The sequence below is a fragment of the Nocardiopsis oceani genome (genome assembly GCF_054777395.1).
Genome location: NZ_BAAHAR010000020.1, coordinates 1 through 115,343, shown reverse-complemented (window position 1 = coordinate 115,343; position 115,343 = coordinate 1). Strand labels below are relative to the sequence as shown.

The window sequence follows — 115,343 nt, the reverse complement described above, 5'->3', positions numbered from 1 at the left end:
ACCAGCCGGGGCCGTGGCCGCGGTGCAAGGCGGTTCGTGACCGAGGTGCGAAGCGGTTCGGCCGGGGTGTGTCGGCTGAGCCTCTTGTGAGCGATGGTGCTGAGGGTGTGGGTGGTGCGCCGGTGGCTGCTCCACTGGGTGTGCGTCCCGCGAGGAGTCTCGTGCCCGAGCAGCAGACCCCCTCGACGGCCTCGGTGATTTCTGCGGGGAACCGAGTTCCGCACCCCTTGTCCGGACCTCCCGCGACAACGCCGTCGTGCGGTGCCGAACGGCACCGGTTTCCTTTCCTTCCCATAACGGAGTCCGCATCGGAGCAGGCCGCGCGATCGGCGCGCCCCGGGCCTGTGCCGGAGCGGCGCGGGTCGGCCCCGACGGCCCTGAACCCCTGTGAGATGCGGATACCCGGCCGCAGCGAGCCGTCCGCAGCGGTCCTGCAATGGGGTTGCGCGGCGTCGGTGCGCGGCCGGGAAGGAGGCACGAATAGTGGGCACGCGGCATCGAGTGCCTCACGAATTAGGTAGATTCGCAGAACCACGGGATTGAATGTGCTATCCCCGCACAGCCCACCACAACCGTCCCTGATGTGTGGAAAGCTGCCAATGGACTTCTCCCTCCCCGCCCTGCCGCCGAACGTCACCCCCCTGACCGACGGCGACCCGACCCAGGTGGGCCGCTACCGGCTGATCGGGCGCCTCGGTGCAGACGGCATGAGTACCCTGTTCGCCGCCGTCTCCCCGGACCACGAGGCGATAGCCCTCAAGATCGCCGCGGCCGAGTGGGCCTCGGGCGCTGACCAGGGCGGAGAAGGCACCCTCATACGCCAGGCCGGCGGCGTGTGCGCGGTGGGGGCGCGGGACAGCGGTATCCACGAGGGGCGCCCGTGGTCGGCCATCGAGTACGTCCCGGGGTTCGGGCTGCGGCAGCACGTGCGGATGCGCGGGCGTTCGGGCGGTAACGAGCTGTTGGTCCTGGCGGCGGGTGTGGCCGAGGCGCTGGCCACGGTCCACGGGACGGGGGCCGTACACGGGGACGTGCGGCCCGGCAACGTGGTGGCGGCGGCCGACGGGCCCAAGGTGCTGGACTTCGGCATCACCCGCCGGATCGAGGGCGCGGCGGCGGTGCAGAGCGCCAAGAGCCTCGGGTGGCTCGCGCCGGAGCGCTACGACGGCGCGGCCGCCTCGGAAGCCACCGACGTGCACGGTTGGGCCTGTCTGGTGGTGTTCGCCGCCACCGGGGAACCGCCGTTCGGGACGTCCCCGGCCGGGCACACTCCGGGACGGATCCCCGGGCAGATCCTCTGGGAGATGGCCCGTCGGGCGCGTGAGGCCCGGGTCGACCTGAGCGGACTCCCGGAGGAGCTCAGGCCGCTGCTGGTGCGGGCGTTCTCGCCGGACCCGGCGGCGCGCCCCTCCGCCGAGGAGGCGTACCTGGAGTGCCTGCTCATGCTCGGCATCGACGAGCAGGCTACCGCCGACACCTGGCCGGACCAGCTCCGCGCCCTCATCGCCGAACACTGGCCGGAACCGGACCTGAGCTGGCACGACCCGGCCCGGTGGACGGACGCGGCGCTCGCCCTGAGCGAGGGACAGCAGGTGGCGGGCCCCGGCGCGGGATCGGACTCCGAGGCGGGCGGTTCGGGTGCGGCGGGGGCCGCCGGAGTCGCTGGAGCCGCCGGGGCGGCGGCGCTCAGCGGGGCCGCTGGAGCCGCCGGGGTATCTGGAGCACCGGGTGAGTCCGAAACGGCGGAGGCGGCCGTAGCAGGCGGGGAGCCTGGAACGCCGGGGGAGCCCGGTGTGACCGGTGGCTCCGGTCAGGAGCCCGCGGGAACGGCCTCCGCGGCGGCTTCCGGTCCGGGCCCGGGTTCGGGAGAGAGCTCGGGATACGCGGACGCCGAGGAGGAATGGGGCCCGGAAGAGGCCGCCGAAGCGTACGGACACGTGCCGCGCGGCGAGCCCTCCGTGGTCCCCGGGATGCGCAGTGCGGGCACGGCCGGGCAGGGCGGCGGGGCCGCCGCGTACCTGTTCGGTCCCTCCAACACCGGCGGCCACGACCTGACGGCCACCGAGGCCGAAGAGATCGAAGAGGACGACGACGGGGGCAGCCGGGTCAAGCGGCTCGGGGTGTGGCTCGGGGTGGGGGCGCTCGGCATGGCCGCGGCCCTGGGCGGCGGTTACCTGCTGTTCGACGCGCTGAGCGAGTCGCCCGCCGACACCGTCTCCGACGAGTCCACCCAGGAACCGGCCGCCGGCGCCGCCGGCGCCGACGAGGACGACGAGGACGAGGAACCCGAGGAGGAGGTCCCCGCCCCCGAAGCGCTCGCCTGTGACGACGCCGACCGGGTCAGCGCCCAGGAGGAGCAGGCGCACTGGCGCCCCTTCGACCCCGAAGCCGCCTCCGTCGACGTGTACCTCTCCCTGCTCACACCGGTCGCCGAGGGCGAATCGGTGGTCGACTCGGAGATCTGGCCGTTCGCCATCCCCGTCGACCACGACACCGTCGACTTCGGCCTGGCCACGCCGAGCCTGCACGCCTTCCCGGTGGTGAGCGTGTGCATGACCGGCGCGGAGGCCACCGCGGACGGCACCGAGTTCACGGTCGAAGTCGACTACCACCCGAACGTGGGCAGCCACCACGTGTACGCGGAGGACTTCCTGACGCTGCTGCCGCTCGAGCCGGACACCAACGGCGGGGCGGACAAGGAGGTCCTCCGGGGCGGGAACGGCGACGAGCTCGGTGCGCCGCTCTCCACGCTGGCGGTGCTCAGCCCGGAGAACCCGTCGGAGGAGCTGACCGTCCTGGTCCCGGGCTCCCCCGACCGGGCGGGCGTGGCCTACCGCCCGGCGGCCCACTCGGAGGCGCTGGTCCACGATCTGAGCGGTCACTGCTACGACGTGGACGGCACGCTGGAGTGGCGGGGCGAGGACGAGATGGGCTCGGGCTTCTTCGCCCTCCCCGGCGCGGCCGGTGAGCACGACATGTCTGACTGCCCGAGCGACGAGCTGGAGGGCGCAGCCGGGGCCGAAGGCGAGGCCGGTGCCGAGGGCGATGCCGAGGCCGAAGGCGAGACCGGCGCCGAGGGCGACGCTGGGGCTGAGGAGGGCGCCGGTGCCGAGGGCGACGGCGGGCCCTAGGGAGCTGCGGGGCCTGAGAGTGAGGGCCCTGAAGGACTGTGGGCCCTGAAGGGCTGCGGGGCTCCGGCTCCCCTTCGGCGCGGTTTCCGGGCGTGTGGCGGATGGTGGGCAGCATGGGGTGTGCGGGCGCTGGGGACCCCCCGATTTCCACGTTAGGAGCGCCGCGATCGCGGCGCCAGAGGGACTTTCCGAGCTGTGGACAACTCCGGCAGACCTGGCCCCACCTCCGCGGTCCGGCTAGGATGACGGCGCGCCGCGTGCTTCCGACCAAAGAGCAGTGGGCCGGTCGGACGGTATGGAGGCGCCTTGATCTGCCGGGGAGCCAATCGTGAGCACACACTTCGCGTACCGAATCTGAGCCGGGGCCTGTGCGAGCGCGGCCGTCGAGCCGCGCCCCGAGCCGCATAGCTGCTCAGCCGCCCATGGTGTACGCGTCCATTGACGCGAGAAGACCGAAGGCGGCTTCCCCGAACCACCACCCTCCCGGAGCCCCGGCTGTCTGCCCTGACCCGTGACACCCCGGCCGCGCCCCGGGACCCCCGCGCTGGAACCCGCGCCACAGGTGTGTCCGGGCGGCCGCCTCCACAGAACCCAGTGAGAGGACCGACCAGTGACAGACAAGGACCAGACCGCCCAGAAAAACCAGGGCCACCAGGTCGACCAGACCAACCTGACCAAGCAGACCAACCTGGCCAACCAGAGATCAACCACCGGTACTAGCGGTACCACCGGTCCGGACGAGCCGGTCGAGGCCACCAACCTGGCGGACAAGCTGTTCGAGGTACACGGGTGGCTGCGCGACCAGCTCCGGCAGGTGCGGGCCGAAGCGGAGGCCTACCTGGCTGAGCGGGAGGCCACCGGCGGCGGCAAGGTCCCGCCGGGGTTGAGCTTGCAGATCCGCCAGCACTGCCTGGCCTTCTGCGAGTCCCTGCACTTCCACCACACCAGTGAGGACACGATGTTCCCCCGCCTGGCCGAGGGTTACCCGCACCTCAAGGAACCGGTCGAGCGGCTCATCGAGGAGCACGAGGTGGTCAACCGGATCCGCGCCGAACTGGAGGGGCTGCTCGCCGACCTGGAGACCGCCGACCCGGTCCGCTTCCTGGCGGAGCTGGACCGGATGGCGGAGGAGTTGGCGGCCCACCTGGAGTTCGAGGAGGGGTCGCTGATCCCGACCCTCTCCGAGATCCCCTTCCCGCCGCCTTCCGGCACCTGATGCAGTGACCGCCCGGGCGTGGGTGGCCGGAGCGAGCCACCCGCGCCCCCGCCCTGGTCAAAACCGTCCGCATCGCTCATCATGAAGCCAACCGGGCGCGACCAGCGGCCCTGAACCCCGATCGAACCGCCTTGGCTCCGCCCCGGCCTGAGGATTCTGCCCCGGCTGCCGAAAGCGATCCCCCATGGCTTCGACCCCGGTCCTTCCTCCCTTCGTCAGCCCGCTCGGCCAGGAAGACCCGGCCGTGGTGGGCGGGTTCCGGCTGATCGGCCGCCTGGGGAGCGGCGGCATGGGCACCGTGTACGCGGGGGTGTCCGACCACGGGGAGCGGGTGGCGGTGAAGATCGCCCACCCGGCGTTGCGTGACGCGGCTCGGTTCGAGCGCGAGGTCGACCTGATGCGCAGCGTCGAGGGGGTGTGCGGGGTCGGGGTGCACGCCACCGGGGCCTACCAGGGGCGTCCGTGGGCGGCGATCGAATACCTCCCCGGTCTGGACCTCAACCGCCACGTACGGGGGAGCGGCCCGCTGACCGGGGAACCGCTGGTGCTGCTCGCGGCGGGGTGCGCCGAGGCGCTGACCGCGATCCACGGGGCGGGGATCGCGCACGGCGACATCAAACCGGGCAATGTGCTGATGGCGCCGGGCGGGCCGAAAGTAGTCGACTACGGGATCGCGCGACGGGTCGACACCGCGCCACCGGCGGGTACCGCGGGAAGCCTGGGCTGGCTGGCACCGGAGCGGTATACGGGGGCGGCGCCGGACCGGAGCTCGGACGTCTTCGCCTGGGCCTGCCTGGTGGTGTTCGCCGCGACCGGGCGACCGCCGTTCGGTCGTCCGCCCGCCGGAACCGACCGGCGCACCGCGGTGCTGGAGATGGCGCACAGGGCCAGGACGGGGGATATCGAGCTGGACGCCCTGCCGGAAGGGTTGAGGCCGTTGCTCCGGCGGGCGCTGTCGTCGGACCCGGCGGGGCGTCCTTGGGCCGAGGAAGCGTATCTGGAGTGCCTGCTGTTGCTCGGACCGGAGGGCGACCGGCCGTGGGCGGAACGGTTGCGCGGGCTGCTGGGGCGGTACTGGCCGCGGATCGACACCGGTTGGGATCGGCCCGAGCGGTGGCTGGGCGCCGCCGTGACCCTGGCGGCCACCGCCAGCTCCGCCCCGTGGAGTGATGCCGGGGGTTCGGGGACGGCCGGTTCGGCGCCGGAGAGCCCTCGAGGCCCGGAACAGGACGGCGCACGAGAGCCGGCCGCCTCCGCAGACGCGTCCGGGTCCGTCGCGGAATCCGCTCCGTCGGCGTCGGACTCGGCAGGTACCGCCGCCTCACAGCAGACTGGCCCGCCAGTTCCGGCAAAGGACCCGTCGGTTCCCGTGGCTCCGTCCGGTACCGGCGTAGCCGTGCGGTCCGGGGGATCGACGGCGGGTACGTCAGGAGCTCTGGGTTCGGTGCAGTTCACGGCCCTTGTCTGCGTGTTCCTCCTCATCACGGTGATCGTCGCCGGTGGCGGATCGCACTACCTGAACTCCCTCATCCGGCCGACGGCCGAGGTAGCCGCCCCTTCTGAGCCCGCGGCGCCGGACCAGGCCGAGCCGACAAGTACGCCCCCCGGACCCGCGGCGGACCCGAACAACCCGCCTACCCCACCCGCCCCCGAACCGGAACCCGCTCCCGAACCGGAACCCGCCCCCGAGCCCGCTGTCGAGCCGCGTCCCACAGGAATGGACCTCGCGGAGGAGGCCCGGGAGACCTTCCTCGCAGCGGACAGTTTCGAGGTCCTGATAGTTCAGCACGGAACCCGCACACTGGAGCCGTACCAGGAACTGCCGGAGGCGACGGGCAGCGGTTTCCCGACCTTCGTCTCCAGGGTCAGGTATGAGGAGGGTGTGATGGCCTGGCTCGACCAACAGCTCGCCCCCACCGGGGGGACCTGGAGCAGCGAGGTCGTCAAGGACGACGGGCAGACCGCTATGCGGGCAGGGGAGGCGTACGAGCTGGAACCGTGGGTGGAGACGGGGCCGGCCACGGAGGGTTTCGTCGACGTCCTCTTCCCGGAGACCCCCATCGATGCTTGGCAGGTGGCCGTCGAACACGGGAGCGTCGACGACGAGCGTGAGGAGACCTTCACGCAGTCGGCACCTCCATCGGCAAGTGACGGAAGTGTGGCGGGTGGAGCGTTCGTCAGCGAACCCGCGGTGCTGTTGACCGGAGGTCTGGACGACAACGAGGAGGAGTTCGTTCTGGTCACCGGCGAGGACGGGACGCCGATCAGCCTTTCGTGGTCGGGTCTGTTCGAGGTCGCGGATGCTTCGGCCCGAATGCCGGTTCCTACCACTTCGTCGATGGGGTCCGCGCACTACATGAACCCGGACACCATGGAAATCCCCTCCCACTGGCACGCTGAGTACACCTTCGTCAGCCTCGACGAGAGTGTGGGAATCGAAGCCCCGGATCCCTCCGAGGTCGTCCCCGAATAGCCGACCCCGGGAATTGTGAAAATCTCGGATCGGATCTCGTTTTCAGAAAAGGCCGGCCTTTATCAGGGGCGGTGGTGTCATTCGGCGCGGCACAGGATAATGTGCGAGGACATTCCTGGAGAAGGGTCTGCGCGCGAGGCCGCGCGGTGTGACGGAGGCACGGTTTGGTCGAGGTCGGCGCCAGCGTAGGAGGCCACCGCCTGGTCCGCCTGCTGGGGCACGGCGGTTTCGGCTCGGTCTACCTGGGCGAGAGCCCCGCGGGGGAACTCGGCGCCGTCAAGGTCATGCACCCCCAGCACGCCGACGACCAGGGGATCCGGGAACGGTTCGCCCGCGAAGTGGAGCTCGCCCGGAAAGTGGCGTCGTTCTGTACCGCGAGGGTGGTCACGGCCGACCCGCACGCCGATGCCCCCTGGGTGGTCACCGAGTACGTCGAGGGGGAGACCCTCCACCACACCGTGCGCACCGGCGGCCCGCGCGTCGGCGCCGAACTGGAACGGCTCGCCGTCTCCACCGCCACCGCCCTCGCCGCGATCCACGCGGCGGAGATCGTGCACCGCGACTTCACACCCGCCAACATCATGCTCGCCCCGGACGGGCCCAGGGTGATCGACTTCGGGGTGGCCCGGGCCCTGGAGGGTTCGACGACGCTCTCCAGCTCACTGATCGGTACACCGCAGTACATGGCGCCCGAACAGATCTCCGGCGAGCCGGCCACCTCCGCGATCGACCTGTTCGCGTGGGGCTCGGTGATCACGTTCGCGGCCACCGGCAAGGCGCCCTTCGACGGGCCGCACCCGGCGGCGATCCTGCACCGGCTGGTCTCCGAGGAACCCGACCTCAACGGTGTCCCGGAGGCCCTTCGCCCCGTCGTGGTCCGGTGCCTGGACAAGGACCCGGCCAAGCGTCCCACCGCCGCCGAACTCCTCTCCCTCCTCATCGCCGTTTCCACGCTCCCGGCCCCTGAGGAGTCCGGCCAGGAGGAGCCGGCCCCTGAGGAGCCCGTCCCGGAGGCGGTGCAAGCGCCCGCCCCCGACCGGCAGGCACCGGCCCCGTCCGCCCGAACGGATTCCCCGCACCCCCGGCCGGATCCCCCGGAGTGGCCCCTGCCGTACCGCGGCGACCTCAGCGAGCCGTTCGCGTTCGCTGGCAGGGAGTACCAGTACCCCGGCGACCTCGCCGAAGCCATGAGCCACCGCTGGGACGACGCCGTCGGCATGCTGGAGTCCCGCTCCGGCAGGGAGGCCCTCGCCACTTGGCTACCCCCGGGTTCCCCGGCCCGGCGCGGCGTCGAGAACGAGCAGCGGCTCAGCCCCGACGTGGAAGTTGCCTCACTGGTCGCGGTCGTGCGCCCGGACCTGCCGCCCACCTACCGGGGCACCGACCTGACCCTCGCGGGGATCGCCCGCCTGGCGTCCGCCTCCCACCAAGAGCCGCGGCTGAACGCGGCACTCCAACAGGGACTGCTCTGGTCGCTGGCCCCGCACCACTGTGCCGAACCCGACCACGCCTGCGCACCGGACCGCCCCTGCGACGTCTACCGGGAGCTGGCCCGACAGTTCCCGGCCGCCGCCGACCTGGCCGACCGGTACCGGCGCTGGTCCGCCCACCTGAACGGCAGGTTCACCGACCCGCGCATGCGCGTCGACACCGACCCCGCCACCCTGGTGTCCCGCCTGGCAGAGGAGCTGACCAGCGACCGGGCCGACGGCGAGGCAGTGGACGCCGCCGCCGAACAGGTGCCCCCGGGCCCTTGGCGCGACGCCCTGCGCAACAGCGGGCTCGCAGCCCCGGCCGAACGCCGCCGAGCGGCCGCGGCCGCCATCCGCACGGTCACCGGGACGGTCCGGGGCGCCGACCACGCCCAGAAGCGGCTGGGCGGCCTGAGCAGGATGGAGGAGAGCCGTGCCGCGCTGGAACGGGAGGCCAACTTCAGCTCGGTGGTCGCCTTCCTCGGAGCGGGTGTGGTCACGCTGGTGTGCGGGGGCATCGTCATCCCCCTGTTCGGGGATTTCGCCATCTTCCTGGTCGAAGGCGCCGTGCTCCTGACCGCCATCGGTTTCGCCTGGGCGGGCTTCTACACCTTCCAGAAGAGGCGGGAGCTGCCCCGGATCCCGCCCAGCGGCGAGATCGAGGCCGTCCGGCGGCTGATCACCGACGGCGACCGCTACCAGGCCGAGGGCACCCTGAAGCGGGCACTCACCGCCCTCCCCCAAGCCACCGGCCCGGGGTCCCGGCCTTCCCGTACCCCCTGAACGGGGCGGCTCCGCACCCCGAGGGTCCCGACCCGGTAGCACCGCACCCGCCGTCAACGGTGGCTAGCCGCTGCCGAGGATGGCGCCGAAGTCGACCTCGGTGCCCAGGAACATCGAGCCGACGATAAGGATCAGCAGGCCCGGGAGGAGGGTCGTGGCGGTCACGATGGTCACCCGCGGGTTGAGGCGCTGAGCCTTGCGGCGCATGTACTGGGCGTCGGCGCGGCGCATGTCCTGGCTGATGTTCACCAGGGTGTCGCTCAGCGGGGCGCCGAGCTCCTCGGCCTGCTGGATGGCGGTGACGAACTTGCTCAGGGACTCGTTGCGGTTGCGGCGGCGCAGGGACTCGAAGGCCTCCCGGCGGGAGGTGCCCAGTTCCATCTGGCGGAGGGCGACCGTGAACTCGTCGGCGAGGATTCCGGGCATCGAAGCGGCGACCCGGCCGACCGCGGCGCGGAAGGACATGCCCGCGCTCACGGTGACGGAGAGGACGTCCAGGAAGTCCGGCAGCTGCGACTGCACCTGGTCGGCGCGCTCCTGCGCCTGGACGTACAGGTTCAGGTCGGTGAGGGTCGCGAACGCCAGGACCACGAGCGCGAGGAACGTGTTGCCCGAGGAGAACAACAGCAGGGCGAGGCCGCCGTACAGGGCCACCTCGCCGATCTTGCGCTGGACGTACCGCCGCAGGGTCAGGCCGTCCACGCCGCCGGAGGCGTCGATCCTGCGGGCGATGGACGCCTTCTGCTTGTCACTCAGGGATTCCAGCACGGCGTTCCTGAAGGGGCGCCCGATCATTTCGGTGATCCTGTGCAGAACGAAGGTCTGGTCGCTCTTGGTGGGCGGTACTTCCGGCCGGTCGTCCACCGGCACGCGTGTCTGCGACATGGTCAGGTACAGGCCGTAGGCGCCGACCATGACGACCAGCGCGGAGGCCAGCGCGACCGTGAGGGGCAGGAGGTACATCGGGGGCCGTCCTTCGGGGGTGGGTCTGGCAGGGGGCCTTGGTCACAGCCTGAACCTGGTGATCCGGTTGACCAGCAGGAAACCGATGAAGAACAGTGCGGCCACGACCAACAGGACCGCGATCCCGGCCCCTGTGGTGGTCATCGTCCGCATGATCCCCGGCTCGATCGCGTTGATCATGAACAGGGCACCGACCGACATGAACCCGAGGGCCCACACGGTGCTGGTCGTCTCGCTGAGGATGGTCTGCACCTCGCGCCGGGTCTCCTTACGGCTCTCCAGCGTGGAGGAGATGTTGCGCAGCGCCGTGACCAGCGAACCACCGGACCTGGAGGCCACCACCAGGGTCGACAGCAGCACCCCGAGCTCCCGGGAGGGCATGCGTTCGCGCAGCTCGGCGACGGCCTCCTCGAAACTCGCACCCAGCTTCATCGCCTCGGTCATCCGCCCCAGCTCCTCGCCGGCCGGACCGTCCAACTCGTCCGCCGCGATCGCCACCGCCGTGGGGAGCGCGAGCCCGGCCGCGGTCGCGTTGCCCAGCACCCGGGCCAGGTCGGGCAGTTGTCCGGTGAACTCCTCGCGCCGCTTGGTCTCGGCCCGGCGCAGGTAGGAGAAGAACAGGAACGCCACACCCGCAGCGGCCAGCAGACCGAAGAACGGCGCCAGGATCTGCCACACCACCACGACCGCCAGCAGCGCACCGCCCACCAGCGCCACCAGGAACGTGGACAGCCGGGCGTCCGTGCCGGAACGCGCCAGGCGGCGGCTGAGCCGCCCGCCCCACTGCGTGCGGTGCAGGCGGGCGTCGAGCCGGGCCATCGGGGTGGACGCGTCGTACTCCGCCTGCTCCAGGGCACTGCGTGCGGCGATCATCCGCCGGTGCTGGGAGCTGGCCACGAACTCCCAGATCGCCCACAACAGCAGTAACAGGACCAGGGCGGTGCCGCCGAGGATCGCCATGATCTGCCAGTTCACCCGTTCTCCCTTCGGGTCGGGCGCGCCCGGAAGGACGCGGGGACGGCGCTCACCAGCTGCCCTGGGCGCGTTCGTCGGAGACCACTCCGAACACGGAGGGGATGGTCTCGCCCACGTGGTAGATCCGTCCGGCGATGTGCCGCGGCAGCGGGTAGTGCCGGTACTCGCCCTCCACGGTGCGTTCGGTGCTCATCGGCAGCGCCGCGAACTCCATCAGCCGGTCCAGCCGGAACTCCTCACGGCGGCGCGAGGACACCACGGAGATCTCGTTGATGCGCCGGGAACCGTCCGGCCAGCGGCCCAGGTGCACGATGGCGTCAACCGCGTTGTTGATCTGGTCGCGGATGGCCTCGTAGGGGACGAGCGCCTCGCTCATGGTCGCCAGGGTCTGCAACCGGTGGATGGCGTCGTCCGAGGAGTTGGCGTGCACCGTCACCAAGGAGCCGTCGTGGCCGGTGTTCATCGCCTGGAGCATGTCGATGGTCTCGGCGCCTCGGACCTCGCCGACGATGATGCGGTCCGGGCGCATCCGCAGCGCGTTGCGCACCAGGTCGCGGATGGCGATCGCCCCCCGGCCCTCGATGTTGGCCGGGCGCGACTCCAGCCGCACCACGTGTTCCTGCATCAGCTGGAGTTCGGCGGAGTCCTCGATGGTGACGATCCGCTCGCTCGCGGGCACGAAGGCCGACAGCGCGTTGAGGAAGGTGGTCTTACCGGTACCGGTACCGCCGGAGACCACGATGTTGAACCGGGCCCGGACCATCGCCGACAACAGCACGCCGGTGGCCTGGTCCAGGCTGCCCATCCGCACCAGGTCCTCGATGGGGTAGGGCTTGGGGAAGCGCCGGATGGTCAGTACCGGCCCGGACAGCGACAGCGGCGGAATGACGACGTTGACGCGCTCGCCGCTGGGCAACCGGGCGTCCACCATCGGCGAGGACTCGTCCACGCGCCGGTTGACCATCGAGACGATGCGGTCGATGGTCTGGTACAGCTGCTCCTCGCCGTTGAAGGCGGCGTCCACGCGCTCCATGCGCCCGCCGCGCTCGACGAACACGTTGTCCGGACCGTTCACCATGATCTCGGTGACGCTCTCGTCGGCCAGCAGCGGCTCCAGCACACCCAGGCCCAGCGCCTCGTCCACGACCCGCCGGATCAGCACCGAACGCTCGCGGTCGGACAGCACCGGTCCCTCACGGGAAAGGAGGTGCCCGACCACCTTCTCCAACCGGACCCGGCGCTGGGCCAGCGTCAGCCGCGACAGGTCCTCCAGGTTGATCTCGTCCAGGAGGCGCCGGCGCCAGTGCGTCACACTGCTCCGGTCCGCGCGGTCCTCGACGGCGCGGTCCTCTTCCAGGCGGTCCTTCAGCCCCATGTTCCTCGTCTCCTCCTTCGGTGGTCTGCCGTGGCGGCGTGCGGCGGCCGGCTCACACGTTCGGCATGTCCACCCGTCGGGTCAGCGTCAGGTCGAAACCCACGGCCGAGAACACGACCGGCAGAGGGTGGGAGACCTGGACGTAGTACCCGTCGCTGTCGTTGGCGCCGCTGGTGACGTCGGCGTCGCCCAGCCAGCTGGGCAGGGCCTCGTGGGCCGCGGCCTCGGCCCCCTCCAGCTGCTGGGTTCCGGCCACCCGGGCCCCGGCCCGGGCCGCCGACTCGATCCGTTCGATCGCCACGAAGGCCAGGAAGGCCTCGATCGCCACCACGGCGGTGATGAGCAGGATCGGCAGGATCGCGGCGAGCTCCAGGATGGGTCCGCCCCGGTCGGAGTCCCGTCGGGGCTGTCGGCCGAACAGCAGGCGGTGTAAGCGTCGCGGGCCCGGTCGGTTCTCGCGGGTCACGGGTCCACCCCCTCAGGGTTCTGGGGGTCCCCTTGCGGGGTGACCTCGGGGACGACCTTCGCCTCACCGGTGATGTCCCACGGGCCGGACGTTCCGGGCAGGAACACCGGCATCGCCAGTGTCACCTGCGCGTAGCGGGCCCCCTCGCGCTCGACGACCTCGGTGGTGAGCACGTCCGCGCCGTCCCACGGAGACATGACCCTCTTGCGCGCCTCCTCGTCCACGCGCTCCATGTCGTCCGGGGTGACCGCCGCCTGCCGGGCCGCCTCCGCGGCCCCGTGCGAGGCGTACATGGAGGTGATGCCGATCAGGAGTACCTGCCAGACCAGTGCCAGTGCCAGCATGAGGAAGGGCACCACCGCGGCGAACTCCACGATGACCCCGCCCCGGTCGCGCTGGTACTGCTTCTGGCTAGGCACCGGTGCCTCCTCCCGGTCCCGGAGCGCCGTGCCCCCAAGGGCCGGGCGCGCCCGCGCGCGGGGCAGCGTGTCCGTTGACCTGACCCGGGGCCGATCCGTTGAGGAAACCCGACACGTCCCGGGTGGAGGGATGGCCCGCCGGGCTGTCGGAGCGGTTGCCCGGCCCGGACAACCCGTAGGGCACCCCGCCCGGGGGAGTGGAGTGGCCGCCCTTGCCGGGGCCGCTGCTGCCCGAGGCCGTGGGCGAGCTGAACAGGTCCAGCTCCGAGGCGAGCCGGGCGAACGCCTTGCGCAGGCCCTCGTCGGTCACCTTGGTGGGGTCGCCGCTGTTCTCCCCCGGCTCCAGGGCCCGGTAGGCGGCCGGGACGGGGGTGCGCAGCACCTTGGTGCCCAGCAGCTGCTGGAGGAAGTCCGGCTGGATCTCGTTCTTGCGGCTGTGCCGGGTGACGAGTGAGTACACGTCCTCGTGCGAGCGGATCTGCAGGCGCTCCCACATCGCCATGAGCCGCTGCGCGCCGCGCAGCGCGGGCACGTCCGGGGTCACCGTGACCACGGAGCTGTCGGCCAGCTCCACGGCCATCGCGGTCGCCTCGTTCATGGTGGAACCGCAGTCCACGATCACCAGCTCGTAGCGGGAGCGCAGGGCGCTCAGCACCCGCCGGGCGGCACGTGCGTTGACGTCCTCGCCGCGCTCGCCGTGCTCCGGCGCGAGCAGCACGTGCGGGCCGCGCGGGTCCACGTAGAGGGTTTCGGCGAGCATGGCGGGGCTGATGTCGTCGGAGGAGTCCACGAGGTCGGTGATGGAGCGGCGGTGCTGCAGGTTGAGGAAGGCGGGCAGGTCGCCGGCCTGCAGGTCCAGGTCGACCAGGCACACCACCCGGTCACGGCGGGCCGCGGCCATGGCCAGGTGCACCGCGCAGGTGGTGGTGCCCACGCCGCCCTTGGCACCGCTGACTGTCACGATCCGCCCGCGCACCCCCGAGGCCGGAAGGTCCAGCGACGCCGACTCCAGGTGGCGGCGGAGTGTGCGCGACCACTCGGCCGCCTTGGCGATCCGGGTGTCCAACTCGGCCAGCCCGGAGTCGGTGGAGAGCACGCCCCGCGCACCGGCCTCCATGGCTTCGGTGAAGGTGTCCGGGTCCATGGAGGGCGACACGAGCAGGATGGCCAGATGAGGGTGCCGGTGCGACAGGTCGCGGATGGTGTCGAAGGCCGGGGCCGGTCCCAGGTCCTGGTGGATGAGGACCACGTCGAGCTCGGAGTGCTCACCGGCCGCGTCGATCAGGTCCGTGCTGGTGCTCCGGATGGCCACGAGGTCGGCGTCCACCAGTTCCTCGAAGCGTGCTGCGAGCACCATCTCCGCTTCGGAGTTGGGCATCCCAGCCAGGACTCGGAAACTCAACGGTTGCCACCCCCATGCGGCGCGCGCCGCTCGTCGGTCTCTTCGTTGGCTTCGGCCGCCTCTTCCTGCTCTTCGATGAGGTCGTCGAAGTCACCGCCGCAGAACTGGGTTTCGCCCGCCTGGCCGCCGCCGTCGGCGCTGACCAGGGCCAGCCGTAGCTTGGCGGAGAACTCCTCGGCGTAGGCCAGCTGGAGGGCGTCCTGGGATTCGAGCCGGAAGGTGACCGGGACGACGCCGGACACCCCGCCGCCCTCCTGCTCCTGGCTGCGCAGCTCCCCGATGTCGAGGACCTCCACCTCGGTGATGACCCGGGTCGCGCAGGCCTCGCCGTGGTCGCTTGCCTGGAACGTGCCGTAGATGTCCACGACCGAGCCGCGCTGCACCTTGCCCGCCACGCCGGTCTCGGCGTCGACCATGATGGCGATCTCCCGCTCGCCGGTGGTCAGGGTCGGCTGCGGCTCGACCATGCCGCGTTGGAGGTAGACCCCCGCCTCGAGGTGGGAGGAGGCCACGAGCTCCTGGTCGGCCGGGGTGTCGACCTCGGACAGGTCGGTGAGGAAGATGTCCGGGTCGAAGTACCGGTTGGGGACGTCGGTCTCGACGACCGCGTCCTGCCCGATCGGCTGGTAGGCGTCCACGTCCTCGGCCAGTTCCAGGACGGTGGTGTATTCGCCCAGCTGTTCCTGCTGGTTGCTGAGGTAGGTGAAGACGGAGGCGAACACGGCGACGGCGCCGATACCGGCCACGACCATGAGCAGGACGCCGCGTCGCTGACGGGGGTTCATAGGGGGTGGTTTCCGTTTCCAGAGTCGTCGTCGGCCGGTTGGCCCAGCCGGGGTCGCGGGTGGTGGTCCCTACCGGGAGTAGGTCCGCGGTGGTCCCGGCCGCTCCGCGTGGTCCGGTACCGGCGGATCTTCCGGCCGTTCGGATGGGCTGGGTGGTCGGTGCCCGGGGGGTGGCGGCCCGCCGGGCGGCGGACCCGGTACCCGGCCGTCGGTGGGGAGCGGGCCGGAGCGCGGACCGGCGTACGGGTACTCCGGCGCGGGCGTGGGCGACGGCTCGGGGTGTTGCCCGTTTGGTGGGCTGGCGGGCGGCCCGTGCGATGGCCCCGATGGTCGGTGTGGTGGCGCGTGCCCGTTGCGTGGTCCGCTCCGTGCGGGTGCGGGTGCGGGTGCGGGTGCGGGTGCGGGTGCGGGTGCGGGTGCGGGTGCGGGTGCCGCTGCCGGTGCCGGTGCACCGGGCCCGGCGGCGGAGGGTGCGGGCATCGCTGACGGCGCCGGTGCGGGGGGCCGTTCGGCGGCCTGCGCCGGGGCCGGGCGGCCGCCCGGCCCCGCTGGAGGGAGGGGCTGTTCGGGGCGCTGATGGTTTCCACCGGTGCGGGGGCTGCCGTTCCGCTGCCGGGACCGCTGCGGGGAGGAGGGCCGTCCGCTGACCGGTGCCGCGGAGGCCGAGTACGGGGACCGTGCGGGGCTGCCGGTGGAGTCGGCCGAGCAGAACGGGCAGGGTTTGGCGGCCATGGGCTCGCCGCACCAGGAGCACGCCGCCGCCCTGATCGACCCGGCCGCGTAGGCCAGGGCCTGCGGGTGGGCGCTCAGCGCCACGAACTCCACGTACTTGCCGGTGCCCCAGTAGGTGCTGCCCAAGGGCTGGGCGGGCAGCGTCCGGGTGGCCACCGGCTGGATCGCCCGGGGCAGGTGCTCGTCGAACACCCCGGTGATGCTCGGGTCCGGCGTGGAGCACAGCAGCTGAACGGGTTGGACCGGGCGGAAGGGGAGCCCGCTGGCCACCTCGGAGGGGCGGAGGCGGCCCACGTGCGCGGTGGGCGCGCAGTAGGCGAGGAAGGACACCGTCGGCGCGTACGAACCCATGTGCTGGCGCAGGTTCGTGGGGAGGGTGGCGAGCCCGGACACGGTCCTCAGCCAGGCACCGGCGAGCAGGTGCCTGGGCAGCTCTTCGCAGAGCGCGGCGACCATCCCCGGTGGCAGGTAGGGGGCGAGGTAGGCGAGCTGGTCGGCGATCAGGGACAGGGCCAGGGGCGACAGGTCGACGCTGATCCCGGCGATGCTGTCGCTGCGCAGGGAACCGCGGGCGAAGTTGACCGCTCGCCGGGCGTCGGAGGCCTGCCAGGCGGGGTAGAGTGCGACGACCTTGCGGCCGGCGCGGGCCTCCTCCCTGGCGAAGGCGACGAAGGCGGCACTGCGTGCGCCGACGCCGTCGCCGCGCATGGCGAACCGCTGCGCTCCGGCCTCGCCCACATGGCCCGTGCTGGGGATATCCGCCAGCAGGGCTACGGTCGTCGCCGACCGAGGTGGGGCATTGGACACTGGGAAAGCTCCATCGGTTCTACGCACTTGAGCGATTTCTGATGCGGAGCGGCGTTAGGTGTATCGGGTACCACTCGGACGCATCGTAACGAATGGGTGCCACACAGTGGGAGGCCCGGTATGTGGCACCTTGAGGGGCGGGTGCCGCTCTGTGGTGCGATTTTGGCGTTGGGGGAGCGGTGTCTGACCTGTTGGTGACGGGACTCCGATGCTGGCTGAAGGGGGCGGGATCCTGTGCTCGCATCCGGTGCACCTCACGGGAGGGATGAACGTTGGTGGCCGCATGTGGCCACCCAACGAGTGGGGTCTTTTGGGGGACTAAGTCCCTTTTGTTCTTTTTGGTTTTCTGGTCGTGGGGCGAAAGGGACATCGCCCATCTAAGGATGCCTTTCCTTGCCCGCTACCACCAGAGTCCACCGGCACAGCTGTGGACAACTCGCTGCGATAGCGTCCCCAGCAGCGAAAACGCAGCCCCCTGAGTCCCGTGGCCCCCACCCGTCACAGGTTGGGTCGGCCCCGCCAGGTGGCGGGATGGTGCCCGCGGTGTCGCGTGCGTCTCCTTCGCGATTACGGGCGGGGCCAGCGGGAACGATTGAGGGCAGATTCGCGTCATATCTTGAGAAGGCACGTACCCCTGAGACCATGCCCCCCGAGGAGACGAACCAGATGCGCAAAGCAAACCGGGCCGCGGCCGGGGCGGCCGCCTGGCAGGTCATTCGGAACACCGACGGCAAGGTCTCCGTGTGGGAGCGGGCGCGCTCGGTCCCACGCATGATCGGCGCCAAGCTGCGCGGCCGCTACCCCGAGCTCAGCGGCGGCAAGCTCTTCTTGATGCTGGTCCTGGTCGGCTACATCATCTCGCCGATCGATTTCATCCCCGAGCTGATCTTCTCGGTATTCGGTCTGATCGACGACATCGCCGTCGCCGTGTGGCTGACCACCATGGCCCTGGGCGAGAGCGAGCGCTTCGTCCTGTGGGAGCGCCAGGGACAGGCCCAAGAGGCCTTCGACCACGCCAACCCGCAGGAGCAGCCCGAGGAACCCCGCACCCGGATGTCCTAGCCCGGCGTTCGACCTCAGGGGCGCGCACCCGGATGTTTCGGGGCGCGCCCCTGGAATCTCAGGCCCGGATCAGCCCAGCACCCCTCGCCGGTAGGCCTCGGCGACCGCCGCAGCGCGGTCGCGGACCCCGAGCTTGTCGTAGATGTGCTGGAGGTGAGTTTTTATGCTCGCTTCGCTGATGAACAGCCGGGAGGCCGCCCTCCGGTTGGAAGCGCCCTCGGCGACCAGTGTCAGGACCTCCAGTTCACGGTCGCTCAACGACCGTCCGGTGGGCTTGCGCACCTGCCCCATGAGGAGCCTGACCGCGCTCGGGGCCAGGACGGACTCACCCCTGTGCACCGCCCGGACGGCCTCGGCCAGCTCCTCGGGCAGGGCGTCCTTGAGCAGGTAGCCGGTGGCCCCGGCCTCGACCGCGGGCAGCACGTCGTGTTCGCCGTCGAAGGTGGTCAGTACCAGCACGCGCACGTGCGGCGCCTCGCCCGCCAGCGCAGAGATCGCCTCCAGCCCGGACATCCGCGGCATGCGCAGGTCCATCAGCACCACGTCGACGGCCAGGCTCCGGACCAGTTCGAGCGCCTCCGCCCCGTCGCCGGCCTGCCCGACCACCTCGATACCGTCCTCGGCGGACAGCGCCCCGCGCAGGCCGTCGCGCACGACGGGGTGGTCGTCGGCGATCAGTACCCGGATCACGACTCCTCCCCGGGAACGGCCGGGACGGAGACGCTCACCGCGGTGCCCGCGTCCGCCTCGCTCTCGATCTCCATGGAGCCCCCGACCCCTCGGATGCGCTGGCGCATGCTGTTCAGACCGAACCCGCCCGGGCGCCCAGCGGGCATCCCGCGGCCGTCATCGCGCACATCGAGCAGGACCACGTCGTCAAGGTACGACAGCGTCACACCCACCCGCGAGGCGTCAGCGTGTTTGGCGACGTTGGTGAGCGCCTCCTGCGCGACCCGGAACAGCGCCACCTCGATTGCCGGGCTCAGGGACACCGGTGCGCCGGTCACCTCGAGGGACGGGCGCACGCCCGTCTCCTCGCCGCGGCTCCGAGCGAGTTCGGCCAAGGCCTCCGGAAGCTGGCTCTCCGCCAGTTGGCTCGGGCGCAGGGCCTGCACCGACCTGCGGGCCTCGGTGAGGCTCACCTTGGCGAGGGAGAGAGCGCGGTCCACGTGTGGGCGCGCCGTCTCGGGCTCCTCCCAAGTACGGCGGACGGCGTGGAGCTGGGTGACGATCCCGGTGAGCCCTTGGGCGAGGGTGTCGTGGATCTCCCGTGCCATGCGCTCCCGTTCGTCCTTCACCCCCGCCTCGCGAACCTGGGTGAGCAGCTGTGCGTGCAGCCCGGCGTTCTCCTCCAGCGCGGTCTCCAACCTGGCGACCATCACCTGCCGCTCCTCCCACTGCTGGGTGAGCTTCTGCCCGAGCATCATGCCGCCGCCGATCCCGAGGGTCTGCACGGCGACCACCCCGGAGTAGAGGAGCAGGTGTTGCAGGAAGGGCATGTCGCCGCCGGTGCCCGGAAACCCCATCGTGTTCGTGTTCAAGGCGATCGAGGTGGCCGCGAGCCCCACGAAGGTGAGGGGAGGTGGGAGAAGGATGGCGTGGAGGAACGGCGTGATCGCGAAGACGAGGAACACGAGGTCGTGTGCCATCAACACCGCGCCGATGGCTACGAGCCCGGTGAAGTAGACGATGGCGGGCGCGGGGCGGTAGCGCTGTTCCGGTGTGCGGAGGGTGTGCCCGAACAGCACCCAGGCGGCGGCGAGCAGGGTCAGGCCGATGCTCACCGGCAGGTCGGCCCCGGCCCGCTCGGGGAATGCGAGCGCCCCTGTGGCGCCAGCCGTGAGGAGGCACCACGGGAGGACCACCAGGAACCTCTCCCAGTACAGCTCGAAACGGTTCACCTCTGTGGGCGCCGTCCGTGCCCGCTCGTCGCCCTGGCCCATCGGTCGTCTACTCCCATCGGAAGAACCTGGCGGCGATCGCGGCGGCGACCAGGCCGATGCCCAACATGACCGCCAGCTGTGCCAGGTGGGACGGACCCGCGGCCTCCGTGGTGCCCAGCCAGCTGTCCATCAGCAGTTGTACCCCGGGAGGGGTGACGTCGCCCATCCGGACCAGGAAGTCCGGCAGGAAGACCCGGGGCAGGAAAAGGCCGCTGATCAGCATGACGACGAAGTACAGGACCATCGCCAGGGTGTTGGCCGCGCGTGCGGTGGGCGCCACCGCCGCGACCAGCATGCCCAGGGACACCATGCACACGGAACCGACCAAGAAGGCAGCGGTGAACAGCGCGGGTTCCTGGGGGAGCGGGATACCGACCGCCAGCCACGCCACCAGGACCAGCAGCACGGAGGCGGCCACCATGACGGCGAACACCACGGACAGCTGCGCGAAGAGGACGAGGCTGGGCCGTACGGGCGTGGTGGACATGCGGCGCAGGATCCCGGCCTCGCGGTAGGTCGCGATGACCGAGGGCAAGTGCATGAGCCCGAGGATGCCCAGCCCCAGGATGAGCGACGTCGGCGCCCAGGTGTCGATGAAGCGCAGGCCGCCGAACTCCTCGGCGGGCTCGCGCAGCACCGGGACGGCGGCCAGCCCCACCAGGAGCAGGGTGGGCAGCAGCACGCCGAAGATGATCGTGGTGGGCTCGCGTACCAGGAGGCGGGCTTCGGTGGCCACGAGGTTGCGCAGCGCGCCCAGGGTGACCGCGGTCGGGGTCCGCTCGGGCCCGGCCGGGCCGGTGATGCCGGCGTGGTTGGCCGGGCGGCCACGGTGGTCGGGGTCGGCGCGGTTGGTCGGACCGCGTTGTTTATTGGGGTCCGCGGGTGTCATGGCCCGGTGCTCCTTCCGGTGAGGGCCACGAAGGCCTCGTCCAGGTTGGTGTGCTCCACGCGCAGGTCCTCGGCGACGACCTGCTCGCGTGCCAGGGTCGAGGTGACCGCGTGCAGCAGGTTTCCGCCGCCGCTGACCCGGACCCAGGGGCCGTCGCGGTGCACGGAACCGATTTCGGGAAGCGCTTCGAGGTGTGCCGAGTCCCAAGGTCCGGACACGCGGAACTCCACGCGCTGGCTGGGTCCGGCCCTTTCCACGATTCCGGCGGGGGTGTCCAGGGCGACGACCCGGCCGGTGTCGATGAGCGCGATCCGGTCGCACAGCCGCTCCGCCTCGTCCATGAAGTGCGTGACGAGGACGACCGTCACCCCGCTGTCGCGCACCCGTTCGACGAGTTCCCAGGTGTCGCGGCGGGCCTGCGGGTCCAGCCCGGTGGTCAGCTCGTCGAGTACGGCGACCAGCGGGCGGCCCACGAGGGCCAGGCCGATGGAGACCCGCTGCCGCTGGCCTCCGGACAGCTTCCCGTAGGGTGTTCGGCGCTTGTCGGCGATGCCCAGCGTTTCGATGAGCTCGTCCACGTCGGCGGGTGACCGGTGGAACGACGCGAACAGGCGCAGGGCCTCCTCGACCCGTATCCGGTCCGGGAGCCGGGACTCCTGGAGCTGCACGCCGACGGTGCGCCGCACCTGCGCGCGGTCCCGGACCGGGTCGCGGCCGAGCACGGTGATCGATCCGCCGTCCGGGGTGCGCAGCCCTTCGACGCATTCGACGGTGGTGGTCTTCCCCGCCCCGTTGGGGCCCAGGATCCCGAAGATCTCCCCCTTGTCCACGGAGAAGCTCACGTCGTCGACCGCGACCTTCTCCCCGTACCGCTTGTGCAGTTCCTTGACCTCGATGACCGGCATGGGCCGAGCATGTCCCGGGGGAGCGCCCCGGCGGATCGCCCGCCCGGCCACGGGTGCGGTTGATCCGGGGGTCAACCGATCGGTGGATACGGAAGGGCGAAGTGAGGGCGTCCGGCACGGTGCGGGCCGCCGAGCTGTTGTGTCCTAGACCGTGCCGTGGGTGGTGTGCGGGCCGGACCGCCACTCGCTGGCCAACATGGCGTAGTGCAGCTCGCTGCCCCAGCGGCCCTTGAAGAACTCCGCCTCCACGAAGTGCGCCTCCTTCCGCAGGCCCAGGCGTTCCATGAGCTGCGCAGAGGAGGTGTTGAGGGCGTCGCAGCGGCCGTAGATCCGGTGCAGGCCGAGCTGCTCGAAGCCCAGCCGGAGCATCTCCACGGCGGCCTCGGAGGCGTAGCCCCTGCCCTGGTATCCCGGGTGGAAGACGAACCCGAACTCTCCCTGCCGGTGCTCCTTGTGCATCCATCCGAGCAGCACGTACCCGATCACCGTGCCCTCCAAGTCGACCGCGAGGAGCAGGACGTCGCCCTGATCGCGCAGAGCCGTCTGCTTCTGGCGCTTGGCCAGCTCGGCGGCGTTCTCCTCCCGGGTGCGCGGCTCGTTGAAGAGGTAGCGCGCCACCTCGGGGAGTGACTCGAACTCCCACATGTCCGCCTCGTCGGCTTCGGTGAACGGGCGGAGTGAGAGGCGGGAGGTGGCGATGGGCTCGTGGATCTCGATCAACAGCTGTCCCTGTCCGGTGCGGAGAGTCGTGTGAAGAATACTGAGCGGGCCGGTGGCCCAGCCTCGTCAGCCTTGCGCAGACGGAAGTGCCGTTCAACCGGTTTCCGTGCGGCGGAGCACCTCGTGGGCGGCGCGGACGCGGTCGGCCTCGTCGCGGCCGGAGGTGCCGCCGGAGGCCTCATCGGCCCAGGTGAGCAGCTGGTGCAGGTGCCTGCTGGCTGCGGAAATGGTGACGCGGGGCTCGCCGAGGACGACCTCGCCCCCGGTGCCGTCGATGGCGATCAGCGCGCCCTCGGGGAGCTCGCGGTCGCCCACGCGGGCGCCTGCGGGGCCGACGGTGAGCTCGGCGACGCCCACCACGGCCGGTCTGTTCATGGAGCGCGCGACGACGGCCGCGTGGCTGGCGGGTCCGCCCCGGGCGGTGACGACCCCGGCCGCGGCGGCAAGGCCGCGCATGTCGAGCGGTGAGGTCTCCGGGCGGACGAGGACGACCGGCCCGTCGGCGGCCATCCGAACCGCCTGGTCGGCGCTGGTCGCCAGTCTGCCCACGGCGACGCCCGGGCAGGCGCCCAGGCCCCGGGCGAGCACGTCCGGGGCGGGCACATCCGGGGCGGGCACGTCCGGGGCGGGCACGTCCGGGGTGGGCACGTCCGGGGTGGCGATGCGGGGTGTGCGCACGTACTGGAGGTGGTGCGGGGACACGCGGAGCAGGGCCTCGTCGCGGCCGATGACTCCCTCCTCGGCGAGCTCGACCGCGACGCGCACCGCGGCTGCCCCGACCAGCCGTGCGGGGCGCAGCTGCAGTATCCACAGCTCGCCCGACTCGAACGTGAACTCGGTATAGCAGGCGTCGCGGTGGTGTGCCCCGACCCTGCGCAGGGCGTCGGCGAGCGCGGTCCACACGCGGGGCTCCCGGGCGGCCAGGTCCCGGAGCGGGCGGGTGCGGGAACCGCCCGAGACCAGGTCCGTGCCTTGGCGGCCGAACAGGACCTCGCCGAAGGGGGTGTGCTCGCCGGTGTCGGGGTCGTGGGTGAAGGCGACCCCGCTGCCGCTGTGGTCGTCGCGGGTCCCGAACACCATGGCCTGGACGGTCACGGCCGTGCCGAGGCTGTCCGGGATGGTGTGCAGTGCGCGGTAGGTCCTGGCGCGCGGGGTGTCCCAGGACGCGAACACGTCCGCGACCGCCTGTTCCAGGTCTGCGGGGCCGAGGTCGAGGAGCGTGGTCATCATGCCGGGCATGGAGATTCCGGCCCCGGAGCGGACGGAGACGGTCAGGGGGTTGTCGTGGTCGCCGAACCCCCGGCCGGTTTCGGCTTCGAGGGCGGTGACCGCGGAGGAGAGTTCGTCGCGGAGCCCGTCGGGCAGTCGTCCCTCGCGGAGGAAGGACCGGTAGGCCTCCGTGGTCACCACGAATCCCGCGGGCACCGGCAGGCCCAGCCGCTTGAGGATGATGAGCCCGTGCGCCTTGCCGCCCAGGACCTCCGGCGTCCCGTCGGTCTCCGCCGAGAGCGGGCGGATCCACCTCATCGCGGAACCTCTCTGGCTCGGGTGCGGCCACTGTACGCCGTTCCCAGCCCAGGACGTCTCGCGGCCTCTCACCGCCGGCTTGACCTGCACCGGGTTGCTCTCGTGCTCTTGTATTCCAGGACACGGAAAGCTACATAGAGTGACGAACTGAAAACAGAGCGCCGGTAATCGGTTCCCTTTGAGTCCAAGTGCCCATTTGAGCGCGCGAAATTCTATCTGACCCCCGGCTCCCGTCAATGCCAACAAGGTATTGAATCATGCCAACATGAAACTAGACGGGTATCGACCCCGGAGTTAAGGTACTAGCAAAGTCGTGGTTCTGGTCACACCGATACACGCAAGATGGCCCGCAGAGTTTGAGAGGAACCCGCCATGAAGAGAGACAAATTCGTTCGTGGCATAGGTCTGACAGCGATGGTGGCCCTGATGGGTGCCCAGGTCGGCTGCGCGGACGCTAGTAGCGGTGGAGCTGAGGGATTTTCACCGAACAGAGTTGACTTCATCATCCCCTCAGGTCCCGGAGGGAGTACCGACCTCATTGGCCGGGCCTTTATCGACGCGCTCGAGGATCCGCTCGATACGCAGATCACGCCGGAGAACCGGCAAGGAGCCAACGGCGCGGTGGGGGGCAAGGCAGCGCTCGCCCAGGCGCCCGACGGCGAGACTCTCGTGACGCTGTTCCAGAGCTTGATGGCGATTACCCCTCTCGCGGTTGAGGACGACGACCCCATCGGGTTCGAGGACATGGACGTGCTCGCAGCGCTGACCATCGAGGACTACGTCCTCGTGGTGAACAGCGACGAGACGGACATCGACTCCTTGGACGAGCTGTTGGAGGAAGACGGCCTGAGCTTCGGCTCGTCAGGTGTGGGAACCGGTGGCCAGCTATCCCAGGCCCTGCTCTTCGGTCAGGCGGGCGTCAGCAGCACCGACGTTCCCCTGGACGGCGGGGCTGAGGCCGTCACGTCACTGCTCGGCGGCCACGTCGATGTCGCATCGGTCCATATCGCCGAAGCCGCTCCCTACCTCGACGACGGCTCGTTCACGCCCATCGTGACTTTCGCCGAGGAGCGTGAAGAGTTCCTCCCGGATGTTCCCACCGCGACCGAAGAGGGCTACGACGTCGTTGTCGACCAGAAGCGCTTCGTCGCGGCACCCGCGGGCCTCGATGAGGCAGCCAGCGAGGCCTACACGGAGGCCATCGACGAGGCGCTGCAGGACGAGGCGTATCTGGACTACCTGGAGGACAACTACATTTCGGTGTGGGAGGAGGAGCCCGATGCGGTCGCCGACGAGATCGACGGAGCCGCGTCCACATACGAGAGCCAGTTGGACGAGCTGGGAGTCACCCTTGACGAGTAGACGGCCCGTATCGGTGCTGCGCCCGCTCCCACATCGCTGACGCGCAACTGACCGCGGGCGCGTCTCGGAGAGCCTCAACCCCGACAGGGCGCGAGCACCAAGGTCCCGGGCAAGGTGTTAAGGGACGCCCGTGCCCGGCCGTCTCGTCCCACCTCACCAGTGGACGGCCGATGAAGAGTCTCTTATGGAAAGGCCCCATCATGGAGTCGCCCGAGAAATCGGTTGAGAGGGTGGAGAACAGCTCGACCGAGGAGGAGCGACCGCCATCCAGCTCCGTGGCAGGCCGCATATCCGCGGTCGTCCTGGTTCTGCTGTTTGCCGGCGCTAGTTACGAAGCGTATTCCTTGGGCATCGGTTCCCCCGACAACCCGGGACCCGGACTCTGGCCGTTCTTCGTGAGCAGTATCGCCGTGGTCCTCAGCCTGGTGCTCGTCGTACGCGGAACGAGCTGGAACCCCAGCGAGGCCGGCACCTACAAGTGGTCAGGGATCCTGGCGCTCGCGATCTGCGGATACATGCTGATGCTCCCCGTCCTGGGCTTCCTGGGGTCGACGGCACTGCTGTGCCTGGTCGTCACCCGGGTCCTCGGGGGTGCCAGTTGGGTCACGACGATCGCGACGTCGGTGACGGCCCCGCTACTGTCCTACCTCATCTTCAACCAGATGCTCGGTGTTCCGGCAATCGGGCCAGTTGTCTTCTGAAATGAACAGAACACTATGAACGGCATCCTTTACGGCTTCGAAGTAGCCCTCGCGCCGGAAAATCTTCTCTTCGTCCTGCTAGGTGTGCTGGTGGGCACGGCCACCGGTGTCCTGCCGGGACTCGGCTCGACGGCAACGGTGGCGCTCCTGCTGCCGCTGACCTACGCAATGGAGCCGGCGTCGGCGATCATCTTCCTGGCCGGCATTTTCTACGGGGCCATGTTCGGCGGCCGAATCCCCGCGATTCTGCTGAACCTGCCCGGCGACGGCGCCTCCGTCGTGACGACCTTCGACGGCTATCCCCTCCGAAAGCAGGGCAAGGCGGGCTCTGCGCTGGGTGTCACCGCCATCGCAGGTTTCGTCGGAGGCACGATCTCCGTCATCGGCATTACGCTCTTCGCCCCGATTGCCAGTCAATGGGCCCTCGGCATCGGTCCGCCTGAGCTTTTCATGCTCGCGCTGGTCGGGATGCTCATGATCGCGCTTCTCAGCGACGGTTCCATGGTCAAGGGGCTCATCTCCGCCGGTCTTGGCATTCTCCTCGCCGTTGTCGGCCTGGACACGTTCACCGGAGCCCAGCGTTTCACCTTCGGAACCGACGAACTGATGGACGGCGTGGGGATCGTTCCGCTGGCAGTCGGCCTGTTCGGTATCGGTGAGCTCATTATCGACGCCGAACGCCGGTTCAACAGGAGCAACCTGTCCAAAGTGGACAGCTACTGGCCGAAGCTGGCCGATATCCTGTCAACCAAGTGGGCCGTCGCGCGGGCATCGGTCCTGGGGTTCTTCCTCGGGCTGATTCCCGGTGGCGGCGGCGCGATGGCCTCCGTGGTGGCCTACGGGGCGGAGAAAAAGGTCTCCAAACAGCCGGAGAAGTTCGGCAAGGGCTCGATGGACGGGTTGGCCGCCACCGAGACAGCCGACAACGCCGCGTCGACCTCTTCATTCGTCCCCCTGCTGACCTTGGGCATCCCGCCGAATCCGACCATCGCGCTCATCGCGGGCGCCCTGCTCATCCACGGTGTGACCCCGGGTCCGCAGCTCATCGAGTCCAACCCGGACATCTTCTGGGGCGTCATCGCCTCGATGTACGTCGGGATCATCTTCCTTCTCATCCTGAACCTCCCGCTGATCGGCATCTTCGTCCAGATTCTCAGGGTGCCGGCGCCGATCCTGATGAGCTCGATCCTTGCTGTGGCGGTGCTCGGGGTCTACAGCGTGCGCAACAGCGTCTTCGACGTCCTTCTGATGTTCGTGTTCGGGTTCGTCGGCTACGTGCTCAAGAAGCTCAGCGTGCCTCTGGGACCCCTGGTCCTCGGTTTCATCCTCGCTCCCATCCTCGAGGCCGAGTTGAGACGGAGCCTGCGGCTCTCCGAGGGATCGTTCATGATCTTCGTCGAGCGTCCGATCTCCCTCGCCGTGGCGGGATTGTTGGTCCTCCTGATCGTGAGCTCGGTGGTGCCGTGGCGCAAGGTCATCAGGAGGGCCCGTGGAAAGGTCCCTGCCTGACCGAGGCGGCGCACGAGACCGGATCCCCGTCCTTTACAGCCCCAGCCGGGCAGCGATTCCCCCCTGTCAGAAATTCAGAAATGTGCAATCTAGGGAGCAAGAAGATGCCTCTTGCAGCCGAGGGCGGAACCCGTCGGAGGATCAGCAGAATCGAAATCACCCCGGTGGCGTTCTCGGATCCTCCCCTGTTGAACACTGTCGGCGTTCATGAGCCGATGGCGATCCGCGGGATCGTCCAGGTGCACACCGACGACGGTTTGGTCGGCATCGGGGAGAGCTACGGCGACGAGCAGCATCTCCAGCGGATGCGCCACGCCGCGGAGTGCGTGATCGGCACCGACCCCGCGAACACGCTGGAGATGTTCTCGCGTGTTGCCGATGCGATGCGGGCCGATCGCTCAGGGGAGGGACACGGCATGAGCGGCATGATCACGGGCTCTTCCACCGTGGACCGAGTCTTCTCCCCGTTCGAGGTAGCAGCACTGGACATCCAGGGCAAGGTATTCGACGTCCCTGTCAGCGCCCTCCTCGGCGGAGCAGTGCGGGATCGTGTGGAGTACAGCGGTTACCTCTTCTACAGGTGGCACGCCCATCCGGAGGCGGAGGCCGACCCGTGGGGCCAGGCCCTCAACCCCGCGGAGCTGGTCGAGCAGGCCCGCCGAATGATCCGCGAGTACGGCTTCAGCAGCCTCAAGCTCAAAGGCGGCGTGTTCCCTCCGGACGAAGAGGCAGAGGCGATCGAAGCCATCCACGCGGAGTTTCCGGATGTCCTGCTGCGGATCGACCCCAACGGAGCATGGACCGTGGACACCTCCGTACGCATCGGCCGTCGCCTCGAGGGGAGCATCGAGTATCTGGAGGACCCCACACCGGGGCGCCAGGCCATGGCCGAAGTGCGAAGCCAGCTGTCTGTGCCGTTGGCCACCAACATGTGCGTGGTCAGCTTCAATGATATCCCGGAGGCCGTGAAGCTGGGCTCCGTGGACATCATTCTCTCCGACCCCCATTTCTGGGGAGGAATTCGTCGATCCCAGCTTCTCGCTGGTCTTTGCGAGACCTTCGGTATTGATGTGTCGATGCACTCCAACTCGCATCTGGGAATCAGTTTGAGTGCGATGACCCACCTGGCGGCCACCACTCCCAACATTCGATACGCATGCGATACGCACTGGCCATGGAAGAACCCGGAGCAGGACGTCATCTCAGAGTCCCTTGGCATGACGGGCGGCCGTGTGGAAGTGCCTCGCGGAAGCGGGCTCGGGGTGACGCTCGACGAAGACAAGCTGCAAGAGAGGCACGAGGAGTATTTGAAATCCGGAATCGTCAAGCGGAATGATACCGGATACATGCGCAAGTTCTACCCGGAATTCGATCCTTCGGTTCCTCGATGGTAAAAACGGGACGCGACGCACACCGGTCAGCGTAGAAGACAGTAGAGAGACGAGCGCAGCAAGGACCAGCGAAGCCTCACGTAACAGACCGGCAGCGGGGCGGGACTGGTAGGAAAGAGGAACTGCATGAGCGCCTCCGGGCCTAAAGTTGTTGACGTTGAAGTTGTTCCGGTGGCCGGTCACGACTCGATGTTGTTGAACCTTTCAGGGGCGCACGGGCCTTACTTCACCCGGAACATCGTCATCATCACCGATGACGAAGGGCGTACCGGGCTGGGAGAAGTGCCTGGCGGACAGAAGATCACCGAAACGATCGAGGAGGCCGGCCGACGGGTCACCGGACGCCCGGTCGCCGAGTTCCGTTCATCACTCCGCGCGATCTCGGAGGAGTTCTCGGAGCTCGACGCCGCCGGACGGGGAAACCAGACCTTCGACCTGCGCACCACCGTGCACGCGGTCACCGGCATCGAATCCGCCCTGTTGGACCTGCACGGGCAGTATCTGGGAGTCCCGGTCGCCGAACTGCTCGGCGAAGGGCAGCAGAGAAAGCACGTCCCGGTACTCGGCTACCTGTTCTTCATCGGAGACCCCGGTGCCACGGACCTCCCGTATCTCCGTGAGCCCGAGGGCGGTGCGTGGGAACGCCTCCGGCGCGAGGAGGCCATGGACGCCGGAAAGGTCGTCGAACTCGCGAGGGCGGCGCAGGACCGGTACGGATTCAGCGACTTCAAGCTCAAGGGCGGGGTCCTCGACGGGGAAACCGAGGTCGAAGTCGTCACAGCGCTGCACGAGGAGTTCCCCCAGGCCCGGATCACCCTGGACCCCAACGGCGGATGGCTGTTGAAGGATGCGATCCGGCTGGGCGGACTGATGCGTGACGTCGTTGCCTACGCGGAGGATCCGTGCGGGGCCGAGGGGCAGTTCTCCGCCCGAGAGGTGATGGCTGAGTTCAAGCGGGCCACCGGACTGCGAACGGCGACGAACATGTGCGCTACGGACTGGCGCGAGATGGCGGCGGCCATTCGCAGCAACGGCGTTGATATCCCGCTGGCGGACCCACACTTCTGGACCATGGCCGGATCCGTGCGTGTCGCGCAACTGTGTGACGCCTTCGGGGCCACGTGGGGATCGCATTCGAACAACCACTTCGACATTTCGCTCGCGATGTTTTCCCAGGTGGGTGCGGCGGCTCCCGGTGACATCACGGCTTTGGACACCCACTGGATCTGGCAGGACGGCCAGGCTCTGACCGTTGATCCGCCCCAGATCCGTGACGGAGCTGTTGAAGTGCCGGACAGGCCCGGACTCGGTGTCACGCTGGATAGGGAACGGCTCGCCGAGGCGCATGAGCTGTACAAGCGCAACACCCTGGGCGCCAGAGATGACGGTGCGGCCATGCAGTACCTCATCCCGGGGTGGACCTTCGACCCCAAGCGGCCTTGTATGGTCCGCTGACCCGCCGGAGCCGACAGGTTCGGCGATGGGTCCGGAGAACCGTCGTCCGGAAGGAAGAACAGGCTGGTGTGGCCGTGCCGATGCGGATCGGCACGGCCACAGCACTGGGTCCGAGAAGTACGGTTCACTACCGGTCACACGACCGGTCACACGTCTGGGCCGGGGATCCGCCTGAGATCCCCGGCCCAGATCAGTAGTGGCCCTCGACCACTAGACCACTCTTTGTCAGCCTTCCAGCCGGATCTCGCCGTCGATCCGCCGGTTCAGGTTCCACGGGTTCTCGGCCTGGACTGCTGCGGGCAGCAGCGCCTCGGGCAGGTTCTGGTAGGCCACCGGGCGGAGGAACCGGTCGATCGCCAAGGTACCCACGCTGGTGGTGCGGGAGTTCGAGGTGGCCGGGAACGGACCGCCGTGGACCATGGCGTGGTTGACCTCCACCCCGGTGGGCCAGCCGTTGGCGAGGATGCGGCCGGCCTTCTGCTCCAGCACAGGCAGGAGCGGGGCGGCAGCCTGCTGGTCGGCGTCGGTGACGTGCAGGGTCGCGGTCAGCTGTCCTCCCAGCTGCTCAGCCGCGCTGACCAGCTCTTCGGAGGATGCGTAGCGCACGATCAGCGAAGCCGCGCCGAAGATCTCCTCGTGCAGCACCGGGTTGTCGAGGAACTGCTTGGCTGAGGCCTGGTAGACCACCGGGGCCGGGGCGTTCTCAGTCGCACCCTCGGTTCCCTTGCCGACCAGTTCGACGCCGGGCTGGTCGGCGAGCTGTCCGACCCCTTCGTTCCAGGAGTCGCAGATCGACTTGGTGAGCATCGTCTGGCCGGCGACGGAACCCGCGGCTTCGCCGACGGCGCTCACGAAGGCGTCACCCTGCGCACCAGCGGGCACGAACACCAGACCGGGCTGGGTGCACAGCTGCCCGGAAGAGCCGGTCACGCTGGTGAGGTAGGCCCCGGCCAGTTCGGACAGGCCCTCGGTGTCCTTGTCCAGAGCCCCGTCGAAGAAGAACACCGGGTTGATGCTGCTCATCTCCGCATAGACCGGGATCGGCACCTTGCGGGCGGCAGCAGCCTCCATCAGCGCGGCGCCCGCGGCGCTTGAACCGGTGAAGCCGACGGCCTGGATCGCCGGGTCCGAGGCCAGCGACTGGCCGAGCGAGGCGCCCTGGCAGTAGATCAGGCTGAACACGCCGGGATGCAGTCCGGAGTCCCTGACAGCCCGGGTGACGGCGTCGCCCACGAGCTCAGAGGTCCCGGGGTGCGCGCTGTGGGCCTTGTAGACCACCGGGCAGCCGGCGGCCAGTGCGGAGGCGGTGTCACCGCCGGCCACCGAGAACGCCAGCGGGAAGTTCGACGGTCCGAAGACGGCCACCGGACCGAGCGGAATCTTGCGTTGGCGCACGTCGGCCCGGGGCATCGGCTGACGCTCCGGCATGGCCGGGTCCCAGCGCACCCCGCGGAAGTCGCCCTGGCGGACGACCTTGGCGAAGAGCCGAAGCTGGTTGACGGTACGGCCCCGTTCACCGGCCGCCCGGGCCTCCGGCAGGCCGGTCTCGGCCATGTAGCGCTCGGTGAGCTGCTCGCCGATGGCGTCGATGTTGTCCGCGATCCTCTCCAGGAAGCTCGCGTGGGCCTCCGGGGCCAGGGCCGAGAAGGACTTGTGGGCGTCCGCGGCCGCTGCTGTCGCGGTCTTCAGCTGAGATTCGTCGATCATCGTGTAGACCGGCTCCAGGGCCTCATCCGTGGCCGGGTCGTACCCGCTGAAGGTGCCTCCTGCGCCGACGGTGTGCTCGCCAGCGATGATCGACTGACCCTTCAGGTTTTCAGGCATGCTCAGCTCCTCTTCCTCAGATCCACTTCGAGGCCGCAGCGGACCCGGGTCGTGAACATTCGGTTCGGTTCTTCTGTCTCTGGTGGTTTTCGCGATGTCCTGGGGAAACCGCGGGGGCCGCCGTTGCCGGAGGGGCGACGGCGGCAGGTGACACGGGGCTCAGGATGAGGACAGCGCGGGGGCCCCGGACTGCGGCCGGATCCCGGCGGCGTCGATCAGATCCGAGAGGTCCTGGAGGTCCTGCTCGGTGAGGTCCTGCAGCGGCGGCCGAACCGGACCGGCCTGGCGGCCCACGGCCTTGAGCCCGCCCTTGACGATCGAGACGCCGTAGCCCTTCACGCGGTCACGGATCTCCAGGTAGGGCAGGACGAAGCGGTTGAGCTTCTCTGTCACCGCCACCTGGTCCAGCTTGCGCACATCGGCGTAGAACTCGACGGCGAACTCCGGGACGAAGTTGTACATCGCCGAGGAATAGGTGCTCATGCCCAGCTGCAGCATCGGTAGCGCGAAGGTCTCCGCGGTCGGCAGTCCACCGAGGTAGAACAGCCGGTCTCCGGCGGTGGCGACCACCTTGGTGACGGCCTCGATGTTCCCGGTGGCGTCCTTGAACCCGATGAAGTTCTCGTGCTTCTCCGCCAGCCGTGCGACGGTCTCGGCCTTGTAGATGGCGTTGCCGCGGTTGTAGATGATCACGCCGATGTCCGTGGCCCCGCACACCGCGTCCACGTGGGCCTCCAAGCCCTGCTGGTCGCACTCGGTGAGGTACGGCGGCAGCAGCAGCAGGCCCTCGCACCCGGCGGCCTCGGCGGCCTGAGCGTTCTGGACCGCCGCGTTCGTCGGGCCGCCGGCCGATCCCAGGACCGGGACGTGGTCGCCGGCCTCTTCGACAGCCATCTGACAGACCCGGGCGTTCTCCTCGGGGGAGAGGCTGAAACCTTCGCCGGTGCCGCCGGCGGCGAAGAGGCCGACTGCGCCCTGGCGTGCCTGCCAGCTCAGGTGGTTCCGGTATGCGTCCTCGTCAACCTGGAGGTCTTCGGTGAAGGCGGTGACGGGAAAGGAGAGGAGGCCGTCCTTCAGGTGGTCAGCCAGTTCTTGAGGGGTGTACTTGGACACGGAGACCGTCCTTAGTGTCTGGGGTCCTCCGCGTGGAGTGCGGTGGACTCATGCTGCCGACGGAATGACTTGAGAGTGACCGCTGATCGACCAGGGCTGTTCTGCACTGCCCTATGAGATGCGCTGGCGGGTGCCTCGGGCCGGGTGTCCCGGGGCTTCGGCATCACTCTAGATTCGCCGGGTGATGTCCGTCTAAGCCCAGTTCTGAATTGTTTCATGCCGTATCGGCATCACTCCCCGATGTGGTGGCCGAGGAGGGGAGGTGGAGGATTTCCAGCATCCGGTGCAGTGCCGGGTTGCGGTGGTTGCGCCGCCAGATGGCATGGAGCTCGACCACCTCTTCGGTCTGATCCGCCAGGTCCAGTAGGACGACGTCTTCGATGTTCAGCTGGCCTGCGGAGGCGGGCACGATCGCGACTCCGCGGCCGGCTGCGACCAGGGAGACCATGGTCAGGATCTGGCTGACCGTGTGGACTACCTTGCCGTGCTGGATGGGGACGTGGCGGGAGGCCAGGTCGTAGAAGTACCGGGCCTTGACGGGCGAGTACATGATCAGCGGGGAGTGTGTGAGGTCCGCGTTCTCGACCGGCCGGCCCAACCGGGCCAGCTCGTGGTCGGCCTGAACGGCGAGCTTGAGGCTCTCGGTGTGGATGAGCAGGGATCCGAAGAGGTCGTGGTCGAACGGTGGCCGGGCGAGCCCCAGGTCGATCTCCTCATCGGTGAGCGAGGAGATCTGCTCGCGGGTGACCATTTCGCGCAGGTCGACGTCGACGTCGGGAAGCTCCTCGGAGAGCAGGGTGAGCAGCTGACCCAGCACGTTCAGTGTGGATGCGGCGGTGAAGCCGACCCGGAGGAGGCCTGCCCGGCCGCTGGCGATGCGCCGGGCGTTGAGCGGGGCCTGCTCAGTGGCGACCATGAGGTGGCGGGCGTCGTTCAGGAACGCTTCGCCGGCGGTGGTGAGCGAGACTTTCCGATTGTCCCGTTCGATCAGCCGCACGCCTACCGTCTTCTCCAGTTTCTGGATCTGGCGGCTCAGCGGTGGCTGGGTCATGTTCAGGCGTTCCGCAGCCCGGCCGAAGTGCAGTTCCTCTGCGACAGCGACGAAGGACCGGACCTGGTCGAGGGTGAACACTATGCTCTCCAGGTATGAGATAGGGCATGGAAGAAACAGGTGGAGCATCATCATGTAATGCGGGGAGGGCCTTACTCAACTAGGAACGCCCGCATACGACTTCGCCGTGTCGACCCGGCCGACTTCGGTCAGTACCGCGGGATACCCAGGGTGACCAGCAGGTCTTCGTGGAGCTGGGCCCACACCGAGTGGTAGGAGGACGTGTCGTCCGCGATCTGCTCCGGTGCGCCCGCACGGGCGTTGGCGAGGGCTCCGGAGAGCCGGGTGCGGTACCGGCGGAAGCGGAGCAGGGAGGCGGACAGGTCCGCGCAGACGGCGGCGGTACGCCGGTCGAGGTCGGCGAAGAGGTCGAGGACCCGGGCGTCATGGGCGGGGTCGGCGTGGTCGTTCGCGGTCAGCACCCCGTCGACGGAGCGCATCTGCCAGGCCGTGCAGAGGTCGAGCAGCTCCGGGTTGAGCTCGAGGAAGCCCTCGTAGGCCTCGACGGCTGTCGGCCGGGCGCCCGCGGCCTCCAGTTCGGCTGCGATTCGCTCGGCGTCGGCGGTGCGCCCGGCGTCGGTGAGGCCCCAGCCGCCGAACTCGCCCGGCACGCGGGTGACGAGCCCGGCCACGGCGAGGTCGATCAGTTCGGATTCGACATCGGTACTGGTCAGCCCGGTCACCTCGGACAGCCGCGCGAGGCCGGAGAACCCGGAGCAGCGCAGTGCGTGGAGTACCAGTAGGTCGGTGCTGGTCGTGTGCGGTGCGGCCTCCGCGGTCATGGTCGCCTCCCGGGTCCTGTCCACGCGTTCAAGATACCCGCAGGATCTGGATGCTCTGAGCATCTGAAACTGGGGGCGGACGGACTGGGCGGATCGGGCTCGGCTGCCGAGCGCCGGTCCGGGTGCGTTCGTCAGCGGGGCTCGACACCCGTTCTGCGCTCGCGGAGCCCCCGGTTGTCAGCCGCCCCAGTTGACCGTCATCAACACCATCGTGGTCAGAATGCTGGACGGGAGGGTGGCCGCCACGGTGACCACACCTCCGGCCAGGCCGCCGGCGACCGCACCGGCAGCGCCGTGCCGGTGGCCGTGGGCGATCCTCCGGGCGCACCACACACCCAGGACCGCCGCGAGCGTGGCTCCCTGCAGGGCGAAGACCACACCGGCCATCAATCCGAACAGGGCGGCGGGCGCCGCGGCGAGCCCAGCGGCGACCATGGCGAGCACGGTCGCGTACGTGGGGTGCGGAGTCAGCAGCGCCCGCAGGACCAGCAGGACGGCACAGGCTGCGGCCAGGCCCAAGGACCATGACACGAACTGCTCCGCAGTGCTCCGGTCCTGGTCCGGTGCGGCCGTGAAGTATGCGCCCCAGGCGATGTTGAGCGGCAGCGCACACGCGGTGGCGAGTACCGCGACATCACGGCCGACCTTCCGAAAGTCCCGGCGGAGCAGCCCGGCCAGGACCAAGGCAAAGACCGGCAGCGATGCGGACCACACGCCGACGATGACGGCCCCCTCCGCCACTTCCACGTAGAACAATCCGGCACTCCGTTCGGGGGGATGGTAGGGCGGCGTGTGTGCCGTCCGTACTGTTCACCGCATCAGGGCTGCTATGTAGACGGGTTGTCCCTGCTGGCGGGGCCGCGGACGTTCCGCGGGAGACCGGCGGCTGCCGAGCGCCGGTCCGGGTGCGTTCGTCAGCGGGGCTCGACACCCATTCTCTGTTCGCGGGCGTCGAACAGCTCGATGCTCTCCCGCAGTGCCTTGAGTACGTACGGCGGGACCGTCATCCCCCGCTTGTGCGCCCACAGCAGCTGAGCCTCCACCCGGCCCACCTCCGCGGCGTAGGCCTCGTGGTCCCGGTCCATGCCGAGGGCCCGCACCACCCCGCCGTAGTCGGCCCACTGCTCCTTGGTGTTGGCGCCGACCGGGGCGAAGGAGACCCCGCGCAGCACCCGGGCGAGGAACAGCTGCCAGGGGCGCAGGACGCCCTGCTGGATCATGGCCGTGGCCGACATCCGGTAGAAGGCGAAGTGGCCGGGCTCCTGGCGCTTGATCGGGGTGATGAGGGTTTCCGCGATCGCCCGCTCGTCCATGTCCAGCAGCCCGCGGTTGATGGTGTTGTAGGCCAGCACGGCCTGGCGTTCGGTGCTCGCCCCGGTGAGGAAGTACAGCAGCCGGATGATCTCCTGGACCGGCTTCAGGTGCGCGAGCTTGCCGAGCAGGCGCATGCGGGCGGACAGCTCCAGGTCCGGTTCGGCGGGAGGCAGGCCCAGGTCCTGCTGGAGGCGGTCCAGGGCGAGCCCGTGGTGGAGTTCCTGCGGCTGCCAGACGTCGGCGTAGAACGTGCGGTTGGTGTCGTCGACGTCCGGGAGGAGGACGAGGAGTTCGAGGACGTTGCGGTCGACCTCCAGCTCCACCCGGGAGAGGTATTCGAGGACGTGTCCGTAGCGTTCCCGCACGGCGCGGGGGTCGCGCACGGTGTAGTCGACGCTGTCCAGGTCGATCGGGGGGTGGAGCTCGCCGAGGCGCTGTACGTGTTCGGCGATCTTGGCCTGGGTGACGGTCTCGCGTGGCACGTTTCCACGATAGGCGAAGGCCCCCGGCCCTCCCGGAGGGGCGGGGGCCTTCGGAGACGCGGGGCCGAATCAAGGCCGGGCTCCTCAGATCTCCTTGGCGAGCTTGCCGATCACGGGGACCCACTCCCGGACCGAGACGTCACTGACCAGGCCCTCGGTGCGGAACGGGTCGTCGTCGGTGTACGCCACGGCCTCCTCGGCGGAGTCCGCGCGCACGATCAGCAGCCCGCCGGGCGCCTCGTCGGGGCCGAAGGGGCCCGAGCAGAGGTTGATGTCCCGCTCGGCCAGCTCGTTCAGGTACTCGCGGTGCGCGGGCCGGTGCCGGTCGCGCGCTTCGGAGCTGTTCTCGGCGTAGGTGTAGATGATGGCGTAGACGGCCATGGGGAGTACCTCGTGTCTCGGTTCAAGGACGGGTGTCGGTCCGGTTCGCAGCACAGGATGAGAATCGGCCCGCGACCGATGTTCGCATGACGTGCACGTGTCGTCGGTCCGGACCTTGGATCGCTGACCACCGCCCTAACCCACGATGCCCTCCCACACTGCGGTGACCATCGCGTGTGTCCCCCGCGCGAAGCCCAACAGAACCAGCGCCGTCACCGCGAACGTCAGCACATAGAGCAGCACGGCGGTGGACCTGCGCGCCAGGCGGAAGCGGAACTCCGGTTCGGTCACTGGACACCCTCCGCCGCCGCCCCTTCCGGGGTGAGCATGCTCGTGAACACGTCCGCCTCCGGTTCCAGCAGCCACCGCAGCAGCTCGGCCAGACTGGGGTCGGGCCGCCGTCCGGGATCACTGACCGCGCTGGTCACGAAGACCTCGACCGTCCCGAAATCGTCCCTGGCCGCCCGCAGCAGGTTGTCCAGCCCCATCATCTCCCGCGCCCACAGTTCGGGCTCCGCACCGTCCGGCGCGATCGACGTCCCCGCCAGCAGGTCCCCCCGGGACACCACCACCGCCAACCGGGTCCGCCCGAGTCCGCGCCCCAGGGCCCGGTACTGCCGCTGGACCTCGTCGCGTACCTGCATGTACGCCTGCTCGGGGTCGGGGGTGTGTGAGCGCTCCTCGGACAGGCGGCTGCGCTCCGAGGGGTCGAGGGTGCTCCACACCGACGGCACCGACAGCGGGTCCAGCACGAGGACGAACGTGGTGGTCTTGCCCAGGTAGGTGAGTTCTTCGGCCCGGTCGGAGCGGTTGAACCACTCCCCGGCCGTGTCGTACACCTGCAGCACCAGCGTGCGCCGCTCCGCCGTCACCCGCAGGACCAGCCCGCGCGCCTGCCGCCCCGGCTGGGTCGGCGGCACCTTCCTACCCGGGGAGAGCAGATCCTGGGAGTCGCTCAGCGAGTGCTGGGTCTCCGCACCGGCCAGCTCGACGCTGGCGCCGCCGTGTGCACCGGCCGCGTGCTCCAAGGCCCCGTGGAAGCCGTGGGTGAGCCGGGTCTTGCCCGCCCCGGTCCCGCCGAACAGCGCCAGCGAGAGCTCTCTGGATTCACCCGGCCGGTGCTCCAACCGCTGGTCGCAGTACGGGCACAGGGCGTCCAGGTCGGCCGAGCCGAGGACGAGCAGCGTGGGCATCGGCTGACCGCACACGCACCGCCGCCGGAACACGCCCCGGCGGCCCGGGCGGACGTCGCGGTGGACGCGCCCGCACCCTCCGCACTCGTATGAGGGGTAGGCCATGTGCTGGAAGCAGCTCGGGCACAGCATGCGGATCCGCCGGAACCTGAGCAGGCCGCCGTCCACCAGCCGCAGCACCACCACGCCCACCCAGGCCACGATCATGTGGCACAGCAGCACCAGCGCCTGCGCCAGCAGGTAGGGGAGCAGGAAGACCACGAACAGCCCGGTCTGGTTCCCGACCCGGATCGCCACCTCGCCGAAATCCCACCAGGCCGGGCCCCCGTGGTAGCGGTACCCGGCCGGTTCGTCCGGGCCCAGCTCCGGCACGCGCGGGTTCTCACCGTGGTACAGGACGGCGTGCACGTTCCGGACGAACACCCACACCAGCAGGAGCAGTGCACCGGCCAGGGCCACGGCGAGGACGACGACGAAGCCGCCCACTAGGAAGGCGACCCGCTCCATGGGTTCGTCGCCCGCGGCGATGTAGACCGCCATCAGGACGGCGACGAGGGCGACGACGACGAAGACGCCCCGGGATTCGAAACGGGAGGCGGGTGTGGTCATCCTCGACGCGGCCCCCTCCGGAAGCGGTCGAGCAGGCCGCGCTCCCCGACCCGCTCCCTCAGCCCGCGCGCCCACACCTCGAACTCGTGCCCGCCGCCGCCCTGTCCGAAGGCCTTGCGGGCCGCTCCCACATCGCGCTTGGACCAGGTGCGCAGCGCCGGTTCCAGCACGTCGCCGCGCAGATGGGCGCCGCGTCCCGCCGAGTCCAGGGCCCGCGCGGTCCGGAACACCTTCACGGCCAGGTCCGGTTCGGGCGGTTTCTTCTGCTGACGCCCTTGGCCCCGCTTCGGAGGCAGGGCCAACCGGGTACGGGCCGCTCGGCAGTAGGCGTCGAACACGTCCTGGCCGCAGTCGGAGAGAGCCTCGGCGGCGTGCTCCGGGCGCCAGTGCAGCAACCGGTCCGCGGTCAGCCGCAGCGCGATCGTGGCGACCACCACCTGTGCGCGCCGCACCTCCGCCACCACGGCCGGCAGCGCCGCCGGACCCTCCGCCCCGCGCGCCCGGGCCAAGCGGTCCAGCACCTCCGTGACCGCTCGCCATTCCGCGATCACCCGGAGCCCGGCCTCCGGCAGCTGTCGCCCGAGCGGGTGCCGGGACAGTTCGTGCAGCGCTCGCCGCCACTCGGTCTCCTGACCCTCGGCCGGGACGACCACCAGCGCCTCGGTGATCCAGTGGCCCACACCCGAGGCGACGCGGGTGTGCTCGTTGACCAGACCGGCCACGGCCAGCACCGCGGCAGGTCCGTGGTCGGGCCCCCAGACCCGGACCAGCAGCTCCTCGTCCAGATCGTGTGCGGGCAGCCCCGGGGCGTTCGAACCACGGGTCTCCTGGCGCAGGGCCACCACTCCCCGCAGCAGGCGCAGCGGGTCGTTCGCTCCCGAGGCCAGCATCCGCAGCTCGCGCAGGACCGCGGTCGAGCCGTCCCGGTCCTCCACGAACAGCGCGCCCACCGGCCCCGCGGCCAGGTCCGCCAGCGTGGTGCGGGGCAACGCGGTCAACCCCGCGGCCGCCCCCCGGCGCAGGGGTTCGTGCGCCCGGAGCAGCCGCACCAGGTCGGGGTCGGGCTCGGCCCCCGCCGGGGTGGCGGCCAGGTACTCGGTGACCGTTCCGCGCCCGTACCCCGCCAACGCCGAGGCGGGCAGGGACAGCCCGCCCGCCCGTGTCCAGCGCAGGAGTTCCACGGCGCGGTCCGGCGGTACCCGGCCGAGCGTGCCGTCGAGCAGCCCGGAGGCCCGTTCGAGGGCGGCCTTCCGCACGATCTCGGAGCGCATGGGTGACACCGGGGGTGCCTGTGCTCCGGCGGCGATACCGTCCAGCGAACGTCTCACCATCACCCCCTCCAGCCGGTCGGTGAGCGCGCCCGAACCCACCCGGTGCGCCACCCCCTGGAGGCGGACCAGCTCGTCGTCGTGCAGGGAGTCGGTATCGGCGTCGAGCAGGCGTTCGAGCAGGTCGTGTGCGCGTCCAGGGGTCAGCCAGGAGGCCGCGTGGGGCAGCCACCCGCGCACCGCGCGCAGGTCGGGGTCGGTGGTCCGGGTGGAGTCGTCGGCGAGCGAGGCCGCGGCCAGCACCGGGCGCCAGTCGCAGAGCGGCCCCTCCGCCCCCGACGCGTAGGGGAGTGCGCGGGACCAGAGCGCGGGCGTTCCCGCCACCCCCGATCCCAGGATGACCGACACCACTGTCAGGGTGTCCGGCCCGGGCGGTTCGACGGCGTCGGGCAGCCCGTTCCCCTCGGGCAGCCTGTCTGCCTCGGGGGCCCGGCTGTCGCCCTCCGGGTTGAAGACCGCGAACCGGCCGCGGAGCATGTACGTGTCCGTGCCCGGAGGCACGGCCACCACGTGCACCGCGGTCGACTCGGGGCTGCCGCTGTAGGTCGCGAAGGACATCGTCCGCGCCCGGTTGGGCGGGAGCAGGTGGGAGAGGGCGGCCACCCAGTGGGCCGCCGCCTCGTCGTCCGCCACGAGGAGCACGGGGACCCCGTCCTCGATCGCCGCGTCCACCGCCACCAGCAGCGGTTGGAGGAGCCGCCCCCGATCGCCCCGCAGCCAGGCGCCGGTGCGCCGCCGGTCCAGCGGCCCGGGCGGGAGGGGGAGGCCGGGCAGGTCGGGGCTGTCCACCGGGGTGCTCGCCCAGAACCCGGCCCCCCACAGTTCGGCGGGCAGCGGGCCGTCGGCCACGTCCAGCAGCAGGCTGTGCGCGAAGTAGTTGCCCGGCCGCCCCGACGGGTCGTCACCGCTGGAGACGACCCGGCTCAGGACCGGCGATCCGCCCAGGTCGGGGGAGTAGCAGAGGTTGACCGGGTGCCGGTCGACGTCCTCGGAAGCCATGGCACGCGGGGGTTCGTAGACGGTGAAGCGCTCCACCTCGCGCAGGACCTCCTGGTCCACACCGGGGGTCGCCGCGTTGAACTGGTAGCCGGTGTAGCCGGCCAGGCCGTGTTCGCACGAGGTGTAGTACAGCTGAGGTGAACCCATCGCCTATGCGTGCCCTTTCCGTGGAGCCTGTGCCTGTGCCGGGTGCGGGGTCTGGTCGAGTGGGGTGCTGGCCGACGTGGCGTGTCGGCCGGGTGCGGGGTCCGGTCGGGTGCGGTGCGGGTCGAAGCGGGGTCATGGCTGCGTGCGGAGCTGGTTCGCCGGTCAGCGCTGCCGGCTCCTGGACGGGATCACCCCGAACTCGGAGAGCAGCCACAGGAACGGGTCGGCCACCCGGTAGGGGCGCACCCCGCCCTGGATCCGGTTGTTCTCGCTCGGGGTGTCGCCCAACGAGGACACCCCGAAGTAGCGGGCGTTGCGGTAGTGGTTGCGGACGTGGTCGTCGATGGCCGCGCTGCCCCAGCGGTCGAGGAGCTGCTGGATCTGGGCGTGCACGTCCTGGCTGTCGGTCTCGTCGAAGAACGGCTCGCTCGGCTGCGGGCGGTGCAGCGGCGACCCCTCGTCCATCGCGCCGCGCAGGGCGTCGGTCTTGGTCAGGCACACGGCGATCGGTACCTGGATCAACCGCTTCGGACTGCCCTCCCGGCGCATCAGGAGGTCGGTGACCCGCTCCAGCATGTGGATGGGCTGGTTCTCGGCGCTGTCCCGGGCGGGCATCAGCGTCCCGGACGGGGCCATCCGCCGGGCGCCGTCCATCTGGAGGGTGTCCAGCAGCACGATCACGCCGTCCGCGTTGTTCAGGTAGCGCAGGTTGGTCTCCACGCTCCCGGCGTCGTGGAGATCCTCACCGGCGGTGTCGAAGAACGACAGCAGGGTGTGGTCCGGCCGGTTCCCGGTGAGTCCGCGCCGTTTGGTGGTGAACCGGAACAGCAGGGGCGCGCGGTTGGCCCCAGCGGCCGGGGACGTGGCCGGGAGCAGACCGCCGTCCTCGTACAGCTTGGACTCGTAGTCGCGGCCGAAGCTCTGCCTGGTGTGGTCGTCCGACCCGCCGACGGAGGCGTTGAACCGGCTGCCGACCCGGTTCTTCAGCTCGTGGATGAGCACCGTCATGAAGACGGTCTTGCCCGAGTTGCGGGCACCGACCATCGCGATCATGCGGCCGCGCATCCGGCCGAAGTTCACCGGCATCCGCGCGTGGCACACCATGCAGACCTTCCGGTCGGAGACCACCGAGCACGAGGGGCACGCGGCCTTGGCGCGCCGGCCGTTGGCCTCGAACACCGGCGGCATGCGGTCCGCGCGGCCCCAGTGGGTCCGCATCGCCGGGTCCACCACGAGCGAGCAGGCGTCGCCGGACGGACCCGGCCGCCCCACACAGCGGAAGCGGATCTGGCGTTCGGTGAAGTCCGAATAGCAGTAGGGGCACACCACGCGCGGCCCGTCCAGGGGATTCAAAGACGCAGCTCCTTCACTGAGGGCTGGCGCAGGCGCACGCCCGCGCTCTCACCCGCCGGAAAACACATCAACCAGGCCGGGCCGCGTTCCCGGGGCGGTTGGACCCGCACCGACACCCACTCCCCGGCGGACAGGCGGCGGGCCGGGAAGGTCGCCAGCACCCTGCCCTGCTCGACGGAGCCCGGCTGGATCCGCCCGGGTGCGTACACGACCGCGACCTCCGGCATGTCGCAGGCGGCTTCGGCCCCGACCCGAACGATCCGTTCGCGGCGCAGCAGGCCGACCGTCTCCACCCGGTAGTCGAGTACCGCCTTGCCGGGTACGGGCACGGTCGCCGGGCCGCTGAGCGACTCACCGGAGTCGGAGGCCACCGCGGTCCGGACCGTCACCAGCACGGGGCCGGAGCCCATGTGCGCCTCGAACCCGCCCTCGGCCGCGTACCGGGTCCTCGAGCGGCGCGCCTCGCCGTACGGGCGCGTGCCGCCGGACCCGCCCGCCTCGCCGGTGCCGCCGTAACCGTCCGGCCCGCCGGAGGCTCCCGCGCCGGCAGGCGAGCCGTCCGTGCCGGTGTCCTCCCGCCAGCTCACCACCGCTGTCACGGCCTGGTCGGGCCAGGTCCAGCTCAGCCGGACCGCCGTGTCGAACCGTTCGGCCCGCAGGTCGGTGACCGGGGGCGCCGCGGTGACCCGCACCCGCTCACCCGCCACGGCCTGGTCACCCGTCACCGTCACGGCCACGACGTACGTGACTCCCGAGGGGAGCGGGAGCTGGGCCCGGGACCTGCCGTCCGGGCCCGTCACCGCCTCGCTCGGGACCTCCGTTCCGAGCGCAGACCACCGGTCGGCCGGCACGGTCTCGCCCGGCGGCCACGGCGGCGGCCGGTCCGCGGTGAACAGCAGCACCCGGCCGCGGGTCGGCGCGGTCCACGAGGCCACGAAACCCTCGGCCTCGGACTCCACCACCAGATCCTGGACCGGGGCCGGGGCCGAACCCGGGTTGGCGCGCCGCACGAGCCCCTCCGCGCCGCGCGTCCAGCCCTGCGAGGTCAGGTACATCGCGCGCACCCGGTAGTAGTACTCCACATCCGGGCGGACGGCGGTGTCACGGAACCCCGTGCCGTCGTTCTCGACCGGCACCCCGTCACCCAGGCCCCGGGGAGGGTTCCCCTCCGCGCGCAGCACCTCCACCCGGACCGCCTCCGGCGGGGGCCGCCACGAACCGCTCACGGAGGACTCGCCCGAGCGGACCCGCAGCTCGGTGACGTCGGGCGTGATCATCACCGGCCTGCTCGACACCGCGGACGACACCCCGCGCCCGCCGCGCACCGCCACCACCGAATAGCGGACCTCACTGCCCACCGGTACGTCGTCGTCCACGGCCTCGGTGCCGGACACCTCCGCCAACGGCCGCTCCCGAGCGGTCCCGCCCCGACCGGCCAGCCGGGCCACCCGGTACGTCACCCGTCCGGCCAGGCTCGTGCTGGGCTGCCACGTCACCACGACGCGGCGCCCGTCCACCCGCGCCGCGGCGCCACCCGGCGGCGCGGGCGCGACCGCCCCCAGCCGGGCGGCCAGTTCGGTGTCGTCGGCGGCCAGCTCCACCGCCGACGACAGCTCGAGCGCCGCGTCCTCCGGGCGCCGGTCCAGCAGGGCGGCCTCCGCCCGCCGGACCAGATCCGACACCCGTTCCGCGGCTTCGTCCACCCGCGCCCGCAGCTCGTGGTCGGCGGGCAGCTCGGCCGCGGCCGCCTGGGCCTGCCGGAGGCGGTGGCCGGTGAGCAGCTCGCGTACCTCCCACTCGACCCGGGCGCCCCGGTCCATGCCTGCTTCGCCGCGGCGCACGGACGCGGCGATCAGTGCGGCCTCGTGTCCGTCGAGCCCCAACGCCACCCAGGGCTGGACGAGGGCCCGCTCGGACAGGACCGCGGGGCGGGAGCTCAGGTGCTCGAGGATCTCCCACAGCGCGATCCGGCCGCGCAGCTCGGGGGAGCGGGCGGTCCGCAGCAGGGCGACGACCCGTTCGGCCGCCACCTTGCTCTCGGTCATCGCCTCCACCTGGATGCGCCGACCGGCGGCGTCCAGGGCGGCGTCGCTGAGCGTGGTCTCGGCACCGCCGCCGTCCCCGCTGCCGGGGTCCGTGCTCCGGAGCCGGAACCCGTCGAGCACGCTGAACCCGGCGGCCAGGCGCTCCTCGCCGAACACCACGGTCGGGGAGAACGGCACCCCGCGCGTGCGCAGGTGCTCGCTCAGGGCGCGGGTGTCGCGGATCGGCGGGGCGGTGGGCAGGTCGGGCAGCCGGTCCACGACCTGCACCCCGTGCGTGCGCAGGTCGCCGACGGCCTCCTCCTCGGAAACGGGAGCCCAGCGCAGGAGCTCGTCGAGCGCCTCACGGTCCATCACCTCGGTGGTGAGGCCGCGGACGGTGCTCTCCCACTCGTCCCGGCCCTGCCTGGTCCTCTCCTCGCGCACCCGCAGGAAGTGGGCGTGGGTGAGCGCGCCCTCGCTGGACAGCCGCTCGTGCGCCGCCACCATCTCGGACAGGACCTGTCGCAGCGCCCTGCGGGTACCCATGAGGCCCCTCCAGTAGGCGCACACCTCGTGCGTGTGCGCGGCGAAGGCGGCGCCGTCCATCCGCAGCCGGGCGCTCAGCTCCACGTCGATGCCGTAGCGCTCGAACAGGTCGGCGGGCACACCGTCGCGCCGGGCCGCCGCCAGTACCTCCTGTTCGTACCGGCCGCGGGTCCGCTGGTCCCAGGCCATCGTCGCTCCCGTCCGTCGCCTCGGGGTTCGGGGCCGCCGCTCAGCCGGAGGTGCGGATCCTCGCCACCGCCTGACGGGCCTCGGCCGCGCCCTCGTCGGTCATCCCGCCGATCTGGATGTCGAAGTCCACTTGGGTGCCGGTGGCCGGGTCCCAGCCGTGCACCTGGAGCAGTCCGGTCTCGGTCAGGTGGAACTTCACCCGCATCGGGGTCCCTGACGGGCCCTTGGGTAGCCCTTGGAGCAGGCCCTCACCGATGTAGGAGTTGTGCTCCATCTGCTCCGACTCCACGGCACCCGCCTGCTCCCAGACGTCGATGCTCACCGACGTCTGGTTCGGATAGACCGTCCGGTACCCCTCCTCCACCGTGACCGGCAGCGGATCGTTCGCGTGGACCAGGTGGTCGATGTAGCGGCGGGCCTGGTCGGGGTCCTGCTGGAAGAGCGGGTCCTTGTCGTCCACCGTCTTCAGCCCGAAGGCCCGGGGGGAGACCGTGGTGACGGTCTTCTCCGCGAGCTCCCGCACCTCGCCGGGTGACATCCCCAGGCCGGGCGCGATCTCTGCCGCCTGCCGGTCCAGATCCGCGTCCGAGCCCGGGCCGATGACGTTCTTGATCTGTCGGACCAGGGCGAACAGGGCGGCGCCCTTGGCGACCGCCAGGTCCGGTTCGTGCAGGTGCGGCTCGAACCCGAACCGCTGGCGCAGGGACTCCGCCACGGCGGGCATCCGGGTCATGCCGCCCACCAGCAGGACGTCGTCGAAGCGGTCCACCCCCCGCTCGCGGGCGGCGTGCACGGTGCGTTCGGTGATGGTGAGGGTGCGCTCCAGGAGCTCGGAGGTGAGCTCCTCCACGTCGGCGCGGGACAGCTCGACCCGTACCGCCGAACCCTCGAAGCGCAGGTTGTGCCGGGTGCTCTCCTTGGTGCTGAGCGCCTTCTTGATCTGTTCGGCCGCCAGAGAGAGGTCCTGGAGGAACTGCTCGTCGCCGGAGGGGTCCTGGCCGGGGTGCTCGGCGGTGAACCGCTCCAGGAGCAGGTCGACGAGCTTCTCGTCCCAGTCGGCACCGCCCAGCCGGTGGTCCCCGTCCGTGCACACCACGCGCACGTCGTTGTCCTCCACCCGGATCACGGTGGTGTCGAAGGTGCCCCCGCCCAGGTCGTAGACGAGCAGGTGGCGGGGCTCCCCGCCGGTGTCCAGGCTCTGGTAGTGCAGGGCCGCGGCGACCGGCTCTGCCACGATGTCCAGCACGTTGAGCCCGGCGATCTCCCCGGCCCGCTGGGTGGCCTGCCGCTCGGTGAGCCCGAAGTAGGCGGGCACGGTGATCACGACGTCCTCGACCGTGCCGCGGTCGTGCTCGCCGGCCGCGCGGGCCAGTTCGCGCAGGATCAGCGCGGAGACGGACTCGGGCGTGTGCGTGCGGCCGTGGAACTCGTAGTTGGCCTCCTCGCCCATCTGCCGTTTGACCAGCGCCACCACCTGGTCCGGAAAGAGGAGGGCGGTGTTCTTGGCCTCGTCGCCGACCACCACGTTGTCCGCGGACTCGAAGTAGACGACCGACGGGGTGGTGTCGTTGCCGACCGCGTTGCGGGCGATGGCCGGGCGACCGGTGTCGTCCACCGATGCCACACAGGAGTAGGTGGTGCCGAGGTCGATTCCGTAGGTGGTCATGGGGGCCTTCCAGACTCAGGGTCGTGGGGCGGTCGCTGGCTCGGCGTTCCGGTAGAAGTGCGCTCTGACCCTGCGCCGGACGCGTCCGGTGGCGGCGTCCCGGAAGCCCTGGGAGACCACACGGGCGATCGTGTCCGCTTGGGCGGGGTCCGGTGCGTCGACGGTGGACAGGGGTTGGTGGAGGTCGCCACGGAAGGGGTCGCCGGGGCGGGCCTCCAGGGGCATCACCCCGACCCGTTCCAGGGCGAGGAGTGCGTCGTCGGCCAGGCTCGCCAGGAGGGTGGCGGTCCGGTCCTGGTCCTGGTCTCGGAGGCGGCGGGCTTCGTCGCCCAAGTGTTCGTGCAGGCGGATGAGGTCGGCGATGACCGGGTCCAGGACGGAACGGCGCTCGCCGGCCCGCAGCTCCTGGTTCTCCGCGTGCAGGCGGTCGATGACGGCTTCGCGGTGGCGGGCGCGCTCGTCCAGTTGGGCCATGCGCTCGTCTAAGGAGACCAACTGGGCGGCGACCACTGCGGCGCTGCCGGGGGTGGCCTCGGGGGTCTCGGGTCCTGGTGCGTCGGTGGTCTCCAACGGGCGGCCTTTCGCCGTGTTGACGGGGGGTTTCCGGAGGCGCGGGCCGGGAACGGCGGATCTTCGGGGCCCGCCGGTGAGGTGGCCACGAGCATACTGCGGAGCGTGTTCGCCAAACTCGGTGAGGCTCCTTTCCCCTGGGTCGGGATGCGGGTATTCCCAGTGGTCACATAACGAATTATCGCGACCTTTCCGGTCGTTCCCGGGGGCTCTGGCCGCATGCGGCCACAGACTTGACCGGTGGTCTCATGTTCCTGCTGGTTCCTGTGCGTGGCAAGGGATCGGGCCGATTTGGCCAACCAGGCGGCCGGGTGCGAACGTAGGTCGGGCGGGCTCAGACCCGGAGTGGTTCCCCAACCGGCACCCCCGCCCGCCGAGAGCGGGTGCGGTGAGAGGAATAGTGGGTACGTGACTTCGTCATGGCCGAAAAGGCTGATCAGCCCGAGCGGTATCGCCTTTGTTGTTCTTTGTTTCTTCTTCCCCTTCTTCTCTGTCTCCTGCAGCGGTGTCCTGGGGAGCCTCGAGGTCAGTTACAGCGGTATGGCGCTGGCGTTCGACGGCGCCCCGCACATCAACGGCACCCTCGCCGACGAACTGGGCCCCGGTGACCTCCAGGACCTGGAGGTGGGCGTGGTCCCTGCCCTGTTGATCTCGCTGGTCACCCTGATCGCCGGGGGTGTGCTGAGCGGGGTGCTTCCGGGACGGGTGGCACGCTCCGTCTCCGGCCTGTCCGCCGCGGCCCTCACCCTGGTCCTGGTGGTGGTCAACCAGGTGGGTATGCACTCGGGTTTCCAGGAGGAGGTCCAAGCGGAGGTGGGTGAGGCCTACACCCAGTACGGACACTTGGAGGCGACGGCGGGGCTGGGCTTCTGGCTGGTGTGCGTGGGGCTGTTCGGGGTGCTGCTCTACAACGCGGTGGACCTCTCCCTGTACCGGCGGGGGCCGGTACCCGGCACGGTGACCGCGGGCGGGATGCCGCCCGGAGGACCACCGGCACCCCCGGGTTACGGCCCGCCGGAGCCCGGGCCAGGGGCCGGACCGGTTCCCGGGCCGCCGGGGCCGGCACCCCCGGGCCAGCCGGGGCCTGGCCAGCCGAGTACGGACCCGGCGGGGAAGGGCCAGCCGAGGACGGGCAGGCCGGCCTACGGGCCGCCGCCCGGCTACCCGTGGCAGGCCGAGCCGCACGGCCCGGCACAGGGCCAGGCGCCCCCAGGACCGGGCCGCTCCGAGCAGGGCATGTCCGACCAGGGATGGCCCGGCCGGACACCCCCGGGAATGCCGGGGCTTCTCCCACCCGAACACCCCGGTCAGGGCCCCGCGGCTGGCCCGCCGACCCTCGGGAACGGCTGACGAGGACACCGCACCCCTGGGTCACTCCAAGGGCTGGTCCAGGGCCCCGTCCATCCGGGAGCCGAGGTCGTCGGCGAGCAGGCGCGCGTACGTCTCGGTGACGTGGTGCGAGTCCCGGTAGACCACCACGTTGCCGATCACCGCGGGACAGACACCGTCGGCGCAGAAGCGGTCGGTGAGGTCGATGATCTCGGCGCCCTCGACCTCCGGGACCGCCAGCTCCTGGGGGTCTTCGCGGTGGAAGGCCTCCGCCGCGCTCTGGTCACAGGCGGAGGGGTCTCCGATGTGGTGCGCCAGGCACTCCAGCACGTCCGGTTCGTTGCGGGGCGTGTCCCGTACGACCAGGACGGGGGTCCCCGCGTCGGCCACCTCGCCCCACAGCTCGACCATCCCGTCGGCCATGGTGTCGCGCCACTCCGGTCCCCGTTCGACGCCGTACAGCGAACCGCCCACGGACGTACTGGTGAACAGCAGGTCCGGTTCCAGCTCCTCGAGTTCGTCGAGTACCGCCCGGTTCCAGGTCCGGCACTCCTCGTAGGGTCCGCCCTCCCTGCTGGGCAGTACCGAAGCGAAGGCGCAGGCCGACTTGGCGTACATGGCGAGCCGCCACCCCCGCTCCTCGGCGAGCTCCTCCAGAGCGGGGAACCAGTGGATGGTGTGCGAGTCGCCCGCGACCGCCACCGTCGTCTCCCCGTCCTCCGGCCCGTAGAGACAGGGGTCGGAGGGATCCTCCTCGAGGAAACCGGCCTGGCAGCCGTCGTCGTAGGTCCTGGGTACGTCCCCTTCGGCGTCCAGCGGCGAGGGGTACATCGCCGCGTCCGTACCGTCGGTCCGGTCGATCGCCTCGGGGCCCACGTGCACCGCCGGGTCGAACTCGGGGGAAGGGAACCGCTCCACCCGGACCCACGCCGTGGCGGCCACCGCGGCCACCGCCAGCACCCCGGCCAGGGCCGCGGCGGCAGCGGAGCGGCCGCGGCGCACCAGCCCGCGCCGTGCCACCGGGTCCTCCACCCAGACCTTGGTCGCCCACGCCACCAGGAACGACAGGAAGGCCACCGCCGCGACACCGAGCGGCCCGGGAGAGTCCCCGTCCACCAGCACCACCGCGAACACCATCAGCGGCCAGTGCCACAGGTACAGGGGATAGGAGAGGTCACCGGTGAACCGGGCCGGTCCCGTGCTCAGCAGCCGTGCGGCCGACATCCCGCGCGAGTCCTCGGCGGCGATCACGGCCACCGCCCCGAGGACGGGCAGCAGGGCCGCGTACCCGGGGAAGGGCGTCCCGGAGTCGTAGGACACGGCGGCGGCCGCGATGGCAGCCAGCCCCGCCCACCCGAGCGGGAGCCGGAGCGGTTCCGGTAGTCCGCGCCCGGGCAGGAGGACCGCCAGCAGGCCGCCCGCGGCCAGCTCCCACGCGCGGGTGGTGGGCAGGAAATAGGCGGCGGGGTCTCCGCCGGAGGTCAGCACCACCGAGTAGACCAGCGATGCGATGAACACCGAGGCCAGGAGCAGCGTCAGCACCACGGTCCCGGCCCGCCCGCAGGCAGGCCCGTTCGCACCTGCGCCGACACGTTCGCCCCCGCTCCTGAACCACCGGCGGAGCACGAGCGCCCAGAGCACGAACAGCAGCGGCCACAGCACGTAGAACTGCTCCTCCACCGACAGCGACCAGAAGTGCTGCACCGGACTGGGCGGGGTCTCCGCCTCGAGGTAGTCCAGGGCCTGGTCGGCCAGGTAGAGGTTCTCGACGTACGCCGCGGAGGCCAACAGTTGCCAGGCGGTGTCGCCCAACCGCGTGGCGGGCAACAGGACCAGGGACACCGCACCCGTGACCAGCAGCACCACCGTGGCGGCCGGCAGCAGGCGCCGCACCCGCCGCACGTAGAACCCGGCGAGTGACACCCGGCCGTGCTCACGGACCTCGCGCAGCAGGAGCGACGTGATGAGGAAGCCGGAGATCACGAAGAACACGTCGACGCCCACGTACCCGCCGGGCAGCAGGCCGGGGTCGAGGTGGTAGACGAGTACGAGCAGCACGGCGACGGCGCGCAGTCCCTGGACCTCGGGCCGGAAACGGCTATGAGGGCGTGCGGCCCGGGCGGACGGCGGGGCGGTCGGCGGCGGGGAGGTGGCGGGCGAGCGCATGCCGTCATGGTGTGCGCGCCCGGTGCCCCCGCGTGCCCGGCACGGGCCGCCGTCGACCAGTGTTCCCCGACTCTTCGCCGCCCGGCGACCCGCCCTCCCCGCCCCCGTCACCGCACCCGAGCTGATCCCGAGTCGGCCCCGTCACCGCCCCGAGCCGCCCCCGTCGAACGTCCCTAGGCGGGCCGCCACCGGTTCTTGATCTCCTGCTTGAGCACCTTGCCGATCTTTGATCGCGGTAGGTCGGGCCAGATGCCGATCTGCTTCGGCGTCTTCACGCTGCCCAGCCGTGCCTTCACGAAAGCCGTCAGCTCGTCCGGCGTCGTCTGCTGCTCCGGACGTAGCTGGACCACCGCCGCGACCTGCTCGCCCCACTTCTCGTCCGGCAGGCCGACCACGGCGGCGTCCTGCACTGCCGGGTGGGCCAGCAGGACTTGCTCCACCTCCGCCGAGTACACGTTGAAACCTCCGGTGATGATCATGTCCTTCGCCCGGTCGACGATGTAGAGGAAGTTGTCCCCGTCGAGGTAACCGATGTCGCCGGTGTGGTGCCAGCCGTACTCGCTGACCGCAGCGGTGGCCTCGGGGTCCTGGTGGTAGCCGTCCATGACCAGCGGGCCGCGCACCACGATCTCGCCGCGCTTACCGATCGGAAGCGGGTTGCCCTCCTCGTCCAGCACCGCGACCTGGGTCAGCGGGGTTGGTCGTCCCGCGGAGGAAAGCCTTTCAGTGGCCACCGATCCGTCCGTGCGGAAGTGGTCGGCGGGGGCGAGGGCCGCGATCATGTTCGGCGCCTCCGTCTGGCCGAACAACTGCCCGAGCACCGGACCGATCCGGGTCAGCGCCTCCTCCAGGCGTGTCGGCGACATGGGGGCGGCCCCGTACCAGAGGCAGCGCAACGACTCCAGGTCCGTCGAGTCAAGATCGGGGTGGTCCAGCAACCCGTAGACAACGGTCGGCGGCAGGAAGGCGTGCGTGATGCGATGCCGCTCGACGAGCTGGAGGAAGTCGCCGAGGTCCGGGTTCGGCATGATGACGATCTCACCACCGAGCGCCATGATCGGGAAGGTGAGCACACCCGCGGAATGGGTGAGCGGGGCGATCGCGAGGTACCGGGGCCGCTCGTCGAACGGGTAGCTCATCAGCGTCGTCGCGGTCGCGGTCGCCATGTTGGTCCCGGTGAGTCGGACACCCTTCGGCAGCCCGGTCGTGCCACCGGTGCCGGCGAGCATGCACAACTGGTCCCCGGTGCGCGGGACCTCCTCCGGCTGCCGGTAGTTCCGCTCGACCCACTCGTCGAACGCCTCCGCGCCGTCGACCTCTCCGTCCAGGCACACCAGGGTGGTCAGTTCCGGCAGCTCACCGCGGATCCGCTCCACCAGCGGGGCGAACTTCTCTTGGAAGAAGAGGCAGCGGCAGCCGAACATGTCCAGTAGCTGCTTGTTCTCGGCGGCCTCGTTGCGGGGATTGACGGGACACCACACCGCGCCGGCACGGGAAATACCGAACACGCAGGTCAGGGCCAGCGGATCATTCGCCGACAGCACCGCCACCCGATCGCCGTCGCCGACGCCGGACCCGTGCAGGGCCCCGGCGATCCGGCGGGACAGATGCTGCACCTCGGCATAGGTGCGTGATTCACCGTTCGTCGTCAGACAGGGTTTGTTGCCACCTAGGGAGGCACCCTTGTCCAGGTAGTCGGCCAGCCGCATTGCTTACCTCTTCGTTGGGGCGCTGGTGCGCCGGGCCCCGCAGGTCCGGCGCACCAGGGGGTCAGTGGTGGACTTCGAGGACCGGTTCGAGCGCCAGGCCGAACGCACGGAGCGTGCCCAGCAGCTCGCGGTGTCCGAAGGCCTGGCAGCTGGAGGCGAATCCGACCTTTCGCGGCGGCTGCTGCAGCAGCTCCGCGGCCGCGTGCACGTTCAGCAAGGCGGTCTGCTTGTAGTTGCAGTTGCCGTGGATCACGCAGTGCGCGCGACCCAGTGGCCCCGAGGCGTAAACGGAGTCGAGGGAAGTGTTGATGCGCGGGTTCTCCCGCGGCGGCATCTCGCTGCGGATCTCGGCTGAGATCTGGTCGACGACGGCGAACTTCTCCTCCGTGGAGAGGCCCTCCATCTGCTGCAGCGCGGACGCGACGATCTGCGGGACCGCCTGCATCAGCGACCGGTCGAGCACGCCCCCGAGCGCTCGCACGTTCGCCACACGCGGGTCATTCTTGAACCACACGGGGTGTGACGTGCCGCCCCACGGCAGCGCGAGACCGAGCGCGTGCTGCCCGGGCACGGCCACATCGGCGGGCCAACCCTCCGCGGGCCACGCCACGTACTCGTTCTGCTCAAGGCGGTACGCGTCGGCGAACGCCGCGTTGGTGAGGATGGTGTTGATCGAGGCGACCGTCGGGTAGCCCTTCCAGAACACCTCGACGTCGAGGGTGTCCAGGCCGGGCGTCTCCAAGCAGTAGTTGGCCGCTATCTCCCCGATGGTGTACATCTGCGCCAAGCCGGGGGTGAGGAGCAGGCCGCGCGAGGCGAACTCGGCACCGTAGCGTTGCTCGGCTTCGATCATCCAGTTCTGTTCGCCATTGGGGTCGGTGTAGTGCGCACCGATCTCCAGGCAGGCCTGCACCACCTCGTGCCCGTAGCGGGCGAAGGGGCCGACCGTGTTCAACACGACCGCGGCGCCCCGGAACTGGTCGGCCAGCGCCGCAGCGGTGTGCTCCACCTCCACGATGTCGTAGTCGACGGTCTCGATTCCCGGTACCGCACCGACGGCTTCCTTGACCCGCTGGTGGTTCCGGCCCGCGGCCAGGAAGGGAATGTTGTACTCGCGCAGGTACTCGCAGATCAGCCGCCCGGTGTAGCCGGAGGCGCCGTAGACGACTACACGCTTGTCAGCAGTCATGGACTTCGTTCCTTTCGTACTCGTGGAAACGCTTCACATGCCCATGCCGCCATCGACCGGGAGCCCTGCCCCGGTGATGTACTTGGCGGCGTCGGAAGCCAGAAAAACCACGGCGTCGGCCATGTCGTCGACTTGCCCGAGGCGCCCTTGCGGAGTCAGGCCCACGACCGCCTGCGCGGCCGCCTCCGCGGACGGGAACAGTCCGATCTCGGCGCAGTCCCCGGCGAGCTGGTTGCCCATGTCGGTGGGCGTCAGGCCCGGGAAGATGCAGTTGACACGCACTCCGTAGCCGAGCTTTCCGGACTCGGCGGCGGCCACGCGGGTGAGTCGGTCGATGGCCGACTTCGTCGCCGAGTAGAGGGAGATGCCGGGGAAAGCGATCGTGGCCGCGACAGAGGCGACGTTGACCACCGCACCGCCGTTGCCGCCCGCGCCGCCGGGGCGCATGGCGCGCAACCCGTGCTTGAGACCAAGCGCGGTGCCGAGCACGTTGACGTCGAGCATCTTGCGGACGTCCGTCGGGTCGAGGTCGACGAGCAGGCTTGTGGTCTCCACACCCGCGTTGTTCACCAGGAGGTCCAGCCCCCCGGTCTCGTCGACTACGCGCTGTACCGCCTCGGCCCAGCTCCCGTCCTCGGTGACGTCCAGCCGCACGAACTCCGCGGTGGCCCCCGCGTCCCGCAACGACTGCGCGGTCTCCTTGCCGACGTCCTCAAGCACGTCACCGATGACGACGTCGGCGCCCGCCCGGGCCAGCGCCTCGGCCATACCCGCCCCGAGTCCTCGTGCACCTCCTGTCACCAGGGCTTTCCGGCCACTTAGGTCATAACTGGTCATCCGACATCTCCTCGTAGAGATCGCTGATCCGCACGTCTTGAAAAGCACTCGTGCGATGTGGGTCACACCGTAAGCGGCGTATTTGACAGTCGTCAAGCTTTTCTTTGACAGTCGTCAAGCAATGCCGGGTCGGCAGGAGATAGACTCGCTCCGTCATCACAGCCGCGTACCGCCACCAGCCGACAGGAAGAGCTCGTGACCGACGTCGCCGAGACGAAGCAGGAACGGATAGCCCGCCGTCAGCTCGACAAGTTCGAGGCGCGGCGAACGGAACTTGCCGTCACGACGCTGCACACGCTGGCCGACTTGGGCTACGCGCGAACGAGCCTGCGGGAGATCGCGCAGAATTCGGAGTTCTCCCACGGCGTCCTGCACTACTACTTCGCGGACAAGCGGGACCTCATCACTCAGGCGGTCCGTCAGTACGAGGCCGTGTGCGTCACCCGGTACGACGACGTGATCGAGAAGGCGACGACCGCGGACCAACTGCGGGACGGCTTCGTCAGCACGTTCGTGGAGACGCTGAAAACGGACGCCCCACTGCACCGGCTGTGGTACGACCTGCGCAATCAGGGCCTGTTCGACGCAACCTTCCGCGGGGACGTGCAAGAGATCGACAAGCGGCGGGAGGCGATGATCTGGCGGGTGGTCAGCCGCTACGCCGAGCTTGCTGGGGAAGAGCCGAGGACCTCGCCCGAGGCCGCGTACGCCATGCTCGACGGTCTGTTCCAGATCGGCCTGCGCCATTCGTTGTCCGGGATGAACGAAGAGATCGCGCAGCTGGAAGCGGAACTTCCCCGCGTGCTCACACTGCTGGTCCCAAGGTCCTGAGCTCCCACGTTCGCGACGTCGTACTCGGCGGCAACGCGTCCCTGCTCTGATCGGGCCCCAGGGGCCGTTGTTGTGGTTGATGGCGCGGGCACGCCGGTTCTCGGGCACACTGGCGAGTGGACTTTTCGTTCCGCGACCCCTTGCCCCCGCATGAGGAGACACCCCCGTGGCCGCCTTCGCCCGTACCCGCCTCGTGGTGGTCGTCGTGGTGTTGACCGTTCCCGCGGCGCTGTATCCGCTGGTGGGACTGTGGACACTCGCGTGGTTGCCGTTCGCCGTGGTGCTGCTGGGGACGGCCCTGGCCCGCCCCTCGATGTTGGAGGCCGCCCTGGACGCGGTGACCGGCAAGGACGAGCCCGAGGCGCGGAACGGGGCGGAACGGGGCGGGCCCGAAGCGAAGAATGCGGACGGGGAGCCCCGGGACCTCTCGGACCAAGGTGACGAGCCCGCGCCCCTCACGGCGCCGCGGGGGGAGTCCGGAACCCGCGGTGTGCGGGTGCGCCGGACCGAACTTCCCAGCAGCGTCGACGACTACGCGTTCGGGTTCTCCGCGCTCATCCACTGGCGATGGGCGCACCGGGTGGACCTGAGCCTGCGCAACCCGGCCGGTCCGGCCACCCACGCGATCGTGCTCCGTGCCGGGGAGGTCCTGCGCGACGTGCACCCCGGGGACCGCACGGTGGCCGAGAGCCAGCTGGAGGCGGAGTTCGCGGTGGAGGCCCCGGTCGCCGGGGGCACGATCCAGGTGTGGGCGGAGAAAGTCCGCCTGGAGCTGGCCCACGAGGACGAGGAACGCCTCGACCGCATGGCGCACATGCGCAAGGACCGTGCCCTCTGGGCCGCCGAGCACGAGGCCCGGCAGGTCAAGAGGTCGCTGTCCGGGGAACTCGACCACGAACCGGCTGCCGAACTCGCGCCCGACCCGATGCTCCGCGCCGACCTGCCCGCCCCGCACCTCTCTCAGGACCTCCCCGAACCCGGCGTCCCGATGCCGGGCAGCGTCGTGGACGAAGAGGGCTACGAGAGCTACTGGTGGCCCGCCGAGCAGGACGAGGAGGAGAGCGACATGGAGCAGGACGTCCAGGTCGCCATCCTGCGCGGGCTCATCGACTCCGTCGAGGACGAAGCCGAGCGGTCCGAGTTCGCCCGCGAGCAGGTGGACATCCTGCGCCGGACCGGTTTCGCGGACGTCGCCGAGCGCGTCCAGTCGATGTTCCCCGAGCGCTGAGGGGTTACCGGAATGTCGGCCCCGCCGCCTCACACAAGTACCCCGCCCGCTCACCTAGGTGCTCCCGCTCACCCAGGCGCTCACACGCTGTTGACCTTGGGGGAGTAGGCCGAGTGCAGCACCAGTGAGGCCGCTCCGATCGCGCCCACGTCCTCGCCGATGAGGGACGTGTCGACCCGCACGCGCCGCACGGAGCGGGCGAGCGTGCGTTCGGCGAGGGACGTCCGCAGCTCGTCCGCGTACAGGTCGCCGACGTTCGACATCCCCCAGCCGCCGAGCACCACCTGCGGTACGTCGAGCAGATTGAGCAGTGCGGTCGCGGCCTGGCCGAGCCGGCGCCCGGCCGCTCCGACCACGTCCAGGGCGACGGGGTCACCGGCCCGGGCCTCGCGGCACACCCTCTTGTAGGCGGCGACCGTGCGCGCCTGGCCGCGTTCGAAGTCCACCGGGTCCTCGCCCCTGCGGTGCGCGGCGTCCGCCGCGACGGCGTGCGGCGCGATGTAGGTCTCCAAGCAGCCGCGGTTCCCACACGGGCACACCGGACCCCGCGGGTCGACCGTCACGTGGCCGATCTCCGCCGCGTTCAGGGTGTCACCCCGGTAGACGCTCCCGTCGAGTACGAGGCCGCCGCCGACCCCGGTGCCGACATAGACGAAGGCCATGTCCGAGGACCGCTCTTCTCCGCCCGCCCAGCGCTCGCCGATGGTGGCCGCCGTCGCGTCGTTGTCGATGACCACCTCCAGTCCGGTGCCCGCCGCCAGGGCCTCGCGCAGCGGGACCGAGCCCCAGCCCGGCAGGTTCGGCGGGGTGACGACCCCGCCGCCGTTGTCGAGCGGGCCGGGAGTGGCCACCCCGAGTCCGAGGATCCGGCCGGGGACGCGGGCCTGTTCGATGATGGCGCGCACCGAACGGCTGAGGGCATCGATCACCCGGCGCGGCCCCTGCGCCGAGGGGGTGCGCCGACGGGTCCTGGCCACGACCTGGCCGGCTAGGTCGGTGACGACGAGCGTGGTCGAGGCGGGATCGATGTGCATGCCGACGGCGTAGTAGGCCCCGGCGTTGAGTCTGAGCACGGTCGCGGGCTTGCCGCCGCGGGAGGTGGCCTGGCCGTCCTCCAGGACGAGGCCGTCCTCCAGGAGCTTGCGGACGATGTTCGACACGGTCTGTGCGGTCAGGCCGGTCTGTGCGGCCAACTCGACCCGGCTGACACCGTCCGAGCGGCGCACGGCGTCGAGCACCCTGCTCTGGTTGAGCCCGCCCAGCCACAGCAGGTTGGTGCTTGTGCGCATACGCCGATGTCCCTCCGCCCGTTCCCTCCACCCGGTCGGGCCGCCTCCCGACCAGCGCCCCACCACGGGGGCAACCACATTGGAAGGTACCACTTCACCCATTGTCTTTATCCAAGGTTTTTAGTAAGCAGGTGATGTGAGTCACCTGCCCCGAAGGCCGGTTCCCCATCCGCGGGCGTCCTTCACCCACATGCTTCGTGAGGGGTCACCATGAGGAGAACTCGACGGAACACCATCCGCGCCGCCGCCGCGGTATCGGTCCTGGCGCTGGTCGCCGCGGGCTGCTCCGGGGACGCCGACCGGGACGAGAACACGGTCAGCGTCGCCTACATGAACTACGGAACCTTCATCGCGATGGACTCGCTCATGCAGGGGGTGAAGGAGGACTTCGAGGCGGAGAACCCCGACATCACCGTGGAGCTGAACGCGATCGAGGCGCCGGCCGACGACTACCAGACCCAGGTCAACCTCATGAACGGGTCCCCGGGCGAGGCACCGGACCTGATCTACCAGGACACCTTCACCATCAACCAGGACGCCGACGCCGGGTACCTGATGCCGCTCGACGACTACTTCGCGGACTGGGACGAGAGCGACCAGTTCAGCGACCAAGAGGCCGACGCCGTCACCTCCCTGGACGGGGACCGCTACGGCGTCATGCTCGGCACCGACGTCCGCGGCCTCTGGTACAACACCGAACTCCTCGAAGAGGCCGGCATCGACACCCCATGGGAACCGGCCACCTGGGACGAGGTCCTCGACGCGGCCCGGACCGTCCAGTCCGAGCTCGGCGACGGCGTGGTCCCGCTCCACGTCTTCTCCGGCACCCCCGCCGCCGAGGCCGCGTCCCTCGAAGGCTTCCAGATGCTCCTCAGCGGTACCGGCGACGAGCTCTTCGACGACGGCTCCGAACAGTGGGTCACCAGCAGCGCGGGTTTCTCCGACTCCCTGGAGTTCATCGACACGATCTTCGAGGAAGAGCTGACCTTCGACCCGCAGGACGCCCTCGACGCCAACATGGGGACGATCAACAACGAGGAGCGGTTCCCCGCCGGAGAGCTCGCCATCAGCCTCGACGGGTCCTGGGCCACCCAGTCCTGGATCGAGGAGGCCAACCAGCCCTGGCCCGAGTGGGAGGACCACATGGAGTTCACCCGCATGCCGACCCAGGACGGCGAGGAGCCCGGCGCCACGAGCATGTCCGGCGGCTGGGCGCTCTCCATGGGCGCGCACGCCACAGACCCCGACCTCGCGTGGGAGGTCATGACCCTGGCCCTCAACAAGGAGAACGCCACCAAGTTCGCCATCGAGGGCGGCCAGATCCCCGTCCGGGACGACGTGGCCGAGGACCCGGCCTTCGTCGACGAGGCACCGATGGCCGAGGAGTTCGCCGAGCTGGTGGAGATCACCGGATTCCGTCCCGCCTACAGCGAGTACCCGCGGGTCTCGTTGGCCATCCAGGAGGCCATGGAGGCCGTGATGCTCGATGAGGCCACCCCGGAGGAGGCCGCCGAGCTCTACGCCGAAGAGGTGGAGGGCGTCGTCGGTCCCGAGAACGTGACGACGGGCTCCTGACCGGTGCGGTCACAGTCAACCGGCCCCCGGGCGCCCTCCGGACCCCCGACCCCCGATACTGCCCCCGCCCCCGCCCGGCGCGTCCGGCAGGGGGAGGGGGACGGGCGCGCTGTCTGGGCGCGCGGAGCCTGGAGCCGGTCCACCCGGTGGGTCATCCCCATGGCGCCCGCCCTGTTCCTGCTCCTGGCGTTCTTCGCGGGCCCCATCCTGTGGACGGTCTGGGCCTCCTTCACGAACGCGGCGCTGACCGGTGCCCAAGCGGCGCAGACCGAGTTCGTCGGCACGGCCAATTTCGAGCAGCTGTTGTCCGACCCCCGGTTCCGGACCGCGACCCTCCTCACCGTCGCCTTCCTTATCGGCTGCGTGCTCGGACAGACGGTGCTGGGCCTGTCCCTGGCCCTGCTGCTCCAGCACCGCAACGGGGCCGTGCGCGCGACGGTGGGCGCGATCGTCGTCGGTGCCTGGGTGGTTCCGGAGGTCGTGGCCGGGTTCGTCTGGTACGCGTTCCTGGAGCGGGAAGGCACCCTCAACTCCATCCTCGGCACGCTCGGGGCCGGTGAGCAGAACTGGCTGTTCACGGCGCCGCTCCTGGCGGTGGTCCTGGCCAACATCTGGAAGGGCACCGCCTTCTCGATGATGACCTACTCGGCGGGCCTGTCCGAGGTCCCCGAGGACCTCAAGGAGGCGGCGCGCGTCGACGGCGCCTCCGGGTTCCAGGTGCTGTGGCACGTCGTGCTCCCGCTCCTGCGGCGCACCCTGGCCACGACCCTGCTGCTGATCACGCTCCAGACCGTGCAGGTGTTCACGCTGATCTACGTGATGACCTCGGGCGGACCGGGGTCGCGGAGCACCACCCTTCCGCTTCTGATGTACCAGGAGGCGCTGGATATGGGCGACCTGGGCTACGGGACCGCCATCGCACTGGCGCTCCTGGTCGTCGCCGGACTGTTCTCGGTCGTCTACGTGTGGATGCTCCGGAAGGAGGAGACCAGGTGAGCGAAGAACGGGTGAGCGGAGAACGGGTGAGTGCCGAAGAGGCCGCCACGGGCCGGGTTCCCCCGGGCCGGGGCCGCCCGACCCGGTTGCGCGCCGTCGTCACCGCTCCGAGCCGGGCGGCGGGCAGCGTGCTCGCGTACTCGCTCCTGGGCGTGCTGACCCTGCTGTTCCTGGTGCCCATGCTGTGGATGCTCTTCGCCTCCGTGGACCCCGAAGCGTCGCTGCGGGCGAGCCCGCCCTCCGGGTTCACGCTGGACCACTTCACGGCGATCATGACACCCGACATCATCTACCGGCCGCTCTGGAACAGCATCCTCACCTGCGGCGGGGCGGCGCTCATCACCGCCGTGTGCTCGATGCTGGCCGCGTACCCGATCTCCCGCTACAACCTCCGGTTCAAGAAGCCGTTCCTGTACACGGTGCTGTTCGCCACCGGGCTGCCGATCACCGCGATCATGGTCCCGGTCTACGGCATGTTCGTGCAGGCCAACCTGCTCAACTCGCTGATCGCCACGACGCTGTTCCTGTCCGCCAGCACGCTGCCCTTCGGTATCTGGCTGACCAAGAACTTCATCGACGGGATCCCCATCACCCTGGAAGAGGCCGCCTGGGTGGACGGGGCCTCGGCCTGGCAGTCGATCCGCTACCTGGTGGCGCCGCTGCTCGCACCGGGGCTGGCGGTCGTCTCGATCTTCACCCTGGTCACCACCTGGGGCAACTTCTTCGTTCCGTTCATCCTGCTCACCAGCCCGGAGAAGATGCCGGCGGCGGTGCGGGTCTTCACCTTCTTCGGCCAGTACGGCTCCGTGCGCTACGGGGAGCTCGCCGCGTACTCGCTCATCTACACCGTCCCCGTGATCGTGCTGTACGTGGTGGTCTCCCGGGCGCTGGGCGGCAAGTTCGCCCTGGGCGGCGCGGTCAAGGGGTGACCCCAACCAGCGATGATCTTGCCCCCAGCTCCACCCCCGGCCGCCGAGGGTGGAGCTGGGGCAAGATCACCGGGGAAACGGGGCGGCGGACTACCGGGCCAGGCGCAGGGTCACGATCTGGAACGGGCGCAGGGAGAAGGTCACCGAAGCCTGTTCCCCGCCGCCGTTCCGGCTGGCAGTCGGCTTCCCGCCGCCGTTGCGGCCGACGGCGCCCGCGAGGTCCGTGTCCAGGCCCGGAGCCTCCTCGTAGTCCTCCTCCAACAGGTTGACGGCTCGGACCCCGGAAACCGGGAAACCGGTGCGCACGGTGGCCCGGGCCCGGCCGCCGCGCGCCTCGTACAGCCGCACCACGAGGTCGCCGGAGCGGTCGTCGGCGAGTTTCACGGACTCCACCACCACACCGGGGTCGTCCACCGCCACCAGCGGTGCGACGGCGCCGTCCCCGGAGACCTCCCGGGCGGGCAGGTTGATCCGGTAGCCCTCGCGCACCGCGTCCTCGATCTCCGCTCCCGGCGCCAGGGCGTAGCGGAAGCGGTGCTCCCCTTGGTCGGTATCCGGGTCGGGGAAGCGCGGCGCGCGCAGCAGCGACAGCCGCACCGTGGTCGTGGTTCCGCCGTCCGCGCGGACGTCGCGGGTCACGTCGTGTCCGTAGGTGGAGTCGTTGAGCACCGCCACCCCGTAGCCGGGCTCGGCCACGTGCACCCAGCGGTGCGCGCAGATCTCGAACTTGGCCGAATCCCAGGAGGTGTTGGTGTGCGCGGTCCGCTTCACGTGGCCGAACTGGATCTCGGACGAGGACTCGTGCGCGCGCACGTCGAGCGGGAAGGCCGCCTTGAGGAACTTCTCCCGCTCGTGCCAGTCGACGACGGTCTCCACGTCCAGGCGTCGCGCACCTGGCTGGAGTGAGAGGACCTGGGTGACCCTGGAGGCACCGAAGGAGCGGGCGACGCGCAGCGCGACGGTCTCGCCCACCGGCCCGTCCTCGAGGTCGGGAACCGCGACGGAGTCGGCTTCCGTGAGGTCGACGGTGCTGTTCCGGTAGAACTCGTCCACGTCCCAGGCGTCCCACTGGTTGGGCAGGTCCTGGTGCACCTGGAGCAGGTTGCCCGGCTGTCCCGGTGCGAGCACCTCGCGGTCCTCGGTCCGGTCCACGATCGAGGTGACCAGGCCTCGGTGGTCCACGCGCACCGTCAGCAACCCGTTGTCCAGCGTGAACCCGTCCTCTTCTGCCGTGACAGCGGTGACGGGGGCGACGACGCCGGTGGCGGAGGGGGAGTCGGCGGCGCGGCTGCGCTCGGCCTCGGCACGGGGCAGGGCGCCCATAGCGGGGATCCCGTCCCGCTCGTGCGGTGCCGCATTGAACACCACGCCGCCGCCCGCGCCGGAACCACCGCGTCCCGTGCCGTTTTCGGTGCCGGGGCTGCCGGTGAGCGCGGCCTGGGCAGCGGCGATGATCCCGTGCAGCTCCTCGGCGACCCGCGCGTAGTCCTCGGCCGCCTCCCGGTGCACCCACGCGATGGAGCTCCCGGGGAGGATGTCGTGGAACTGGTTCAGCAGGACCGTCCTCCAGATCCGGTCCAGGTGCTCATAGGGGTAGTCCGCCCCGGCGCGCACGGCGGCGGTGGCGGCCCACAGTTCGGCTTCGCGCAGCAGGTGCTCCGAACGCCGGTTGCCCTGCTTGGCCGCCACCTGGCTGGTGTAGGTCCCCCGATGGAACTCCAGGTAGAGCTCGCCCAGCCAGACCGGAGCGTTCGGGTACTCGGCGTGCGCTTTGGCGAAGAACTCCGCCGGGTGCTCGATCTCCACCCTCGGCGAACCCTCCAGGTCGCGCAGCCGTGCCGCCCGGGCCAGCATCTCCCGCGTGGGGCCGCCGCCCCCGTCCCCGTGCCCGAAGGGCACGAGGGAGCGGGAGGAGCCGCCCTTGTCCCGGAAGTTGCGCGAGGCGTGTGCGAGCTCGTCGCCGGTGAGCTCGGAGTTGTAGGTGTCCACCGGCGGGAAGTGCGTGAAGACCCGGGTCCCGTCGAGCCCCTCCCACCAGAACGTGTGGTGCGGGAACGTGTTGACCTGGCTCCAGGAGATCTTCTGGGTGAGGAACCAGCGCGACCCCGACAGGCGCACCAGCTGGGGGAGTGCGGCGGAGTAGCCGAAGGAGTCCGGCAGCCACACCTCCTGGGTGTCGACGCCGAGCTCGTCCCGGAAGAAGCGCTTGCCGAAGGTGAACTGCCGGGCCAGCGCCTCGGATCCCGGCATGTTGGTGTCGGACTCGACCCACATGCCGCCGACCGGCACGAACTGCCCGGCGTCGGCCGCCTTCACCACGCGGGTGAACACGTCCGGCCGGTGCTCCTTGAGCCAGGCCCACTGCTGGGCCTGGGACATCGCGAACACGAACTCCGGGTGCCCGTCCATCAGCGAAACGACGTTCGCGCTGGTCCGGGCGACCTTCCTGACGGTCTCGCGCAGCGGCCACAGCCAGGCGGAGTCGATGTGGGCGTGCCCGACGGCGGACAGCCGGTGGGCGCTCGGTACGGCGGGGGAGGCGAGCGCTGGTGCCAGGGCCTCGCGCGCCCGGTCGGCGGTACCGGGGACGTCCTGCAGGTCGAGGGAGTCCAGGGTCCGGCCCAGCGTTCGCAGGAGCTCCCAGCGGCGGGGGTCGCCGGTGCCGAGTTCGCGCATGAGCCCGCCCGCGACCTCCAGGTCCAGGGCGAGCTCCCACACGTGCGACTCGAAGACGGCCAGGTCGGCGCGGGCCAGCCGGTACAGGGGTTCGTCCTCGGGGCCGCGGCCGGAGCCGAGTTCGGTGGGCTGGAACGGCGGGTTGCCGAGGATGACCGGGTTGGCCGCCGCCTCGACGTGGAACTCGACCGCCTCCTCCCCGTCGGCGGGGGAGGCGACCGGGATCCAGGCGTTGCGCGGGTTGAGGCCCTTGACGACGGTGCCGTCGGGCAGGTGGACGAGTCCCTCGCACTGGAAGCCCGGCATCCCGGCGTCGAAGCCGAGGTCGACCACGGCCTCCACGGTGCGGCCCGCCCACGCGCGCGGGACGTGTCCGCGCAGCCGGAACCACGTCGTGCCCCAGGCCGGCCCCCAGGCGTCGCCGACGTTTGCGGGTGCGTGTGGTGCGGAGATCCCGTCGGCGGCCGGGACGGGCTCGCCCGGGACATCCCAGCGGGACACCTCCAGGGGGATCGACGTCGTGTACACCGCGGGCCACACGCGTTCCCTCAGGACCCGCTCCAGTCGTGCCTCGGTCAGCCGCCGGTCGTCGTGCACGGTGGATCTCCGTTCGGTCGTCCCCTGGCAGGTGCTGCGTACGTTGCCAGCGGGGCGAGACTTCGTCAATGCTTTGGACGAAGTGGCTTGCCTCGGTGCGCAGGTTGCCTACCCCCTGACTTTCGTCAGGGTGCAGGCCCGTCGGTCGCCAGTGTCGGTGCGGGGCCCCGATTTCTAGCGTGGTTGTCGATGAAGAAGTCGATGGAGAAAAAACACGACGGCGGTGGAGCCGCCACCGGGCAACCGCGACGCAGAGGCACAGGCGGGGCGGTATACGGCCCGCCCGGGGGCCGAGAGGACGGAGAAGTCCGGATGAACGCACCGACCAGTCAAGGCAGCGCACTCCAGGCGGTCGACCTGGTCAAAAGGTACGGCTCAGGGGAGACCGCCGTCACCGCCGTGGCCGGGGTGAGCCTGGGTTTCGAGCCGGGGACGTTCACCGCGGTCATGGGGCCCTCCGGCTCCGGCAAGTCCACCCTCATGAACCTGCTGGCCGGGCTGGACACCCCCACCTCGGGGCGGGTCCTGGTCGAAGGCCAGGACCTGGGCGAACTCGACGACCGGAGACTCACCCGGCTGCGCCGCGAGCGGATCGGCTTCGTCTTCCAGGCCTTCAACCTGCTGCCCGCCCTCACCGCCGAACAGAACATCCTCCTGCCGCTCAGGCTCGCCGGACGGCGACCGGACCGCGCCTACCTGGAGGAGGTCGTGCGCTCCCTGCGGATCGGCGACCGGCTCGGCCACCGGCCGGCACAGCTGTCCGGCGGGCAGCAGCAGCGGGTCGCGGTGGCCCGCGCCCTGCTCACCCGGCCCGCCGTGGTCTTCGCTGACGAGCCCACCGGCGCCCTCGACGTCACCAACGGCCGTGAACTCCTGCGGCGCCTGCGCGCGGCCTGCGCCGAACTCGGCCAGACCATCGTCATGGTCACCCACGATCCGGTCGCCGCCACCCACGCCGACCGCGCCCTGCACGGCAGCCTCGAACAGCCCACGGCCCAAGAGGTCCTCGATGCCATGGCGGGAGCCGAATGATGCTCAGCCTTGCCTGGGCGCAGCTGCGCGCCCACCCCGCCCGGCTCTTCGCCGTGCTCTTGTCGATCGTGCTCGGCACGCTCTTCCTGGCGGCCACCGCCGTGTTCTCCGGGACCTCCGCCGCCGGGCTGCGCGCGGTGGCCGCGGCCCCGCTGTCCGCGGCCGACGTGGTCGTGGACCGGGACAGCAACGCCCCGGATCCCCGGGCCGACTGGCCCGACGAGGTCGCCGAGCACCCCGACGTCACCGCCGTGGCACCCCAGCACGCGCGCACGGTCCAACTGGCCACCGACGACCGGAGGGGCACCGCCAACGTCTACAGCATCGCCGAGGAGACCGAACTCCGCTGGTTCGACCTGGTGGAGGGCGCCTGGCCGGCCGCCCCGGACGAGGTGGTGGCCGACACCGCGACCCTGGAGGCCGCCGGGATCGCGGTGGGGGACAGCGTGCGGCTCCTTCCCGAAGCGGGGGAGGAGCTCCCGGCCACCGTGGTCGGCGCCGCGGACCTGGGGTTCCAACCGCTGACCGGGGTCCAGTACACGCTCTACGCCAGCCAGGCGCACTTCGCGGGAGACAGTGCGCCCACCGCCACGGCCAGCCTGGCCGAGGGGGTCTCGGCCGAGGCGACGGTCGCGGAGCTGGCAGCCTCTCTGCCCGCGGACCTGTACCCGATGACCGCGGCGGAGCAGGCCGCGCTGGCCGCCGACCGGTTCGCGGGCGGGGCCCAGCAGCTCGACCTGCTCCTGCTCGTGTTCGCCCTCATCGCCCTGTTGGCCGCGGCGATGGTCATCGCCAACACCTTCACCATCCTGCTCTCGCAGCGCCGCCGCGACACCGCCCTACTGCGCTTGGTGGGCGCCGAGCGGACCCAAGTGCGCTCGCTGGTGGTCGCCGAAGCCCTCCTGATCGGCTCCGCCGGATCCCTGGCCGGGGCGGCCGCGGGCGTGGCCGCCGGGTACGCGGGGGCCGCACTGATGGGGTTGACCGGCGCCGGACTCCACGTCAACCCCCTCGCCCTGGCCGGCTGCGTCCTGGTGGGGACGGGCACGACGGTGGCGGCCGCCTGGTTCCCGGCCCGGCGGGCGTCCGCCACGGCCCCGGTGGAGGCCCTGCGCTCGGCCCCGCTGGACAGCGGGGTCCGCTTCCGCGCGGTGCACGCCCTCGGAACCGGGCTCGCGCTGCTCGGGCTGGCGACGATGGCGGCCGGGGCCTGGTCGCAGAGCCTGCCCCCGGCCATCGGGGGCGGGTTCGTGGGCGCGATCGGCCTGCTCCTCGTTCTGCGCTACCTCATCTCCCAGATCGTCCGCGCGGTGCAGGGGCCGCTGCGGCGGGTGGGCGGTGTCGCCGAACTGGCCGGGGCCAACCTCCGGCGCGACACGGGCCGGGCAGCCACGGCCACGCTCACCCTCGTACTGGGGCTCGGCCTGATCACCGCGCTGACCACCGCCGCGGCCACCGGCCGCGCCACCGTCGACAGCGACCTGAACGACCGCTACCCGGTGGACGTGAGCGCCCGGGTGGACGAGGGGTCGATGGATCCGGCGACCGTGGAGAGAGTTCGGGAGATCGACGGCCTGGACCAGGTCGAAGCGCCCCGTACCGGGGACACGACCATCGACGGCATGGGCGAGGTCACCCTGGTGGGGGTCTCCCCGGAACTGGCCGCCGCCACCGGCGCCGAGGCGCTGGCGAACACCGCGAACGATGCCCCGGTCATGCTGGTCTCGGGTGACCAGCTGAGCGCACTCGGGGCCGAAGCCGGGGAAAGGCGGGAGCTCACCGTGGACGGTGAGCGAAGACCCTTCACCGTGATCCCCGACCCCCTGGCCACCGCCACCGGGACACCGGCCCCGGTCATGCGCGCGGACGTCCTGGACACCCTGACCGAGGACGAGGAGCAGGGAACGGTCTGGGGGGTGGCCGCCCCGGGGGCCGATGCCGACTCCCTGGCCGCGCAGATGAACCTGGTGGCCGGGGCCGACCCGGACATCGTCCTCAGCGGCGCGCTCAGCGAAAGGGGTGACATCACCGAGGTCCTCGACATCCTGGTCAACCTCGCCCTGGTGATGCTCCTCGTCACCGTGGTCATCTCCGGCCTGGGTGTGAGCAACACGCTGAGCCTGTCCGTCCTGGAGAGAACCCGGGAGTCGGCGCTACTGCGCGCCCTGGGCCTCACCCGGGTCGGCCTGCGGAACACGCTCGCCGTGGAGGCCACCGTGATCGCCCTGATCGGGGCCGCCCTGGGTGTCCTCATCGGCGTGCCCTACGGGGTGGTCGGGGTGGGCGCGATCGTCGGGGAGACCGCACCCCTCGTGGTGGCGGTGCCCTGGGCCCAGCTGGGCCTGGTCCTGCTCGCCGCACTGGTGGTCGGGGTCGCGGCGACGCTGTTCCCCGCCCGCAGGCTGGCCAGGATCGCCCCGGCCGAAGGGCTGGGCGGTGACTGACCGCGGGGCCCGCAGACCAGGGCTGGACCGGGGCGACCGGCGCCCCGGAGGTGTCCGGGACCGCGTCGCCCTCCTACACCGCGGCTACCGGGCTTCGTCCGAGATCTGCGGGACCACGCCGGCCTCGTACGCGAGGACTGCCGCCTCCACCCGGTTGCGCACGTCCAGGCGCAGGAGGATCGCACTCACATGGCCCTTCACGGTCCCCTCGGTCAGGAAGAGCCGCACCCCGATCTCCCCGTTCGACAGCCCGGCCCCCAGCAGGGCCAGAACCTCCCGTTCCCGCTCGCTCAGCTCCGCCAACCGTTCCCGGGCGTGCAACCGACCGGTGGAACGTTCGTGGTCCAACCCGTCCAGGACCCGGCGGGCCACCTTCGGGGAGAGGAAGGCACCGCCCTCCGCCACGGCCCGCACCCCCAACAGCAGTTCGCGCGGGTCACCGGTCTTCAGCAGGAACCCGTCGGCGCCCCCGTCGAGAGCCCGCACCACGTACTCCTCCTCGCCGAAGGTGGTCAGGATGGCCACCCCGGTCTCCGGCGCGGCCCGCCGCATCTCGAGGGCCGCGTCCAGGCCGTTCATCCCCGGCATGCGGATATCGACGAGTGCCACGTCCGGCCGGTGGGACCGGGCGACCTCCACACCCTCCCTGCCGTCGGCGGCCTCGGCCACCACCTCGACACCGGGGTCGTTGTCGAGGATCGCCCGCACACCCGCGCGGACCATCGCCTCGTCGTCCACCAACAGAACCCTGATCACGGGTCCCACCCCCTCCCGGCGTCTCGTTCACACGTTCGAGAAAGACATTAGCGAAACTGGTGGGCCGGTGTGGGGGGAATCGGCGAACTCCCCCTGATTCTTTTCCCAAGGGGAATCGATCCGCATGTTTAGCTGTGTGCTGGTGGCCTGCGGCCGTAGTGATCTTTGCTGACGGGATTAGATGGTTGCTGAGGGAACCCCGAAAAGCTCACAACCCTCCGGCGAAAACGTCGGCGTCGGACCGGTAGTAGGAGCACTCCAGTCCCTCCGGATCCGTCGGCCGGCCCCGTGCCTCGAACAGACCCCCGTACAGGTCTTCCTCGGGGAGCAGGGCTTCCACCTCCGCCCGATCCTGCCCCGGGGCCAAGCCGTCGAACACCTCCGGGTCGAGCGTGGCGGTCGCCGCCTGATGCGCGGTGAGCGCGACGACCAGCATGTAACCCGCCAACGCGACCAGGATGGGAACACCCACGACCACACCGATCGCCCACAGCGCCCGCCGCCGCGCCCGCCGGTGCCCGGACCGGTCCCGGGCGCCGTCCGGCATGTCCTCTGTTACCGGTGCTTGTGCCCGTTCCTCCGCCGTTTCCGAGGCTGGTTCCCCGGGCGGAGCCCCGGTGCGCGAACGCGGGGCGGGGCCGTGCACCGGGATACGCGCAGAGACGACCCAGACATCCCCTTCCGCGCCCGCCGTCAGCTCGCCCCCGACCAGGCGCACCCGCTCACGCAGGCCCACCAGGCCGCTACCGGACCCCGGCTTCCGATCGGTCCGCTCCGCCCTCGCGGAGGCACGGCTCCCGCTCGCCGAACCGTTGGCCACCCGCACGGACACCTGGTCCGGTGATCCGCTCAGCAGTACGCGCGGTGCCGACCCCGGGGCGTGCTTGGCGGCGTTGGTCAGGGCCTCCTGGACCACGCGGTACAGCGCCCGGTCCGCGACCAGGGGGAGCTCGCCGTCTCCGCCGTCCTGCTCCAGGAACCCGCCCTCCCGTTCCAGTGACACGTCCATGCCCGCCTCCCTCGAGCGCCGGACCAGCTCAGCGACGCTGTCACCCGCCGGGTCCAGCGGGGCCGATCCGGTGTCGGCGCGCAGGACCCCCACCGCCTCCATGAGCCGGTCGGCGGCGCGACCGGCCACCTCCCGCAGCTGCCGCGCCTGGGTTCTGCGTTCCCCGGCCAGGTCCGGGGCGGTCTCCAGCGCACCCGCACCCAGGGCAAGCAGACTCAGTTCGTGCCCCACGGCGTCGTGCATGTCCTGGGCGATCCGCGAGCGCTCCCGCATCCGGGCCCGCTCGGCCACGAGCAACGCCTCCCGCTCCAGGGTCCGGGCCCGTTCCCAGCCCTCCTGCTCCAGCGCGGAGGTGCTGCGCAGGTACAGCCCCAGCAACCACGGCAACAGGACCGCGAACACCGTCAGCGATCCGCCGGTCACCCACATGCCCACGGGGTAACCGCCCAGGACCAGGAACCCCGCGCCGAGCAGGGCGAGCACGGAGTAGGCGAGGCCAGCCACCCGCGGATCACCGCCGAGGCGCCCGGTGAGCAGGGCGGGAACGGGTACCGCCATGAGCAGCAGGGGCCAGCGCAGGGCCAGGACCAGGAGCACGAGCACGGCGACCAGGGCCAGGTGGCCGCGCGGGACACGGGAGAGACGCATACCCCGGAAACTAACCCGCGCGGTACCCCCGCGTCCCCCACCGAAAGTCAGGTCTCGATGTCCGCCACGACACCCGCCTCCGGCCCGAGCACGGGCGGGTGAAGAGGTGAGCCCAGGCCAGGCCCCGCGAACTCCTCGGGTGCGGGGCTGCCCCGCGCTCACCCGGGGCGTCAGACCGCGGGGCGGCCCGGTTCGGGCTGGTTTCCGCTGATCCGGGTGATGCAGGTGAGCACTTCGTACCGGTCGAACCGGTAGCGCGACCGCACGTGCTGGATGGGGCGCCCGGTGGCGTCGTAGAAGGTGTCCACGATCTCCAGGCCCGGTGAGTCCAGGGGAAGGCCGAGGAGTTCGCACTCGACGGGCGGTAGCACCAGCGCCCGGACCCTCCGGAAGGTGGAGTCCGGCACCGCCGCCACCTCGGACAGGGCTTCGTGCACCGAACCCGTGAGGTCGGCGTCGGCTAGCGCATCGCTGAAACGTGCCGGGTACAGGCCCATCTCGTGGCACATCGGCTCACCGTCGGCGTACCGCAACCGCTCCAGGAGCAGCGCCCCTTCACCGGGGCGGAGCGACAGGTTGGTGACCGTCTCCAGGTCCGGGGTGACGGGCTCGAAGCGCAGCACCGTCGATGACGGCCGTATCCCGCGGCGGCGCATGTCCTCCGTGAAGGAGGTCAGGGTGGGCCCCATGGTCACGGTGGGACGGCCGACGTAGGTACCGCTCCCCGGCGCGCGGCGGACCCAGCCCTCGTCCTGCAGGGCGGCCAGGGACCGCCGGACCGTCATCACGCTGACGCCGAACTCCTCGGCCAGGGCGCGCTCGGCGGGCAGCCGGAACCCCACCGCCAGGGACGAGCAGCGCTCACGGAGGACCGCCAGGATCTCGAGGTACTTGGGTTGGTTCATCGGCACCTCTCCACCGTGTCGTCAGTACTCGGAATATCACTATTACGAAGCGGACTCTATATTCCTCTAGAGCGCATGTGTTAGCTTCATCACCCACTTATGCGGCTTGACGCTCACGGAAGCCGGATACCTCCTGGCGGCGTCGGCGCAGAGAGGTGCAGCAATGCGATCTAGAGCAATGGGGTTCACGGCGGTCATGGCCGCCTCCGCCCTGGTGCTGTCCGCGTGCGGCGCGGACGGGGACGACGCCGACGGCGAGCTCGTCATCTGGCACATGGAGACCCCGCCCAACCGGGTCGAAGCACTCAACAGCCTGGCCGAGGAGTACAACAGCGGCGACCCGGAAACGCCGGTGCGCTTCGAGGTGCAGGAGTGGGACGAGATCTACGCGACCATCGCGGCGGCCGCCTCCGCGGGCAGCCAGCCCGACGCCCTGTTCGTCACCCCCGACCTGGCCACCTACGTCCGCCAGCTCGGCGTGGGCAGCCCGGTCACCGACGTCGTGGAGGGCATGGAGGCCGAGCACGGGTTCATCGACGCGGCCACCAACCCCTACCGCGACGAGGAGGAGTACTGGGCGGTGCCGCTCTTCGGCATGGTCCAGGTGCTGTGGTACCGCGGCGACATGTTCGACGAGGCCGGCCTGGAAGCACCGCAGACCTGGGAGGACCTCCTCGAGGCCGCGGAAACCCTCGACACCGACGAGCACAGCGGGATCGCCCTGCCCGCCGGACAGAACCAGGCCACCGACCAGGTGGTCTACAGCCTCATGGTCACCAACGGGGCCGCGGACATCTTCACCGAAGAAGGCGAGATCGCCTTCGACACCCCCGCGACCGTCGACACCTTCGAGCTGTACGACGAGCTCCTCCAGTACTCCCCGGCCGACTCCGGGAGCTACGCCTGGGGTGAGCCGCAAGCGGCTTTCAACAGCGGAAGCGCGGCGATCAACATCGAGAAGGGGCAGTACCTGACCCCCTTCGAGGAGGAGACCGGACTCGAGCCCAGCGATCTGGGCTGCGCACCGATCCCGACACCCGAGTCCGGCGGACAGCCGGGCAGCGTCTACTACTCCAACGGAGCCATGGTGCTCAGCGAGTCCGAGGACCGCGCGGAGGACACCAACGACTTCCTGGAGTGGCTGCTCGACACCGAGAACTACGGAGACCTGCTCAACGCCGAGCCCGGCCTCTACCTGCCGCTCACGGAGAACGGCGCCGACGAGTCGGACTGGCGCGAGCACGAGACCATCAGCACCTACGAGGAGTGCGTCGACCTGATGCTCGAGCAGTCCGAGTCCGGGGAGCTGTTCGGATTCGTGGACGGCCAGTACATCGATGACGTGGGCGAGATCGCCAGCCAGAACTTCATCGCCCGCGCCGTGCAGGAGACGTACGTCAACGACGTGCCCCCGGCTGAGGCCGTCTCCGCGGCCCAAGAGCAGATGCAGGCAGCGGACTGACCGTGGGCGCACAGGACAGCGGTGCGCACGGGGGCGGCGTACGGGACGGCAGTGCGCAAAACCGCGGCGTACGGGGCGGCAGCGCGCAGAACCGCGGAGCACGGCACGGCGGCACCCGGGCCAGCACCGCGGCGCCGACACGGAGCACGAACGCCGCTCCGCGTCGGCGCCGCGCCGGGATCAAGCACGACCTCTTCGGATACCTGCTGCTGGCGCCCATCCTCACCGTCATGGCCCTGGTGCTGGCCTTCCCCCTGGTCCAGGCGGTCCTGACCAGCCTGCGCGACGAGCGGGTGATCGGTTCGCCCTCGGAGGTCGTCGGGTTCGACACCTACCTGATCATCCTCCAGGACCCGGTGTTCTGGGACGCACTGGCCCGCTCGGGGCTCTGGCTGGTGCTCAACCTGGCGGTGCAGACCGTTCTGGCCTTCGGCACCGCGCTACTGCTGCAACGGCAGGGCTGGTGGGCCCGCACCGCGCGGGTGTGGGTGGTGCTGCCCTGGGTGATCCCCACGGTGGCGGTCGCGGTGATCTGGCAGTGGATGCTCAACAGCAACTACGGCGTCATTACCCACGCCTTCGCGGCCGTCGGCATCGATCTGGGGTCACCCTTCTCCGACCCGGGCATCGCCCTGATCACCGTCATCCTGGTGAACAGCTGGCACTGGTTCCCGCTCGCCGCCGTGGTCATCTACGGCGCCCTGGCCACCGTCCCGGTGTCCGTACTCGAAGCGGCGAAGGTGGACGGCGCGAACGCCTGGCAGACGTTCTGGGCGGTGACCTTCCCGATCCTCCAACCGGTGCTGTTCGCGCTCGGGCTGGTGGGCTCCCTGTGGTCCTTCAACGTCCTGGACACCATCCTGCTCACCACCGGAGGCGGACCGGCCGGCGCCACCACCACCATGCCCATGTACGTGTACGAGACGGCCTTCGACGCGTTCCGCAGCAGCCAAGCCGCGGCCGCCAGCGTGCTGACCGTCCTCGTGCTGGGCATCGCCGCGGCGCTGTTCGTCCGATTCCTTCGTCCCAAGGAGTCTCCGTGAAGTGGTCGAGCCGCCTGCGCCGGGTGCCGGCCGGGCTGACGATGGTGCTCATCACGCTGATCGCCCTCGGGCCGATCTACTGGGTGATCGTCTCGGCGTTCAAGACACCGCAGGAGATCATCCAGCCCACACCCACCCTGTGGCCGCAGACCTGGACGCTGGCCAACTTCTCCCGCCTGCTGGAGACCACCCCGTACACCACCTACCTGACCAACAGCCTCCTGGTCGCGCTCGGCACGACCGCGCTGACCGTCGTCCTCGCCGTGTGCGCGGCCTACGGCCTCTACCGCCTCAAGGTCCCCGGGTCGGGCAAGATCGCCGGGCTCATCCTGGTGGCCTTCATGATCCCCGGCACCCTGCTCATCGTGCCCCTGTACGGCATCCTCACCGACATCGGGCTGATCAACAGCCTGGCGGGGCTGGTCCTGGTGAACGTGGCCTTCACCGCGCCGTTCTGCACCTGGCTCCTGCGCGGCTTCATCATGTCCGTACCCAAGGAAATCGACGAGGCGGCGGCCATCGACGGCGCCGGTCCGGTACGCACCATGTTCCAGATCGTGCTGCCGCTGATGGCACCGGGCATCGCCACCGCGGTGGTGTACTCCTTCGTCTTCTCCTGGACGGAGTTCGTGTACGCCACCCAGTTCATCCTGGACGACCGCCTGCAGACGCTGCCGATCGGGCTCAGCGCCATCGTGGGGCAGTACACCATCGACTGGGGCCTGGTCATGGCCGGAACGGTCTTCACCATCCTGCCCACCCTGATCCTGTTCATCTTCGCCGGCCGGTACTTCGTCGGCGGACTCATCACCGGAGCGAACAAAGCATGAGCCCAGACCACAGCACCACGGCGCTCGGCCGCGCCGCCGCCCAGTACACCCAGCAGGTGCAGCAGCTCCTCGCCGAGGCGCTCGACGCCGAACAGGGACACATCGCCGAGGCGGCGGCCCTGCTCGCCGAGCGCTTCGCCGCCGACGGGATCCTGTACGTCTTCGGCAGCGGGCACTCCCACGTGTTCGCCGAGGAGGGCTTCTTCCGCGCCGGCGGCAGCGCCCGCATCTGCCCGGTGCTCAAACCGGACTACATGCTGCACGTCAGCGCCGAGCGCGGCACCGTGCTGGAACGCGAATCCGGACACGCGGCGAACGTGCTGGCCGGTTACGAGATCAACCCGGACACCGACGCCATGCTGGTGGTCTCCAACTCCGGCGCCAACGCCCTGCCCGTGGAGGTCGCACAGACGGCCCGGGACCGGGGGCTCCCGGTCATAGCCATCACCTCCCGCGCCTACGCCACGGCCAGCACCCAGACCGGGCCCAAGCTGCACGAGGTGGCGGACATCGTCCTGGACAACCACTGCCCGCCCGGTGACGCACTGGTGTCCGTCCGGGAGGACCTGCCGCTCGCCGGTCCGGGAAGCAGCGTGGTCGGCCTCGCCCTCCTGAACGCCATGATCGTGGCGGCCGCGGAGAAGGAGGCGGAGCAAGGCGGAACCCCGCGGGTCTTCCTGAGCGCCGGGATGCCGGACGCCGCCGAGCACAACGCCCGGATCATCGCCGAGATGGGGCCCCGCGTGCCGCACATCTGACCTACGCGGGTACGGACCAGGTACGGCCCCGGCCCGGGGAGGCCCCGGCCCATCCCCGGTACACCCCCAGCACTGCCCCAGGACGAACCCGCGGGACCAGAGGACCCGCAAGGGAGGGAGCGAACTTGAAGATCAACTTCGAGGTCTGGCCGAACATGCCCTGGGGCCGGCTGGAGGCGGCGGGCCCCGCATGGAACTCCTGGGGGGACAAGCCCTCAGCCTGGACGGCGACCCGGGTGGCCGAATACGGCTACGACGGGGTCGACTTCATCCTGGGCCACCTGATGAACGGCCCGGGTTCGGAGTACGACCAACGGCTCCGGGACACCAAGGCCGCCGCCGACGCCGCCGGTATCGAGGTCGGCTACGTCGCCCACCACACCACGTTCGTCAGCCCCCGGGAGTACGACCGCGAGCGGGGGATCGAGAGCTTCAAGAAGGCCCTGGGGGCCGAGTCCGCCTGCACGCTGCTCGGCGACGGTTTCTACGACCCGCCGCTGAACGTGCTCATGAGCCGCAAGGAGGCGTGGCGCCAGGCAAAGGAGGCCATCACCGAGGTGGCCGACTACGCCGCCGCGCTGGACCTCAACGTCAGCATCGAGCTGCTGCAGGGCACGATCCTGAACAAGGTCGAGTCGGTCGAGCGGATGTTCGACGAGATCGGTGCCGCCAATCTGCGCATGACCATGGACACCGGCGCGTTCTACGTCGCCGTCAAGCCGTTCATGAGCGTGCCGACGGCGGTCAGGCGGCTGGCGCCCTACATCGACATCGTCCAGATCAAGGACGAGGTCGGCCTCCCCACCATCGCCAACACCAACCACATCTGGTTCGGCGGCGGGCTGGTGGACTTCGGGGAGACCCTGGAGGCCTTGGCCGAGATCTCCTTCGACGGATACGTGAGCGTGGAGTGGGAGGGCTGGCAGGTGGGCGGCGACATCGGTGTCGGCGAACCGGCCGGGGTGGGCCTGGCGGATTTCGACCGCGTCGCCGAGGAATCCCTGGACTTCCTGCGCGAGTACGGCTTCACCACCCAGCGCGAACGCGGCCGGGGTTAGGCCGTGGCCGAGGCAACCCTGGGCATCGACCTGGGCACCACCGGCGTCAAGGTCATCGCCCTGGACACGGAGACCGGCCGGGTGGTGGCCGACGCCGCCGGGGAGTACCCGACCCTGCACCCGCAGCCCGGGGCTCACGAGCAGGAACCGCGGGCGTGGTGGGCGGCGGCCCGGGAGGCCGTCCGCACGGTCACGTCCCGCCTCGGCGCACACCGCGTCACCGCCGTCGGGCTCTCCGGACAGATGCATTCCCTGCTGCTGGTCGACGACCAAGGGGCGCCGGTCGGACCCGCCATGACCTGGGCCGACCGGCGTATCGGCGCGGACACCGCCCGCCTGGCCGCCGACCCGCGCTTCCGGGACCTGGCCGGAAACGGGCCGGTGGACGCCTTCACCGCCCCCAAGCTGGCGTGGCTGGCCCGCACCGACCCCGGACGGCTCGCCCGAGCTGCCCGCCTGGTACTGGCCAAGGACTACCTCCGCTTCCAGCTCACCGGTGACGGGGCGACCGACACCACCGACGCCGTCGGCACCCTGCTGTACGACGTCCACGAAGGCGGGTGGAGCCCGGAACTCTGGCGGTCCGCCGGAGCAACGGCGGATCTCGCCCCTCGGGTACGCGCGCCCCATGACATCGCCGGAACCGTCACCGCCCCGGCTGCCCGCACCACCGGGCTGCCTGAGGGCACCCCGGTGGCAACGGGGGCCGGCGACGTGTCTGCCGCCGTCCTCGGCTCCGGGGTGACGCACCGGGGCCAGGTCTCGCTCAACGTCGGCACCGCGGCGCAGGTGATGCGGCTGACGGACGGGACCGACCCGGGCGGCGGGTTCCTGTTCGGCGCGGCCTACGGCGAGGCGCGGTTCCTGGCGATGGCGTCGCTGTACGCCGCGGGTGCCAGCCTCCGCTGGGCCGAACGGGCACTGCTCGGCGAGGGAGAGGACATCGGAGCGGTCGCCGCCGCTGCACCGGCTGGCGCTGACGGCCTGTCGTACCTTCCCTTCATGTACGGCGCGACCGTGCCCAGGAAGGACGACGCGGCCCTCGGTGCGTTCGTCGGCCAGCGCGATGTCCACGACCGGGGTGCACTGGTGCGGGCCGTGGTGGAGGGGGTGGCCTTCGGCTGCGCGGATGCCGTTCGTGCGGTCGTTGACGGCGACGGCCGAGCCGAGGAGATCAGGCTGGTCGGGGGCGTCACCCGGTCGGCGCTGTGGCGCGAGGCGTTCGCGAGCGTGGTCGACGCCCCGGTGCTCCTGGTGCCCGACGGCGGCTCGCCGCGAGGGGCGGCGCTGCTGGGGCTGCTGGCCGTGGACGACGACCCGCAGCGCATTTCTGTGCTGGCCGGGACCCCGAAGCCGGTGAGCGGTGCCGCCGGTACCGACCTGCACCGCTACCGGGAGGCCTACACCCGCTACCGCACCGCCGCCGCCCACCACCTGTCCGTCGCCGTAGATCGCGGTCTCGGCTGACACGGCCTACCTCTGCGCGTGGCGGCGATCCACCTGGACAGCGCGCTGGGAAGGTCACGCGCCACTTGGTGTGTCCTGCGCCAGGATCGCGCGGGCCATGGCCTTGGCCTGCTTGGCGGCCCGATCGGACCGTTCATAGAGCTCGGTGACCGCGGCGCCGTCCATCAGGAGCAGGAGTTGCCGGGCCAGGTCGGTGTCGTCGGGGTATCCGGCGTCGACGAGGAGCGTGCGCAGGTACTCGGCGACCGCTTCCTTGTGCTGGCTGGTCATGGTGCGGATCTGGCTGTCCGGTTCGGCGACTTCGGCGATGGCGTTGATGAAGGCGCAGCCGCGGAAGTCGGAGGTCTCGGCGTATTCGATGAGCGCGTCGAAGGCCGCGAGCGGGGTTCCGCCGAGGGCTGCGGTCCGTTCCGCCAGCCACGTCCGGTAGGCCTCGTCGTAGTTCCGCAGCATGCTCACGACCAGGTCGTCCTTGCTGGCGAAGTGGCGGTAGAAGGATGCGCGCCCGACCCCGGATTCGGTGAGCAGGCGCTCCAGGCCCACGGCATGGATTCCTTCGTTGTAGAAGAGCTTTTCGGCGGCGTCGAGTAGCCGCTGACGAGCGTTGGTGGGCACCGTTCGACTCCTTCGGGACGCTTCCCTTGACCTAAATGGAACCGATCAGTACCGTTCAAACGGAACCGATCGTTACCATTTTAGCAGCGCGGGCAGATGTGCCGACGCGCTCCGCACACGGGAGGGCAGAGCGCATGGCGCAACCGACGCAGGCTCAGGCAAGCGAGCAGGCTTCCAGCTCGGGCATGGGCCGGGTAGCGGTCCTGGCTCTGGGGGTGTTCGCCGTCGGTACCGGCGAATTCGTCCTGGCCGGCCTGTTGCCGATGCTCGTCGAAGCGTTCGGGATCTCCGTGGCCAGTGCGGGGCAGATCGTGACGGTGTTCGCGCTGACGTGCGCGGTGAGCGCGCCGGTGCTGACCGCGCTCACCGCGGCGTGGCGCCGTCGCACGGTCCTGCTGACGGCCACGGTCATCTACCTGGTCGGGGCGGTCGGTACCGCACTGGCCGGTTCCTACGGCCAGATCATCGCCGCCCAGGTCATCGCCGCGGCCGGTGTCGGGCTGTTCATCCCGAACGCCTCCGTCACCGCGGCCGCCCTGGTCCCACCGCGGCTGCAAGGCCGGGCGATCGCCCTGGTGGTGACCGGCTTCACCGCCGCGGTGGCCCTCGGCGCCCCGGTCGGCACGGCCTTGGGAGGCCTGCTGGACTGGCGGGCGACCCTGTGGTTCGCGGCCGCCCTGGCGGTCATCGGCCTCGCCGGTGTCTGGGCGTTCGTGCCCCAGCGCCTGCAGGTCCCCTCAGCGGGCGGACTCCGAAACCGGCTGCGCCCGCTGGGCGACCGCCGCGTCGTACTCCTCCTGGTCACGACACTGGTGGCCTTCACAGCGGTGTTCGTTCCCTACACCTATATCGGTGTCATCTACGCTCCGACCACCGGCGGCAGCGGTGTGGCCCTGGCGGTGCTGATGCTCGTCGGCGGCATCGCCGGTGCGGTGGGCAACCTCGCCGCCGGGGTCCTCACCGACCGCCTCGGCGGGTCCCGCGTGGTCGCCGTCGCGCTCGTGTGGCTCACCGTGGGCCTGGTCGCGGTGCCCCTGGCCACCGCGCACTTCGGCGCCGCGCTCGTGGTCGTCGGGTTCTACGTGGTGGGCGCCTTCGCGATCACCACCCCGCAGCAGCACCGGCTGATCGGCGTGCGGCCCGATGCCATCCCGATCGTGATCTCGTTGAACCAGAGCGTGCTGTACCTGGCGATCGCGATGTCCGGCCTCATCGGCGCCGCCGGGATCGAGCTCCTCGGCAGCCGGTACGTCAGCCTCCTGGCCGCCGTGCTGGCGCTGGTCGCCTTGGGGGCTTCCTACTTCGCGCAGCGCCAGATCCGACAGGCGGACGAGAGGACTCCTGGAGCGTGAACGAGTATTCCGTCGCGGAGTCGGATGGCCCCCCTTTGCACGCCAGTGCAGAGATCGATGAATCGTTTTACGTCACGGGTCGAGGGGCGGGGGAGGAGGGCTGCCCGCACCGAGGTCGGGGAACGCCAGCTCTCACCGGTGGTGCGCGCGCTGTCCATGCCGCGCACCAACCCGCTCGTCGTGACCGCACTGCTCAAGAAGCGTGTACTCTCCTCGCCCCACACCTGTGGCGGCACCGTCTCCACCGACATGGAGACGGTGCCGCCAAAGAACGGCTCGCGCAGAAGGACCACACGGGTAATACGGGCGGCCTCAAGAACCGGTAAGCAGGTCGAACGCCGCTAGACGAGGGGCTCGACCTTGCTTCCCCACAAAGACACACCCGCCTCGGCCAGGACACTGAAGGTCAGCACCCATGATTCCGAGGTCGGGTCCCACTGGGGGGTGAAGACACCGCTGTAGGCCTCGCCGTCGACGGTCAGGTCGGCACGGTTCTGCCCGTCGAGCTGCCATTCGCCCTCGACGTCACCCGTGATCCGGCCGTCGTCGTGCAGCTCAACGGTGACGGCCTCGTTGATGTCGGCCGAGATCGCCTTGCCGTGGTCGATGAACCGGTACTCGCCGACCACGTCCGCCTGGTGGACCTGTCCCGCTTCGGCCCCGGCGAACCGGTAGGGGGCGACGACCGGCCAACCGTCGGCGTTCATGTACATCTCGTGGGACCGGACCTCGTGCGCCTCGCCCTGGTCCGGGAAGCGGCTGTGGAAGATCAGCTGCATGCGTCCGGTGTCGGGGTCCAGGTGGGATGTGTTGTGTCCCGGGGATACGTACCCGTAGCCGATCCCCTCGCCCGGGTCGCCCGCCTCACGCTGGAACAGGAAGTTGCCCATCAGCTTCGTGCCGTACGGCTCGATGGTCTCATCGTCGAAGATCGGAAGGGAGGGGTCGGTCTTGACCTCCTGCATGTCGTTGCCCTCGGCATCGAAGTAGGGCCCCTCCGGCGCTTCGGCCCGCGCGACCCGCATGTTGTAGCCGCCGTCGGCGTCCAGGCCGCCGAAGGTCGTGAACAGGTAGTAGTAGCCGGTGTCGGGGTGGTGCAGGATGTTGGGGGCCTCGATCCGGCTGTGGTTCCCGCCCATGAGGTGGGTGCCGTAGCCCTGGTCGGCCAGCGGCATGCCGGTCTCCTCGTCCATCTCCAGGATGAACAGGCCGCCGGAATAGGAGCCGTAGACCATCCACAGGGTTCCGTCGGCGTAGAAGAGGTCGGGGTCGATCACGTTCGGGTGGACGAGGGGGTCGTAGGGGGTGCCGTCCTCGCTGGGGCCCTCACCCTCGCGGTGCCCGGAGCGCAGGAAGATGCCGAGGTCCTCGTAGGGGCCGTCCACCTCGTCGGCCACGGCCACACCCATCGCCGAACGCGGAGATTCACCTTCGCAGGCGTTGTAGTACATGTAGTAGCGGCCGTCGGAGAGCTGGATGACATCGGGGGCCCAGAGCGTGGTGCTCTCCGCCCACTCCAGCGCCTCGGAGAGCTCTTCGGTGACGTCGTCGAAGAGCGGGTTCTCGGGGGTCACCAGATCGGCGGTCTGCTCCCAGCCGATGAAGTCCTCGGTCTTCGCGGCGGCCAGGTGCGATCCGAAGACCCAGTACTCGTCTTCCGCGGCCACGATCGAGGGGTCGTGCACGGTGGCGTCGGTGAACTGCGGAGGATCGGGCAGTTCGCTCCAGGAACCTCCTTGCTCCTGCGGGTCTGCGACCCCCGATGCCAGCTCTCCCTCCTCAGGGCCGCCCCGCTCCTGCGTATGCGTGAACGCCGCGACGAGCGCCACCGTGGTCACAGCCGCCGCGGTCAAGGCCGCGGCCGTTGTTCGAAACGTCACGAATTCTTCCTTCACTGTTGCCCGCGACGCCCGTGTGACGCCGCTGTTTCCGGTGGATTCCGACCGTCGGCAGTATGTGTTAGCGCTAACATTCGCAATGACAGTTACCTACATTGCAACGTTTCACAAACGTGGTCAAGGGGGGGTGTCGCGCCCAAAGGCAGTTCCAGGCGAACGAATCACAGGTCACCGCGGCGACCTGAAAAAAGGGGGGAGGGGGCCCGGAGAGTCCGCCCCTCGGCGCCGAGGAGCGCGCGCACGCCGCAGTGGAACTTCTCCTGTCGGGGTGTTTACCTGGCCATACGATCTCGAATCCCGGCTGAACCGGTTATTCGGCAGATAATGGTCGGATCTGAGGATGTCCGTGCCGTTTCCGAAGGAGAACACCGAAGAAATAGTCACAACCACGGCCATTCCCAGCCTGGCGGGAAGCCGAGCGGCAACGGCAGCGGAGGGCGGATCCGGGCTCCGGTGCGGACGCAGGGCTGTTAGCGTCCGTCACTGTGGACGACAACGTGTATGTGGGCAATGCGGGCAAGGACGCGGTGCTGGACCGGGGGTGGCTCCTCGGGCACTTCAAGGAGGCCGACGACCCCCGGCACAGTGAAGCCGTAGAGATCAAGTGGGGCGTGCACCAGAGCGGCGACGAGCGGGCGCAGTGGGTGAGCGGGGAGCAGCGCACCGCCCTCCTGGTGCTCATCAGCGGCCGCTTCCGGGTCGAGCTCCCCGGCCGTTCCGTCCTCCTGGAACAGCAGGGCGACTACATCGTGTGGGGGCGCGGCGTGGACCACTCCTGGGTCGCGGAAGAGGACTCGGTGGTGCTGACGGTCCGGTGGCCCTCCGTTCCCGGCTACGCGGTAACCGCGACGGAGCAGTGAGCCCGGAGGGCACGTGACGTACACACCCTGAGAGCGGGCTCAGACCCGGTCCAGCTTCGACAGCAGCCGGACCAGGCCCAAGTGGGTCATAAAGCTCCGGTTCATCTCGCGGTTGGAGTGGAAGTTGAGCACCACGTGGGCGTCCTGCTCCGGGTAGTGGAACATCTGGGTGGCGAAGAAGCCGATGCCTCCGACCGGCTGGGGCAGCCCCCGCATCAGCGGGGGTGCGAACTCGCCGAAGCGCAGGGTCATGTAGCCCGCCCCGTAACGGATGCCGCGGCGGAAACGGCGCCTGGGCCGGGTGAGGTGTTCGAGGCCGCCCTTGGAGATGAGCTGTCCGCCGTGCAGGGCACGCTGGAAGCGCACGAGGTCCCCGGGGACGGTGACGATGTTCCCGCCGCCGTAGGCCAGGCTCAGGCTGCGGGCGCGGCTGAACTCGGCGCCGTTGATCCAGAACGGCGCGATGTCGAGCTCGGCGAGGTCGTCGGGGGCTTCTCCCGGGTCGTAGGGCATGGAACTGCGCGTCATGCCGCTGGGTTCGAGGACGCGCTCGCGCAGGAGGGCGGCGAAACGGTCGCCGAGGGCTTCCTCGGCGATCCGGCCCAGGAGGAGGTAGCCGGTGTCCGAGTAGTGGAAGAGCTCGCCCGGGCGCCCGACCGCGCGCAGCCGACGGGCCTCGTCGAGGAGCTCCGAGGGCAGCCACAGACGGTCGCGGTTGGTGGCGAGCGTCCTGATCGAGCAAGCGGTCTCACCGCCGTGGGGCGGTTCGAAGAAGTCGGGCAGTCCGCTGGTGTGCGCCAGCAGGTGTTCGACGGTCACGTCGGTGGTGGTGTCCACCCCGGGAACCGCGGGCAGGCCGGTGAGGTCGGCCGCGGGCAGTAGCTCCCCGATCGGGGTGTCGAAGTCGAAGCGGCCCTCCTCGACGAGCATGGTGACGAGCGCGGCCGTCATGGACTTGCCGATGCTGGCGGCGTGGTAGGGCTTCTCCTGGTCACCGAAGGTGAATTCGAATCCGGGCGCCTGGACGAGGACTTGGGGCGCGGGCATGTCGCCGCGGCGGCGTACGGCCCGTTCGAGCCCCTTCCGGACGCGGTCGGCGCCGCGTGCGGCGGCCGGGGTGGACGTGTGGTTCGCGGGCTTCATCGGGTCCTCCGATGGCTGGGGAGCGGAATACTGTCTCCCTAATATGTCTAATAGACATGTCTATGAGAGTCAAGGCCCTACACTCGGCCCATGGCCCACGTGATTCTCGGACTGCTCCTCATCTCCAAGCAGAGCCTCTACGACCTCATCAAAGCTTTCGAGGCCGGGGTCTCGCTCTTCTACAGCGCCAGCTCCGGCAGCATCAAGCGCGCGCTGGACACCCTGCAGAAGCAGGGGTTCATCGAGGTCGCCAGCGTCGACGCGGGGGCCAGGGGGCGGAAGGTGTACCGGGTCACCGAGGCGGGACGCGAGGAGTTCCGCGCGTGGATGACGGGGGAGATGACCGGACCGGACACCGAGGTCTCAGCGCTGTCCCGGCTCCACTTCCTCGGCCTGCTGGAGCCGGACGAGCGGGCCCCGGTGCTGCGCCGCATCACCGAGCGCATCGAAGGGGAGCTGGCCCAGCTCACCGACCTCAGCGCACGCCTCGAAGGCCAGGACATCCCCGAGGGGTACCAGGACGTGGCCCTGCACCAGTTCGCGACGCTCGACTACGGCATCGCCTCCCAGCGCTTCGCCCTCGACTGGTTCCGCGAGCACCTCGAACGCCAGGAAGCGGAGGACCGCCGGGCCCGGGACCGCCGGGAACCACCGCGTCCCTGACCCGCACGCCTCCCGGCGGGCAGAATGGCGGCATGGCACCACGCCCACACGAAACCCTCTCGTCCCGACCGCCCTCCGACGACCGCGCTGCGGGGGTTCCCTCCCGGGGCCGCTGGGACCTCCTGTCCGGACGGCCCCCGCCCATGCCGGGCCCCGCCCTCCTGCGACAGGCGTGGGTGGACGTCGCGTTCGTGCACTGGGCCGTGGACCCCGCCGCCGTGGCTCCGCTGCTGCCCGAAGGCACCCGGCCGGACACGTTCGACGGGGTGACCTACGCGGGCCTGGTCGCCTTCCAGGTGCCGGGCACCCTCGTTCTGGGTACCGTGCCCACCGGTGCGTTCGGCGAGGTGAACGTGCGCCTGTACTCGGTCGACGAACACGGGCGGCGAGGCGTGGTCTTCCTGACGATGGACACCGACTCCGCGCACGTGGTCGCGGCGGCCCGAGCGGTGTCCGGACTGCCGTACGTGTGGTCCGACGTGTCCCTGCGCGAAGGCCCCCGAGGCGTTCGCGCGGGGGCGGTGCGGCGCCGCCTCCCCGGGGCCGCCGCGGGGTCCTGGGCGGTGCGGGTCGGGGAGCCCCTGGCCCGGCCCAGCGCGTTCGAGCACTTCCTCACCGCGCGCTGGGGCCTGCACACCCGGCAACTCGGCCGCACGTGGTGGATCCGCATCAGCCACCGGCCCTGGCCGCTGCACGCCGGGAGCCTGGTGCACTACGACGGGGACCTGCTCGCCGCTGCCGGGGTGCGGCCGCTCAAGGAGAGCCCCGTCTCGGTCCTCTGGGCACCCGGCGTCTCCTGCTCCGTCACACCCAGCCTGGTGTGACGGGCGGGGCCGAGCTGTGCCGCCCGGCTCAGTACGTGATGGGACCGGGTCAGCTCAGGAGTCCATGGTGGACAGAAGGCCGGTCGCCTCGAGCGGCGGCAATCCGTCATCCAGTTCGCGCAGCCGCTTGTAGATGTGGCGCAGGTCCGCCCGGCCTGCGATGTGCCCCCTGTCTACCGCGCTCCTCAGAACTGCGACGGTGCCGACCAGGCTGATGGAGCCCACGGGCCGCCCGCCGTCCCGGAGTCGTTCGAGACGCCTGGTCTCCGAGGTGGCGATCTGTGCTCCACCTCCGTCATCGATAAGCACGGTCACCGCCGCGCCCGCCTCGGCTGCCACGACCGCGTGCGCGATGACCATCGTCTCGCCCAAGTCCTTCGGACGCTTCCGTCGTTCGCCCATGGGCTGGCGGGTGATGCGTTGGACGACTGCGGCGAGTTCGGGGGTGTGGTCGTCGCGGAGGACCTGCATCCAGTTGGGGGTCAGCTTCCGCCAGACCTTCGCAGCGGCGTGGAAGCGTTCATCGCTCCGGGACTTGCGGAGTACCTCGGTCTCCACGGTCTCCGGGGCGCTGAGCTTGCCCAGAACACGGATCAGCAGACGCTCTAGATGGATCGTGAGGAAGTTCAGGCCGGGGCCGGCATCGATGATCGGCCGGTGACTCATCCGTTAGCGCTCGCCGTCGTGTCGGTGGGGTCCGCCGTGTCTTCGTCGTCTGGGGTATCGAGAACCTCGTCCAGAGCCGAGAGGTCCACCTCCGGTTCCGGCAGCGCGGCAGGATCAGTCCAGGTCGCCGACGGGTCCGCCGGTACCACGCTCGCCTCTCTCAGCTCCTGCTCTGCCTCGTCCCGCGTCAATCCGCGAAGTGTGGCGATGGCCTGGACGGACAGCACACCCTCGGAATAGCCCCTGATCGCGCGGGCGAGCAGTTGTTGCGGTGCCCGCCGCCGGGTGGAGTCGGCTCGCAGGGCGAGATACTGGTCGCTCCACCCGAAACGGGTCGCCAGTTCCGGTGTGGACAGTGCCATCCACTCCTGTTTGGTTGGCAGGTCGATGTATCCCGCCTGGTGCAACGCGATCGAGGCGATCTTGGGTGAGGCCAGGAATCGTTGGACCACCGCTGACAGCTCGGGCTGACCAACGGAGTCCCCTTCTTCGAGAAACGCATGCAGACCTTGAACCGGAACGAGCAGATGCCGGGCGAAGGCATCAGCACGGACCTCCGCGTGGGATCGCCCGTTCCGCCCAGTGGTTCCGCTGTCCGTCCAGTCCCCGAAGAGGACATGGCCGAGTTCATGGGCCAGGGTGCTGCGCTGCCGCATCGGATGCTCGGTGCGCGCGACGGCGACGAAGACCGAGCCGCGCTCCGGGTCTCGCATCGTCATGCCGTGCTGGTCCTGACCGGCGTCGAGCACGGCCACATCGATACCTGCGGCCTGCTCGATGATCGCCACGAGGTCACCCAACGGTTGCACGCCCAGGCGCTGCTCCTGCCGGAAGCGCTCGGCCGAGGTGCGCCCTGCTGATTCAGCGCTCACAGTGACTCTGGCTCGTTTCAGATCGTGGCGGGGATGGCCTGGTCGTCCAGGTATTCGTCCAGTTCCAGGAAGTCCAGCAGTGCTTGGCGCATGTCCGCCATGTCCGAGCCGTTGGAGGCACGGGCCGCGAACTGTGCGCGCTCGGCCGACACACCGGTACCCGTGAGCTGAGCGACGGTATGCCCGGTCTCCCACCCGATCGCCAACAGTTCGGGCATCTTCGGTACCCGTACTCCGGAGATGATCCGGGACAGGCTGGACTGAGACATACCTGTGGCGTCCGCGAGGGAACGCTGGCTGAGGCCCGCCGCTTCGCGGGCGCGCTCAATCCGCGCGCCGACATCAGTCATGTCCAACTCCCTGTGAATCAATACTCCTCAATGTGATTCAGTATAGCCGTCCTTGCCGACCACGAACAGACAGCTGTCCACGCCGACCACGACCAGTACGGGCCCGAAACGGCTCAGTACGTGATGGCGCCGGTGGACGCGGAGCGGACGAGCTTCGCGTACTTGCCGAGCACACCTTCCGGGAACCGGTTGGGCAGCGGCTGCCACTCCTTCCGGCGCGCTTCCAGCTCCTCCTCGTCCACGTGGAGGGTGATGGCGCGCTCGGCGATGTCGACGCTGATGCCGTCCCCCTCGCGGATGAACGCGATGGGCCCGCCCTGCACCGCCTCCGGGGCGATGTGGCCGACACACAGCCCGGTCGTACCGCCGGAGAAGCGCCCGTCGGTCAGGAGGAGGACGTCGCGGCCCAGGCCCGCGCCCTTGATCGCGGCGGTGATGGCCAGCATCTCCCGCATGCCGGGGCCGCCCTTGGGGCCCTCGTAGCGGATCACCACGACGTCCCCCTTCTGGATCTCACCGCTGCTGAGGGCGTCCATCGCCGCCTGCTCCCGCTCGAACACGCGCGCGGGGCCCGAGAAGACCGCGGTGTCGAACCCGGCGGTCTTGACGACCGCGCCCTCCGGTGCGAGCGATCCGCGCAGGACGGTGATGCCGCCGGTGGGGTGGAGGGGGTCGTCGAGCCGGTGCAGGACGGTCCCGTCGATCGGGTCCGGCGCGAGCTCCCGGAGGTTCTCCGCGACGGTCCTGCCCGTGACGGTGAGGGCGTCACCGTGCAGGAGCCCTTCGTCGAGGAGCAGCTTCATCAGGACGGGGATGCCGCCGACCCGGTCGACGTCGTTCATGACGTACTTGCCGAACGGCTTGAGGTCGCCGATGTGGGGGACCCGGTCGCAGATGCGGTTGAAGTCGTCGAGCTCGAGGTCGACCTTGGCCTCGTGGGCGATCGCCAGAAGGTGCAGCACGGCATTGGTGGAGCCGCCGAGCGCCATGACGACGGTGATGGCGTTCTCGAACGCCTCCCTGGTCATGATGTCGCGCGCGGAGATCCCCTGTTCGAGCATGGCGACCACGGCCTCGCCGGACAGGTGCGCGAAGTGGTCGCGGCGCCGGTCCGCGGACGGGGGAGAGGTCGAACCGGGCAGGCTCATCCCCATCGCCTCGGCGATCGCCGCCATGGTGTTCGCTGTGAACATGCCGCCGCAGGCGCCCTCACCGGGACAGATGGCGCGTTCGATCCGGTCGAGGTCACCGGTGCTCATCCGCCCGGCCTTGCAGGCCCCGACCCCTTCGAAGGCGTCGATGAGCGTCACGTCCTTCTCGGTGCCGTCCGAGAGCTTCACCCACCCGGGCGCGATGGTGCCCGCGTACATGAACACGGAGGCCAGGTCCAGGCGCGCGGCGGCCATGAGCATGCCGGGCAGGGACTTGTCGCAGCCCGCCAGCAGAACCGACCCGTCCAGCCGCTCCGCCTGCATGACCGTCTCGACGGAGTCGGCGATCACCTCGCGCGAGACCAGGGAGAAGTGCATGCCCTCGTGGCCCATGGAGATGCCGTCGGAGACGGAGATCGTGCCGAACTCCAAGGGGTAGCCGCGACCGGCGTGCACACCGCCCTTGGCGGCCCGTGCGAGCCGGTCCAGGGAGAGGTTGCAGGGGGTGATCTCGTTCCACGAGCTGGCGATACCGATGATCGGCTTGTCCCAGTCCCCGTCGCCCATCCCAAGGGCGCGGAGCATGCCGCGGCTGGGTGCGGCCTCGATCCCGTCGGTGACGGTACGGCTGCGCGCTTTCGGATCAATGCCCATATCGGTGCCTCACAAGGAGTCGTCGGCGGAATACTTCATGGCTGTCCCCAGTGTCTACCGTGCCTTACCGGTATGGGGGGCGGCCAACCCTGTCACAGATGAGTTGGCGCTGTTCGGGGCCGTGCCTCGTGGCAGCTGTACCCGTAGGACAAGTCCTTTCATCGGATGGTCGGTTCTCCTTGGGCGGGAAACCGGTGGATTAGCCTTCTAGCGACGACCCGCCCCCGTACCCGTCCGGGCATTCCCCGCCCTCCGGTTCCCCCCCGCCGTTCACCTGAACGCCGCTTCTCCGGCGACAAGGCTTCCGATCCCCAAGGCTTCCCGTCCCCCAACGCTTTCGGACCGAGCGTAGGAGCCCCCCATGCGCAGACCACTGATCCTGGCCACGATTCTTGTCCTCCTCGTTCCCGGTGCGGCCAACGGCGAGACCGGTATCCGTGCGGCCGCCGCGGACCAGCCCTGGCTGGAGAAGCGGGTGCTGAACATCGCGCACGCCGGAGGCGGGACCGAGGCACCCCTGAACACGCTCTACGCCTACAAGCGGGCCACCGACATCGGCGCGGACCTCATCGAACTCGACGTGCACTCCACCGCCGACGGCGAACTCGTGGTCATCCACGACTCGACCGTCGACCGCACGACCGACGGCACCGGCAAGGTCGAGGACATGATCCTCGACGAGGTCCAGGAGCTGGACGCGGCGCACTGGTTCGTCCCCGGCCGCAGCGCCGTCCCCGACCTGCCGGAGGACGAGTATCCGCTGCGCGGCGCACGGTACGGCGACGTGGAGGTGCCCGGCTACGAGCCCGAGGACTTCCGGGTCCCCACGGTCGCCGAGACCTTCGAGGCCTTCCCCGAGACTCCGATGATCATCGAGATCAAGGGCCCCGACGACGACATCGACTCCTACCTGCGCACGGGCCGGTACCTCGCCGAGTTCCTCAACGAGGAAGGACGCACCGACGTGATCGTCGCGTCCTTCAACGACGCCGTGGTCCGGGACTTCCACGATCACGCACCGCAGATCGGCACCGCCCCGGGCGTGACGGGGGTGGCCCAGTACCTGTTCCTCGGTATCCAGCCGCCCGACCACACCGTCGCGCTGCACATCCCGGTCCGCTACGAGGGCATCCCTTTGGCGACCCGGTGGTTCACCCAGAGGGCCCAGAGCGACGGATACGCCGTGCACGTCTGGTTCAGCGGTACCGCGCCCGACGACGAGGAGACCTACCGCCAGGTCCTGAACGCCTGCGCCGACGGACTGATGGCGTCCATAGCCCACCCTGTTCGAGGAGATCCTGGAAGAGGAAGGCATCGAACGCCCCGGGCAGCCCGGTATCGACCCCTGCGCCTGAGGACATCCCGGTCGGGCACGGGCTGCGGGCCACACCCTCCGACCACGGCGGGTCCGGGCTGGCCGGACAGCAGCTCAACGACGAATGGGCCACGTCCCTGGAGGCCTCCCCGACGCCCCGCGCAGAACCCCTCCGCGCCCGCCTGCCCTCCCCGGGCCCGACCGGAGGCTCTACTTGATCCCGGAGCGCATGAAACTCTGCACGAACTGTCGCTGCACGGCGATGAAGAAGACCAGCAGGGGGATCACGATGATGAAGGTCCCCGCGGTCAGCGACGCGAAATCGATGCCGGACTCCGGGGCCAGGAAACGCACGATGCCGACGGTCACCGGCCGAGCCTCCGCGGTACGCGTCGCGATGAGCGGCCACAGGAAGTTGTTCCAGTGGAAGGACACCGAGATCATCGCGTAGGCGACCACGGTCGATTTGCACAGCGGTAGGTAGACCCGCCACAGCACCCTCAGCCGCCCCAATCCCTCCATTTCCGCGGCCTCGACGAGCTCTTTGGGCACGGTCTTGAAGGACTGCCGGAGCAGGAAGATCGCGAAGGCGCTGGCCGCGTAGGGAATCCCGACACCCATCAGCGTGTCATCCAGCCCCAGGCGGGCGATCATCTGGAAGTTCTCGGCCAGCATGATCTCCGGGAAGATCACCAGCTGGGCCAGCACCACAGTGAACAGGGCGTGGTGGCCGGGGAACTCGAACCGGGCGAAGACGTAGGCCGCCAGCACACCGAGCACGATCTGGGCTGTGGTCAGGCCCACGACGAGCAGGAATGAGTTTCGGTAGTACAGGTCGAAAGGCGCGGCCGCCCACACCCGGGTGACGTTGTCCAGGGTCCAGCCGCTGAACAGGGACAGTTCCGTGGCCGACTCGCGGAACGCCAATACCATCACCAGCAGCAGCGGGAAGACCCACAGAAGTGCCGCACCCCAGCCCAGGGCGACCAGCAGCCGGTCGGCCCATGCGGCCTGCGGTCGGCCGGTGAGTCCGCGAGCCCCGCCGGTGTGCTCCTCGGTCCGCTGGTCGGGCGCGGCCTGGTCCGGGCCGCCCGACCCGTCGAGTGCCTGAGTCATCGTCAACACCTCTCAGCGGTAGTGGATCCGCTTGTCCAGCAACCGGATCTGCACCACCGCGACCAACAGCAGGACGAGCACGAGCACGACGGTGATCGCCGCCGAATACTCGGGGCGGAACTGGCTGAAGGCGGTCTGCCAGACGTAGTAGAGCAACAGGTTGGTGGAATCGTGCGGGCCGCCCTGAGTCATCACGAACACCAGGTCCACCTGCTTGAAGGAGTTGGCCGTGGCCACCACCCCGACGAACAGGGTGGTGGGCATCAGCAGCGGCCAGGTGACCCTTCGGAAGAAGGTCCAGGGCCGGGTCCCTTCCACCCGGGCGGCTTCGCGGAGCTGCGGATCCTGGGAGAGCAGGGCGGCCAGGTAGAAGATGACGAACAGCCCCGCCTGCTGCCAGACGGCCACCACCATCATCGCCGGGAGCGCCGTCGCACCGGACCCCAGCCAGTTCAGCGCGGGCAGGCCCAGAGCCGAGGCGATGCTGTTCAGCACGCCGAAGTTGGGCTGGTAGAAGTACATCCAGATTGTTCCGGCGGCCACGACGGGCAGGACCGCCGGGGCGAGGAACGCCACGCGCGCGAAGACTTTGCCCCGCACGAGCTTCGCGCCCGCCAGCGCCAGTGCGAGGGACACGGCGATCGTGGCAGGCACGGTGACCAGAGTGTAGACGAGGTTGTTGGTCAGCACCTGGTGGAAGACGCCGTCGCCGACCATCCGCTCGTAGTTCTCCACCGTGAACTCGCCGCCGCGGGTCTGGAAGCTGTTCACGGCGGACAGGACGAAGGGCAGCACGGTGAAGCCGACGAGGATCACGAAAGCAGGGGTGAGGGCGGCGTAGGAGAAGAGGGCGTCCGCCCGGCGCCGCCGGTCCCCGGTACGCCGGCGCGGGGCCGGCGTACCGGGGATCTTCTGGAGGGTGGGGGCCTGCTGCTCCTCCGCGGTGTCCCCGCTCTGCTTGTCAACGGTCATGGGTGTCCCGACCTCCGGTCTCAGCGGTGCTCCTGCAGAAGGTCGTCGGCCTGCTCCTGGGCTTCCTCGAGCGTGGATTCGACGTCGGCGCCGCCCATGACCTCCTCGATGGAGTTCCCCATGACGTCGAAGGCCTCTTGGCGGTTGTAGACGCCGAACTCGGGCTTGGCGTCGTCCAGCTGCTCGACGGCGACCATCGCCTCGGGAAAGTCTTCCACGTAGCTGGCCAGCGGCTCGGTCTCCCAGGCCTCCTCGAGAGGGGCCACGTAACCGGATTCGACCGTCCAGTCGGCCTGGATCTCCGGCGAGGAGAGGAAGCGGGTCAACTCGACGGCGGCCTCCTGCTCCTCGTCCGAGACGCCGTTCATCACGTAGAGGTTGCCGCCTCCGGTGGGCGATCCCGGCTGCTCCTGTGCGGGCAGCGGCGCCACCCCGAAGTCGAAGTCGGCGTTCTCCCGGATATTGGTCAGCTGGCCGGTGGTGGTCCAGATGATGCCGGTCCCGCCGTCGGCGAAGTCGTCGGGGAGTGTGCCCCAGTCGACGGTGCCAGAGGGCTCCAGCCCTTCCTCCTGGAGGTCCTGCCAGTTCCCCAGAGCGGTGATGGTGGCCGGGTCGTCGTAGCTGACTTCGGTGCCGCTGTCCGGATCCCACAGCATGGTGCCGTTCTGGATCACCATGGCTTCCAGCATCCAGACGCCCCAGGTGGTGGAGGGGATCTGCACGCCCCACTGGGCGCCTGCCCCGTCCATCACCTGCTCGCCGGACTCGACCATGTCGTCCCAGGACTCCGGAGGGGCCTCCGGATCGAGCCCGGCCTCCTCGAAGAGCTCCTTGTTCCAATACATGACCACGGTGGAGCGCTGGAAGGGGATGGAGGCTACGGTGCCGTCGTCGAGTGTGGAGTCCGTCATGAAGCCTTCTTCGAAGCTTCCGAGCCACTCCTCGTCGTCGACGATCTCCCCGATCGGCGTCATCAGTTCCAGGTCGTCCAGAGTGACCAGGTTGTTGGCGCCCAGTACGGTCAGCGCGGGCGGGTTCCCGGCCTGGGTGGCCGACTGCACCGAAGCCAGGGTCTGCTCGTAGTCGCCGGAGTAGACGGGGGTGACCTCGACGTCCGGGTTCTCGTCCTCGAACTGTTCGATGTAGCCGTCGATCACGCTCTCCAACGGGCCCCCGACGGCGATCGGATAGTAGAAGTCGATCTCGACGGCGCCGCTGTCGCCGTCGCCGCCGCAGGAGGCCAGCATCAGCCCGAGAGCCGTCGCACCCGCGGCAGCGGACATGGAACGGCGAGCGGTCCCAGCAGGGGTAGCGGTTCTCTTCGGCATAGGGGTTCCCTCACTTGCTTTTTGCGGTTCGCTGCCTGCTGCGATGCGGTGTGTCAGGCGGAGTGCAGCGCCCCGGCGCGCGGGGTTCCGTCCAGTCGGCGCCCGGTGTCCGCGGCGTACCAGTGGATGGCGGGTGCGGTGGTGGTGACCACGACGGTGTCGTCCGCGGCCACTTGCTGGTCCGGTTCGATACGCGCGACGATGCGTTGGTCGGCCGCGCTGTGCAGTGTTGCGGTGATGAGCCGGTCCGCTCCCAGCAGCTCGTTGACCAGAACTGTCGCCTTCCCCAGGCGGATACTGTCAGGGGAGACGGTTGCGGCTCCGTGGCCGGGGGAGGCGGGTTCGGCCTCGTGGTGCAGCTTGAGCCGCTCCGGTCGCACACCGAGCGACCCGCCTTCGTCCTGAAGCCGCGCGGGACCGAGCGCGGCGAGTTCGCTGTGCGCGGGGACGTCCAGGATGTTCATGGGCGGCGAGCCGATGAACTGCCCCACGACGGTGGTGGCGGGTGCGCGGTAGAGCTCCCCCGGTGAGGCCAACTGCTCGATACTGCCGTCCGACAGCATCATGACGCGGTCGGCCATCGTCATCGCCTCCACTTGGTCGTGGGTGACGTAGACGATGGTCAAGTCCAGTTGGCGCTGAATGCGTTTGATCTCGGTGCGCATCTCCGCGCGGAGCTTGGCGTCCAGGTTGGAGAGCGGTTCGTCCATCAGGATGAGCCGCTGGCCGCTGACGAGGGCACGGCCGAGGGCGACGCGCTGTCGTTGCCCGCCGGAGAGTTCCGCCGGTCTGCGGCCCAGGAGCTCCTGCAACCCGAGGAGTTGGGCGGTCTCCGCCAGGCGGTCCTTCTGCACCTGCTTGGATTCCCGGCGGGACTTCAGCCCGAAGAGGATGTTCTCCTTGGCCGTGAGGTGCGGGAAGAGTGCATAGTTCTGGAAGACCATGGCCAGTTCGCGTTTTTCGGGCGGCAGATCGGTGACGTCGCGGCCCGCTATCCGTACGGTACCTGCGGAGACCGACTCGAGCCCGGAGACCAGTCGCAGCAGCGTCGATTTACCGCACCCTGAAGCGCCCAGGATGGCAAGGAACTCACCGGACTCGACGGCGACATCGATGCCCTTCAGGACTTCGACGCCGGTCCCCTTGGCGGCGGGGAATGTCTTTCTCACGTCGTGCATCTCGATCGTGGGCATGCGGCTCCTGAAAACGCTCGTCATGATGGCCGACGCGGCCGACGAGTACCCGGGGAGTCTTCCAGTGGGAGGGAAACTTTGGGTGAAGCATGGCTGGATGGGATTTTAAGCTTAGTTGGCCTGGAGTGATCGCCCGCGGCTGCCACCTGCCGGCGTTCTATCATGGCGGTCCAGTTAATTATTGGTGGCCATTCAAGCTGCCGGTGGTCCGAATTTAGCTTCCGTTTTCCGGGTGGAATGCTGTGGGGGTTTCATAGATGCCAGGATTCGCTTGGCATGCCGTGATCCTAGCTTCTCTGTAGTTCACCAAGAAGTCATCACGGGAAATTGGTTCTGATGTGCCCACTTTTTCTGATGCGCTGGTGGTCGACTGGTGTGGCCGATGTCAGCTGGTGGTCAGCACGTGCCCCATCCCGAGGGGAGCGGCCGTAACCGCCTCGCCTGGTAGGTCTGGGCTGGTCATGGCGGAGGGAGGGGCGATGGGGACGTTCGCCGACAGTTGCCGAGCAGATCGCGGGCGGAGGCGTCGCGATGCCCGCAGCGATCCGGGTTCAGTCGCGCAAGGGGGAACCGGCGATGGTGAACTGCTCGCCGCCCATGCGGCCGGTCAGCAGTGGTCGGGCCTCGTCGATCGCGGCGCGCACACTGTCCAGCTGCAAGGACGTGCGGTGCGCTTCCTCGGATTCCCACAGCTCAGCGACGAACACCGTGTCAGGGTGCTCGCCGCTGACCCCCACCTCGTAGAGCAGGCAGCCGGCCTCGCCGAGCTCGGGGTTGCGGCGGGCCAGAATTTCCACGACCTCGTCTCGCTTGCCCGGCTGAGCTTCCAGGGTCCCGACGTACGCGAAAGTCATAGCCCCACATTACCGATGCCCAGCCCCGCCTATCCGAACGACACGAACACGCCGGACAGACCGGCATCGACCCCTGCGCCTGAGGGAACGCACGAAGGGGCACCGGCGCGAGTCGGGGCTGTCCTGACGAGGGCCGAAGAGGGCTGAAGGGTACTGAAGAGGTCCGAAGAGGCGTCTCACATTCGAGCGCTCCGTGACGTCTGCCAGGTGATGAAGACGAAGATCCCTTTCGAGCGGGCCGTGACCGAACACGGCGCCACCGTTCTGCGTGTGTGCAGCGCGGTGCTGGGGCCGGGCGCCGACGCCGAGGACGCGTGGTCGGAGACCTTCCTGTCGGCCTTGAAGGCGTGGCCGGACCTGGCGGAGGACACCAACGTCGAAGCGTGGCTGGTCCGCGTCGCCCAGCGCAAGGCGGTCGACATCACGAGGAGACGGGCGCGGCAGGCCGCCCCGACCGGAGAGGTGCCCGAGCGGCCGTCGGACCTGGGCGACCCCCAGGGCCGCGATCTGGACGCGTGGGCCGCCGTGGCCCGGCTCCCCGAACGGCAACGGCTCGCGGTGGCCTACCACTACCTCGGCGGACTGCCGCACGCCGAGACCGCCGGGCTGATCGGCGGTACGCCCGACGCGGTCAGGCGTGCGGCCGCCGACGGGATCAGGACCTTGCGCAAGCAACTCGCGGCGGGCGCCACGCGGACGAGCGACACCCAGGCGAGCGACACACAGAGAGGAGCGGTCCGATGAACCCCGTCGAGAACACCCCCGGAGGGGACACCGGCACGCTGTTCCCCGTCGCCCCGCGGACGCTGGAGCGGCTGCACCAGCGGTTGGCGGCGGACGCCGATGCGGCGCAGCTGACCGACGTGGCCTACACGACTGTCGAGACCCCCGTGGGGCCGCTGCTGCTGGCCGCCACCGAGCACGGCCTGGTGCGCGTCGCCTACGCATCGGAAGGGTTCGACGAGGTCCTCGCGACGCTGGCCGAACGCGTCAGCCCGCGGATCCTGCGGTCTCCGCACCGGCTGGACCAGACCGCCGCACAGCTGCGCGAGTACTTCGCCGGCACCCGGTACCGGTTCGACGTGCCGTTGGACCACCGACTGTCCTCGGGGTTCCGGCGCACGGTACAGGACTCCCTGCCCGGCATCGCCTACGGCCGTACCCTGACCTACAAGCAGGTCGCCGAACGCGTCGGCAACCCCAAGGCGGTGCGGGCGGTGGGTACCGCCTGCGCCACCAACCCCCTGCCCGTCGTGGTGCCCTGCCACCGGGTCCTGCGTTCGGACGGGGGCATGGGCGGCTACATCGGCGGTCTGGAAGCCAAGACCACCCTGCTGGAACTGGAGCGCGCTGCATGAAGCCGTCCGCGGAGCCCGAAGAGACCTCGCACGACCCCGGGGCAGCGGCACCACCCGACCCCGGGGCCGTCATCGGCGAGGACGGCCTGGCCAGGCCCGCCTGGGCGGCCACCGACCCGCTCCTGCGCGAGTACTACGACTCCGAGTGGGGCATGCCCGTGCGCGACGAGCAGGGCATGTACGAGCGCATCAGCCTCGAGGCGTTCCAAGCGGGCCTGTCCTGGGCGACGATCCTGCGCAAACGCCCGGCCTTCCGCACGGCCTTCGACGGGTTCGATCCCGATGCCGTGGCCCGGTACGCGGAGGAGGACGTCGCACGGCTGCTGGGGGACGCCTCCATCGTCCGCAACCGCGCCAAGATCCGCGCGGCCGTCACCAACGCCCGGGCCACCATCGAACTCCGCCGGGACGGGGGCCTGGCCGACCTGGTCTGGTCGTTCCAGCCGGAGACCACACCCCGTCCGCGGACCTCCGCCGAGGTCCCGACGAGCTCGCCCGAGTCGCGCGCCCTGGCCAAGGAACTCCGCAGGCGGGGGTTCGCCTTCGTGGGCCCCACCACCATGTACGCACTGATGGAGGCCATCGGCATCGTCGACACGCATCTGATCGACTCCCACCGCCGCGGCAGCTCAGGGGTGTGGCCCGAGTGACGGCCCGGGCGGCGCGGTCACGCTGCCCGGACCGCCACGCTGCCCGGCCCGGTTTCCCCGGCGCCTAGTCGTCGGCCCCGTCGACCAGCCGCACGAGCGGGGCGTCCTCTTCGTCGAGCGCGATGTAGAGCGCGCCGTCGTGCGGACCGACCACGACGTTGCGGATGCGCCAGCCCTCGTCGGCCAACAACTCCTCTTCCTCCTCGACCTCGTCGCCGTCGACGGTGAAACGTGCGAGGTACTCGGAGGCCAGGCTGCCCACCAGGAGGTCGCCCTCCCAGGCCGGGAACTCGTCACCCTCGTAGAAGGCCATGCCCGCGGGTGGGAACCCCTCGGAACCGCACTCCCAGTAGTGGACCGGGTCGACGATGTCATCGCGCTCGGAGGGGTGGTCGCCGACGGGGGTGTCAGTCCCGTACTCGCAGCCGGTGTGGGTCACGGGCCAGCCGTGGTTGCCACCGGCCTGGACGATGTTGATCTCGTCGCCCTCCTGCTCGCCGTGCTCGCTCTGCCAGAGTTCCCCGGTCTCGGGGTGCACGGTCATACCCTGCGCGTTGCGGTGCCCGTAGGAGTAGATCTCGTCGGCGAAGTCGGGATCGTCCACGAACGGGTTGTCCTCGGGAACCGAGCCGTCGGGCTCCAGGCGTACGGTCGTCCCGAGCGTGTTGGACGTGTCCTGGGAGGGATGGTCGTCGAAGTCCTTGTCGGCGCGGTCGCCGATAGTCATGAACAGGTGCCCGTCGGGCCCGAAGGCCAGTTTGGAGCCGTAATGGTCCTCCCCCGGCTCGGCGGGCTCGGCGGAGAACAGCTCCTCGACGTCGGTCAGGCTTTCCTGCTCGGTGTCCAGCTGACCGCGGGCCAGGTACGTGGTGGTGCCACCGTTGCCGGCTTCGGCGGAGTAGGTGAGGTAGAGCCACTCCTGCTCAGGGAAGTCGGGGTCGACAGCGACGTCCAGCAGCCCGCCCTGGCCTGCGGCGTCGACCTCGGGTACACCGTCGATGTCGACGACATCGCCGGTGCCGGTGTCGACCACGGACAGAGCACCGGAGAGCTCGGTGACCGCCAGCTGCTCCGTCCCGGGCAGGAAGGCGAGCCCCCAGGCCTCGTCGAAGCCCTCGGCCACCGTCTCGGTGACGGGTTCGGGGTCGGGGGCTTCGCCGTTGGCGGCCTCCTCGGAGGTGTCCGTCGGCTCTGCGCCCTCTTCGTCGAGGGTCTGGCAGGCGCTCGCGCTGACGACCGCGAGCGCTGCCCCGGCTGCCATGACGACGCGAATCCTCTTACTCATGCGGCCCCTCCACCGATCGGCAGCAGTAGTGTCACTCACTGTATCGGCCTGCTTGCGTTCTCCTCCTCTATGTCGACGTATCTGTTCAGGGGGCCCTGGCTGTGGGCGCAATGCCCCCCGAATCCGCATGACAGGCAAGAGGGATGCGAGGTCCTCGTCGATCCCGTCCGGTGCCTGTGCGCCGGAGGGCGCTGGACCGGAGGACCGATCCTCCGCGTGCTCCCGAACGCGCGGAGGATCACCAGAACCGTCCGACTACTCGGAACCTCCCGGGCCCTGGCCTCCCTGGGGCGGCTTCTTCGGCCGTTGCGGCCGTGCACCGGCCCGGCGCGACGAGCCGGTCCGCGCCGCCAGCGTGCCGTGCGACTTGGACTTCCTGTCCTGGTCGACGTAGGGGTCCCGCATCACGGGAGGATCATCGAGGGCTTCGGGCTCAACGACGGTCGCTGAGGTGTCGTGCTCGTCCTCGTCCTGGCGGCGCTCGTACTCTTCCGGCGGCAGGACCTGCTTCCACCTGCGTGTCCGCATCGCCGGCAGCTCTCCGGCGTCTTCCCGCAGGGCCCGGTGCACCGCGTACATCTGGAAGTAGCCCATCACGAAGAACGGCAGGCCGACGAGGACGATGATCTTCTCGAGCGCCTCCAAACCGCCGGTCCCGGAGAACACCAGGAGCGTGGCGGTGACCACGGCGATGGCGATCGCCCAGAAGATGCGCTGACCCAAGGGGTTGAAGTCCTCATGGCCGTTGGCCATCGTGTCGGTCACCAGTGCCGCGGAGTCCACCGAGGTGATGAAGAAGATCACCACCAGGATGATGGCGATCGCGGAGACGAAGGTTGTGGCGGGGAAGTGCTCCAAGAACGCGAACAGCGCTCCGGGGATGTCCCCCTCGTCCACGACGCTCTCGACCAGTCCGCCATCACGGTTGAGTTCGATGTCGAAGGCGGAGAAGCCGATGATGCCGAACCACAGCACCGAGAAGCCGGACGGAACGAGGAGTACGCCGGTGACGAACTCGCGGATGGTACGCCCCTTGGAGATCCGGGCGATGAAGATCCCCACGAACGGTGACCAGCTGATCGTCCAAGCCCAGTAGAACACTGTCCAGTTGGTCTGCCAGCCGGTGTCGGCGAACGTGTCGTTCCACAAGGCCAGCTCCGGCAGGTTCACCACGTAGCGGCCAAGTGACTCGATGGTGCCCTGGAGCACGAAGAGCGTGGAACCCGTCAGCAGAATGAAGACCAACAGGCCAACGGCGGCCCAGATGTTCACGTTGGACAGGACCTTGATGCCGCGGTCCAGGCCCAGCGCGACGGAGATCATGGCGACCGACCCGACAACACCGATGATGACCAGTTGCCACACGGCGCTCTCCGGGACGCCGAACACGCTGTTGATCCCGCTGTTGATCTGCAGGGCCCCCAGCCCGAGCGACACCGCGATGCCGAAGACCGTGCCCACGATGGCGACGATGTCGATGAACCTGCCGATCGGCCCGTGGATCCGCTCGCCGATGATCGGCTGGAAGATCGAGCTGACCCGCGGAGGCAGGTTGCGCTTGTGGATGAAGTAGGCGAAGCACAGGGCCGGCAGCGTGAAGATCGCCCAGGTGTGCAGGGTGAAGTGGTAGAAGGTGAAGCTCATCGCGTCCGCGGCGGCGCCTGCCGTCTCCGGCTCCACCCCCAGGGAGGGGCCCCGCGGCGGATCACCGAAATGGCTGATGGGTTCGGCCACGCCCCAGAACATCAGGATGCTGCCGATGCCGGCGGCGAAGAGCATGGCGAACCAAGCCGGGCCCGAGTGCTCGGGGGGTTCGTCGTCCGGGCCCAGTTTCACCCGACCGAATCGGCCGACCGCGGTATAGATCAGGAAGACCAGGAACAACGTGAGGCCGAAGATGTAGAACCAGCCCAGGTTGGAGTACAGCCATTCCGAGGCAACGGTGACCACCGCATCCAGCGGCTCAGTGAATATGACGGTGACAAGCACGAACGCAATGATCACTGCGGCCGCACCGAAGAAAATTGATGGCGAGGTCCGCAGTCGCAGGACGTCGTGCAAGCGGGTCAGCACGTCATCGCCTCCTCGGAATCTGATCGGTATCGAATTCGGATGTGGTCTCCTGCCCCCGACCGCGATCCGTCAGGACCTACGCCGGGCATGGGAGAGGGTGCCGGTCAATCGTCCACCGGCTAAACAAGAACCTCACTATCAGACACCAACCACATGTCCCGACGACGCCCCGCCCCAAGCCCGGGTCGTCGGCGCTGGTGCCCGGGCAACCCTGAAGGGTCCTGATCATTCAGGGTCGGAGTCCTCGGGCCCTACGCCTGGCGCATGTGAACACCGGCGTCGGCAGTGCACTCTCCCGGGGCACGCCTTTGGCCTGTCCGGTGCACCCTCACCGGTGCACCGGAGACTCATGGCACAAGAGACTCACTGCACCGGAGCCGCTCGGTCCGGATGCGGGTAGGTCGGACGCTCGCGCCGGTCTGTGCCGTTCCGTGCCGATGAGGTGGTACCCGCATCCGAAGGAGCGTCGGTCCCGGGACGCTCGGACGCGCGAGCGTGTGAGGGATCCATCGTGCGGTCGAACCAGGGTTTTCCTTCCGCGGCGATGCCTTCGAGGATGCGGAGGGTGTGCGGGAATCCGGCCGCTTCGAGGTTGATCTTGGCTGTCTCGTCCGGTTCTTCCCCGTCCGGGGTCAGACCGGGCGGGGTCTCCGAGACGACGGTGCTCTTGGTGGGTCCGTTCGTCAGGGTGATGTTGAGCGTGTAGCGGTGCTCGCTGGTCATCTCCACGTGCACGGAGGAGAGTGCGTCGAAGCGGTAGTTGTCCCGTTCGCTGGGCTCCCACCCGGCAGTGAGGAAGTCGAGGTCCGCGGATACTTCGCGGACGCCGTCGCTGGTGACCAGGAAGATCCTGACCTCATACCGTGAGTGCCTCCAGGGTCCACCGCTAAGCTTCGCGCTCTTGCAGGGCTGGTCCGGTGTGGGGAGAAAGGCGTGGGCCACGATCTCGTGCCAATCCAACCGGAAGTGCTGCAAGGCCTCGTCGAGGATCAGGGTCTTGTCCGCGTTGAGCCACTTCTCCATCTCGGTTTCCGTAGGCATGAGCGCGGCGAGTTTCTCCTTCCACCGCTTGTACTCGGCCTCGCGGGCTTGGAGGATGCCCGCTTGTTCCCGCGACTCCTCGGCGTGGCGCCGCCGTTCACTGTGGAGCCTCAACCACAGGGGAAGGGCGAATCTGCCCAGGACTCCCACCAGAAGAACACATCCCACCGTGCTGATCGGCGCGTGCTGGAAGGCGGCGCCTATGACGAAGGCAGTCCCCAGAACGGAAAACAGGCACAGAATCACACAACGCGCCTTGGTCGCCGTGTCGACGCTGTGAACCTCCCGGGGTTTCAGGGGCAGCCCTTCGCGCCAGCGCTGCCGCACTTCGCGCACCACGAAGCGGATCAGCCAGTTCACCTGACCGCTGCGGACATCGCTCTCGCGATAGACGCGGGCGACCTCGTCACGCAGGGCGTGGCGGACCTCCTTCGTCTCTTCCAACCAAGCGGACCGGTTCCTCGGATCGGGGGCGTACTTGGCGAAGTAGTGGTCGAACCGGCGTCGCACGTGGTCGGTGAAACCTCCCTGTGGCAGGGAGGACGGGGCGCGCTGGCGCCCGGCCTCCTTGAGGTCGGCGAGTACGCGCTGCTGCTTGTGGTTCCAGTAGGCGACGTGCCAGCTGGCCGCGGGCACGAAGACGAGTATCGACAGGCAGGCGAGAAGGGCCGTCATGCTGCCGTGGCCCAGGGCGGCCCTCACCAGGACGGCGACGGGGAACAGCAGCGCCGCCGCCAGCAGGAGTCCACCGAGGGTGTCCCAACCTGAGGTGGACTTCGGTCGTGGTTTCTGTGCTCGGGCGGGGGCGGGTTCGGGCTCGAAGTAGGCCCAGACCCGGTCGACCCGTTCATGTGCGGTGCGGTTCCCGCGTGCCGTGTCCCGAATCCGGTACCAGACACCCTGTTTCATGCTTCCGGTCAGGACCAGGCCCAGATGGTGCAGGGTGAGCTCGTGCTGCGGGTGGGGAAGGGTGCCCAACTTGGCCATCGCTTCATCGGGGTCTCCGCCGGAGCCGTCCACACAGGCCACCAGTGCGGAGACCACCGTCAGGGCTTCTTGCCACTCGTCTCCTGCACCGGTCGGCTTCCGCCCGGTCGACTCGCGTAACGTCGTGCGGTCCTTCTTGTCCAGGTCCCGGTAGGAGCGTTTGCTGAGCAGGGCCAGGATCAGGTGGAAGCGGACGCGGGGGCCGTCGTATCCCCGGGTGACGGCTTTCTCGATGTGGTCGCGTGCCTTGTCTGGGACCCCGTTCTCGAGGTAGCTGACCCCCACGTCGAAGTGTTGCTCAGGGGGGTCGTCCGGTCCCACGACGTACACGTTCGAGTGGTGGATCTGCCCTGCCTGGACCCCCACGAACGCGTCCGGTCCAGCGGTGTTGACGGTTTCCGGGCCGTTCATGAGAGTCCCCTCACCGCGGTGATGAGAGAGGCCACCTTGGCGGCCAGCGACGCCAGGTCGCCGAGCAGCCCGCGTAGGCGTTTCAGGGCCAGGAGTGAGGTCTTCCTGCTCTCGGGGGTCGCCTCCCCGATGCCCTTGCCCGCGATCTCGATTTCCTCGGATGCCGCCTCGTGGGTCGCCGAGTCGATGTTGCCCGCGGCACTCTCCCGGGACAGTTCCTCGCGCAGCTCGGAGAGCTGTTGGGCCACATCGACGGGGGCGTGCTCCTCCGGGGTGAGCGACACGTGGAACGTACTGCCGCTGACATGTCCCGCTTGGACGCCGACACTGCCGTAGGCCGTGTTGGTCACGTTGCCGGCGTCACGGGGGGCGTGGTCCTGAGGCACGGTGGGAGGCTCCTCTTGTCGCACGAGTTCCTGGGCGAGTTCCATGGCGAAGGCGGCGGCGTTCGCGGCGGCGATCGGCTGCCAGGTCCGGTCGGCGGCGGTGGCCTTCGCTCCGTCGGCGCGGTCGCTGATTCCGCGCACGACCGCCACGGGCGTCGAGCTCAGGTGCCCTGCCTGGGCGATGCCCGCGCCCTCCATCTCGACCGCCAACGCGTCGTTGAAGGTCTGCCTGATCCATTCGGCCTCCGCGGAGGTCCGGGAGTTCTGCACGATCTCGCCCGCGGCGATCGGCCCGAAGTGCACCCGTGGGCGCGGCTGCTGCTCGGGGGTGTGCCGGTTCCAGGTGTCGGTCCGCGCCAGATGGGCGGCTGTCTGGCTGATCCCGTGCGGTGACTCCCACGCGCGGGGCCGGGCCTTGAGGCCGTCGTCCTCGCTGGTCCCGCCGTGGTAGGCGTACACGTGTGTCCCGACGACCACATCGCCCATCGGTGTGTCCCACAGGGCCCCGGCCACCCCGACGAAGAGCAGGGCGGTGGGTGAGAACTCCTGGATGGCCCTTTCCGTCAGGACGGCGGAGGACTGGTTGCCCTTCCCGGTCAGTCCGAGGACGACGCGTCCGCTGCCGCCGGGCAGGGTTCCGATGTCGAATCTGGTGCCCCGGGGGTGCCGGTAGGACCGGGGTGAGGCCAGGCGCTCGCGTACGGCTTCGTATTCGAGGTTGAGGGCGGTCAGGACTACCACGAGGTCGTTGCTCGTCATTCCGTCTCGCTTCGGGTCGGGGGGAGTGGGCGCATCATCGGAGGGCGCAGGAGGTGCTCCGGTCCTGCTTGGAACAGTCGGGCCGGGCGGCCCCGGGTGGGGCGCCGGTCCGAGATGACTGGGGTGAGGAAGCCCGGTACGGCTTGGACCTTGCGGTAGAAGTTGCGCGGGTCCAGCTCGAAGCCCCATACCGCCTCGTACACGCGTTGCAGGTCGGTGAGGGTGAAGGCGTCGTCGCAGAAGGCCGTGGCCAGCGAGGTGTGTTCGATCTTCGTGCGGGCGCGTTCCAGCCCGTCGTCGAGGATCTGCCGGTGGTCGAAGGCGAGGGCGCCCCGACCCGAGGTGAACTCCTCGACGGGGCGCCAGGAGGCTGCCGAGGCGTCGGTGCCCGCTTGCGGTTCGGGAAGCCCCGGGGCGATGGCGAGGTAGGCGACGGAGACGATGCGCCCGCGCGGGTCCCGGTCGGGGCGTCCGTAGGCGCGCAGCTGCTCCAAGTGCAGTGCTGTCGCGTCGAGGTTGGCCTCCTCGTGCAGTTCCCGGCAGGCCGCGTCGAAGATGTCCTCGCCCGCATCCGAGATGAACCCTCCGGGCAGGGCGAGTTCGCCTTTGTGGGGTTCGATGCCTCTCTCGACCAAGAGGACATGGAGGGCCGAAGTCCGCAGCGTCAGGATCACCAGGTCGACGGTGAGGAGCACGGGGGGTGGTTGCCAGGTTTCGTTCGGCATGCCGTGAGCCTAGCTTCTTGTCAGTTCAACAAAAAGGGGTGGCCGGACATTGGTACGGAGGGTGGAAATGAGTCCGGGGTGAAGTGCTTCGACCTGTGCACCCCTTGGTGCTTATGGCGCCCCGGGTGGTTCGGCTCCGGCGGCCCCGAGTGCGTACCTGCCGTCGGGAACCTCTTGGAGCCGGTGGGAAGGGCCTGATCCCTGGGCCCGCGTTCCACAACCCCCGTTAGTCTTATTCCTGGATTCAGCGGGCAGAAGCGCGGCGCCGCAGGCGCTGCCGACGGAAGTGGGAACAGGGCGCAGTGGCGACTTCAGTGCACGACATCATCGACTCCATCCGCCAGCACTCGACTTCCAACCACGAGCGCGGCGTCCTCTTCGAGCAACTGATGGTCGCCTACCTGAGCAAGGACCCCATGTACGCGCACTTCACCGAGGTGTGGCGCTGGCCCGACTGGCCAGGAGCGGCGGACAACAAGAAGGACGTCGGGATCGACCTGGTCGCGAAGACCGTGACTGGCGGCTACTGCGCCATCCAGTGCAAGTTCTACGAGCCCCAGCACACGGTGCAGAAGTCCGACCTCGACTCCTTCTTCACCGCTTCCGGAAAGAAGCCCTTCACCGAGCGGATCATCATCTCCACGACGGACAAGTGGGGGGTGAACGCCAAGGAGGTCGCCGACGACCAGCAGATCGAGACCAGCGTCATCGGCCTGGACGAGATCGACAAGAGCCCCATCGAATGGCCCATGGGCTTCCCGCTGGCTGCCGCTGATGTCGAGGAGCCTTGGGAACCGCACCTCACGCCGCCCGAGCTGCACCGCACCCCGCCCAAGGAACTACGGAGCCGCCAGGGGAAGGCGGTCGACGCCGTCTTTGACGGGTTCACGGCGTACAACCGCGGCAAGCTCATCATGGCCTGCGGTACCGGTAAGACCTTCACCTCCCTCAAGATCGCTGAGCGGCTGTCCCACGACCTCGCCGAGGCCAAGGAGGGAGAACCCACCCGGGTCCTTTTCCTCGTCCCCTCGATCTCCCTCCTTTCCCAGACCCTGCGCGAGTGGACGGCTGAGTGCCAGGTCCCGCTGCAGAGCTTCGCCGTGTGCTCGGACACCAAAGTCAGCAAGAAGAACCGGGACAACGACTTCCAGGACCTGAGCTCCCAGGACCTGGCCCTGCCCGCGACCACGGACCCGGCCAAGCTGGTCGACCAGGTCGGAGCGGTCTCGGAGCTGGTGAAGCTCCCCTCAACGGGTGGACTCCAGGCGGTGTTTTCCACCTACCAGTCCATCCGGACCATCCACGAGGCGCAGCAGGCCGGGCTGGCCGACTTCGACCTGGTCGTCTGCGACGAGGCCCACCGCACCACCGGGGCGACCCTGGCCGGTGAAAGCGAGTCCCACTTCGTCAAGGTGCACGACAACAACTACCTGCGGGCCGACCAGCGCCTGTACATGACCGCCACTCCGCGTCTGTTCAATTCCGAGACCAAGGACAAGGCCGAGGCCAAGGACGCCGTCCTGTGCTCCATGGACGACGAGGATCTGTACGGCCCCGAGTTCCACCGGCTGGGCTTCGGAGAGGCCGTGGAACAGAACCTGCTCACCGACTACAAGGTCCTCATCCTCAACATCGACGAGGAGTTCCTGCCCGCTGCCCTGCAGGAACAGATGTCCCAGGACAGCGAACTCAACATCGATGACGCCGCTCGGATCGTCGGCTGCTGGAGTGGGCTGGCCAAGCGGGCGGGCAATACCTCGGAAGGACAGGGTTTCGAACCCGGTGAGCCGCCGATGCGGCGCGCGGTGGCCTTCGCCCGTAATATCGCCGACTCCAAGCACATCACGAAGTACTTCACCAGGGTCGTTGACGCCATCAACGCTGTCGGCGACGAACGGGGCGAGTCGCGTCTTCGCTGCGAGGTCGACCACGTGGACGGCGGTTTCAACGCCTTGGAGCGAAACCGGAGGCTGGACTGGTTGAAGGAGGACCCGGGCGAGGACAGTTGCCGAATCCTCTCCAACGCGCGGTGCCTGTCCGAGGGTGTGGACGTCCCGGACCTGGACGCGGTGCTGTTCCTGCACCCTCGCAACTCGGTAGTGGACGTCGTCCAGTCGGTGGGCCGGGTGATGCGCAAGGCGGAGGGCAAGGACTTCGGCTACATCATCCTCCCGGTCGGTATCCCCAGCTCACTCAAGCCCGAAGAGGCACTGCGGGACAACAAGCGCTACAAGGTGGTGTGGCAGGTACTGCAGGCCCTGCGCGCCCACGACGACCGGTTCGACGCCACCGTCAACCAGATCGACTTCAACAAGAAGAAGCCCAACAACATCATGGTGGGCACGGTCGGCGCGGAGGACTTCGACGGCACCCGTGAGGGAATCGAGGGTCAGGACGGCAGCGAGACCGCGGGCCAGGTAGAGCAGTCCATGCTCTCCTGGGACGCGGAGGAGCTTCAGGAGGCCGTGTACACCCGGATCGTGGAGAAGGTGGGAGAGCGGCACTACTGGGAAGACTGGGCGAAGGACATCGCGCAGATCGCCGAGCGGCACGTAGCCCGCATCAAGGTCGCGGTCGCCGACCCGAACACGGAGAAGGGACAGGCCTTCGCCCGGTTCGTCACCGAACTACAGGCCAACCTCAACCCCGGGGTGACGCACGAGTCCGCGATCGACATGCTCGCCCAGCACATGATCACTAGGCCGGTGTTCGACGCGCTGTTCGGCGACTACACGTTCTCGCAGCAGAACCCGGTCTCGGTGGCTATGGAGGAGATCCTCCTGGTGCTGGAGGACGAGTCGATCGGCAACGAAGCCCAGGCTTTGGAGGGTTTCTACGCCTCGGTGCGCAAGCGCGCGGAGGGCATCGACAATCACGAGGGCCGCCAACGGGTCATCACGGAGCTGTACGAGAAGTTCTTCAAGACCGCCCTGCCCAAGACCGCCGAGGCGTTCGGGATCGTGTACACCCCGGTGGAAGTGGTCGACTTCATCCTGCGCGCCACCAACACGGCGCTGTACAAGCACTTCGACCAGACCCTTTCCAATGAGGGCGTGCACGTCATCGACCCGTTCACGGGCACGGGCACGTTCGTGGTGCGGTTGCTCCAGACGGGGCTGATCAAGCAGGAGGACCTGCTCCGCAAGTACACGCGGGAGCTGCACGCCAACGAGATCGTGCTGCTGGCGTACTACATCGCGGCGGTCAACATCGAGGCCGCTTTCCACGAGCATTACGAGGGCGGGGAGGAGGGCGAGTACACCCCGTTCGAGGGGATCGTGCTGACGGATACTTTCCAGTTGGCAGAGGACCGGGGCGCGGCGGTCAAGAGCAGCATGCTGGGTGAGAACAGCGAGCGGGCTGAGCGGCAGCAGGGGCAGGATCTGCGGGTGGTGATTGGCAACCCGCCGTACTCCTCGGGGCAGACGAGTCAGAACGACAACAACCAGAACCAGAAGTATCCGGAGTTGGATGGTCGGATTACTGACACTTATGCGGCGCGTTCCAGTGCTCAGAACAAGAACTCCCTGTACGACTCCTACATTCGCGCGATCCGGTGGGCTTCGGACCGGATCAATGACACCGGGGTCATCGCTTACGTCTCCAACGGTGGATACATCGACGGGAACACCGCTGATGGACTGCGTAAGAGCCTGGTTGATGAGTTCGACACCATCTACTGCTTCAACCTGCGCGGCAATCAGCGCACGGCTGGAGAGCAGTCCCGGATGGAGGGCGGCAAGGTCTTCGGCTCGGGGAGCCGGAGCACCGTGGCGATTCTGATTCTGGTCAGGGACGGCAGCGGTTCGGGTAGCTGCGACCTGTTGTACCGGGACATCGGTGACTACCTGGACCAGAAACAGAAACTCAAGATCGTTGCGGAGAGCGATCTGGACACGATCGCCTGGCAGGAGATCACCCCGAGTGCTGAGGGCGACTGGATCAACCAGCGGGACCCGAGGTTCCCCTCGTTCCGGGCGATCGGGGAGCGGGACAGCGACTTTGGGGTCTTCGCGGCGTACTCCAGGGGACTTGCAACAGGGCGTGATGCCTGGGTCTACAACTACGACGATGCCAGCCTCCTCCATAACGCGGGGCGCATGGTGGACTTCTACAACTCCCAGGTTGACGCCTTCAAGAAGCACTGCAAGGCAAAGGGGATCGTCAGTCCCACACCTTCGGATGTCGAGTCCTTCATCAACTACGACTCCGAAAAGATCAGCTGGAACCGGGCGGACAAGACGGGTGTGAAGAACGGGAAGAAATACTCGTTCAATGAGGAGAACCTCTTCACGGGTACTTACCGCCCGTTCAACAAACAGCGGGTTTGCTTCGACCGGCGCTTGAACGACATGGTGTACCTCTTGCCTTCCATGTTCCCCGAATCCGGTCTGGAGAATGTCGGATTCTATGTCACCGGCATTGGAGCAATGAAGCCGTTCTCCATTCAAATAGTCAATCAGATTCCTGATCTCAACTTCTGGGGTTCCGAAGGTGGGCAGTTCTTCGCTCGCTACACCTATAGGGAGACCGGGAACGGAGACGATCTGTTCAGCGGGAGTGAGGAACCCGGTTGGGAGCAGGTCGACAACATCACCGACAAGGCTCTTGCGGACTACCGCCAGACCTACGGGCCTGAGGTCACCAAGGACGACATCTTTTTCTACGTCTACGGCCTTCTCCACTCCCAGGACTACCGCACCCAGTTCGCGGCGGACCTGAAGAAGTCCCTTCCCCGAATCCCCAAGGTCGCGGGCTTCCACGATTTCGCTGAGGCCGGGCGCAAGCTCTCTAAGCTCCATATCGGCTACGAGGCCGTCCAGCCGTACCCGCTGAAGGAAAAGACCACCGGTCCCACACCCACACCCCCGGCTGAGTTGTACCGGGTCACGAAGATGAAGTTTCAGAGCAGGGACGACCGGTCCACGATTATCTACAACAACCGGGTGACCGTGTCCGGGATCCCGGAACGGGCTTACCGTTACCAGTTGGGTGCCCGCTCAGCGATCGAGTGGATCGTCGACCGTTACCAGGTCAAGACCAACAAGGACAGCGGCATCGTCAACGACCCCAACGACTGGTCCGAGGACCCCCGCTACATCATCGATCTCCTGGGCCGGATCATCACGGTGAGTCTGGAGACGGTGGACATCGTGGAAGGGCTGCCCGAGCTGGAGATCCTCAAGAACTAGCTGTGGATAGAGATCTCCTGCGGCGAGGAGGTACCGCTGAAGGTGAGTGTCCCCTGATCGCGGGCAGCAGCTGATCCTTGGACCCGTGCAGGGGAAGAGTGGCAGGTGCCCGGTGGTGTTCCTTGCGATACGACCGGGCACCTGTGCTGTCTGGGGCTTGCTACCGGAGGGCGGTTCTGAGGAAACCGGTCCACTCGGAGGCGGGGAAGGGAAGGTGCCCGGCGTCGGGGCGCTTGGAATCGCGGACGGCGGCGCCACAGGGGAGGTCGGCTACCTCGATGCAGTTCTGACCGGCGCCGCTGTAGCTGCTCTTGCGGAAGTCGGTCGGGATGTGGGCGACCTCCACGCAGTCTTGTCCGTGCCCGCTGTAGCTGCTCTTACGGAACTCTAGGTCAGTGTTCATGAGCTGCCTTCTAGTGACTTCAGTATGTCAGTGATGAGGCTGGCGGAGCCTGTAGTGCTCAGTGCTGAACCCTGAGCATCGCCGAATGTAGCACCATGCTTCTCCACGTCGACAGGCTCTTCAAGGAATAGGCCATCAGATGCTGTCTCGATGAAGACAATCGGGAGGTCCAAGGGCTCGGGGAAGTCGAGGATGGTGAAAGGTGCGCAGAGTGCTGCGTGTGATCCAGAGCTGAAGGGGAGCACCTGGACGCTGACGTTGTCCAGTTGCGCCATGTAGAGCAGGTGCGCGAGCTGTCCTTTGAGGATGCTGGTATTGCCGATCACCCGCCTCAAGGCGGCCTCGTCGATCACAGTACGTAGCCGAGCTGGGTTGCGCTTGGTCAGGATATTGCGGCGGGCCATGCGGGCTTCGACGCGCCTCTCAATGACCTCTGGATGCGTATAAGGTCCGCCCTCTAGGAGTGCCTTAGCGTACTCGGGGGTTTGGAGAAGGCCCGGCACCATTTGAGTTTGGCAGGTCTGAATCAGCGATGCCTCAGCTTCGAAGTCCGGTAGCGACTTGTCAGTGAAGACTTCCTTGTACTTAGACCACCAGCCACGTTGGCGCGCATCCTTCGCTAGTGCTTGCATCACTTCACGCTGGCCTGGATCGACGATCTTGTAGAGATCCATCAATTTGTCAAGATCGACCGAATTTATCCTTTTTGTCTCGGTTGTCTCCATCTTGCTTACTTTTCCGGGACTCCAGCCGAACTTGGCTGCGACCTGGGCAGTTGTAAGGCCGGTGGCTTCTCTGGACTGGCGGAGGAGTGCGGCAAGCCGACGAAGGCGGAGCGTGGGGCTGTGCTGGATGGTCATGGCGACACCCTAGCGAAAAGTCGGGCAAGTAATCTTGGAACGCTTGCAAACTCTACGCAGTAGCGTTAGCTTGAAGTTGTAGCCGACGGTAATCGCTTGTTCGATGATCTAGCTGAACGCTATGGCTGGCCCGTTCCGTGCGTCATGGGAAACATGAAACTTTCAACGGGCGTCCGTATTCACCCCTTTTATGCCTTCTCGTGCCAAGGAGTGTGTTCGTCATGCCCGTATTCGCGCCTGAGCTCGCCCGGAACGAGGTCACCGTCCCCCTCACCAGCTTCATCCAGCCGTACCAGTCCCATTACTTCTCCGGCCGGGCCGAGCGCCCCCGCTTCCGCCAGCGGGACTACAGCTTCCCTGGGATCCCGGACCTGATGCCCCTGACTCGGGCCTTTCTGGACACCTGCGCGGCCGATCACCCCGCCGACTACCGGTACCTCTTCACCCTCCTGGGCTGCGAGCTGGCCGCCAACGCCATCCGGCACTCCCGTTCCAGCCTGCCCGGCAACTCCTACGAGCTGCAGGTCAGGCGCACCACGGAGGGACTCCACCTGACCTGCCGTGACCAGGGGAGCTTGGCTTCCATCGGCTTCGGTCAGCTCTCACCCAACCCGGACGGGTTGAACCCGGAGGCCGAGGCCGGGCGCGGGCTGGCGATGGTCGAGGCCCTCGCGACCACCTGGGGCGACAACGGGCTGTCCGAGGCCCGCAACGTCTGGTTCTTCCTTGCGCGGGACTTGGACGGCAACCCCTGGTCGAGGCTCTGACCCGGCTTCGCCGCACATGAGAGAGGGCTCAGGACGACGCTGCAACGTCCCCTGAGCCCCGCGAACCCTGAATTTCACACTTAGCCATGCAAGAAAGCAGGATCTGATGCGCAACCCTATCCCCTCGCCCCGCCCCTCCAGCGACCCGCTCTACCGAACCCTCCCCCGCCGACGCCCTCTGGAAGGTCCCGCGTGCCCGGCCTGCACCCACCCCTCCTGCCGGGAGCGCCGCGCCGAACGCCTGCCCCGGTTGGGCGGTCACCGCTCCGAGTACGCCAGCGAGCACACCCAGGCCGCACGCATCCAAGCGCGCTACCGCCACCTGGTGATCTGGTGGGGTGAGGCCACCCAGTCGTTCTGGATCGCTACCCCCGCGGGGCTGGAGGAGGCCCACGACATGGATGCTCTGCTGCTGAAGCTGTGGTCGCACACCGACCCGCCCGCGGCCCGCCCCTGGGTTCGCGTCTGACACAGGCCGAGCGTTCGTCAAAAGACACGTAACAGGATGACAGCGGACGAACTCCAGGGTCGAGCCCCAGGTGAGTGGGTTCCATCCCCACGCATGAGGGGATGGAACCCATGATCTTGTGCAGCGCTGCACAAGAAGTGGTCGCTCCTCAAACACGCGGGCCCCGCAGCATTCGCACGCGGGCACGAAAGACAACCACGAAACTCGGGAGCTATGCACAAGCGCTTGCTTGAACTCGAAGTTCAGAACTTCCGTAGTCTGCGCCAGGTCAGTATCCCGCTTGGGCCGCTCAACGTCTTGGTAGGCCCCAACAGCGTGGGCAAGACCAACCTGTTGGACGTCTTCCGGTTCCTGGCGGACATCATCCAGACCGACATCGAACCTGCTCTGGAGAAGCGCGGCGGCTTCGAAAGCACAGCATTCCGTGGCGGCGCACGGCCTCCGAACCTCATCCGTATCCGGCTCAAGGCGACCTGGACCAGGCACAGCAGCACCAAGGCGCCCGATGTGTACGAGTTCAACATCACGAGACGGCGGAGGGACGGCAGGGACACCTTCTCCAGGCAGGAGAGTTTCCAGTTCAAGAGAATCAGGGGGCGCGGGCGCAGGATCACCATCCAGGGTGAAAACGCCCAGGTCGTGGACACACGAAAGGACATGGACGAAGACACCGTCACCCGGTCCATCGGCCTGCGGCGCTTCAGTAGCGGCCTGTCGACTCTGCCGCGCCTGAGCGATGGCGCGGGGGGTGGTGAGGTCGCCACCTTGGCTGAAGGGCTGGCCTCGTTCCGCGTGTTCGACGTCGATGTTTCCTCAGCACGCTTCCCAGCGCGCTTGACCACCTACCTCCAGGGCACCAGGCTCACCGAGAACGCCTCGAATCTCGCGCTCTTCCTGTACACCCTCGAAAGGAACGACCCGGAGTCGTGGCAACGGCTGGTAGCCGACGCCAGGGAAGTGCTGCCCCAACTCGAGAGCATCGACTTCGAATTTCCCTCCGGCTCAGCTCGCGAAGTGATTGCGGTCCTCCATGAATCCGGGCTCCGGGTACCTACCGAACTGGCGGACGCCTCGTACGGGACCATCCGCCTCCTCGGTCTTCTCGCGCTTCTGTACGACCCGAAGCCACCTCCTCTGACCTGAGTTCACCCATTGGGCTTAGTGACACCGATTGCCTCGAGGATCGTCTTCGCGTGCTCGGGGATCTTGGGCTCGAGGGTGAGTTCTTGACCGTTGATGTCGACGGTCGCTGAGCGGATGGTCCGTAGTGTCTGAACGATCTTCTTGATCGATA

The 115,343-nt window shown here is 69.4% G+C and carries 91 protein-coding genes and 1 pseudogene; 36 read left to right on the top strand and 56 right to left on the bottom strand.

Annotated elements, in window-relative coordinates:
* Positions 1-599 precede the first annotated feature (599 nt).
* The 4 genes from ACYVDG_RS13650 (at position 600) to ACYVDG_RS13635 (ending at position 9,075) form a co-directional block, all read left to right on the top strand.
* Positions 600-3,131, top strand: coding sequence for a serine/threonine protein kinase (locus ACYVDG_RS13650; protein ID WP_460750916.1), 2,532 nt, complete (start codon positions 600-602; stop codon positions 3,129-3,131).
* A gap of 610 nt (positions 3,132-3,741) precedes the next feature.
* Positions 3,742-4,347: a hemerythrin domain-containing protein gene (locus ACYVDG_RS13645; RefSeq protein ID WP_460750913.1), complete on the top strand. Its 606-nt coding sequence runs from the start codon at positions 3,742-3,744 to the stop codon at positions 4,345-4,347.
* Between the two features lie 184 nt (positions 4,348-4,531).
* Entirely contained in the window at positions 4,532-6,820 is a 2,289-nt protein-coding gene (locus ACYVDG_RS13640; protein ID WP_460750908.1) for a serine/threonine protein kinase, read from the top strand.
* A gap of 164 nt (positions 6,821-6,984) precedes the next feature.
* Positions 6,985-9,075 (top strand): serine/threonine-protein kinase, encoded by a 2,091-nt coding sequence (locus ACYVDG_RS13635; RefSeq protein ID WP_460750904.1) that lies wholly within the window; start codon positions 6,985-6,987, stop codon positions 9,073-9,075.
* Positions 9,076-9,138: 63 nt separating this feature from the next.
* Here the strand turns inward: ACYVDG_RS13635 and ACYVDG_RS13630 are convergent, their stop codons facing one another.
* The 8 genes from ACYVDG_RS13630 to ACYVDG_RS13595 form a co-directional block, all read right to left on the bottom strand.
* Entirely contained in the window at positions 9,139-10,038 is a 900-nt protein-coding gene (locus tag ACYVDG_RS13630; protein WP_460750901.1) for a type II secretion system F family protein, read from the bottom strand.
* A gap of 42 nt (positions 10,039-10,080) precedes the next feature.
* Positions 10,081-11,013: a type II secretion system F family protein gene (locus ACYVDG_RS13625; protein WP_460750898.1), complete on the bottom strand. Its 933-nt coding sequence runs from the start codon at positions 11,011-11,013 to the stop codon at positions 10,081-10,083.
* A gap of 49 nt (positions 11,014-11,062) precedes the next feature.
* A complete protein-coding gene (locus ACYVDG_RS13620; RefSeq protein WP_460750895.1) occupies positions 11,063-12,388 on the bottom strand; it encodes a CpaF family protein in 1,326 nt (441 codons plus the stop codon).
* 52 nt (positions 12,389-12,440) lie between these two features.
* Complete coding sequence (locus ACYVDG_RS13615; protein ID WP_460750891.1) at positions 12,441-12,854, bottom strand: TadE/TadG family type IV pilus assembly protein; 414 nt, start codon at positions 12,852-12,854, stop codon at positions 12,441-12,443.
* On the bottom strand, positions 12,851-13,228 hold the full coding sequence (locus tag ACYVDG_RS13610) for a pilus assembly protein (protein WP_460750969.1): 378 nt from the start codon (positions 13,226-13,228) through the stop codon (positions 12,851-12,853). Before ACYVDG_RS13610 ends, ACYVDG_RS13615 begins: the two co-directional genes overlap by 4 nt.
* 37 nt (positions 13,229-13,265) lie before the next feature.
* Positions 13,266-14,675 carry an AAA family ATPase gene (locus ACYVDG_RS13605; protein ID WP_460750888.1) on the bottom strand — a complete coding sequence of 470 codons (1,410 nt, stop codon included), beginning with the start codon at positions 14,673-14,675 and terminating at the stop codon, positions 13,266-13,268.
* Positions 14,672-15,460: a Flp pilus assembly protein CpaB gene (gene cpaB, locus ACYVDG_RS13600; RefSeq protein ID WP_460750885.1), complete on the bottom strand. Its 789-nt coding sequence runs from the start codon at positions 15,458-15,460 to the stop codon at positions 14,672-14,674. The genes ACYVDG_RS13605 and cpaB overlap by 4 nt, the downstream gene beginning before the upstream one ends.
* A 69-nt stretch (positions 15,461-15,529) precedes the next feature.
* Positions 15,530-16,999, bottom strand: coding sequence for a hypothetical protein (locus tag ACYVDG_RS13595; RefSeq protein ID WP_460750882.1), 1,470 nt, complete (start codon positions 16,997-16,999; stop codon positions 15,530-15,532).
* A 666-nt stretch (positions 17,000-17,665) separates the two neighbouring features.
* Between ACYVDG_RS13595 and ACYVDG_RS13590 the strand changes: the two genes are divergently transcribed.
* Positions 17,666-18,061 (top strand): YkvA family protein, encoded by a 396-nt coding sequence (locus tag ACYVDG_RS13590; RefSeq protein ID WP_460750878.1) that lies wholly within the window; start codon positions 17,666-17,668, stop codon positions 18,059-18,061.
* 69 nt (positions 18,062-18,130) lie between these two features.
* On the opposite strand, the gene ACYVDG_RS13585 is transcribed toward ACYVDG_RS13590, so the two are convergent.
* The 6 genes from ACYVDG_RS13585 to ACYVDG_RS13560 form a co-directional block, all read right to left on the bottom strand.
* Positions 18,131-18,751: a response regulator transcription factor gene (locus ACYVDG_RS13585; protein ID WP_460750874.1), complete on the bottom strand. Its 621-nt coding sequence runs from the start codon at positions 18,749-18,751 to the stop codon at positions 18,131-18,133.
* A complete protein-coding gene (locus ACYVDG_RS13580; protein ID WP_460750869.1) occupies positions 18,748-20,004 on the bottom strand; it encodes a sensor histidine kinase in 1,257 nt (418 codons plus the stop codon). The genes ACYVDG_RS13585 and ACYVDG_RS13580 overlap by 4 nt, the downstream gene beginning before the upstream one ends.
* A gap of 7 nt (positions 20,005-20,011) precedes the next feature.
* Complete coding sequence (locus ACYVDG_RS13575; RefSeq protein ID WP_460750867.1) at positions 20,012-20,893, bottom strand: ABC transporter permease; 882 nt, start codon at positions 20,891-20,893, stop codon at positions 20,012-20,014.
* The gene (locus ACYVDG_RS13570; protein ID WP_460750864.1) at positions 20,890-21,798 is read right to left on the bottom strand and encodes an ABC transporter ATP-binding protein; all 909 of its coding nucleotides are present in this window, start codon (positions 21,796-21,798) and stop codon (positions 20,890-20,892) included. The genes ACYVDG_RS13575 and ACYVDG_RS13570 overlap by 4 nt, the downstream gene beginning before the upstream one ends.
* A gap of 144 nt (positions 21,799-21,942) precedes the next feature.
* Positions 21,943-22,518 carry a GNAT family N-acetyltransferase gene (locus ACYVDG_RS13565; protein ID WP_460750861.1) on the bottom strand — a complete coding sequence of 192 codons (576 nt, stop codon included), beginning with the start codon at positions 22,516-22,518 and terminating at the stop codon, positions 21,943-21,945.
* 93 nt (positions 22,519-22,611) lie between these two features.
* The gene (locus ACYVDG_RS13560) at positions 22,612-24,045 is read right to left on the bottom strand and encodes a PEP/pyruvate-binding domain-containing protein (RefSeq protein WP_460750858.1); all 1,434 of its coding nucleotides are present in this window, start codon (positions 24,043-24,045) and stop codon (positions 22,612-22,614) included.
* A gap of 372 nt (positions 24,046-24,417) precedes the next feature.
* Here ACYVDG_RS13560 and ACYVDG_RS13555 point away from each other — a divergent pair, with 372 nt between their 5' ends.
* From ACYVDG_RS13555 to ACYVDG_RS13535, 5 genes are all read left to right on the top strand, one after another.
* Entirely contained in the window at positions 24,418-25,407 is a 990-nt protein-coding gene (locus tag ACYVDG_RS13555) for a tripartite tricarboxylate transporter substrate binding protein (RefSeq protein ID WP_460750854.1), read from the top strand.
* A 170-nt stretch (positions 25,408-25,577) separates the two neighbouring features.
* Positions 25,578-26,108, top strand: coding sequence for a tripartite tricarboxylate transporter TctB family protein (locus tag ACYVDG_RS13550; RefSeq protein ID WP_460750849.1), 531 nt, complete (start codon positions 25,578-25,580; stop codon positions 26,106-26,108).
* Positions 26,109-26,123: 15 nt separating this feature from the next.
* Positions 26,124-27,617, top strand: coding sequence for a tripartite tricarboxylate transporter permease (locus ACYVDG_RS13545; protein WP_460750845.1), 1,494 nt, complete (start codon positions 26,124-26,126; stop codon positions 27,615-27,617).
* 104 nt (positions 27,618-27,721) lie between these two features.
* Positions 27,722-29,011, top strand: a complete 1,290-nt coding sequence (locus tag ACYVDG_RS13540; RefSeq protein WP_460750842.1) for a glucarate dehydratase family protein — start codon at positions 27,722-27,724, stop codon at positions 29,009-29,011.
* A gap of 168 nt (positions 29,012-29,179) precedes the next feature.
* Positions 29,180-30,463 carry an enolase C-terminal domain-like protein gene (locus ACYVDG_RS13535; protein WP_460750839.1) on the top strand — a complete coding sequence of 428 codons (1,284 nt, stop codon included), beginning with the start codon at positions 29,180-29,182 and terminating at the stop codon, positions 30,461-30,463.
* Positions 30,464-30,688: 225 nt separating this feature from the next.
* Here the strand turns inward: ACYVDG_RS13535 and ACYVDG_RS13530 are convergent, their stop codons facing one another.
* The 14 genes from ACYVDG_RS13530 to grpE all read right to left on the bottom strand — a co-directional run bounded on the left by ACYVDG_RS13530 (position 30,689) and on the right by grpE (position 48,094).
* Positions 30,689-32,287 (bottom strand): aldehyde dehydrogenase (NADP(+)), encoded by a 1,599-nt coding sequence (locus tag ACYVDG_RS13530; protein ID WP_460750835.1) that lies wholly within the window; start codon positions 32,285-32,287, stop codon positions 30,689-30,691.
* A gap of 159 nt (positions 32,288-32,446) precedes the next feature.
* Positions 32,447-33,400 carry a 5-dehydro-4-deoxyglucarate dehydratase gene (locus ACYVDG_RS13525; RefSeq protein WP_460750830.1) on the bottom strand — a complete coding sequence of 318 codons (954 nt, stop codon included), beginning with the start codon at positions 33,398-33,400 and terminating at the stop codon, positions 32,447-32,449.
* Between the two features lie 214 nt (positions 33,401-33,614).
* Positions 33,615-34,532, bottom strand: coding sequence for a LysR family transcriptional regulator (locus ACYVDG_RS13520; protein ID WP_460750827.1), 918 nt, complete (start codon positions 34,530-34,532; stop codon positions 33,615-33,617).
* Between the two features lie 128 nt (positions 34,533-34,660).
* Positions 34,661-35,317: a transcriptional regulator gene (locus ACYVDG_RS13515; RefSeq protein ID WP_460750822.1), complete on the bottom strand. Its 657-nt coding sequence runs from the start codon at positions 35,315-35,317 to the stop codon at positions 34,661-34,663.
* A gap of 153 nt (positions 35,318-35,470) precedes the next feature.
* Entirely contained in the window at positions 35,471-36,049 is a 579-nt protein-coding gene (locus tag ACYVDG_RS13510) for a hypothetical protein (RefSeq protein WP_460750819.1), read from the bottom strand.
* 158 nt (positions 36,050-36,207) lie between these two features.
* Complete coding sequence (locus tag ACYVDG_RS13505; RefSeq protein WP_460750817.1) at positions 36,208-37,089, bottom strand: GTP-binding protein LepA; 882 nt, start codon at positions 37,087-37,089, stop codon at positions 36,208-36,210.
* An 84-nt stretch (positions 37,090-37,173) separates the two neighbouring features.
* Positions 37,174-37,470 carry a YciI family protein gene (locus ACYVDG_RS13500; protein WP_460750814.1) on the bottom strand — a complete coding sequence of 99 codons (297 nt, stop codon included), beginning with the start codon at positions 37,468-37,470 and terminating at the stop codon, positions 37,174-37,176.
* A 135-nt stretch (positions 37,471-37,605) separates the two neighbouring features.
* Positions 37,606-37,761, bottom strand: a complete 156-nt coding sequence (locus ACYVDG_RS13495) for a hypothetical protein (RefSeq protein WP_460750811.1) — start codon at positions 37,759-37,761, stop codon at positions 37,606-37,608.
* Positions 37,758-39,272 carry a TRAFAC clade GTPase domain-containing protein gene (locus ACYVDG_RS13490; protein WP_460750808.1) on the bottom strand — a complete coding sequence of 505 codons (1,515 nt, stop codon included), beginning with the start codon at positions 39,270-39,272 and terminating at the stop codon, positions 37,758-37,760. Before ACYVDG_RS13490 ends, ACYVDG_RS13495 begins: the two co-directional genes overlap by 4 nt.
* Positions 39,269-41,746: a GTPase-associated protein 1-related protein gene (locus tag ACYVDG_RS13485; protein ID WP_460750805.1), complete on the bottom strand. Its 2,478-nt coding sequence runs from the start codon at positions 41,744-41,746 to the stop codon at positions 39,269-39,271. Before ACYVDG_RS13485 ends, ACYVDG_RS13490 begins: the two co-directional genes overlap by 4 nt.
* Positions 41,747-41,908: 162 nt before the next feature.
* Positions 41,909-43,099: a TRAFAC clade GTPase domain-containing protein gene (locus tag ACYVDG_RS13480; protein ID WP_460750802.1), complete on the bottom strand. Its 1,191-nt coding sequence runs from the start codon at positions 43,097-43,099 to the stop codon at positions 41,909-41,911.
* Positions 43,096-45,858, bottom strand: a complete 2,763-nt coding sequence (locus tag ACYVDG_RS13475; RefSeq protein ID WP_460750799.1) for a hypothetical protein — start codon at positions 45,856-45,858, stop codon at positions 43,096-43,098. The genes ACYVDG_RS13480 and ACYVDG_RS13475 overlap by 4 nt, the downstream gene beginning before the upstream one ends.
* A gap of 40 nt (positions 45,859-45,898) precedes the next feature.
* Entirely contained in the window at positions 45,899-47,524 is a 1,626-nt protein-coding gene (locus tag ACYVDG_RS13470) for an Hsp70 family protein (protein ID WP_460750795.1), read from the bottom strand.
* Between the two features lie 15 nt (positions 47,525-47,539).
* Entirely contained in the window at positions 47,540-48,094 is a 555-nt protein-coding gene (gene grpE / locus ACYVDG_RS13465; RefSeq protein WP_460750792.1) for a nucleotide exchange factor GrpE, read from the bottom strand.
* 408 nt (positions 48,095-48,502) lie between these two features.
* On the opposite strand from grpE, the gene ACYVDG_RS13460 reads away from it, so the two are divergent.
* Complete coding sequence (locus ACYVDG_RS13460; RefSeq protein WP_460750789.1) at positions 48,503-49,444, top strand: hypothetical protein; 942 nt, start codon at positions 48,503-48,505, stop codon at positions 49,442-49,444.
* Between the two features lie 21 nt (positions 49,445-49,465).
* On the opposite strand, the gene ACYVDG_RS13455 is transcribed toward ACYVDG_RS13460, so the two are convergent.
* The 4 genes from ACYVDG_RS13455 to ACYVDG_RS13440 all read right to left on the bottom strand — a co-directional run bounded on the left by ACYVDG_RS13455 (position 49,466) and on the right by ACYVDG_RS13440 (position 55,324).
* Positions 49,466-51,589, bottom strand: coding sequence for an acyltransferase family protein (locus ACYVDG_RS13455; RefSeq protein ID WP_460750786.1), 2,124 nt, complete (start codon positions 51,587-51,589; stop codon positions 49,466-49,468).
* A 173-nt stretch (positions 51,590-51,762) separates the two neighbouring features.
* Positions 51,763-53,298, bottom strand: coding sequence for an acyl-CoA synthetase (locus ACYVDG_RS13450; RefSeq protein ID WP_460750783.1), 1,536 nt, complete (start codon positions 53,296-53,298; stop codon positions 51,763-51,765).
* A 61-nt stretch (positions 53,299-53,359) separates the two neighbouring features.
* Positions 53,360-54,487, bottom strand: a complete 1,128-nt coding sequence (locus ACYVDG_RS13445) for a DUF5938 domain-containing protein (RefSeq protein WP_460750780.1) — start codon at positions 54,485-54,487, stop codon at positions 53,360-53,362.
* A gap of 33 nt (positions 54,488-54,520) precedes the next feature.
* The gene (locus tag ACYVDG_RS13440; RefSeq protein ID WP_460750777.1) at positions 54,521-55,324 is read right to left on the bottom strand and encodes an SDR family NAD(P)-dependent oxidoreductase; all 804 of its coding nucleotides are present in this window, start codon (positions 55,322-55,324) and stop codon (positions 54,521-54,523) included.
* 195 nt (positions 55,325-55,519) lie between these two features.
* On the opposite strand from ACYVDG_RS13440, the gene ACYVDG_RS13435 reads away from it, so the two are divergent.
* Positions 55,520-56,155 carry a TetR/AcrR family transcriptional regulator gene (locus ACYVDG_RS13435; RefSeq protein WP_460750774.1) on the top strand — a complete coding sequence of 212 codons (636 nt, stop codon included), beginning with the start codon at positions 55,520-55,522 and terminating at the stop codon, positions 56,153-56,155.
* A 166-nt stretch (positions 56,156-56,321) separates the two neighbouring features.
* On the top strand, positions 56,322-57,383 hold the full coding sequence (locus tag ACYVDG_RS13430; RefSeq protein WP_460750770.1) for a hypothetical protein: 1,062 nt from the start codon (positions 56,322-56,324) through the stop codon (positions 57,381-57,383).
* An 80-nt stretch (positions 57,384-57,463) separates the two neighbouring features.
* Here the strand turns inward: ACYVDG_RS13430 and ACYVDG_RS13425 are convergent, their stop codons facing one another.
* Positions 57,464-58,672, bottom strand: a complete 1,209-nt coding sequence (locus ACYVDG_RS13425; RefSeq protein ID WP_460750767.1) for an ROK family transcriptional regulator — start codon at positions 58,670-58,672, stop codon at positions 57,464-57,466.
* A 210-nt stretch (positions 58,673-58,882) separates the two neighbouring features.
* On the opposite strand from ACYVDG_RS13425, the gene ACYVDG_RS13420 reads away from it, so the two are divergent.
* The 3 genes from ACYVDG_RS13420 to ACYVDG_RS13410 all read left to right on the top strand — a co-directional run bounded on the left by ACYVDG_RS13420 (position 58,883) and on the right by ACYVDG_RS13410 (position 62,172).
* Positions 58,883-60,247 (top strand): extracellular solute-binding protein, encoded by a 1,365-nt coding sequence (locus ACYVDG_RS13420; RefSeq protein WP_460750764.1) that lies wholly within the window; start codon positions 58,883-58,885, stop codon positions 60,245-60,247.
* Between the two features lie 159 nt (positions 60,248-60,406).
* The gene (locus tag ACYVDG_RS13415; protein WP_460750760.1) at positions 60,407-61,243 is read left to right on the top strand and encodes a carbohydrate ABC transporter permease; all 837 of its coding nucleotides are present in this window, start codon (positions 60,407-60,409) and stop codon (positions 61,241-61,243) included.
* An 86-nt stretch (positions 61,244-61,329) separates the two neighbouring features.
* Positions 61,330-62,172, top strand: coding sequence for a carbohydrate ABC transporter permease (locus ACYVDG_RS13410; RefSeq protein ID WP_460750964.1), 843 nt, complete (start codon positions 61,330-61,332; stop codon positions 62,170-62,172).
* A 90-nt stretch (positions 62,173-62,262) separates the two neighbouring features.
* Here ACYVDG_RS13410 and ACYVDG_RS13405 read toward each other — a convergent pair whose 3' ends face one another.
* Positions 62,263-65,445, bottom strand: coding sequence for an alpha-mannosidase (locus ACYVDG_RS13405; protein WP_460750757.1), 3,183 nt, complete (start codon positions 65,443-65,445; stop codon positions 62,263-62,265).
* A 312-nt stretch (positions 65,446-65,757) separates the two neighbouring features.
* Between ACYVDG_RS13405 and ACYVDG_RS13400 the strand changes: the two genes are divergently transcribed.
* Positions 65,758-66,477 (top strand): ABC transporter ATP-binding protein, encoded by a 720-nt coding sequence (locus ACYVDG_RS13400; RefSeq protein WP_460750754.1) that lies wholly within the window; start codon positions 65,758-65,760, stop codon positions 66,475-66,477.
* Positions 66,474-68,921: an FtsX-like permease family protein gene (locus tag ACYVDG_RS13395; protein WP_460750751.1), complete on the top strand. Its 2,448-nt coding sequence runs from the start codon at positions 66,474-66,476 to the stop codon at positions 68,919-68,921. The genes ACYVDG_RS13400 and ACYVDG_RS13395 overlap by 4 nt, the downstream gene beginning before the upstream one ends.
* A gap of 84 nt (positions 68,922-69,005) precedes the next feature.
* On the opposite strand, the gene ACYVDG_RS13390 is transcribed toward ACYVDG_RS13395, so the two are convergent.
* The 3 genes from ACYVDG_RS13390 to ACYVDG_RS13380 form a co-directional block, all read right to left on the bottom strand.
* On the bottom strand, positions 69,006-69,677 hold the full coding sequence (locus ACYVDG_RS13390; RefSeq protein WP_460750748.1) for a response regulator: 672 nt from the start codon (positions 69,675-69,677) through the stop codon (positions 69,006-69,008).
* 208 nt (positions 69,678-69,885) lie between these two features.
* Positions 69,886-71,334, bottom strand: a complete 1,449-nt coding sequence (locus ACYVDG_RS13385; protein WP_460750745.1) for a sensor histidine kinase — start codon at positions 71,332-71,334, stop codon at positions 69,886-69,888.
* 170 nt (positions 71,335-71,504) lie between these two features.
* Positions 71,505-72,239, bottom strand: coding sequence for a GntR family transcriptional regulator (locus ACYVDG_RS13380; RefSeq protein ID WP_460750742.1), 735 nt, complete (start codon positions 72,237-72,239; stop codon positions 71,505-71,507).
* A 163-nt stretch (positions 72,240-72,402) separates the two neighbouring features.
* On the opposite strand from ACYVDG_RS13380, the gene ACYVDG_RS13375 reads away from it, so the two are divergent.
* The 6 genes from ACYVDG_RS13375 to ACYVDG_RS13350 all read left to right on the top strand — a co-directional run bounded on the left by ACYVDG_RS13375 (position 72,403) and on the right by ACYVDG_RS13350 (position 78,857).
* On the top strand, positions 72,403-73,701 hold the full coding sequence (locus ACYVDG_RS13375) for an ABC transporter substrate-binding protein (RefSeq protein WP_460750736.1): 1,299 nt from the start codon (positions 72,403-72,405) through the stop codon (positions 73,699-73,701).
* A gap of 2 nt (positions 73,702-73,703) precedes the next feature.
* Complete coding sequence (locus ACYVDG_RS13370) at positions 73,704-74,744, top strand: carbohydrate ABC transporter permease (RefSeq protein ID WP_460750733.1); 1,041 nt, start codon at positions 73,704-73,706, stop codon at positions 74,742-74,744.
* Entirely contained in the window at positions 74,741-75,574 is an 834-nt protein-coding gene (locus ACYVDG_RS13365; RefSeq protein ID WP_460750730.1) for a carbohydrate ABC transporter permease, read from the top strand. The genes ACYVDG_RS13370 and ACYVDG_RS13365 overlap by 4 nt, the downstream gene beginning before the upstream one ends.
* Entirely contained in the window at positions 75,571-76,332 is a 762-nt protein-coding gene (locus tag ACYVDG_RS13360; protein ID WP_460750727.1) for a sugar isomerase domain-containing protein, read from the top strand. The genes ACYVDG_RS13365 and ACYVDG_RS13360 overlap by 4 nt, the downstream gene beginning before the upstream one ends.
* Before the next feature lie 125 nt (positions 76,333-76,457).
* Positions 76,458-77,390 (top strand): sugar phosphate isomerase/epimerase family protein, encoded by a 933-nt coding sequence (locus tag ACYVDG_RS13355; RefSeq protein ID WP_460750722.1) that lies wholly within the window; start codon positions 76,458-76,460, stop codon positions 77,388-77,390.
* A 3-nt stretch (positions 77,391-77,393) separates the two neighbouring features.
* Positions 77,394-78,857, top strand: a complete 1,464-nt coding sequence (locus ACYVDG_RS13350; RefSeq protein WP_460750717.1) for a xylulokinase — start codon at positions 77,394-77,396, stop codon at positions 78,855-78,857.
* A gap of 54 nt (positions 78,858-78,911) precedes the next feature.
* On the opposite strand, the gene ACYVDG_RS13345 is transcribed toward ACYVDG_RS13350, so the two are convergent.
* Entirely contained in the window at positions 78,912-79,472 is a 561-nt protein-coding gene (locus ACYVDG_RS13345) for a TetR/AcrR family transcriptional regulator (protein ID WP_460750714.1), read from the bottom strand.
* A 134-nt stretch (positions 79,473-79,606) separates the two neighbouring features.
* On the opposite strand from ACYVDG_RS13345, the gene ACYVDG_RS13340 reads away from it, so the two are divergent.
* The gene (locus ACYVDG_RS13340; RefSeq protein ID WP_460750711.1) at positions 79,607-80,824 is read left to right on the top strand and encodes an MFS transporter; all 1,218 of its coding nucleotides are present in this window, start codon (positions 79,607-79,609) and stop codon (positions 80,822-80,824) included.
* A 341-nt stretch (positions 80,825-81,165) separates the two neighbouring features.
* On the opposite strand, the gene ACYVDG_RS13335 is transcribed toward ACYVDG_RS13340, so the two are convergent.
* Complete coding sequence (locus tag ACYVDG_RS13335; RefSeq protein ID WP_460750708.1) at positions 81,166-82,704, bottom strand: glycoside hydrolase family 43 protein; 1,539 nt, start codon at positions 82,702-82,704, stop codon at positions 81,166-81,168.
* Positions 82,705-83,207: 503 nt separating this feature from the next.
* Between ACYVDG_RS13335 and ACYVDG_RS13330 the strand changes: the two genes are divergently transcribed.
* A complete protein-coding gene (locus ACYVDG_RS13330; protein ID WP_460750704.1) occupies positions 83,208-83,582 on the top strand; it encodes a cupin domain-containing protein in 375 nt (124 codons plus the stop codon).
* A gap of 39 nt (positions 83,583-83,621) precedes the next feature.
* On the opposite strand, the gene ACYVDG_RS13325 is transcribed toward ACYVDG_RS13330, so the two are convergent.
* On the bottom strand, positions 83,622-84,725 hold the full coding sequence (locus ACYVDG_RS13325; RefSeq protein ID WP_460750701.1) for a serine hydrolase domain-containing protein: 1,104 nt from the start codon (positions 84,723-84,725) through the stop codon (positions 83,622-83,624).
* A 90-nt stretch (positions 84,726-84,815) separates the two neighbouring features.
* On the opposite strand from ACYVDG_RS13325, the gene ACYVDG_RS13320 reads away from it, so the two are divergent.
* Together ACYVDG_RS13320 and ACYVDG_RS13315 are read left to right on the top strand one after the other, a co-directional pair.
* Positions 84,816-85,388 carry a PadR family transcriptional regulator gene (locus ACYVDG_RS13320; protein ID WP_460750698.1) on the top strand — a complete coding sequence of 191 codons (573 nt, stop codon included), beginning with the start codon at positions 84,816-84,818 and terminating at the stop codon, positions 85,386-85,388.
* Between the two features lie 143 nt (positions 85,389-85,531).
* Positions 85,532-86,212, top strand: coding sequence for a YqjF family protein (locus ACYVDG_RS13315; protein ID WP_460750960.1), 681 nt, complete (start codon positions 85,532-85,534; stop codon positions 86,210-86,212).
* A gap of 54 nt (positions 86,213-86,266) precedes the next feature.
* On the opposite strand, the gene ACYVDG_RS13310 is transcribed toward ACYVDG_RS13315, so the two are convergent.
* The 4 genes from ACYVDG_RS13310 to ilvD all read right to left on the bottom strand — a co-directional run bounded on the left by ACYVDG_RS13310 (position 86,267) and on the right by ilvD (position 89,905).
* Positions 86,267-86,878, bottom strand: coding sequence for a PIN domain-containing protein (locus ACYVDG_RS13310; RefSeq protein ID WP_460750693.1), 612 nt, complete (start codon positions 86,876-86,878; stop codon positions 86,267-86,269).
* Positions 86,875-87,666: an ImmA/IrrE family metallo-endopeptidase gene (locus ACYVDG_RS13305; RefSeq protein WP_460750689.1), complete on the bottom strand. Its 792-nt coding sequence runs from the start codon at positions 87,664-87,666 to the stop codon at positions 86,875-86,877. Before ACYVDG_RS13305 ends, ACYVDG_RS13310 begins: the two co-directional genes overlap by 4 nt.
* A gap of 101 nt (positions 87,667-87,767) precedes the next feature.
* Positions 87,768-88,100, bottom strand: a complete 333-nt coding sequence (locus tag ACYVDG_RS13300; RefSeq protein ID WP_460750685.1) for a helix-turn-helix domain-containing protein — start codon at positions 88,098-88,100, stop codon at positions 87,768-87,770.
* A gap of 113 nt (positions 88,101-88,213) precedes the next feature.
* The gene (gene ilvD, locus ACYVDG_RS13295; RefSeq protein WP_460750681.1) at positions 88,214-89,905 is read right to left on the bottom strand and encodes a dihydroxy-acid dehydratase; all 1,692 of its coding nucleotides are present in this window, start codon (positions 89,903-89,905) and stop codon (positions 88,214-88,216) included.
* Between the two features lie 361 nt (positions 89,906-90,266).
* Between ilvD and ACYVDG_RS13290 the strand changes: the two are divergent.
* Positions 90,267-91,082: pseudogene (locus tag ACYVDG_RS13290) on the top strand (glycerophosphodiester phosphodiesterase family protein); the annotation flags it as partial.
* Positions 91,083-91,430: 348 nt separating this feature from the next.
* On the opposite strand, the gene ACYVDG_RS13285 reads toward ACYVDG_RS13290, so the two are convergent.
* The 5 genes from ACYVDG_RS13285 to ACYVDG_RS13265 all read right to left on the bottom strand — a co-directional run bounded on the left by ACYVDG_RS13285 (position 91,431) and on the right by ACYVDG_RS13265 (position 96,683).
* Complete coding sequence (locus tag ACYVDG_RS13285; protein WP_460750678.1) at positions 91,431-92,336, bottom strand: carbohydrate ABC transporter permease; 906 nt, start codon at positions 92,334-92,336, stop codon at positions 91,431-91,433.
* A gap of 12 nt (positions 92,337-92,348) precedes the next feature.
* Positions 92,349-93,308, bottom strand: a complete 960-nt coding sequence (locus ACYVDG_RS13280) for a carbohydrate ABC transporter permease (protein WP_460750674.1) — start codon at positions 93,306-93,308, stop codon at positions 92,349-92,351.
* 20 nt (positions 93,309-93,328) lie between these two features.
* Entirely contained in the window at positions 93,329-94,636 is a 1,308-nt protein-coding gene (locus tag ACYVDG_RS13275) for an ABC transporter substrate-binding protein (RefSeq protein WP_460750671.1), read from the bottom strand.
* A 53-nt stretch (positions 94,637-94,689) separates the two neighbouring features.
* A complete protein-coding gene (locus ACYVDG_RS13270; protein ID WP_460750668.1) occupies positions 94,690-95,829 on the bottom strand; it encodes an ABC transporter ATP-binding protein in 1,140 nt (379 codons plus the stop codon).
* 551 nt (positions 95,830-96,380) lie between these two features.
* The gene (locus tag ACYVDG_RS13265) at positions 96,381-96,683 is read right to left on the bottom strand and encodes a putative quinol monooxygenase (protein ID WP_460750664.1); all 303 of its coding nucleotides are present in this window, start codon (positions 96,681-96,683) and stop codon (positions 96,381-96,383) included.
* 210 nt (positions 96,684-96,893) lie between these two features.
* Between ACYVDG_RS13265 and ACYVDG_RS13260 the strand changes: the two genes are divergently transcribed.
* The 3 genes from ACYVDG_RS13260 to ACYVDG_RS13250 are packed head-to-tail and all read left to right on the top strand — an operon-like array spanning position 96,894 to position 98,691.
* Positions 96,894-97,427 carry an RNA polymerase sigma factor gene (locus ACYVDG_RS13260; RefSeq protein WP_460750661.1) on the top strand — a complete coding sequence of 178 codons (534 nt, stop codon included), beginning with the start codon at positions 96,894-96,896 and terminating at the stop codon, positions 97,425-97,427.
* On the top strand, positions 97,424-98,041 hold the full coding sequence (locus tag ACYVDG_RS13255; protein ID WP_460750658.1) for a methylated-DNA--[protein]-cysteine S-methyltransferase: 618 nt from the start codon (positions 97,424-97,426) through the stop codon (positions 98,039-98,041). The genes ACYVDG_RS13260 and ACYVDG_RS13255 overlap by 4 nt, the downstream gene beginning before the upstream one ends.
* Complete coding sequence (locus ACYVDG_RS13250) at positions 98,038-98,691, top strand: DNA-3-methyladenine glycosylase I (protein WP_460750655.1); 654 nt, start codon at positions 98,038-98,040, stop codon at positions 98,689-98,691. The genes ACYVDG_RS13255 and ACYVDG_RS13250 overlap by 4 nt, the downstream gene beginning before the upstream one ends.
* A gap of 64 nt (positions 98,692-98,755) precedes the next feature.
* On the opposite strand, the gene ACYVDG_RS13245 is transcribed toward ACYVDG_RS13250, so the two are convergent.
* The 5 genes from ACYVDG_RS13245 to ACYVDG_RS13225 form a co-directional block, all read right to left on the bottom strand.
* On the bottom strand, positions 98,756-99,976 hold the full coding sequence (locus ACYVDG_RS13245) for a PQQ-dependent sugar dehydrogenase (protein ID WP_460750652.1): 1,221 nt from the start codon (positions 99,974-99,976) through the stop codon (positions 98,756-98,758).
* Positions 99,977-100,231: 255 nt separating this feature from the next.
* A complete protein-coding gene (locus ACYVDG_RS13240; protein WP_460750647.1) occupies positions 100,232-102,049 on the bottom strand; it encodes a BCCT family transporter in 1,818 nt (605 codons plus the stop codon).
* Positions 102,050-102,412: 363 nt separating this feature from the next.
* Positions 102,413-104,488, bottom strand: a complete 2,076-nt coding sequence (locus ACYVDG_RS13235; protein ID WP_460750644.1) for a tetratricopeptide repeat protein — start codon at positions 104,486-104,488, stop codon at positions 102,413-102,415.
* Positions 104,485-105,633 (bottom strand): 5'-methylthioadenosine/S-adenosylhomocysteine nucleosidase family protein, encoded by a 1,149-nt coding sequence (locus ACYVDG_RS13230; RefSeq protein ID WP_460750641.1) that lies wholly within the window; start codon positions 105,631-105,633, stop codon positions 104,485-104,487. Before ACYVDG_RS13230 ends, ACYVDG_RS13235 begins: the two co-directional genes overlap by 4 nt.
* Entirely contained in the window at positions 105,630-106,358 is a 729-nt protein-coding gene (locus ACYVDG_RS13225; protein WP_460750638.1) for an NUDIX hydrolase, read from the bottom strand. Before ACYVDG_RS13225 ends, ACYVDG_RS13230 begins: the two co-directional genes overlap by 4 nt.
* Before the next feature lie 302 nt (positions 106,359-106,660).
* On the opposite strand from ACYVDG_RS13225, the gene ACYVDG_RS13220 reads away from it, so the two are divergent.
* Positions 106,661-111,550 (top strand): DEAD/DEAH box helicase, encoded by a 4,890-nt coding sequence (locus ACYVDG_RS13220; RefSeq protein ID WP_460750634.1) that lies wholly within the window; start codon positions 106,661-106,663, stop codon positions 111,548-111,550.
* 160 nt (positions 111,551-111,710) lie between these two features.
* Here the strand turns inward: ACYVDG_RS13220 and ACYVDG_RS13215 are convergent, their stop codons facing one another.
* Positions 111,711-111,953, bottom strand: coding sequence for a DUF397 domain-containing protein (locus tag ACYVDG_RS13215; protein WP_460750631.1), 243 nt, complete (start codon positions 111,951-111,953; stop codon positions 111,711-111,713).
* Positions 111,950-112,813, bottom strand: a complete 864-nt coding sequence (locus tag ACYVDG_RS13210) for a helix-turn-helix domain-containing protein (protein ID WP_460750627.1) — start codon at positions 112,811-112,813, stop codon at positions 111,950-111,952. Before ACYVDG_RS13210 ends, ACYVDG_RS13215 begins: the two co-directional genes overlap by 4 nt.
* A 221-nt stretch (positions 112,814-113,034) precedes the next feature.
* Between ACYVDG_RS13210 and ACYVDG_RS13205 the strand changes: the two genes are divergently transcribed.
* From ACYVDG_RS13205 to ACYVDG_RS13195, 3 genes are all read left to right on the top strand, one after another.
* A complete protein-coding gene (locus tag ACYVDG_RS13205; protein ID WP_460750624.1) occupies positions 113,035-113,580 on the top strand; it encodes an ATP-binding protein in 546 nt (181 codons plus the stop codon).
* Positions 113,581-113,686: 106 nt separating this feature from the next.
* A complete protein-coding gene (locus ACYVDG_RS13200; RefSeq protein ID WP_460750621.1) occupies positions 113,687-114,049 on the top strand; it encodes a hypothetical protein in 363 nt (120 codons plus the stop codon).
* A gap of 213 nt (positions 114,050-114,262) precedes the next feature.
* Positions 114,263-115,192: an AAA family ATPase gene (locus ACYVDG_RS13195; protein ID WP_460750616.1), complete on the top strand. Its 930-nt coding sequence runs from the start codon at positions 114,263-114,265 to the stop codon at positions 115,190-115,192.
* Positions 115,193-115,343 lie beyond the last annotated feature (151 nt).

What these genes read in the sequence shown, in the direction of transcription:
- ACYVDG_RS13325 (WP_460750701.1), bottom strand. Translation starts at nt 84,725, where the DNA reads ATGAAGCCCGCGAACCACACGTCCACCCCGGCCGCCGCACGCGGCGCC.
- ACYVDG_RS13555 (WP_460750854.1), top strand. Translation starts at nt 24,418, where the DNA reads ATGAAGAGAGACAAATTCGTTCGTGGCATAGGTCTGACAGCGATGGTG.
- ACYVDG_RS13400 (WP_460750754.1), top strand. Translation starts at nt 65,758, where the DNA reads ATGAACGCACCGACCAGTCAAGGCAGCGCACTCCAGGCGGTCGACCTG.
- ACYVDG_RS13580 (WP_460750869.1), bottom strand. Translation starts at nt 20,004, where the DNA reads ATGGGCCAGGGCGACGAGCGGGCACGGACGGCGCCCACAGAGGTGAAC.
- ACYVDG_RS13245 (WP_460750652.1), bottom strand. Translation starts at nt 99,976, where the DNA reads ATGAGTAAGAGGATTCGCGTCGTCATGGCAGCCGGGGCAGCGCTCGCG.
- ACYVDG_RS13230 (WP_460750641.1), bottom strand. Translation starts at nt 105,633, where the DNA reads ATGACGAGCAACGACCTCGTGGTAGTCCTGACCGCCCTCAACCTCGAA.
- ACYVDG_RS13540 (WP_460750842.1), top strand. Translation starts at nt 27,722, where the DNA reads ATGCCTCTTGCAGCCGAGGGCGGAACCCGTCGGAGGATCAGCAGAATC.
- ACYVDG_RS13200 (WP_460750621.1), top strand. Translation starts at nt 113,687, where the DNA reads ATGCGCAACCCTATCCCCTCGCCCCGCCCCTCCAGCGACCCGCTCTAC.
- ACYVDG_RS13360 (WP_460750727.1), top strand. Translation starts at nt 75,571, where the DNA reads ATGAGCCCAGACCACAGCACCACGGCGCTCGGCCGCGCCGCCGCCCAG.
- ACYVDG_RS13275 (WP_460750671.1), bottom strand. Translation starts at nt 94,636, where the DNA reads ATGCCGAAGAGAACCGCTACCCCTGCTGGGACCGCTCGCCGTTCCATG.
- ACYVDG_RS13560 (WP_460750858.1), bottom strand. Translation starts at nt 24,045, where the DNA reads ATGAGGTGGATCCGCCCGCTCTCGGCGGAGACCGACGGGACGCCGGAG.
- ACYVDG_RS13280 (WP_460750674.1), bottom strand. Translation starts at nt 93,308, where the DNA reads ATGACCGTTGACAAGCAGAGCGGGGACACCGCGGAGGAGCAGCAGGCC.
- cpaB (WP_460750885.1), bottom strand. Translation starts at nt 15,460, where the DNA reads ATGAACCCCCGTCAGCGACGCGGCGTCCTGCTCATGGTCGTGGCCGGT.
- ACYVDG_RS13640 (WP_460750908.1), top strand. Translation starts at nt 4,532, where the DNA reads ATGGCTTCGACCCCGGTCCTTCCTCCCTTCGTCAGCCCGCTCGGCCAG.
- ACYVDG_RS13550 (WP_460750849.1), top strand. Translation starts at nt 25,578, where the DNA reads ATGAAGAGTCTCTTATGGAAAGGCCCCATCATGGAGTCGCCCGAGAAA.
- ACYVDG_RS13235 (WP_460750644.1), bottom strand. Translation starts at nt 104,488, where the DNA reads ATGAACGGCCCGGAAACCGTCAACACCGCTGGACCGGACGCGTTCGTG.
- ACYVDG_RS13575 (WP_460750867.1), bottom strand. Translation starts at nt 20,893, where the DNA reads ATGACACCCGCGGACCCCAATAAACAACGCGGTCCGACCAACCGCGCC.
- ACYVDG_RS13265 (WP_460750664.1), bottom strand. Translation starts at nt 96,683, where the DNA reads ATGACTTTCGCGTACGTCGGGACCCTGGAAGCTCAGCCGGGCAAGCGA.
- ACYVDG_RS13375 (WP_460750736.1), top strand. Translation starts at nt 72,403, where the DNA reads ATGCGATCTAGAGCAATGGGGTTCACGGCGGTCATGGCCGCCTCCGCC.
- ACYVDG_RS13450 (WP_460750783.1), bottom strand. Translation starts at nt 53,298, where the DNA reads ATGCGGCTGGCCGACTACCTGGACAAGGGTGCCTCCCTAGGTGGCAAC.
- ACYVDG_RS13215 (WP_460750631.1), bottom strand. Translation starts at nt 111,953, where the DNA reads ATGAACACTGACCTAGAGTTCCGTAAGAGCAGCTACAGCGGGCACGGA.
- ACYVDG_RS13630 (WP_460750901.1), bottom strand. Translation starts at nt 10,038, where the DNA reads ATGTACCTCCTGCCCCTCACGGTCGCGCTGGCCTCCGCGCTGGTCGTC.
- ACYVDG_RS13210 (WP_460750627.1), bottom strand. Translation starts at nt 112,813, where the DNA reads ATGACCATCCAGCACAGCCCCACGCTCCGCCTTCGTCGGCTTGCCGCA.
- ACYVDG_RS13425 (WP_460750767.1), bottom strand. Translation starts at nt 58,672, where the DNA reads ATGCGCACAAGCACCAACCTGCTGTGGCTGGGCGGGCTCAACCAGAGC.
- ACYVDG_RS13485 (WP_460750805.1), bottom strand. Translation starts at nt 41,746, where the DNA reads ATGGGTTCACCTCAGCTGTACTACACCTCGTGCGAACACGGCCTGGCC.
- ACYVDG_RS13270 (WP_460750668.1), bottom strand. Translation starts at nt 95,829, where the DNA reads ATGCCCACGATCGAGATGCACGACGTGAGAAAGACATTCCCCGCCGCC.
- ACYVDG_RS13570 (WP_460750864.1), bottom strand. Translation starts at nt 21,798, where the DNA reads ATGCCGGTCATCGAGGTCAAGGAACTGCACAAGCGGTACGGGGAGAAG.
- ilvD (WP_460750681.1), bottom strand. Translation starts at nt 89,905, where the DNA reads ATGGGCATTGATCCGAAAGCGCGCAGCCGTACCGTCACCGACGGGATC.
- ACYVDG_RS13260 (WP_460750661.1), top strand. Translation starts at nt 96,894, where the DNA reads ATGAAGACGAAGATCCCTTTCGAGCGGGCCGTGACCGAACACGGCGCC.
- ACYVDG_RS13395 (WP_460750751.1), top strand. Translation starts at nt 66,474, where the DNA reads ATGATGCTCAGCCTTGCCTGGGCGCAGCTGCGCGCCCACCCCGCCCGG.
- ACYVDG_RS13380 (WP_460750742.1), bottom strand. Translation starts at nt 72,239, where the DNA reads ATGAACCAACCCAAGTACCTCGAGATCCTGGCGGTCCTCCGTGAGCGC.
- ACYVDG_RS13420 (WP_460750764.1), top strand. Translation starts at nt 58,883, where the DNA reads ATGAGGAGAACTCGACGGAACACCATCCGCGCCGCCGCCGCGGTATCG.
- ACYVDG_RS13195 (WP_460750616.1), top strand. Translation starts at nt 114,263, where the DNA reads ATGCACAAGCGCTTGCTTGAACTCGAAGTTCAGAACTTCCGTAGTCTG.
- ACYVDG_RS13415 (WP_460750760.1), top strand. Translation starts at nt 60,407, where the DNA reads ATGGCGCCCGCCCTGTTCCTGCTCCTGGCGTTCTTCGCGGGCCCCATC.
- ACYVDG_RS13455 (WP_460750786.1), bottom strand. Translation starts at nt 51,589, where the DNA reads ATGCGCTCGCCCGCCACCTCCCCGCCGCCGACCGCCCCGCCGTCCGCC.
- ACYVDG_RS13440 (WP_460750777.1), bottom strand. Translation starts at nt 55,324, where the DNA reads ATGACCAGTTATGACCTAAGTGGCCGGAAAGCCCTGGTGACAGGAGGT.
- ACYVDG_RS13590 (WP_460750878.1), top strand. Translation starts at nt 17,666, where the DNA reads ATGCGCAAAGCAAACCGGGCCGCGGCCGGGGCGGCCGCCTGGCAGGTC.
- ACYVDG_RS13445 (WP_460750780.1), bottom strand. Translation starts at nt 54,487, where the DNA reads ATGACTGCTGACAAGCGTGTAGTCGTCTACGGCGCCTCCGGCTACACC.
- ACYVDG_RS13315 (WP_460750960.1), top strand. Translation starts at nt 85,532, where the DNA reads ATGCCGGGCCCCGCCCTCCTGCGACAGGCGTGGGTGGACGTCGCGTTC.
- ACYVDG_RS13320 (WP_460750698.1), top strand. Translation starts at nt 84,816, where the DNA reads ATGGCCCACGTGATTCTCGGACTGCTCCTCATCTCCAAGCAGAGCCTC.
- ACYVDG_RS13530 (WP_460750835.1), bottom strand. Translation starts at nt 32,287, where the DNA reads ATGCCTGAAAACCTGAAGGGTCAGTCGATCATCGCTGGCGAGCACACC.
- ACYVDG_RS13650 (WP_460750916.1), top strand. Translation starts at nt 600, where the DNA reads ATGGACTTCTCCCTCCCCGCCCTGCCGCCGAACGTCACCCCCCTGACC.
- ACYVDG_RS13205 (WP_460750624.1), top strand. Translation starts at nt 113,035, where the DNA reads ATGCCCGTATTCGCGCCTGAGCTCGCCCGGAACGAGGTCACCGTCCCC.
- ACYVDG_RS13620 (WP_460750895.1), bottom strand. Translation starts at nt 12,388, where the DNA reads ATGGGGCTGAAGGACCGCCTGGAAGAGGACCGCGCCGTCGAGGACCGC.
- ACYVDG_RS13500 (WP_460750814.1), bottom strand. Translation starts at nt 37,470, where the DNA reads ATGGCCGTCTACGCCATCATCTACACCTACGCCGAGAACAGCTCCGAA.
- ACYVDG_RS13250 (WP_460750655.1), top strand. Translation starts at nt 98,038, where the DNA reads ATGAAGCCGTCCGCGGAGCCCGAAGAGACCTCGCACGACCCCGGGGCA.
- ACYVDG_RS13255 (WP_460750658.1), top strand. Translation starts at nt 97,424, where the DNA reads ATGAACCCCGTCGAGAACACCCCCGGAGGGGACACCGGCACGCTGTTC.
- ACYVDG_RS13285 (WP_460750678.1), bottom strand. Translation starts at nt 92,336, where the DNA reads ATGACTCAGGCACTCGACGGGTCGGGCGGCCCGGACCAGGCCGCGCCC.
- ACYVDG_RS13475 (WP_460750799.1), bottom strand. Translation starts at nt 45,858, where the DNA reads ATGGCCTGGGACCAGCGGACCCGCGGCCGGTACGAACAGGAGGTACTG.
- ACYVDG_RS13300 (WP_460750685.1), bottom strand. Translation starts at nt 88,100, where the DNA reads ATGACTGATGTCGGCGCGCGGATTGAGCGCGCCCGCGAAGCGGCGGGC.
- ACYVDG_RS13470 (WP_460750795.1), bottom strand. Translation starts at nt 47,524, where the DNA reads ATGACCACCTACGGAATCGACCTCGGCACCACCTACTCCTGTGTGGCA.
- ACYVDG_RS13340 (WP_460750711.1), top strand. Translation starts at nt 79,607, where the DNA reads ATGGCGCAACCGACGCAGGCTCAGGCAAGCGAGCAGGCTTCCAGCTCG.
- ACYVDG_RS13310 (WP_460750693.1), bottom strand. Translation starts at nt 86,878, where the DNA reads ATGAGTCACCGGCCGATCATCGATGCCGGCCCCGGCCTGAACTTCCTC.
- ACYVDG_RS13490 (WP_460750808.1), bottom strand. Translation starts at nt 39,272, where the DNA reads ATGACCACACCCGCCTCCCGTTTCGAATCCCGGGGCGTCTTCGTCGTC.
- ACYVDG_RS13385 (WP_460750745.1), bottom strand. Translation starts at nt 71,334, where the DNA reads ATGCGTCTCTCCCGTGTCCCGCGCGGCCACCTGGCCCTGGTCGCCGTG.
- ACYVDG_RS13225 (WP_460750638.1), bottom strand. Translation starts at nt 106,358, where the DNA reads ATGCCGAACGAAACCTGGCAACCACCCCCCGTGCTCCTCACCGTCGAC.
- ACYVDG_RS13545 (WP_460750845.1), top strand. Translation starts at nt 26,124, where the DNA reads ATGAACGGCATCCTTTACGGCTTCGAAGTAGCCCTCGCGCCGGAAAAT.